Source organism: Bradyrhizobium lablabi (assembly GCF_001440475.1).
Lineage (GTDB): Bacteria > Pseudomonadota > Alphaproteobacteria > Rhizobiales > Xanthobacteraceae > Bradyrhizobium > Bradyrhizobium lablabi.
In genome coordinates this window covers 56,380-165,806 of sequence record NZ_LLYB01000125.1, presented here as the reverse complement: position 1 = coordinate 165,806, position 109,427 = coordinate 56,380, and the positions used below count along the sequence as shown (strand labels likewise).

Below are 109,427 nucleotides of genomic sequence, written 5' to 3'. Positions count from 1 at the left end.
GATCTTCTCGGCCTTGCGAAAAACCTCCCAGGCGTAATCGCCTGACGGATCGACCTTCGGCGTCGAGGTGCCGAGTTTCACTTGCGGATCGAGCATGCGATCCAGCAGCGTGGCCGGCGTAACCTCGAGGCCGGGCCGCGCCAGCGCACACAGCCGGTTGCGCACGAACAGCACGACAGGGCCGCTGCGCTTGTCCTGCGCGAGCGCCTGCGGATGCTCCATGTTGGCGGAGGCAAACACCTCCGCCTTGGCACCTACCGCGATCTCGTCCTTCAGCAAGCCGGATGCGCCGAATTTTGCCTGTACCTTGCCGAAGCCTGCCGTCTCGAAATCTCTGGCGACCTCAGTCAGCGCTGCACGCAGGCTGCCCGCGGCGTGCAGCAGCACCGTTTGCTCCGCCATCGCCGGCTTCGTCATGATCGCGAGAACCGCAAGGACCGTAGAAATCCGCACGCCCGTCACGCGCCGGAATCGCTGGCGTTGGGATAGAACAACTGCTCGCCGTTGATCTTGTAATCGGCGATCGCCTTCTGGCCCTCGGATGACACCAGCCAGTCGATCAGCTGCTGGCCGAGGTCCTTCTTGACGCTCGGATGCTTTTCCGGGCTGACCAGCATGACGCCGTACTGATTGAACAGGCGCTTGTCGCCTTCGACGGCAATGACGAGATCGCCGCGGTTCTTGAACGACAGCCAGGTGCCGCGGTCAGCGAGCACATAGGCGTTGGAGGCAGAAGCGGTGTTGAGTGCGGCGCCCATGCCCTGGCCGATCTCCTTGTACCAGGGGCCCTTGTCTTTCGCGATATCGACGCCGGCGACTTTCCAGAGGTTGAGCTCGGCCTGATGGGTGCCGGACTTGTCGCCGCGCGAGATGAAATCGGAACCCTTGGCCTTGATCGCGGACAGCGCCGCGACGATGTCTTTCGAACCCTTGATGCCGGCCGGATCGCTCTTCGGCCCGATCAGGATGAAGTCGTTGTACATCACCGGGTAGCGCTTGACGCCAAAGCCTTCGGAGACGAATTTTTCTTCCGCAGGCTTTGCGTGGACGAACACGACGTCGGCATCGCCGCGACGGCCGGTATCGAGCGCCTGACCGGTGCCCTGCGCCACCACCTTCACGTCGATTCCGGTCTTGGCCTTGAACATCGGCAGGATATGGCCGAACAGGCCGGAATCCTGCGTCGAGGTGGTCGAGGCGACCACGATCGATTTATCCTGCGCGACGGCAGGACTTACGAATGCAAGGACGGCGGCGGCGATCAGCACGCGGCGGGTAAGCATGTTCATTCGTTTCTCCTCAAATTAGTAATTCACCGGCGAGGAACGCCCTCGCCTCGAGAGTTCGTGGCGCGTCGAAGAACGACGCGGCGGCGCCGGTTTCCACGATGCGGCCGCGGTGAAGCATGACGACCTCGCCGGCGAGCCGGCGCGCCTCGCCGAAATCATGGGTCGCCATCACGACCTTGATGTTGCGTTCGCTTACAGTGCGGATGATGTCTTCCACCGCCTTGGTCGCGACCGGATCGAGGCTCGCGGTCGGCTCGTCCAGAAACAGCACTGCGGGATCGCGTGCCAGCGCACGCGCCAGTGCCAGCCGCTGCTGCTCGCCGCCGGAGAGTCGGCGCGCGGCGCGGTCGGCGAGCCCCTGCAAGCCGACCAGTTCGAGCAGTTCAGCGGTGCGGCGCGCATGGTCCGCACGCGGGATGCCGGCGGCGCGCAACGCAAAACGGATGTTGGCACTGGCGCTGCGACGAAGCATCGCCGGCCGCTGAAACACGATCGCGCGCTTGAGCGGCGGGACATGTTCCAGCCCGCCCCAGGTAATGCATCCGCGCGAAGGCGCGAGCAGCCCCATCGCCACGCGTAGCAATGTCGATTTACCCGAACCGTTCGGGCCGATCAGCACCGTCGGCGCCCCAGGCGCCAGCGTGAGCGCGATGTTATCGAGGATGGTGACGCCGCCGGCCGCAACCGTGACGCCATCGAATTCAATCGGCAGTTCGCTCGACGGCGCGCGCATGGTCATCCCGCCAATCGCTCGCCGGCACGGCGCGCGGTCCAGGCCAGCGCGTTGACGGCGATCACGATTCCAATCAGCACGAGCCCGAGGCCAACCGCGAGCGGCAGGTCGCCCTTGGACGTTTCCAGCGCAATCGCCGTCGTCATCGTGCGGGTGAAGCCTTCGATGTTGCCGCCAACGATGATGATGGCGCCGACCTCCGCAGCGGCGCGGCCGAAGCCGGCGAGCAGCGCGGTGACGAGACTGAAGCGCGCATCCCAGATCAGCGTCGCGACGCGGCCGACGGGGCCGAGATTCATCGCGGTCAGTTCATCGCGATATTCGATCCAGAGATCCTCGATGGTCTGGCGCGTCAGCGCGGCGATGATCGGCGTCACCAGCACGGTTTGCGCGACGATCATGGCGCCCGGGGTGAACAACAGGCCGAACGAACCCAGCGGCCCGGAGCGCGACAGCGCGAGGTACACCGCAAGCCCGACGACGACCGGCGGCAGGCCCATTAACGCGTTGAGCAGGACGATAACGCCCTGGCGACCGCGGAAATTCGTCAGCGCAATCCAGGCGCCGAGGGGAATGCCGATCAGCGCCGCCAGCGCCACCGCGGACAGGCTGACATAGAGCGACAGCCGCACGATGGCGAACAGCGCGGGGTCGCTGGAGAGCACGAGTTGAAGGGCTGATACGTCGTTAGGCATGGGAAATTCCGTTCGGCAGACATCTTGCGCAGACGGTCCTGACATGGTCAATTTGCGGAAATGCTGCATCCAGATGCATATCTATGCCTATACGGGAACTCCTGACAACCGACGAGGCTGCCGACTATCTGCGGCTATCGGAACGAAAGCTTTACGAGCTGGTGGCGGACCGGGCGGTGCCTTGCAGCAAGGTGACCGGGCGCTGGCTGTTTTCACGCGCCGCGCTGGACCGTTGGGTTTCCGCCGGCCTGATCGCGCCGGCCGGCCTGGCGCAGGTGTCGGCGCCCCCGATCGTCGGCGGCAGTCACGATCCGCTGCTGGAATGGAGCTTGCGCGAAAGCAATTCCGGCCTCGCCAGCCTGCCCGAGGGCAGCGAGGAAGGCCTGCGGCGGCTGACGCGGGGCGAGGTGATGATCGCGGCGATCCATTTGCATCGGCTGGACGGCGACGACGAGCGAGCCAACCTCGATGCGGTCGCCGATGCGGCGGGACTGCACGACGCCGTCGTGCTCGGCTTTGCGCGGCGCGAGCAGGGCATTCTGGTTGCGGCAGGCAATCCGCTTGATTTGAGCGACATCGCCTCGATCGCCGCATCGCGCGCGCGGATGGCGCAACGTCCAGCGGGTGCCGGCGCGCAGTTGCTGCTGCTCGCGCTACTCGCGCGCGCACGTCTCGCGCTCGACGATGTGAAGCTGGCAAAACCCGCCTTCCCGACCGGACCAGACATAGCCCAGGCCATCCGCGCAGGACGGATCGATTGCGGCATCGCGACGCGAAGCGTGGCGAAATCAGCCGGGCTCGATTTTCTCCCTCTCACCTGGGAGCGCTTCGACCTCGTGATGCGGCAGCGCGATTATTTCATGAAGGGCCCGCAGGCGCTGTTCGACTTCATGCGGCAGACGGGCTTTCGCGACCGAGCCGGTGAACTCGGCGGCTATGATGTCGGCGAGGCCGGCGTGGTGCGGCTAGTGAACTAGAACACGGACACGTCGAGCGCGCTAACCTAATATTGCGTCTGCTGTGGCGGCCGCTGCGATCAGGGTCAGCGACGTCAGGGCCGCAAGCATTACCGCCCATGCATTTTCGATGAATTGAACCGGCTCGGTGAGGCAGCGATTGTTCAAGATAGTCAGGGGCAGCCAACAATGGACAAGTTTGAGCTTAACCACGCCGTCACTCTGTTCACTCAACAGACAACAACAATCAACAGCCTCTGGACGGTCTATGTTGCAGCGACATTCGCTGCAGCGGGATATGGGTTTACCGTATCGCCTCTGTCGCCCATTATTGCCGCCGCCGTGACGCTTGGCTTTTTGGCATTCGCATTCGGAAATTGGAAACTGCTGAAACAAGGACTGCAAATCAATCGGCAGCTACAGGAAGACATTACCGATTTCATGCAATCTGCTGCGACTGGCAATCCATTCGAACTGTCCATCAAGAAACTTGTCTCCACGGCCAACCCGCCCTTGATATCCCTGGTTATCCACCTCTGGATCGATTTCTGCGTAGTCGCCGCGCTATGGAGCCGGGTTAAATGGCAGGCGCCATAGCGCACATGTCTCGGATCAAGTCCGGGCACATTTCGCTCGATCAGCGCTCCGCGCCGTGCTCGCGCCGANTCAATGGCCGCAGCGTGCGAACGGGTCGGCTTACCGGGTCGAGTGCCCGTCANCCCTTAGTCTCTTGCCGACGTAGTAGGTCGCAGGTCGTTTGAATTGAATGCTATCTACGCGCCCCCGAAAGAATTCAACTTGCGCAACTTCGTTCACGCCGTCCACGTCAACTAGAACGTCGATGACCTTATGGAAGTACTCTCCACCTTCTATCGCTCTTCGGTCTCGAAGATAAGGCGCCGTGTAGAAGCGCGGCCGGCTAATCTGCTTGTGCGACCGCTGGACAAACGTGGTCCCATTCAATTGAGAGCGCAACAGCGCTTGGGCGTGCTCGGGGAGGGTATCGATCACAGCCTCGATCACCACCCTTTCGCGAGGACGCAGGCTCCAGCTGCCTTCTCCGGTCAAGAAGTAGAGCAGGTCCCAAAGGAATCGGATCAAGGCCTTAACGGCGGCACTCACAGTCGCCACCTGTGCCACCTGCAATTGCCGCGCCGACACCTCCTCCGAGCCCGGTACCTTTGAGCCAGTCGGGAATGCGATCCAGAGCGCGCAGCGGGAGAGGCATTGGCTCCACGCCCCGCACTTTCCGTTCCGCGTCATGTCTTGCATGTGACGCCGGTGTCCTCCAGCTTCCGTTGAAGCCGCCGCGCTGATTCAGCACTCTGTTCAACCCTCCGGAGGTGTAGCGGTTCACAGTGCTTCTCGCGATGCTGTGCGACCACTCAAGGCCCGTCTCACGCGTAAGCGATCAGGGCCCCAATCGCAAGAATGCAGCTTTGCTCAAACCGCCACCGAGTGCACCCAGTCCGCCTGCCAGCAGGATGTCAGTAGCCGTTGGCGCAAGGGTTGGTCAACTCACCTCCGCCCCGGCAGCCACGCGACAAACCCGGCCTCGCCGAGCCGCTTCATCACGTCCTCCAGATGCGCGCGATCTCGCGTTTCGATCACGACCTCCAGCAAGGTGCCCTTGGCCGGCAAATCGGAAAACGTGCGCTGGTGCGAGACCTCGATGATGTTGGCGCCGGCTTCGGCCAGTAATGCTGAGACGGCGGCGAGCTGGCCGGGCCGGTCAACAATGTCGATAGCGATCTGCGTCAGCCTTCCCTCGCGTGCGAGTTCGCGGGTCAGCACGGACGCGATCAGCCGCGTATCGATGTTGCCGCCGGTCAGCACCAGCCCGACATTGCGTCCCGCAAAGCGCTCCGGCGCGGCCAGCACCGCGGCAAGGCCCACAGCGCCGGCGCCCTCGACCACGGTCTTTTCGATCGCGATCAGCATCGACACCGCGCGTTCGATCTGGTCTTCGGTGACGAGAACGATGTCATCGACGAGAGCGCGGATGATTTCGGTGGTGATCCGTCCCGGCACCTTCACCGCAATGCCTTCGGCGAGCGTATCGCCACGCATAGGCAGTTGCTCGCCGCGGATCACGTTATACATCGACGGATAGAGCTGCGCCTGCACGCCGACGATGCGCAAGTCCGGCTTCAACGATTTGGCCGCGATCGCCATGCCGGAGATCAGCCCACCGCCGCCAATCGGCACCACCAGCGTATCGAGATCAGGTACAGCCTTGAGCATTTCGAGCGCGATGGTGCCCTGCCCCGCAATGATCAGCGGATCGTCGTAAGGATGGATCATGATGAGGTTATTCGCCTCGCCATGCTTGCGCGCGAATTCGCCGGCCTCCTCCAGTGTCCTGCCGGAAATGATCGTGTTCGCGCCGTGCCGCCGGGTGTTCTCGATCTTCACCATCGGCGTGCCGACCGGCATCACGATGCTAGCGGGAATGCCGAGCCGACTTGCATGATAGGCCACGCCCTGCGCGTGGTTGCCGGCCGACATCGCGATCACGCCGCGCCGCCGCTCGTCCGGCGACAGCGCCTGCAGCCGGTTGAGCGCACCACGCTCCTTGAAGGTGGAGGTGAACTGCAGATTCTCGAATTTGAGCCAGACGTTGCAGCCGCAGATCTCGCTCAGAGTCCGGCTCTGGTCGCATTCGGTGACGATAACGGAACCGGCGATGGAAGCGGCCGCGGCCGTGATATCATCCGATGTGACGGGAAGGCGGCCGTCCCCGGAAGCAGGCTGGTTCACCGGCGCGTCTTTGGAAGCATTCGACATCTGGTCACCTCGTTGCGAGGCAACCGTATAAGCCTATTTCGGCTGATGCGCCCCTCCGAATCTCGTAAAAACCCCGCCCCATGAACATGGGTGTCGCAAAAAACAGCGGCGGCGTTACACTTGGCCGGGCTGCAGGGACAGCGGCCGGAGTTTTCAGATGAATTCATTGAGCGAGGGGGCGAAAGCCGAGGCCATCACGGTCGTGCTGCTCGAGGACGACGCGCCGACGCTTTGGCGGCTGCAGGACGCCCTGACCAAGGCCGGGTATCAGGTGAAGGCCGCGGGCACGCTGGCCGAAGCGCGCGCCTGTCTCGCACAGGGTGCACCAAAAGTGCTGCTGACCGACCTACAATTGCCCGACGGCCATGGCGTCGACCTGATCCGGGAAACCCGGCGGCGCTTTCCCGACACCGAGATCATGGTGATCTCGATCCTCGGCGACGAGGAAAGCGTGATTTCGGCGATCACCGTCGGCGCCACAGGCTATCTGCTCAAGGACGCATTCCCGACCGATATCGCCGCCACCGTGCGCGACCTCGTCGCCGGGCATTCGCCGATCTCGGCCTCGATCGCGCGGTTCATCGTGCGGCGGACCCAGAGCACGCCCGAGCCGCCGCCCGGCCCCGCGCTCAACACCACCAAGCTGACGCCGCGCGAGATCGATATTCTCTGGGGCATCGCCAAGGGTTTCAGCTACGCCGAGATCGCCAGCCATCTCGGCCTGTCGCGCCAGACCGTGCCCGGGCATATCAAGAACATCTATCGCAAGCTCGAAGTCCATACCCGGGGCGAGGCGGTGTTCGAGGCGGTCCAGCAGGGCTTGATCAAGCTGTGAACGATCACGCCGACGACGCGCAACCGGAGCTGCCCGGCCGCGAGCGGCGGCGGCTGCAATCGTCTCGTCTGATTCAATACCTTCTGCTGCAGGCGGTGATCGCTGGCGGCTGCGTCGTGGCGCTGCTGCAGTCGCTGCCGGGGCCTCCCGCGCAGTATCAGATGACGGCGTTTCAGCTCAGCCAGGCCGGCATCGAGCGGGCGGTGACGCTGCCCTATTTCTCGCCGCGCCGGGACGCGATGAACGACCCGCCCCGCTTCAGCGCGCAATTCGTCCGCCCGTCCGGCGAGGCCGCGCAGCCCTGGTCGGTGTTTCTGCCGCGCTTCACCAACGGCGTCGAGGTCAGCGTCAACGATGTCGTGATCCTCGACAGCCGGCGCGATCCCACGGCCAACCGGCCCGACCGCAACACGCCGGCGATCGCGGTGATCCCGGCATCGGTATTGCGCGACGGCGACAACGCCATCTCGATCCGCCTGTTCATCTGGGGCCCGATCACGGGCTTCCTCGATCGCATCTGGGTCGGCCCGGATGAACTGTTGCGCCCGAGCTATGATCTGAGGACTTTGGTCTTCGTCACACTGCCGGTGGTGTTCTCGTCCTGGCAGGCGATCCTGGCGGTCATCCTCGGCATCATGTGGGTGATGCGGCGCCACGAGGCGGCCTACGGCGTGCTCGCGGCAGCGATGGCGGTCGGTGTCGGACAGGCCTTTCTGCAGACACCGATGGGCGGGGAAACGCCGCTCTCCAAGCTCAACGTGATCCTGATTTCCTCCGCGCCGATCGAAAGCGCATTGGTGCTGACATTCGCGCTGTTGTTTTCGGGATGGAAATGGCAGCGCTATGGCTGGATCCTTTTCATTCCCGGCGTGCTGCTGGCGCTTGCCGGCCTGTTCGGCAACCAGGCGATGGTGCGCGCGCTGTTCCTGATTCTCGCGGTGCCGATGGTCGGCATCTCGCTTCTGATCATGGCTATCGTCACGGCGCGCTCAGCGTTGAGACGGCCGAACGTCGCGAGCCTCCTGCTCGGCTGCGCGGTCACGATCATGCTGACCTGCTGGATCGCGGATCTGCTCTCGGTGTTCCAGATGACGCCGAACCGAATCTTCACCGCGCGCCTGTCCTATTCGGCGATGCTGGTCGCGATCGGCGCGGGATTGACGTGGCGGTTTGCGCGGGCGCTGAACCAGGTCGACGGCTTTGCCGGCCGCCTGGTCACCCAGGTGCGCGAGGCAGAGGAAAAGCTGAAGGTCAGTTTCGCCCGCGAGGAGGAGCGTGCCCGCGCCGCCGCACTGGCGCGCGAGCGCACGCGGCTGATGCGCGACCTGCATGACGGCCTCGGCGGCCAGCTCGTCAGCATCGTGGCCTTGAGCGAGCGCGGCAACGGCAGCGCGGGTATCGGCGATGCCGCGCGCGCGGCGCTGAAGGATCTGCGCCTCGTCATCGACTCCATGGACGACATCGGCGGCGATTTGATGCTGGCGCTGGGCTCCTGGCGCGAACGCGCGATGGCGCAGTTGCGTCCGCACGACATCGCGCTGGACTGGCGCGCGGTCACGCCGCAGGGCCTGCCGGTTCACCCCGAGCTGCGACCCTGGCATGTGATCCAGATCGTGCGGCTGCTGGATGAGGCCGTGACCAACGCGGTCAAGCATGCCAATGCGAAGCGTATCACGGTGAGGATCGAGACGCTGGCCGGCACCGATGGCCTCGAGCGCGGCTGCATCACCGTCGAGGATGACGGCAAGGGTTTTGAGATCACGTCGGATGGCGCAGCAGCAGGCGCCATAAAGGCGGCGCGCGGCCTGCGCAACATGCGAAGCCGCGCTGCGCGCTGTGGCGCGGAGCTGGAACTGAGCTCCTGCGCCCAAGGGGCTGATCATGGGACCGATCAAGGTACGCGCGTGAGATTGACACTGCCCCACCGCTTTCCCGACAGCGACGGCGCTGCCGGTTAGCTTTGCGTATTTGCCTCAGCGGCGGCCGACGCGGTTGACCGGGCCGCCGCGGTTCATCGGGGTACCGGGGCGGACGCCGACGCCAGGCGCACCGACGCCGACAGCGCCGACGCCGACGACCGGTGTGGCAACCACCGCTCTCGCGACCGGCGTCGGCCGCGCCACGCAGCCCTTCGGCACGCCGACCGTCTTGCAATAAACCACCGCGGCCTGGGCCGAACTTGCGCCGCCCAGCGCGAACGAAGCGAGCGCAGAGAACGCCGCGAGCGTCAGACCAGCGCTCAGCCAACCTGTCTTCTTCACCATGTGTAATCTCTCCCGAATTGGGCGTGCAGCTCCTTCGCGGTGTGCCGATCGCTCACCGCAGCCGACGCAGGATGTACATGGTCCATCGCAGCGCGCGGCAACATCCCATGAAAATGGTGTCGGGCTGACGCGGGCGGCTTGCGCGCGATTTCCGACGCCCATGAACATGGCATGGACCGGCGACGCAACCTCGACGAGTTTTCGCGCGCTTTCAAAGCCCTCCATTCTCGTCAAAAGGTGATCCATGATGAAATCAATCCATGCCGCGGCTGCCACGCTGATCTTCTCCCTCGCCGCCGCTTCGCTGGCCCAGGCGCAATCCGGACCGTCCCCGCAGGAGCAGATGGCCTGCCGCTCGGATGCCGGAAAATTCTGCGCCGAACATATCGGCAAGCCGCCGCAGATGAACGCCTGCCTGAAAGCGAACAAGGCGAACCTCTCGGAAGCCTGCCGCAAGGTGGTGGAATCGCGCGGCGGCTAGGACGTACTTGTTGGTTTGATGTGATGCGTGTGATGCGGGGTCTATGTCGCGCGACGATTGGGCCCCGGCTCTGCGATGCAGCGTTTCACGCTGCATCGCGTCCGGCACACCGAAGGCTACGCTGCGGCGATTGCTCTGGTCGGATCAATCCTGATCGAACAGCCTGATCCGCGGACCTTCGACGCGCGCCGGTTCGGCGAACAGATCTCTCGGCCCGGGCTCTTCCCGGATCCGAATGCGCCGCGGCTCAGTCTCTTCGCGGATCCGATCCTCGACGGCATCCAATTCCTGCTCACGCGGCTGGCGCAGCCGGCGCTTGTCGGCCCAGCGCTGGCGACGCTCGGCGCGCCGCTGTTCGGCGGCAGCGCGCCTGAGGTCGGCGTCGCGCGCCTTGGCAAACGCGTCCTGCGTCTGCGGCGCGGTGCTCCTTTCGCTCGCCTGCTCGGCAGGCTTCGTAGCGCGCGGCGCGGGTTCTGCCGGCTGCACCGGAGCCGCGTTGTTACTCGCTACGTTGTTGTTGGCCGACTTCTCTTCGGCGGGAGCGTTGTTGACAGGCGGTGCTGCGTTGACAGGCGCCGCGGCGGTTTGCGGCTGTGTTTGCGCCTGCTGCTGTGCCGGCACGGTAGCGGGATTGGCTGGAGCGGGATTCGCAGCGGCGGCGGCTGTTGCCGCGGCCTGAGGCACTGGCTCCGCCGGCTGCGTGGCGACGGGAATCGACTCCGCCGACATCCTGCGTTCCAGCTTGGAAACCGCCTGCGTCGGCGGGCTGACGATGTTCGCGGCAAAATATCCGCCGCCAAGGCCAGCAGCGACCGCCACGACCACGGTTCCTACCCCGGCAAAATAGGCGGTTGCTGTACGCATCATCAATCTCCCTCATCCTCGCGGGCAACGCGTGGGGAGGGACGATGTTCCTGTACGATGTTGTGTGTGGGTAAGACGTCTGGAACCAGCGGCCGCTTACGCTCGCCGCTCAGATCATTGCGGCGACTTTTTCCAGGCCGATGATGCGGGCCAGCGAGCGGACTTCGCTCTTCTGGTCTTCGCGCAACTGGAACAGCAGCGGCATCGCCGCCGATTTCAATTGCTGGACTTCCGCGGAGTCGGGATCGATCGGCACGCCCGTCGCGTTCGGATTAGCCTGGCGGCCTGCATGAATCTTGCGGGCGACGGCGCGCAGCGCGGTCTCCACCGGCGGCCAATAGGACTCCTGCGACGCGGACAGTTTCAGGCGCTCCTTGATGCCGGCGATCTGGACGTCGCTGAGCAGGGCGTAGCTTTTCTGCGGCTGCGGCTTGGCGGCCGCCTTGGGCTCAGTGGTCTTGGGCTCACTGGTCTTGGGCTCGGCGGCCTTGGGCTTGGCGGGCGCAGGCACGGTGATCGGCGCGAGAGCCTGTGTCGTGGACGGAGCGGCGGGCGCCGCGATCTCCTTGGGCATGCCGAGATCGGCGGGCGACGTCGAGGCATAGGCCCGGCGCAGCGATTCGCTCAGCGCCGCATCCATCGGCTGAGGTTCAAGCGCGGCGGTAGCGTAGGTGATGACCGCGAGGCGATCCTTCTTGCTCTCCTTGTTCGAGACCGGAGCCTGGACGGTGGAAGCCGACGCCAGCTCGAACCGGGCGGCAGGTACGCTGTCGCGGCCAACAATGGCAGTGACGGCGGCGCCGACCACGAGAAAACAGAGCAGCGCGACGATCGTCATGGTTTTGGTCAAAAAGGTCTCCATTCCCGCCGACGTTTGGCCCTTTTGCCAAAAACTGGATGACAAATGAGGCTTTACGATGCCGGCGGGCACGCCGAAGTGATCGAAAAGCTGGGAAAATCGCCCAGAATCAGCCCCGAATCAGGCTGCAACGGCCAATTCGTACGCCTCCTGGATATCGGCAACGATATCGGACGCCTCCCACAGGGCGTCGGGAGCGATCGTCTGCAGGGTGACGGTCCAGTTGCCCTTGCGGTTGCGCGGCATCTTGACGATGTCGAACTCGATCCCACGGCACAGCGGATGCCGGTCGAGCGCAAAAGTCACCCGCAACCGGAGCTCCTCGAGGGTGGCCAGGGTCTTCTCAGCAAGATGCCGTTCGAAATCCATTTCGGTGCCCCTTCGATTTGCCGGCCGGCCGGCCGTGGCGGCCGACCGTCCTCTGGGGCTATTGTTGGGGCCGATATGGTTAACGGCGCGTTAAGCCTCGCCCTGGCACGGGGCTGGACCGTAAGCGGAAACGGAACGGCCCGGCATGGCTGAAGCGATACCCCAGACCACGACGGCCGTGCCCGGACCGTCAGTTCGCGCCGCGCTGGTGGCGGCGATCGCGATTTCAACCTTCACGCTGGTGATCGCGATCTTCGAACTGTCGATGGCGGACTGGCCGTCCGGCTTCGTCCTGCTCGTCATCGTGCCGCTGTTGGCGCTATTGTTCTTCGGCTGCATCGTGTGGTCGGCGACGCTGCTCGTGAAGATCCGAGCTGGCGGCGCGAAGTTCGCCCTCCCCTTCCTGATCTGCGCGCTGACGCTCGCCATTCTCGCCTATGCACCGCTGCACCAGATCGCGCTGCAGCAGAATTTCTACTGGCACCGCGACAGCCGCGAGCGGATCGTGGCCCGCGTCGAAGCCGGCGAGCTGAAGCCCAACGTCTCCTACGACAAGAGCCTGATCGCGCTCGGCGACCGCGGCCCCAGCGTGTCGGTCGGCAACGACATCGTTGTCGACGAGACCGATCAAGGCACCTATGTGCTGTTTCTGACCTCGCGCGGGCTGAAGCACTATTTCACCGGCTTCCTGCACGTGCCGCCGGGCAGTGATCCCAAGAACTTCTTCGAGTTCAAGCACAAGCCGCCGAGCCAGTTCGTCCGCTATGGCGAGCGTTGGTATTTCGTGGCGAACTAGACCGTCTTTTCGCGAAGCGAGCCGCCGGCGACGGTGCCGAGCGCGATGCCGCCGATGATCAGCGCCATCGCCAGAAACAGCGAGGGTTCCAGCGGTTCGTGCAGGATCGCGGTGGCGCTGACGATGCCGAGCAGCGGCGTCGCCAGCAGGCACAGCGAGGTGGTGACGGCCGGCAGGCTGCGGTTCACCATGGTCATCGCCCAGTTGGCGAATGCCGTGCAGACGATGCCGCTATAGAGCATCAGCGCGGCAAGACGCCCCGTCCACGCGATATGCGGCGGACCTTCGGCGAGCCATGCGATGAGCGACAGCAGCGCTGCCGCCAGCAGCACCTGCCAGAACACGAGCTGAAAGGGCGTCGAGATCCACCGGTGCGCCCGGACGTAAACGATATTGCCGGCCCAACAGAACGCCGCGAGCAGGATCAGGCCGCTGCCGAACAACGCCTGACGATCGCTCCAGTCCAGCGTCTGCGGATTGAAGATGATGGCAAGCCCCGCCAGGCCGAACACGATCCCGAGCGCGCGGCGGCGCGTGATCTCCTCCGACAGCAACATGGCTGCTCCGATCGCGACCCAGATCGGCGTCGTGTAGCCGAGCACGATTGCCCTGCCCGCCGGCACGAATTGCAGCCCGGCTGCGACCAGCGCCGAAAACGCCACCAGATGCAGGATCGAGGTGCAGAACACCACCGGCAGGTCGCCGCGCTTCGGCACGATGAACATCCCTTGCGCCCACAACATCGGTGCCAGCGTTGCCGCCGCGATCATGCAGCGTATCGCCGTCGCCCATAGCGGCGGCACGTCGTGCACGATCAGCTTCGTCACCGGCCAGTTGGTCCCCCACGCCAGCACGACGCCGCCGAGCAGCACCGCCGCGTTGCGGGTTGAAAGTCCACTGGCCATCTCGCACACGCCCCGTCATCAGCCGACCTGTATTGCCTAGCCTTTCAACTGGCTCTACTGAAAGAACCAGTCTTGGCAATTTATTAGGGCCAGTTATGGATGACTTGCTGCCTGGCATGCTGCATCTGGCGCGCGACGGCGGCGAGACGCTGACCCGCCAGCTCACCGACCAGTTGCGGCGCCTCATCGCCGACGGGCGGCTGGCGCCCGGTCAGCGCCTGCCGTCGAGCCGGCAGCTGGCGCAATCGCTCGCGCTTTCGCGTAACACCGTCTCGTTCGCGATCGAGCAATTGGCCGCGGAAGGCTATCTCGCGCTGTCTGCCGGACGCCGTCCGATCGTCGCCGAAGGCCTGTCGCTCGATCGTAACAAGCCGTCATCGCGAAGCAGCCGCAGCGGAGGCGCGCGGATAAGCGTGTCGGCCTGGGCGAGCAGCCTTCAACAGTCGATCTGGCCGCCGATCCATAAGGAGCGGCCGCGGCCGTTTCAGCCGGGGCTGGCTGATGAGCGCGAGTTTCCGCACGACGAGTGGAGCCGCTGCCTGCGGCGCGGGGCGCGGAACGCACCGTCACGCCGCGATCGCCCCATCAACCATCCGCCGCTGCAGGAAGCCTTGCTCAGGCATCTCGTGGTTCATCGCGGGATCAAGGCCGTGGCCAGGCAAATCCTGCTCGTCCCCACAGCGCAGGCCGGCTTGGCTCTGGTCGCCAATGCGCTGCTCGAACCGGGTGATCACGCCTGGGTCGAAAGTCCGGGCTACGGCGGCGCCAACGTCGCCTTCAGTGCCGCTGGCGCCATCGTCTCGGCCATCCCACTCGACGCGCAGGGCATGACCGTTGCCCCACGCAAGGAGGCGCCCCGGCTGATCTTCGTCACCCCGTCGCACCAATATCCGACCGGACGGCTGATGCCGATCGGCCGCCGTCTCGACCTTCTCCGCTTCGCCGAAGCCGCGGGCGCCTGCATCATCGAAGATGACTATGACGGTGAATTCCATTACGAGGCACGCCCAGTGGCCGCGCTGCAGGGGCTCGCACCGTCACCACGCGTGTTCTATCTCGGCACCTTCTCGAAAGCGACCTATGCGGACATTCGCGCTGGATACGTCGTCGTGCCGGAAGCGCTGATCGACATCTTTGAACTCGCGCAACGGCACATGGGATTATTGACCTCGATCACGATTCAGGATGCGCTGGCCGAATTCATCAGTGCGGGCTCCTATCTCGGACATATCAGAAAGATGACGCGTCTCTACAAGGGACGGCGCAATCGCATGCTGCAGGCGCTCGCCGCTGAGGCCGGCGACCGGCTCACCGTCGAGGCCCCGGCCGGAGGCATGCAGTTGCTGGCAAGGTGCCGTCCTCAAATCAACGACCAGCAACTATCAGCGCGGCTACTCGAGGCAGGCGTCGTCAGCCGGGCGCTAACGAGAATGCTGTACCACAAGACCGCAGAGCGCGGCCTGTTCCTCGGCTTCGCTGCGTGGAACGACAAGGAGATCGACAAAGCCGCGCGAATTCTGGGACGGATCGTGCGCTAGAGCAGCCGCGAGCTATCCCGCCGCCCGCCGAGGCATCGCATCCGAGGCGATTTCGGCAGGCGCGGGCACCTGCATCAGAATGGTCTGGCCGCCGGGCGCAATTTCGATACCGCGCTCCTGGAAGCGGCGCTTCATGCGGCGGTTGAATTCGCGCTGCACCGGCCAGCGGCCGGCGTCGGTGCAGCGAATCTGGCCGACGATCGAGGCCATCGAGCCGTCCACCTTGTCGACGCCCCACAATTCGAGATCGCCGCGGATCAAATGCCGGTATTCGGGCTCGTTGCGCATCTCGGCGACGATATCCTTGAGGATCTCGCCGGCACGGTCGGTGTCTTCCTTGTAGGAAACGTTGACACTGACCGCCGCATTGCCGGCGCCGCGGCTCGAATTGGTGATCGTCGTCACTGCGCTGAAAGGCACGATATGCACCGAGCCGTCGCCAGCGCGCAGGCGCAGGGTGCGGATCGATACGTTCTCCACCACCCCCGACAGGCCCGAGAGCGTGACATTGTCGCCGACCTGCACGGTGTTCTCGAGCAGCAGGAACAGCCCCGTGATGAGGTCCTGCACCAGTTTCTGCGAACCGAAGCCGATGGCGATACCGACGATGCCGGCGCCGGCGAGCAATGGCGCGACATTGACCCCGATTTCGCTGAGCGCAGTGAGGCCGACCACCGTGATGATCAGGCCGAGCAGCGCCGTTCGCAGCATCGGCTGGAAGGTGCGCAGGCGCGCCGCGCGCACATAGTGGCCGTCGCGCGAGAGCGCACTGATCTGGCGATCCATCAGCGCGTTGCTGATCTCCCAGATCGCCGCCGCAGCCAGCGCAGCGATGCCGATCGTCACCACGGCCGACAACAACCGGCTGCCGATCTGGCCACCGTAGAACCAGACGATGGCATCGACGCCCCAGACTTCCAGCAGCGCAACAAGGCCGATGAAGGCGATCGCCGCCGAGATGATGTTGCGGAGCAGCGGCAGATAGCGGTTGGCGCGGGCCTCCAGGCCCGGGAAGCGCTGCAGCAGATCCGGGCTGATGCGGAAGCCGCGATCGATCAGGCTCAGCACCAGCATGGTGGCGAGCCGCACGACCAGGGCGACGGCGATGGTGCCGACGAAATACTGCAGCAGCAGCGCATAGCCGTTGCGGATGTTGAGCGCCCATACCGCCCACAAAGCGAGGTCGAGCGCGATCGCAAGATAGTGCCACAGGCCGGCGACGCGGTTACGCGCCCTCGCCGCGGCGCCCTCGCGACCGGCCGGCGCACGAATGGCGTCGGCAACCGGCTTCCGGCATTGCAGGATAATGACGACGATGAAGAGGTGCACGACCAGCATCACCAGGCGCAGCAGCGCGGCGTAGCCGGAGCGGTGCAGGCCCAGCAGCAGCGCCACATTGGCGAACGCGATGCCGGAGACGCCGACGGCGACGATGCGCCGTGCCCAGATCTCGATATAGGCCGCGGTCTCGGCGCGAACGCGAAACAGGCCGAACGGCCCGGCCAGCGCCCGCACGACGCAAATCAGCACACGCGACAGCGCATAGGCGTTGACCACCGCAAGGATCACCAGGCGGGGCGTCGGGAGATCGCCGATCTCCGTGCCCAGCAGCATCGTGGCGATGCCGAGAAAGACGAGCACCGGGAGCAGTTCGAGCGCGAGACGTCCCAGCACGAAGGGCAGCCTGACCAGCGACTGCCAGGCGCGTGCCAGGCCGAGGCGCCGCCGCTGCAACTCGGGCGCAGGCGTGACGTCGGCCACGGACGAGGGCGGATCGGCGATCGCCAGCGTCTGCGCCGGCGCGCGCGCCGCTTGCGGCAGCCGCGCTTCCAGGAGCGCCACCGGCCGCTTGATCAGACGGAACGCCAGCCATTCGGCGGCGAAGGCGCAGAGGAACACCAGCGCCAGCTTCCACGCGATATCGAGCAACTGTTGATAGGCTGACGGATCCTGGGCGGTGCGCAGGAACCACCAGTAGAACGCGCGATAGTGCGTCAGCGTGCGCGCGATGTCGGCGACCTCCCGCGAGATCTCGCGAACCTGTTCGGACACCATCAGCAGGAGTTGCGCGCCAAGGCTATCCGCCTCCAGCGGCACGGCGGATTTGTTTTCGGCTGCGGCTTGCGGCTGCTGCGGGGCATTGGCGACTGCGCGCAGCGTCTCGATCATCTCGGCGCGCTTCTTGTCATCGGAAAGCGCTTCGAGCGCCTGCTTCGCCTGATCGGGCGTCAGCGCGCCGGCCTTGTCAGCGGCGGAGGAAGCCGGCGGAGCGGCGGGCTGAGCGAAGGCCGGAAGTGAAAGCAGCGCTAAGGCGAGGAGGACCGACGGCAGGAGCTTGTGCGACACGAAGACCTCTTTTGGAAAAAATGCGCCCGACAGCAAAACCGGAACCGGCCTCGCCTTCGCGCGTGCGTCATGTCGGATCGTCCGTTTTCGCCGTGATCTTGTGTCGGAAGTTTGCCACTGCGGCGGTTTTCTCTTGGCATTTACTCCTGGCGCCGCGCTTGATCGCCGGAGTTCCGCAATGGCTACGAATCCTGTGAAAGGCGCGAGCCTCTCGCCCTAACCCAGTCGTATGCGAGCTGAGGCTTCACGATACTCCGCGAGCGTGCGCGCGATCATCTCGTCAGCAGAGAGCAGTTCGCCCACGCCCGACACGGAATGCCCCGCGCTCCAGATGTCCTTCCAGCGCTTCGGGCGATTTTCGCGCGCGCCGATGTCGATATCCTCAGCGATATCGATCGCGCCACGTTGCGGCAGATTGTCGGGATCGAGGCCCGCGGCCTCGATCGACGGGCGCAGCATGTTGGTCTGCAATCCCGTGAACGCCGTGGTCAGCAGCACGTCGTCGGCGCTGCTGTTGACCAGCATCTGCTTGTATCGCTCATCCGCCATGCTCTCGCGGGTGGCGATGAACTTGGTGCCCATATAGGCGAGGTCGCAACCGAGCGCCTCGGCGGCGCGCAGGGCGTGGCCGTCGGCGATGCCGCCTGCCAGCACCAGCGGCCCATCGAAGAAGGCGCGCACCGCGCGCACGAACACGAAGGGATTGAGCCAGCCGGTCTGCCCGCCGGCGCCGGCCGTCAGCAGCACCAATCCGTCCGCGCCGGCAGCGACCGCGCGTTCAGCATGGCGGATGGAGGCGACATCGGCAAACACCAGCGCGCCGGCCTCACGCAGCGGCCTGATTACCGGCGCCGGCGAGCCGACCGAGGTGATCACCATTTCGGGGAGGTGCCGCAGCAGCACTTGCAGATCCTGTTCCAGCCGCGCATTAGAGCGGTGCACGATCAAATTCGCGCAGACCGGCGCGGCAGGTTTGCCGCTGGCATCCGCATGCGCCTTCAGCCGGCTATCGATATCCGTCAGCCATTCATCGAGCTGTTCGGAACTGCGGCAGTTCACTGTCGGAAACGCGCCGATCACGCCGTTGCGGCAGGCGGCTACCACCAGCTCGACACCGGAGACGAGAAACATCGGCGCCGCGATCAGCGGCAGGCTGAGTCGGTCGCGAAAGCGCGAGAGCGGATCGGCGGATGGCAAGGCGTATCTTCCCGGCTTGAGCAGCGCATCTGTTGTGCTAGCGTTGTGGACAGATTGGCACGGGCGAAGGCCAATTACAAAACAGCGGGAGGAAGAAGATGGGCAATCCGCTCTATGCGTTTCCGGCGGCATGCGAGCAGACCTTGCGGGCGCTGGCGCGATACCCTGAACGCACCGCATTCAGTTGGCCGGGCGGATCGATCACCTATCGCGGCGCGACCGACATGATCGGGCGCATGCAATCCGTATTCATGCAGCTCGGCTTTGCGCCCGGCACCCGCGTCGCCCTTCTCACCGCCAACCGCGCCGATGCCTGGTGCGCCGGCTGCGCCGCGCAATTGTCGCGGCTGGCAATCACCTCGCTGCATCCCCTGGGGTCGCTGGAAGACCAGCTGTTTCACCTGGAAGATTCCGAAGCGCAGATGCTGGTAGTCGACGGCGTCACGTTCCGCGATCGCGGCGGTGAACTCGCCGCCAGGGCATCGGGCCTGAAGACCGTCTTCACGCTTGGCCCGACGGATTACGGCGCCGACCTGCTACAGGCGATCGACGCCGCGGGCAGCGCCACGGCGCGCAATTTCGCCGGCCTGGACGACGTCGCAACGCTGAACTACACCGGCGGCACGACAGGCAAATCCAAGGGCGCGTTGCGCCATCACCGCGAGACCAGCGGTGCCGCCAATGCGATCCTCGCCGATTTCGAAATTCCGGATACACCGAGCTATCTGACGGTGGCGCCAATCAGCCATGTCGCCGGGACAAAGGTGCTGCCGACCCTGATGCGCGGCGGCACCGTGCACATGTTGAAGGGTTTCGATCCGGAGGCGGTGTTCAGGACGATCGAGCGCGAGCGCATCAATTTCACGTTGCTCGTGCCGACGATGATTTACGTGATGCTGGATCACCCCGAGCTCGACAAGACCGACCTCTCCTCGCTTGAATTGCTGCTCTATGGCGCGTCAGCGATGTCGCCGAGCCGGCTGGTCGAGGGCATCGAGCGGATCGGGCCGGTATTCTCGCAGCTCTACGGCCAGACCGAATGCTATCCGGTGTCGGTGCTGCGCAAGGCCGACCACGATCCCAGGACGCCCGAATTGTTCCTGTCCTGCGGCTTTCCGATCGCGGCCTGCCAAGTGAAGATCCTCGACAATGACGACCGGGAAGTCGCAACCGGCGAAGCCGGCGAGATCTGCGTGCGCGGCACGCATGTGATGGCCGAATACTGGAAGCGGCCTGAGACAACCGCGGAAACGCTGAAGAATGGCTGGCTGCATACCGGCGATATCGCGCGGACCGATGAGCGCGGCTACATGTTCATCCTCGATCGCAAGAAGGACATGATCGTCTCCGGCGGCTTCAACATCTATCCGCGCGAGGTCGAGGATGTGCTGTCGCAGCATGCCGACGTCGCCATGGTTGCGGTCGTCGGCGTACCCGACGACAAATGGGGCGAGGCTGTCACAGCCGTGATCGTCGCCCGCGAGGGTGCGCACCCGAACGCGGACGAACTGATCAACCTCGTCAAGGCAAAGAAGGGCTCGGCGCACGCGCCGAAGCACATCAATTTCGTTAAGGAGTTGCCGACGACCGCGGTCGGCAAGATCGACAAGAAAGTGCTGAAGGCCGGCTTCTGGACCGGCCGCGACCGGATGGTGGGATAGCGGCCTTCGGCCAGGGCAAGCGAGCCGCGGCGATTGGCCGGTCTGGCCGGTTAATTTACCGGCTGCGGAAAATTGCGGATGTCGGCGGCGACGTTCGGAAATTCTTCCGTCAGAAGCTCCGGCTTGCCGAGTTCGACGTCGGCGGGTATCACCCCCGGCCATTCCGTACTGGCGCCGAGGAACCAGCGCTTGCTGCCGATGATGCGCGCCGTGTGAAAGGTGTTGCCCGGTATCAGCAACTGCACGTGGTGGCCCGCTCGCAGATCGGGTCCGACGATGACGTGCTCGCCCTGCCCGCGCAGCAATAGCACCTCGATCGGATCTCCGAGATAGTAGTGATAGAGTTGATCGTTGCGGATCCGGTGCAGCCGCACCGGCGCCTGCGGCGTCACCATGAAGTACAGCGCCGACCCCAGCGGGCGCCCATCGGCAAACGGCGCCGGCAGTCCGCCTGGAGCGATTTCCTGCGTCGCACGATACGTCTCGCGGACGAAACCGCAGGTGGCATTCGGCTCAAGGCAGAGCAGTTTCAGAATTTCATCCGCCGTCATATCGTTGGTCATTGTGCTGCGCCCGTTTGTGTTTCCGCCGCGCCTGCCGATTCAGAGACGGGGATATTCAACCCCAGCAGAGCGCGGCATTCAATCGGCCGCGTCAGCCCAGCGGGCCCGCCATGCCGGCAGCAGGCTTCCCCAACCGTTCGGCTGGGTCTCGAAACACTGCGCGCCAGCCGCTGGTTGCACCCATGGCTGCGCGCTGCGCGTAAAGAAATGCGCGGCCGGCATCAGCCACGATGTGTCATCGAGGGTTCCGGCGCGAAGACTGACGGTTTCGGGCCGTCCGTCACGTTCGCCATACAGCCGTGTGCCGCAGTTTCCGCAAAACCGCGAAATGACCGGCGTGCCGTTGGGCGAGGTATGATGCCAGCCATGCGGCTCGCCCTGCAGGATGCGAAAATCCGCATACTTCACTGGCATGTTCAGCGCGAACGCACTGCCGGTCTGGCGCTGGCAATCGGTACAGTTGCAGGTGTAGAGCAGCAACGGAAACGACGTGATCTCGTAACGGATCGCGCCGCACTGGCAGCCGCCGGTCATGGGAAGCGAGGGTCGTGTCGATGTCATGGTCAATGCCGGGTGAAGGTTATCCCATCACCCTATCGGCAAATCAGTCGTCGATCGATCCCCTGGTTCAGCCGGCCATGCGCCTTTCGGCGATCGCTTTCGACTTGTCGAAATTGTTTGGCACTTCGATGTCGACTTCCAGCGTCGAGACGGTCTTGCCCCGCTCCAGCTTGACGAGCACCTTGTCCGGGTCGAGCGCCACATGCTTCGAAACGACGGCGAGAATTTCCTCGCGCAGCGTGACCAGAAGGTCCGACTGGCCGAGCAGCCCGCGCTCATGCGACAGCAGAATCTGCAACCGCTCCCGCGCAACCGGGGCGGTCGCATTACGGCCGCCAAACAGCCGCAGCAGCCTCATGCTCATGCAGCCCTCCGTCCCAGCAGCCGGTTCATGAAGCCCCTGCGCTCGGCCGGAACGACCATGGCGACCTGCTCGCCCATCAGGCGACGCGAGGCGTCGACATAGGCGCGGGCCGGCGCGCTGTCGGCATCGTTCAGGGTCACCGGCGTGCCGACGTTGGACGCTTTAAGCACGTCCTGGCTCTCTGGGATGATGCCGAGCAGCGGAGTCGCAAGGATTTCCAGGATGTCGTCGATATTGAGCATTTCGCCGCGCGCGGCGCGCGCCGGGTCGTAGCGGGTGATCAGTACGTGCTTCTCCACCCGTTCGCCGCGCTCCGCCCTCACCGTCTTCGAATCGAGCATGCCGATGATGCGGTCGGAATCGCGCACCGAGGAAACCTCGGGATTGGTGACGATGACCGCCTCGTCGGCATAGCGCATGGCAAGCGTCGCGCCGCGCTCGATGCCGGCCGGGCTGTCGCACAGGATCCAGTCGAACCGGCTCCTGAGTTCGCCGATGACGCGGCCGACGCCCTCGTCGGTCAGCGCGTCCTTGTCGCGGGTCTGGGAAGCCGGCAGCAGCCAGAGATTTTCCAGCCGCTTGTCGCGGATCAAGGCCTGCGGCAGCTTGGCGACGCCCTGCACCACGTTGATGAGGTCGAACACCACACGGCGCTCTGCACCCATCACCAGATCGAGGTTGCGCAGGCCGACGTCGAAATCGACCACCACGACGCTTTGTCCGCTTTGCGCAAGCGCCGCACCGAGCGCGGCGGTCGAGGTGGTTTTTCCAACGCCTCCCTTGCCTGAGGTAACGACCAGAACCTTGGCCATACTTGATCTCCTTAGAGCCGGTTAATTCAGCGGGGTAATTTTCATGGTGTCGCCTTCCAGCCAGGCCTGCGCCGGACGGTTGCGAAGCGAGTCGTCGATTTCTTCTGCAGTCTGGTAGTAGCCGTCGATGGCCAGCAGTTCGGCCTCGATCTTCTGGCAATAGATCCGCGCGTTGGAATTGCCGTTGACGCCCGCCATCGCGCGGCCGCGGAGCGTTCCGTAGACGTGGATCGATCCGCCGGCGACGATCTCCGCGCCCGACCCGACCGAACCCAACACCGTTACATCGCCCTCCATGAAGACGATGGACTGGCCCGAGCGCACCGGGGTATCGAGCAAGAGCGAGGTCGGTTTCGGCTTCTCGGGCTCCGGCTTCTGCGCCGGCTCGTTGCGCGTGATCACGCAGGCGCGGCCGCCGGTCAGCAAAGGCGGCATGTTCGCCGCGAGGCGCTCTTCCTCCACGCCCTCGATGCCGAGGACGCGGATGTTGCGTTCGCCGAGGCTGCCGAGCAGATGGCCGATGGCGGCGCTACTGAGATCGACGGCGGAGAGATCGAGCACGATCGGCTTGCCGACAAAGTAGCCGGGCGAGCGCGCCAGCGTGGCGTCGATCTCGGCGAGCCATTCCACGATCGGCACGACCGGACTGAATACGAAAGCGACATACGAACGGCCGCGCAGCCGGACCAGTTGACGCGTGGTATCCGCTCGGACGTCCATGTGCTCGACTCGCCTTTCTTAGTGAATGGTTAAGATCGGCGAACTTGGTTAACGAGTACTTAATGCGAAAACCCGCGCTGCGCGCAGAAAACAGCGAAACGGGCGGCGAATCCGGCGCATTTGTGGCCGATTCTTGCTGCCGGCCGCGCGGCGCGCGCGCCAAAGTCTTTGAAAACAAGGATCTTGTGAGTTGTAGTTAACAGAAGCTCAACTTACTTTCGTCACGTTTCCGACCTAAATTAGTCCTCGCGCGGTTCCAACAAACTTACGTGTGCTGGCGGATTGATGGGTCCGGCAGTTCCAATTTTGTCGGACAGACGGGCATTTGCCGGCAGGGACGAGGCAGTGGAAGCCGTGGGCAGGGTGTGGCCGCGAGACGAGATCTCGCAGACAGGTGGCGTTGAACAAAAGGACGATACCTCGCTACCTGATTCACAGCTTCCAACCGCGCTCGACAGCGGACTGGAAGCGGGCGTGGATGATCCTGCGCGCCTTTTCCATGACCTGGAACTCCTGTCCGACACGTCCACTGCCGTTCCGCCGCCAGACAATCCGCCGGGTCACCCGCCAAGCGTCATCAGGAGTGAGCGTATGAGTAGTGTGAGTGAGCAGGACCATATCAATCCCCGCGACCCCCTGTACTATGCGCCGCGCTGGCTACGTGAGCGGTCTGCGGCGCGCGCAGCGAGCCCCGAGACGCCGTTCTCTCCGGCGTCGTTCGATACCCAACTCGAGAGCGCCGTATCCGATGCGCTGCGCCATCCCCTCGATCCTGAGATCATGCGCGAACCCGACCTGGAATCGAAGAAGGCATTGTGGAGCGTCGCGGCGCGCTTCGCCGGCGCCATCGGCGTCGCCGCGCTCGTAGCACTGTTCTTCGTCGTCGCGGTGCCGGGATCGCGGCAAAGCGACGGTGAGCCGTCGACGTCCACCGGCATCGTACAGTCGATCAAGGCTGCCCTGTTCCAATCCGGCGAGACCTCGCCTAAGCCCGCGATCAGCGAGTTCCAGTCCCTTCTCGCCTCCACGCCGCCGAGCGCTCCGCCGTCGCCGGATCAGTCGCAATTGCTCAAGCAGTTCATGCAGTGGCACGAGAAGCCGGACCAGGCCTCGCCACAACGCACCACCCCATGATCCAGACGGCGGGCCGATAATGCCCGGCTTTCTGTGATCTTGTTCTCAAGGAGTTTTGCCATGACCTCGCATCGGATCACCTTACTGGTCGGTGCCGTGCTCCTCGGCATCGCGGGCAGCGCCCAGGCAGCCGGCGACATCGCAATCGTGCGCGATCTTGCGGGCCGCGTCGGCCCCGTGATCGGCTCGGCCCAGGCCTGCCGCGACATTGCGCGTCCGCGCATCCAGACCATCGTCGACAAGTTTACACAGGTAATCCGGGAGGCCTCGTCCAACGAGGCCGAGCGTTCCGATCTCACCCAGGTGTTCGATCGCAGCGTCGCCGACGGCCGCACCGCCGTCAGCTCGGGCAAGATCGATTGCATCCGGGCCGACCGTCAGCTCGCCGATCTCGAGCGCTCGATCTCGGGACCGAGCCTCTCCAGCGTCATCGGCCCCTCGCCTGCAGCGGCGGCAACCGCCGCGAATGCGGCGACCGCGCCGACCGCCCCGGTCCCGACCGGGCCGCTGCCGCGCGGCATCGGCGAAAAGGAAATCCGCTTCGGCATCGCAGCGCCCTTCTCCGGCTCGGCCCGCGAGCTCGGACGTCAGATGAAGCTCGGCATCGAAACCGCCTTCAACCGGATCAACGATGCCGGCGGCGTCGACGGGCGGATACTCAAACTGTTTGCGGCCGACGACGGCTACGAGCCCTCGCGCACTGCCGAGGCCATGAAGCAGCTCTACGAAAAGGACCAGGTGTTCGGCATCGTCGGCAATGTCGGTACGCCGACCGCGGCGGTCGCGATACCCTACGCGCTCGAGCGCCGGATGCTGTTCTTCGGGGCGTTCACCGGCGCCAACATCCTGCGCAACGATCCGCCGGATCGCTACGTCTTCAACTATCGCGCCAGCTACGTTCAGGAAACCGACGCGGTCGTCCGCTATCTCGTCAAGATCCGCCGGCTGCAGCCGCGGCAGATCGCGGTGTTTGCGCAGCAGGATTCCTACGGCGACGCCGGATTTCAGGGGGTCGCCAAGGCGTTCCGATCGATGGGCGCGAACGACGGCGCCATCCTGCGGCTCAACTATGCACGAAACACCGTCGACGTGGACGAAGCGATCAACCAGTTGAAGGTGGCGAAGCCGCCGATCAAGGCGGTCGTCATGGTCGCCACCTATCGGGCCGCGGCGCGGTTCATCGAGAAGACGCGCGATGTCTATCCCGGCTTGATCTACTCCAACGTCTCGTTCGTCGGCTCCACCGCGCTCGCCGAAGAACTGAAGCTGCTGGGGCCGCGCTACACCAACGGCGTGATCGTGACGCAGGTGGTGCCCGCGGTGTCGGGCTACTCATCGGCCGTGCTTGAATACAAGAACGCGCTCGCCAAATATTTCCCTGGCGAAGCGCCCGACTACGTGTCGTTCGAGGGCTATGTCGCCGCCAACGTCCTGATCGCAGGCATCAAGCGGACCGGCCCGCAGCTCGACACGGAGAAGCTGATCGACACGTTGGAGACCATGCGCAATCTCGACCTCGGTCTCGGGACCCAGCTGAGCTTCGGCCGCTCCGAGCATCAGGCATCGAACAAGGTATGGGGTACGGCGCTCGACGAAAGCGGACGTTACCAGCCGCTCGACCTCGAATGATCAAGACACTACCGACGCAGCCGCATCGTCAGGGCAATTATTGCGCCCTCGATGCGGCGCGCCGGGATTCCAGGAAACTTCGATCCCGAACATTTAGACCAAAAGAGTTGTGTCGTGAGTATTTCAGTAAGCTTGCGCCGGATTGCGTTTTTACCTAGTGCCTTTTTCATAACAGCCGCCAACGCGGCCCCCGGCGACAAAATCGACCTCGTCCGCGACCTTGCCAGCCGCGTCGGACCGGTAATCGGTTCGGCGCTGTCCTGCACCGATATTGCCCGGCCGCGCATCCAAACGGTCATCGAGAAATTTGCTGGCGTCATTCGCGATGCTGCCTCCGCCGAGGCGCAGCGCTCCGAACTCGCGCAATTGTTCGACCGCAGCGTTGCGGACGGCCGCAATGCGGTCGCGACGGGAAGGATGGATTGCAAGCTGGCGGAGCGCCGGCTGGCTGATCTCGAACAGTCGCTCAGCCCATCCGCTCCGGCTCCCGCCGCGGCCACCCCCGCGCCGGCTTTCGCCCCGGCACCGCCGCCCCCGGCGGTCAGCTTCGGAAATCCGGTCAGCACGGTCCGCGGCGTATCCGACAACGAAATCCGCTTCGGCATCACGGCGGCCTTCACCGGCCCGGTACGGGAGCGCGGCCGCCAGATGAAGATCGGCATCGATGCGGCGTTCAACCGCGTCAACGATTCCGGCGGCATCGGCGGCCGGATGCTCAAGCTGATCGCCGCCGACGATGGCAACGAGCCGGCGCGCACGCTCCAGGCCGTGCGGCAGCTCTACGAGAAGGACCAGATCTTCGGCATCATCGGCAGCATCGGCACGGCAACCGCCGCCGTTGCGGTGCCCTTTGCGCTGGAGCGGCGGATGCTGTTCTTCGGGGCCTATACCGGCGGCAATGTCGTGCGCCGCGATCCGCCCGACCGCTATGTCTTCAACTACCGCCCGAGCTATGCCGAGGAGGCCGACGCCGCGGTGCGCTATCTGGTGAAGATACGCCGCATTCCGGTCCGGCAGATCGCCGTGTTCGCCCAGCAGGACGATCTCGGCGATGCCGGGTTCGCCGGCGTCGCCAAGGCCTATCGCGCGCTCGGCATCAACGACAGCGCGCTCCTGCGGCTCAACTACCCGCGCAACACCATCGAGGTCGACGAGGCAGTCAACCTGCTGAGGCTGCAAAAGGTGCCGGTCAAGGCGATCATCATGGCCGCCTCCTATCGGGCCGCCGCCAAATTCATCGAGAAGACGCGCAACCTCTATCCCGAGATGATCTTCACCAGCATTTCCGGCGTCGGCGGTTCGTCGCTCGCCGAGGAGCTGAAGCTGCTGGGACCGCGTTACACGACAGGCGTTCTCGTCACCCAGGTGGTGCCGGCGGTTTCGGGACATTCGAGCGCAGTGCTCGAATACAAGAATGCGTTGGCCAAATATTTTCCCGGCGAGGCGCCGGACTATGCCTCGATCGAAGGCTTCGTCGCAGCCAGCATCCTGATCGACGCGCTCAAGCGTACCGGCGCGCAGCTCGATACCGAAAAGCTGGTCGATGCGCTGGAGGCCACCCGCAATCTCGATCTCGGCCTCGGCGTACAGCTCGGCTTCGGCCGTTCCGATCACACGGCCTCGCACAAGATCTGGGGCACGGCGCTCGACGAGAGCGGCCGTTTCCAGCCGGTCGATCTTGAATAGGCCGCGATCGAAAAGATAGCGGTACGCGGTCAGCGCTTTTCGATGACGAGACTCTGGATGGCGCGGCCAAAATAGCCGAGCTCGTCGGCGAGCCGCGCCATCGCGAGCCCCGCGCCGTCAGGACCGATCCACGACTCGGCATCGAGCAGGACCCAGTCACCGACCGGCTCGCGGGAAAAATTCACCGTGAGATCGGCGTTGAGAAAGGTCCATTCGCGAAAATCCAGCACCGCCGAGGTGCCGTTGCAGAAGTCCGCCGCCGCCATCGCCCGCATCGCCTGCGAAGCGAGCGACCCCTCTACGATCGGCCGGTCGACGCGATACCAGATCGCGCCGGGTCCCGGCACGCCGAAGCGGCCGCGGGCGGTGCGCAGCGACATGCCGGTGACGAAAGGGCTCGAGGAGAAGTCAACGTGCTCGACGCGCGACTGGTCCGGCCCCGGCAGTTCGACCGGCTCTATCGCTGCCTCTGATGGCAATGCGTGGGACTGCACCTTGATCTTCAGCACCGTCGCGCTGACCACGACAACACCATTAGCCAACAGCCTGACGCCGCAGAGCTGGATCTTGCGTCCCTCACGCAGCACCTCGGTCTCGATAATCAGCGCCGCCACCGGCACGGGGCGCATCAGGTCGACGGTCACGCGCGCGACACGCATCGGTACCTGTGTCGGAATCCGCTCGGCTGCCCACACGACCAGCGCCGCCGGCGGCGAACCGTGCTGCATGCTCGGGTCCCATGGCCCTGCCGCAAAGGGGCTGGTGACGACGTTGTTGCCGTCGACGCGAAAGATGGCATCCATTGCCTGAGAAATCCTGTCGATCAAGGGAACCGCTTCTTGCCTGCTTCGGCGTGACGAGTCGAGACCACGGCAGGCAGAGCGCCGTGCGTCATTCGCGGAAGGTGATGAGCAAGGCAGCGCGTCAAATGAACGCCATGCCGCCGTTGAGGACGATGGTCTGTCCGGTCATGTAGCTGTTGCCGAGCACCATCGTGACGGCTTGCGCGACCTCATCGGCCTGGCCCATGCGCCCGAGCGGGATATTGCGCGCCAGATCGGTGCGGCCGCCCATCATGTCTGTTGCGATCAGCGATGGCGCCACCGCGTTGACAGTGATGCCTTCCTTGACCAGCCGCGCCGCGTAGCCGCGCGTCAGTCCCTCCATGCCGGCCTTGGAGGCGTTGTAGTGCACGCCGATGGCGCCGGCGCCGCGCGCCGCGCCGGAGGAGATGTTGACGATACGGCCCCATTTGCGCGCCCGCATCGCCGGCAGCACGGCCTGGGTGCACAGGAAGGCCGATTTCAGATTCACCGTGATGGTGCGGTCGAAATCATCTTCGGTGAGGTCGTCGACGCCGCGCACGATCGCGATGCCGGCATTGTTGACGAGAATGTCGACTGGGCCGAGCGCGGCCGTGACCTGCTCGACCATTGCGGCGACGGAAGCGGCCTGCGAGACGTCGGCCGCGACGGCGATAGCGCGGCCGCCGTTCGCCTTGATCCTGGCGACGACGGCCTCGGCATCCCCTCCCCGTTCGCGATAATTGACCGCGACGGCGGCGCCGGCCTTGGCCAAAGCCAACGCGACCGCCGCACCGATGCCGCGGGACGCGCCCGTCACCAGCGCCACATGCGCGCTCAGATTCTGTTCGTTTGCCATCGAAACCTCACGTCAAAAGCAGATGCAATCATATCACTGCGGAAGAGCGCGAGTCGAAGCGCTGACGACGTACGCCGGCAGAACATCAGGTCGCGTTCGACCCCACGCTCTCCAGAAACTCCTTTACGGTATCGACCGTTCCGGTGCGGGTTGCGACATAGCCGGGCAGGCTCGCGACCCCCTGCTGAAACTCGCGGCCCTTCATGATGTCGAGAACGCGCCGCATCGGCTCCGTCTCCAGAAATGCGCGCTTGCAGACGAAGAAATAATCCTCCGTCAGCAGCCGGATGAAATCGAGCCCGAACTGCCGGGCCGCCGCCTCGACGCCGAAGCTGACATCCGCCATGCCGCTCGCAACATAGGCGGCGACGGCGGCGTGGGTGAATTCCATCTGCTGCGCGCCGTTGATTTTGGCCTCGTCGATTTTGTGCAGCGCCAGCAACTGGTCGAACAGCAGGCGCGTGCCGGAATCATGATCGCGGTTGACGAAGCGCGCCTTGCGCTCGACGACATCCTCGAGCGTGCTGATGTCAAGCGGATTGCCGCGCTTGACCATCAGCCCCATCTCGCGCGTCACAAAACTGATCACGCGGTCCTCGCGCGGATCGAGCCATTCCCGGCAGGCGCGGATGCCCTGCGCGCGCAATTCGCCGCGCGGCAGATGCACGCCGGAAAGATCGCAGGCGCCCTGCGCCAGCGACACGAGCGAATTCTGATTGCTGACATAGCGCAGATCGACGCCGATGCCGGGTTCGCGGTCGAGCAATTCGCGCAGTTTGGAAACCGCGAAACCGTGGCTGGCGTGGACCCGGATCACGGACGGACGTTGATGGAGGAACGGCTTGATCTCGGTTGCGAGTTCCTGCGCGAGATTTTCGAGCTGCGGACCAAGGCGTGCCTGCATGCGCTCGCCGGCCCACACCAGTTTTTCGCCAAAGGCGGTCAGCACCGTGCCCTTGCCGCGATGGGTCTCGACCAGCGGCACGCCGAAAAAATCGGACCATTGCTCGACCAGATTCCAGACGTGCCGATAGGAAAGCTGGGCGTGCTTTGCGGCATTGGTGAGTTTTCCGGTCTTCCGGATTTCATTGAGAACGCCAAGCATCACCACCGCGGTCTGCGGACTGCCTTCCTTGTGAAAGCGCCAGACGGTCTCGATCTCAATGTGGTGCATTGGCGAACCTATGAAGTTGGCTGCATATCTCAGCGGCTCATAGGCAGACCATATCATATTTACTGCGGGAATTAACCTCCTAAGGTTAGGCGTAACAAACGGAGGAAATATGATGTCGATTGCATATGATTATTCCCGTGAGCCGATCCCTGCCGTTCCCTCAGCCAAGCCGCGGCTGCTGCTGATCGACGGCCAGCATGTCCCGTCCCTTTCCGGGCGCACGTTCAAGACGCTCAATCCCGCCACCGAACAGGTCATCGCCACGGTCGCGGAAGGCAACGAGGTCGATGTCGATCGTGCAGTCGCGGCCGCCCGCCGCGCCTTCGAGGGGCCGTGGCGCAGCATGCGCGCCTCCGAGCGCGGCCAGATCCTGCTCCGGCTCGTCGACCTGATGAAGCAGCATGCGGACGAAATCGCAGCACTCGAAAGTCTCGACGCCGGCAAGCCGATCGCGGGCGTGCTGCGGCAGGACCTCCCCGCCGCCATCGATACGCTGACCTACTATGCCGGCTGGGCCGACAAGATCTCTGGCGAAGTGGTGTCGACGCGGGATGATGCGCTGACCTACACGGTGCGCGAACCGGTCGGCGTGGTCGCGGCGATCGTTCCCTGGAATTTCCCGCTGATGATCGGAATGTGGAAACTGGCGCCTGCGCTGGCCTGTGGCTGCACGATCGTAATGAAGCCCGCGGAGCTGACCTCACTTTCCGCGTTGCGGATCGGCGAGCTGGCGCTTCAGGCTGGCCTGCCGCCAGGCGTGCTCAACATCGTCACCGGTCCCGGCCGGGTGGTCGGCGACGCGCTGGTCAACCATCCCGACGTGGACAAGGTGACGTTCACGGGCTCGCCGGGCGTCGGCCGCGGCATCCTGCGCGGCGCGGCCGGCAACTTCAAACGCGTGTCGCTCGAGCTCGGTGGCAAGTCCGCCAACGTCATCTTCGACGACGCGGATATCGAGGCGGCCAGCAAGGCGGCGGCATCAGGGATCTTCTTCAATGCCGGACAGGTGTGCTCGGCGGGATCGCGCGTGCTGGCCCATGAGAAGGTCTACGACGAAGTGGTCGAGCGGCTGACGCAGCGGGCCAGGGCGATCCGCATCGGCGATCCCGCCGACCGCGCCACGACAATGGGACCGGTCATCTCCGAGAAACAGATGAAGAGCATTCTCGACTATGTCGACATCGGCCGCAACGAAGGCGCTTTCCTGACGACCGGCGGCGAGCGCGTCGGCGACCGCGGCTACTTCGTCAGCCCCGCCGTGTTCGCCAACGTCAAACACGAGATGCGCATCTCGCAGGAAGAAATCTTCGGGCCTGTGGTCAGCGTCATCAAGTTCAGCGACGAAGCCGACGCGCTACGCATCGCCAATGGCACGGCCTACAGCCTTGCCGCCGGCGTCTGGAGCCGCGACATCGGACGCGTGCAGCGTTTCGCCAGGAAGGCAAATGCTGGCACGGTCTGGATCAACACCTATGGCTATACCGATGTGCGATTGCCATGGGGCGGTGTGCGCGATTCAGGCCTCGGCCGCGAGCACGGCACGGCGGCGCTGGAGAATTTCACCGAGCCGAAGGCTGTCTGGATGAATTTGAGCGTGTGAGCGCCACACGCTATCGCCAAAGCCTGTAACTCCAAGGCCGGCTTCGGCCGCCCTCTCCCCGCAAGGGAGAGGGCGCTAAATTATTCAGAGCGCGGGATCGACCGCCTCGTCATATTCCTTCTTGAAGCGCGCGATCAGTTCGGCCGCCGGCACCACCTTGCCGATGCCGCCGATGCCCTGGCCCGAGCCCCAGATCTCCTTCCATGCCTTCGGCTTGGTTCGTTCGCCGGAGGCGTCGGTGCCGAAGCTCATCTTGGAGGCATCGGAGGTCGGCAGTTCGTCGGGATTGAGGCCGGCCTTGACGATCGACGGCTTGAGGTAATTGCCGTGCACGCCGGTGAACAGGTTCGAATAGACGATGTCTTCCGCCGACGAGGACGTGATCATTTCCTTGTAGGCCTCGACCGCGTTGGCTTCCTGGGTCGCGATGAAGGCCGAGCCGATATAGGCGAAGTCGGCGCCGAGAATGCGCGCCGCACGGATGGCGCGGCCATTGGCGATCGCACCCGACAGCGCGATCGGTCCGTCGAACCAGGAACGCGTCTCCTCGACGAAGGCGAGCGGCGAGATCGTGCCGGCATGGCCGCCGGCGCCAGCCGCGACCAGGACAAGGCCGTCGGCGCCCTTCTCGACCGCCTTGTGTGCGAATTTCTGGTTGATCACGTCGTGGAAGACGATGCCGCCCCAATTGTGCGCCGCCTGGTTGAGATCCTCGCGCGCGCCGAGCGAGGTGATCAGCATCGGCACCTTGTACTTCTCACACATCGCAAGGTCGTGATCGAGGCGGTTGTTGGATTTGTGAACGATCTGGTTCACCGCGAATGGCGCCGAAGGCCGCTCCGGATGCGCCTTGTCGTGAGCCGCGAGTTCTTCGGTGATCCGCGCCAGCCACTCGTCGAGCAGCGAAGCGGGGCGAGCATTCAGCGCCGGAAACGATCCGACCACGCCGGCCTTGCACTGGGCGATCACGAGATCGGGCACGGAGATGATGAACAGCGGCGACCCGATCACGGGTATTGACAGGCGGCCCTTGAACAGCGCGGGCATGGACATACGAAGCGATCCTTCAGGTTCATTCGAGCGGGTGAGGCATCGCCGTAGAGATGCCGGGCATCATACCAACAAGGCAATCTTTCCAGTGTCAAGTATTGCGTTTTAGCGCTGCCGCGTTGAGTTTTCCGCAACCCGGCCTTCCCGCGCTAACGTCTTGTTTGCTCACGATCTTCTCTCCGCGCATCATGAGCCGAGCGGGGTTTTCGGAATCGTATGCTACTGGCACAGCGCCCGCGTCACGTAATTTTCGGTCTTGCAGTCGCCGGCCTGACGCTTGTAGCCCGGCAGGTACACTTTCGGCGAGCATTTCTCGGCCGCATCGGTGTCGAGGCTCTTGCCTTCCTTGTAGCCCTTGCTCTGGCACAGCCGGTCGGCGCCGGCCTTGCAGTCCGGCGCGCCGTTGGCCGCCACCAGGCAGGCCGCCCGCCCGCTCACCATGATCGAGGGCCTGGCGAGGTTCGACAGGCTGTCGCCGGCGCCTTTGCCGCCCGCGTTCGGATCGTCGGTGGGCTCGCCCGGGCTCTTCAGCGGCGGCAGCAGCAATTTGGATTTCTCGAACAGTTTTCCGATTTCGTTGATCAGCCCGGGGTTTTCGTCGCGCGGTGGCGAAGCCGGCTCGAGCTGCTGCGGCTCGGGCCGGGCCGGCACGGACTGCTGAGCTGGCGACTGCAGGCCGAGCGAGGGCTGCGGGGCGCCCTGCGGCCAGCCGGCTTCGGGAGCGATCGCCAGCATGGGTGCAACGAGACCCGCAGTCGCACATTGCATTCGGAGCAGCTTGATCAAACGGCCGATTGAACCGGGCATGGGACCGAACCTAGCCTGAAGCCGGGATACCGGCAAAGCGCTAGACCAGCTTGAACGCGATGTAGAAGCCGAGCACCAGGACGACAGCGCCGATGGCCACCCACGTGCCGAGGCGCTTTTCCAGCTCGGCCCGGATCACGTCGCCATAGCGGTTGAGCAGGACTGCGACCACGAAGAACCGCCCGCCCCGCGCCACGATCGAGCACAGGATGAACAGCCAGATGTTGTAGCCGGCAAATCCCGAGGTGATGGTCACGAGCTTGTAAGGGATCGGCGTCAACCCCTTCAGCAGGATGATCACTGCGCCCCATTCGGCATAGGACGCGCGGAAGGTCTCGACCTTGTCGCTGAGGCCGTAGACGGTGATCAGCCAGTGCCCGACCGAGTCGTAGAGCAGCGCGCCGATGGCGTATCCGAGCACGCCGCCGGTAACGGATGCGATCGTGCAGATGGTCGCAAACCACCACGCCTTCTTCGGCTGCGCCAGCGACATCGGCAGCAGCATGATATCGGGCGGGATCGGAAAGAACGAGCTTTCCGCGAAAGCGACCGCCGCCATGATCCAGAGCGCATAGGGCTTGTCGGCGGCGTCGATGCACCAGTCGTAGGTCCGTTTCAGCATGCGCGCATCAACCACCATGGAGCGGATTTGTCCATGCCGGAAAAGCTCGGAATTTGAGGGGATTTAGTGGCGCTTGCGCAAAGAACGGCCATCCAGCGCGACAATTCGCCGCCTGGCCGCCGGGACTGCCGTCGCCTTGGGCGGCGACTTGGCCGGAGCCATCTTCGACGCCTTGACGGGCTTCGGCAGCTTTTCGGCGATACCGAGCAGGTCCTCGCGTCGCTCCATCTCGCGCCAGACGTCAGCGGGCCTCACGCCGGCCGATGCCCAGAGAACGGTGAGGTTGTAGAGCAGGTCGGCGCTCTCCCGGATCACCGCGTCGGTCTTGCCGTTGACGGCGTCGATCACGACTTCGATGGCTTCCTCGGCGAGCTTCTTGGCCATCTTGGAGGGGCCGCGCTGAAACAGCCGGGCCGTGCGCGACGTTGCCGGATCGAGATCTCTGGCTGCGATAACAGCCTGATAAAGCCGTTCGAGCGAATCACTCATCCTTCGAACCTAATCCAATACCGTGCCCGGCGTGTTAACGGCCGGGCCTGCAACCATAAAAAAATCCACCGGCCGCCCGGCCGGTGGATTCATCTTTAACGGTCGCGATTTTAGCGGTCCCGTTCACCAGCCGTTATAATAGGGGCTACCGTAGTAGGCCGGGCCGGGCGCGTAATAGGGGCGCCCGTAATAGCCCGGACCGCCATAATAGCCGTGGTCATAGTAGTAGTCGCGGCGGTTCTGGGTGGCCGCGATCGCCAGGCCCGTGCCGACGATGCCGGCAAAAGCCGCCGCTGCCGCGGCACCACCGCCACCGCGATAATACCTGCGGCGTGCGCTGATGTCGGTCGCGTCGCTGGTCCCGGTCGAGGCCGTGACGCCCTTGCTCGATGGCGCCGAGCCGGCGAACGTCGTGGTCGGCGCGACTGCCGTCAACGCCACCGCTACAACCGTCGCTACCGCGCCGGCGCGGCCGATCGATGAAAACACACCATTTCGCGCAAACATCTCAACGTCCTCCGTGGGAGCTAGGCCTGACAGGCCCTCGATAGCTAACCACTGGCGCGATACTAAGTTCCCCAACCCGAACGGCGGCTGAACGATCTCAGGCAAAATCGTGGCAGTCATCGACCATTCAGGTTAGATGCTGCACAATGCTTCGCCCAAGGGCGATTCATGCCGTGAGCGACGTCATCAAACAGACATCGCCGGCGCGGCAACTTGTCCCACCTCGTGCTGATGTAACCTCGATGCGTGCGATCAGGACCAACGCCATCCGCTCTTCTCTGAGCGTTCTCCTGGCTTACTTTGCCGGCCTCTGCGCCGTCGTGGGGTTTGCGCCAACCAGCGCCCGCGCCGCGGACGAACCCCGGCCTCCGCTCCAGATCCAGTTCTCGCTCGATCGGCCGATCGATGCCGCGGCGGCGGCGTTCGTGATGGCGGCCAATGGCGGCCTGTTCAGCGCCGAGGCACTTGCGGTCACGACCAACATCGCCAGCGGATCGTCGGATGCGATTGCGCGCGTCGCGGCAGGCACCAGCGATTTTGCGATGGTCGACATCAACGCATTGATGCGGTTTCGCGACAAGGACAAGCAGAACGGCCCCAGGATCAAGGCGGTGTTCGTGCTGTTCAACAAGGCGCCCTATGCAATTATCGCCCGCAAGAGCCGCGGCGTCCGCATGCTGTCGGATATCGAAGGCAAGACCCTCGGCGTCGCCGAGGGCGACCTGTCGGTCCGGTTGTGGCCCGCGGTGGCGCAACAGAACGGCATCAAGCTCAAGCACGTAAAACAGAGCAGCATCAGCNGGAGCCGATGCTGTCGGCGGGCCAGATCGACGCCGTGACCGGTTTCTCTTATCTCTCGGCGATCAATCTGCGGGACCGCGGCGTGCCGGCCGACGATCTGGCGGTACTGAAGTTCGCCGACTATGGCTGCGAGGCCTATGGCTTCGCCATCATCGTCAATCCGGCGCTGGCGGCCGCCAAGCCCGAGGCGGTGAAAGGCTTCGTGCGGGCGGTGATCGGCGGCCTGAATCTCACGGTCAAGGACCCCGCGGCCGCCGCGGCCGAGGTCGCCAACCGCATGGACGGCGGCTCGAAAGACCTCGAACTCGAACGCCTGCAAGCCATCCTGCGCGACAACATCCTGACCAGCGAAGTGAAACGCAACGGCATCGGCGCCATCGATCCGGCGCGCTTCGAACGCTCGATCGATCAGGTCGGGGAAGATTTCAAGTTTCAGAAGCGGCCGCAGGCATCGGACATTTTCGACGACCAGTTTTTGCCGCCGCTGAATGGGCGGCTGATTAATTGAGCGAGCACTCTTACCTCTGCCATCGCCCGGGGCTTACCCCTCTCCCAACCCTCCCCCGCAAGGGGGGAGGGAGTCTGATCAGCGTGCTCACCTCACTTCGGGCCACGATTGCTGCTGAACCTCGTTAGCGTTTGTGAGAGAGGCACCGGTGGTTGGGTTCCCTCCCCCCTTGCGGGGGAGGGTTAGGGAGAGGGGTGCCGCTTGCTCAACTGCCCGACGTATGCGCCTGCCTCACTAGTCGCCCTCGGCGATCCCAGTTAACAATGGGCAACTGATTTTCGCCTCGCGAGTTTTCCACGAATGTCCATGCTGCGCCTTTACACCCGCGTCCTCGAGCTGCTCGGCAAGGAGGCGCGGCTTGGTTGGATTCTCGCCGTCGCCAATCTTCTGCTGGCCGGCGCGCAATTCGCCGAGCCGGTGCTGTTCGGCAAGATCGTCGACGTGCTCTCCGGCAAGCCGCAGACCGGGCCGCTCGCCACGAATTCGGCATGGCCGCTGCTGGCGGCGTGGGTGGCGTTCGGCCTGTTCACCATCGCGTGCAGCGCGCTGGTCGCGCTCCATGCCGACAAGCTGGCGCACCGCCAGCGCCAGGCGGTGCTGACCGATTATTTCGAACACATCATGCAACTGCCGCTGACCTTCCACACCGGCACCCATTCCGGGCGGCTGATGAAGGTGATGCTGAACGGCACCGACGCGTTGTGGCGGCTCTGGCTCGGATTCTTCCGCGAGCATTTTGCAGCGATCCTGTCGCTGGTGGTGCTGCTGCCGCTCGCGCTCTACATCAACTGGCGGCTGGCGATCCTGCTGTTCGTGCTCTGCGTGGTGTTCACGGTGCTGACCACGATGGTGGTGCGCAAGACCTACGGCATGCAGAGCGAGGTCGAGGCGCAGTACAGCGATCTCTCCGCGCGCGCGTCGGACGCGCTCGGCAACGTCGCACTGGTGCAGAGCTTCGTGCGGATCGATGCCGAAGTGCAGGGCCTGCGCTTCGTCGCCGACAAGCTGCTCGCCGCGCAGATGCCGGTGCTGGGCTGGTGGGCGCTGGTCACCGTCATCACCCGCGCCTCCACCACCATCACCGTGCTCGCGATCTTTACCGTCGGCATCTACCTGCACGCGCAGGGACAGACGACGGTCGGCGAGATCGTGATGTTCGTGAGCTTCGCGACCATGCTGATCCAGAAGCTCGAACAGGTGGTGAGCTTCATCAACAGCGTGTTCATGGAGGCGCCACGCCTGCAGGAATTCTTCGACGTGCTGGACGCGGTGCCGGCGGTGCGCGACCGGCCCGGCGCGGTCGATACCGGGCGGCTTTCCGGCCTCATCGAGTTCCACGACGTCTCGTTTTCCTATGACGGCAAGCGGCCCGCGGTCGAAGACGTTTCGTTCACCGCCCTGCCCGGCCAGACCATCGCGCTGGTCGGCTCGACCGGCGCCGGCAAATCGACCGCGATCGCGCTCTTGCACCGCGCCTTCGATCCGCAATCCGGCATCATCAAGATCGACGGCATGGATATCCGCGCCCTGAAGCTGACCGCGCTGCGGCGAAACATCGGCGTGGTGTTCCAGGAGGCGCTGCTGTTCAACCGCTCGATCGCAGACAATCTGCTCGTCGGCAAGCCCGATGCGACCGAGGAGGAAATGCGCCTCGCCGCAACCCGCGCGCAGGCCCTCGACTTCATCGAGCGCAGCGAGAAGAAGTTCGACACCCATGCCGGCGAACGCGGCCGCATGCTGTCCGGCGGCGAGCGCCAGCGCCTGTCGATCGCCCGCGCGCTCTTGAAGGACCCGCCGATCCTGATCCTGGACGAGGCCACCAGCGCGCTCGACGCCGTGACCGAGGCCAAGGTCAACGCCGCCCTCGACGAGGTGATGAAGGGCCGTACCACCTTCGTGATCGCGCACCGGCTTTCGACCATCCGCAACGCCACCAGGATCCTGATGTTCGACAATGGCCGGGTGATCGAAAGCGGAACTTTCGATGAACTGGTGGCCAGGGGCGGACGTTTTGCGGAACTCGCAAAGGCCCAGTTCATGGTGCAGGAGAGCGCGCGCGCCTGAATCGAGGTGAAACAAGACCTAGGTGAACCGAGAGCCTGGGTGAGCACCGTCACCGTCAGATACCGCCGAATTTGCCATGATTTCGTCCACGATTTAATGGCCCGGCCCCTGTTCTGAGTCCGCAAGCCGGTATAGGTTTGCATCGCCGCAAAGCAACGGCGCCGGACACGCTTGAAACCCGAACGCTAGATCTCAAGGACCTCCTTTTCGAAGGCGGGTCTCAAAGGACCGGAACGGAAAAGTGCATTTTCTTCGCCCGCTGCTTCGCAGCCCGTCGCTCACCTGGATTCTCGTCGCGGCAGCCCTCGCCGTCGTGATGCCGCGCGCCGTGCACGCCGAAGCGGTGCTGGTCGTCGAAGCCGATACCGGCAAGGTGCTGCAGGCCGACAACGCGACGATGCCCTGGTATCCGGCTTCCGTCACCAAGATCATGACCGCCTACGTCACGCTGAAGGCGGTGAAGGAAGGACGCCTCTCGCTCGACACGCTGCTCACGGTGTCGCCGGTCGCCGCGTCGCAGTCGCCGTCCAAGATGGGCTTTCCTCCGGGCACCCAGGTCACCGTCGACAACGCGCTGAAGATGATGATGGTGAAGTCGGCCAACGACATGGCCGTGGTGCTCGCCGAGGGCGTCGGCGGATCGGTCGACGGTTTCTCCGGCATGATGAACCAGGCCGCCCAAAGGCTCGGCATGACGCAGACGAGCTACGTCAATCCGAACGGCCTGCCGGCAGACGGACAGGTCACCTCGGCGCGCGATCTCGCGATGCTGGCGCGCGCCGTCATCCGCGACCTGCCGGAATACGAATATTTCATGCACATCCCCTCGATCCGTTATGGCCGCAGGGTGACGCAGAATTTCAACAAGCTGATCGGACGCTATCCCGGCGCCGACGGATTCAAGACCGGCTTCATCTGCGCTTCGGGCTACAACCTGGTCGCCTCCGCGACGCGTAACGGCAAGCGGCTGATCGCCGTCGTGCTCGGCTCCTCGTCCGGACAGCAGCGGGCGGTGCGTGCGGCGCAATTGCTGGAGCGCGGCTTCGGCGGTGGGCTGGGCTGGCTGAAGCCCGCGCTCGGCACCGTCGACAATCTGGTTCCGGTCGATGCGACGCCGCCGAACCTGCGCGAGGAGATGTGCGGCGGCAAGCGCAAGCGTCCGGCGACCGACGAGGATGCGGACGTCCTCGCCGCCAACGGCAACGCCTCGGCCGGCGAGAGCGCGGTGACGTTCTTCACCGCGGGACTGCAGCCGCCGACCGGCAAGCCGTCGGACTTGCTGGCTGCCGCGGCGGAACCGTCTGAGCCGATTCCGGTCTATACCGGCCCGACCAAGACTGGCGCCGCCTTGATCGCGGTCGTTGCGGCGGAGGCCGAGAAGCAGGCGTCGTCGGCCAAGCGCGGCAAGAAATCGAAGATCGCGGCAAAGAAGCCTGGCGCTGCGGCGCCAAAGGCTGAAGCCAGCGCGAAGCCGGCCGCCAAGCCTGCTGCAGTCAGGCATGCGAGCGCCACGCGGGATGCTGCCGCCAAGCCGGCCGCCTCGGCCGAGAGAAAGCCGGCGGCTGCCGACAAAAAGCCAGCCGCCAAACCGGCCGCCGCCGCGGACAAGCCCGCGCCGAAGCCGGCCAAGCCCAATGCCGCCGCTAAACCCAAGGGCGAAAACAAGCCGGCTGGTTAACGGGGCCGCAGGGCCACGCAATTAGGCAGTTTTACTGCCGTTCAGCCGAACTATTCCAGCTCGCTGCAATGCGTCGATAGCGCGCAGCCGCTTGCCATCGGCGGCGGCATTCACAATACTGACCAAAACAAGGCGCGCCCGGCCAAGAAACAGGGAGCCATAGCGTTTTTCGAGCGAAGTCTAAGTACCGGTTCGCACGAAGAAGACGCGTCAAAACAAAAATTAGGGCACGATCTGATGCAATCAGAGCGGGCTCGAAACCAGAGGGGAATACCATGGAGCGGATCTGGCTCAAGCAATATCCGGCCGGCGTGCCAGCCGATATCGACGTCAACCAGTACTCGTCGCTCGTTGAGCTGTTGGAAGAGAGCTTCAAGAAGTTCGCCGACCGCAAGGCGTTCATCTGCATGGACAAGTCGATCAGCTACCGCGACCTCGACGAGATGTCCGCCGCGCTGGGCGCCTACCTGCAGAGCAAGGGCCTGCAAAAAGGCGCCCGCGTCGCGCTGATGATGCCGAACGTGCTGCAATACCCGGTCTCGACCGCCGCCGTGCTGCGCGCCGGCTATGCTGTCGTGAACGTCAATCCGCTCTACACCCCGCGCGAGCTCGAGCATCAGCTCAAGGATTCCGGTGCCGAAGCGATCGTCGTGCTGGAGAACTTCGCCACCACGGTGCAGCAGGTGGTCGCGAGGACGTCCGTCAAGCACGTGATCGTCGGCAGCATGGGTGACCTGCTCGGGTTCAAGGGCGTGATCGTCAACCTGGTCGTGCGCAAGGTGAAGAAGATGGTGCCGGCCTGGTCGATCCCGGGCGCGGTCTCCTTCAACGAGGCGCTCTCTGCCGGCCGCAGCCTGAAGCTCAGCAAGCCGCAGCTCACCCGCGACGACGTCGCCTTCCTGCAATATACCGGCGGCACCACCGGCGTCTCCAAGGGCGCGACGCTGCTGCACAGGAACATCCTCGCCAACGTGCTGCAGAACGACGCCTGGCTGCAGCCGGCGCTGAAGAAGCCGCCGCAGGTCGAGCAGCTCTTCATCGTCTGCGCGCTGCCGCTCTATCACATCTTCGCGCTGACAGCGTGCTTCCTGCTGGCGATGCGCGCCGGCGGCGTCAACCTCCTGATCCCGAACCCGCGCGACATGCCGGGCTTCATCAAGGAGCTGCAGAAATACCAGGTCAACAGCTTCCCGGCGGTCAACACGCTCTACAACGGCCTGCTGAACACGCCTGGCTTCGACAAGCTCGACTTCTCCAAGCTGAAGACCTCGTTCGGCGGTGGCATGGCGACGCAAAAACCGGTCGCCGAGAAATGGCTCAAGGTCACCGGCTGCGCGCTGTCGGAAGGCTATGGCCTGTCCGAGACCTCGCCGACGCTGACCTGCAACCCCGCCGACACCGACCAGTTCTCCGGCTCGATCGGCATCCCGGTGCCCTCGACCTATCTCTCGATCCGCGACGACGAGGGCAAGGAAGTGCCGCTCGGCGAAGCCGGCGAAATCTGCGCCAAGGGCCCGCAGGTGATGGCCGGCTACTGGAACCGGCCGGAAGAGACCGCCAATGTGATGACCGCGGACGGCTTCTTCCGCACCGGCGACATCGGCGTGATGGACGAGCGGGGCTACACCAAGATCGTCGACCGCAAGAAGGACATGATCCTGGTCTCGGGCTTCAACGTCTACCCAAACGAGATCGAGGAAGTGATCGCGAGCCATCCGGGCGTGCTGGAATGCGCCGTGATCGGCGTTGCGGATTCGAAGTCCGGCGAGGCGGTGAAGGCCTTCATCGTCAAGAAGGACCAGAACCTCTCGGCCGAAGACGTCATCAAGTTCTGCACCACGCAGCTCACCGCCTACAAGGTGCCCAAGCAGATCGAGTTCAGGACCGACCTGCCGAAGACCAATGTCGGCAAGATCCTGCGCCGCGAACTGCGCGACGAGAAGAAGGCCGCGGCCTGACGAGGGCCCGCGGACCTCTGACATGACCGAGACAAGCGTTGCGCCGGCCGACATCCTAGCCTTCTGGCGCGACGCCGGCCCCGATCGCTGGTACAAGCGCGACGACGCGTTCGATGCGGAAGTGCGCCGGCGTTATCTCAGTCTGTGGCAGAAGGCAGCTGCGGGCGAATTATCGTCATGGGAAACGAGCGATGACGGCGCGCTGGCGCTTGTCATCGTGCTCGACCAATTTCCCCGCAACATGTTCCGCGACGATGCCAGGACCTATGCCAGCGACGCCCAGGCGCGCGAGGCGGCGCATCGCGCCATCGCGCGCGGTGTCGACGCGCGGATCGATCCTCTCTTACGCGAATTCCTCTATCTACCCTTCAACCATTCGGAGCACCTCTCCGACCAGCTCCGCTGCATCGAGCTGACGCGCGCGGCTGGGAATGCCGAAAGCCTGAAATGGGCCGAGCACCACGCCGACATCATCCGGCGCTTCGGGCGCTTCCCTCATCGCAACCGCCTGTTGGGCCGCACGACCACCCCCGAGGAGCAGGCCTTTCTGGACGAAGGCGGATTTGCGCCCTGATGACGCAAGCGTGAACGAGCTTGGCCGTTGCCGTTTCGAGCGCCGCGAATATTGTGCCGGCCAGCCGCAAGGGTTACAAAACAGCCCTCATTGAGGGAGAATTGACGATGACGATCCAAGTTGGCGACAAGCTGCCGGAAGCCAAGTTTCGCGTGATGACCGCGGAAGGCCCGCAGGTCAAAACCACCGACGATATTTTCAAGGGCAAGAAGGTGGCGCTGTTCGCGGTGCCCGGCGCCTATACCGGCACCTGCCACAAGATGCACCTGCCGAGCATCTTCCTCAACGCCTATGCCATCAAGGACAAGGGCGTAAACACCATTGCCATCGTCTCCGTCAACGACGCCTTCGTCATGAACGCCTGGAAGCGCGACACCGACCAGCGCGACGAAGCCGTGTTCCTCGCCGACGGCAATGCTGACTTCACCAAGGCGATCGGCATGGAGCTCGACGCCTCCGGCAACGGCCTCGGCATCCGCTCCAAGCGCTATTCGATGCTGGTGGACGACGGCGTGGTCAAGAAGCTCAACCTCGAGCCGGCCCCCGGCAAGGTCGAGGTGTCCGGCGGCGATACGCTGCTGGGGCAGCTCTGAGCTAAGCGTCCGCGCAGAACACTCTTCNCCTTCTCCCCTTGTGGGAGAAGGTGGCGCGAAGCGCCGGATGAGGGGTTCTATCCGCGGACGCAGACGTTTCAGACGAGGGACGCATACCCGCGGAGAGAACCCCTCACCCGTCTCAATCGCGCTTTTGCGCGATTGATCCACCCTCTCCCACAAGAGGAGAGGGAAGAGCTACTTCCCCACCGTCTGTTTCAGCCTCGCCATCGCAACACCGTCGCGGGCCAACTGATCGGCACGCTCGTTTTCGGCGTGGCCGGCGTGGCCCTTGATCCAGTGCCAACGGACCTGGTGCGGCTTCAGCGCGGCGTCGAGGCGCTGCCATAGTTCGACATTCTTGACCGGCTTCTTGTCCGCGGTGCGCCAGCCGTTCTTCTTCCAGCCGTGGATCCAGCCGGTAATGCCCTGGCGCACATATTGGCTGTCGGTGGTGAGATCGACCACGCACGGCTTCTTCAGCGCTTCCAGCGCCGAGATCGCCGCCATCAACTCCATGCGGTTGTTGGTGGTGTGCGGCTCGCCGCCCTTCAGTTCCTTCTCCTTGTCGCCGAACCGCAGGATGGCGCCCCAGCCACCTGGACCGGGATTACCCGAACAGGCGCCGTCGGTGAAAACGGTGACGTGAGGCAATTCGCTCAAGCGACGTATCCCGGCTGGGTCAGGCCATAGTCGCGCACGCTCGCGACATTCTGGTGGAAGCGCAGCTTGCGGACGTATTCCAGCGGGTCTTTCGGCTTCACCAATGCGCCCGGCGGCACGTTGAGAAAGTCAACGAGGCGCGTCAGCAAAAAGCGCAGTGCCGCGCCGCGCGCCAGCAGCGGCAGCGCTTCCTGTTCGGCCTCGGACAATTGCCGCTCGCGGCCGTAGGAATTGAGCAACGCGCGGGCCTTGGTGACGTTGAAGGAATGATCCGCCTCGAAGCACCACGCGTTCAGGCAGATCGCGACGTCGTAGGCCAAAATGTCGTTGCAGGAGAACGGGAAGTCGATCAGGCCCGACAGCTTGTCGCCGAGGAAGAAGACGTTGTCCGGAAACAGGTCGGCATGGATGACGCCGAGCGACAAATCCTTCGGCCAGCACGCCTCGAGGTGATCGAGTTCGCGGGCGATGAAGTCCTGCAAGCCCGGTGCGACGCTGTCGGCGCGCGGGGCGGCAAGATCGAACAGCGGCCGCCAGCCCTCGACCGACAGCGGATTTTTCCGGAACAGCGGAAAGTCGTGGCCAGCTAGATGCATTTTCGCCAGCGCCTCGCCGACGCCGGTGCAATGCGCAGCGTTCGGCCGCCGCGGCCACATGCCTTCGAGGAAGTTGATGATCGCCGCGGGACGGCCGGCCAGTTCGCTGTAGACCTCGCCCTTGCGGTTTCGGGCCGGCTGCGGGCAGCGCACGCCGCGCTCGGCCAGATGCGCCATCAACGACAGGAAATACGGCAGATCGTCCACCGCCACGCGCTTTTCATAGAGCGTGAGGATGAAGGCGCCCTGGCTGGTGTGCATCAGGAAGTTGGAATTCTCGACGCCCTCGGCGATGCCCTTGTAGGAGAGCAATTCGCCGATGTCATAGCCCTTCAGGAAATCCGCGAGATCTTCGGCGGCGACGTCGGTGTAAACCGCCATGAGAAGCCTCAGGCGGCGTCGGGTCGCAGCGAGCGCGGCAGCGGGAAGAACTCGTTCTCTTCCGCGGCCGAAACCGTCTCCACATGCAGTTCATAACGCTCGGCGAAGGCGCCCATGATCTCCTCGACGATCACTTCCGGCGCGGAGGCGCCTGCGGTGATGCCGAGGCTCTTGATGCCCTCGAAGCGCGACCAGTCGAGATCCGAGGCGCGCTGCGCCAGCACCGAGACAGGGCACCCCTCGCGCTCGGCGACTTCGCGTAAGCGCTGCGAGTTCGACGAGTTCGGCGCGCCGACCACGATCAGCGCATCGACCACCGGCGCCACCTTCTTCACCGCGAGCTGGCGGTTGGTGGTGGCGTAGCAGATGTCTTCCTTGTGCGGCCCGTTGATGTTCGGAAAACGCTCCTTCAGCAGGGCGACGATCTCGGCGGTATCATCGATCGACAGCGTCGTCTGCGTCACGAAGGCGAGGTTATCCGGATCCTTCGGCGTGAAGGTCTTGGCATCGTCGGCGGTCTCGATCAGCGTCACCGCGCCCGGCGGCAACTGGCCGAGGGTGCCAACCACCTCGGGGTGGTGGGAATGCCCGATCAAGAGGATTTCGCGGCCGCGCTTGAAATGGATCGCAGCCTCGCGGTGCACCTTGGTGACCAGCGGGCAGGTCGCATCCAGCGAGAAGAAATTGCGGGCCCTTGCGTCAGCCGGGACCGATTTGGGAACCCCGTGGGCCGAGAACACCACCGGTGCGTTGGTATTGTCGGGGATTTCGGCCAGTTCCTCGACGAAAATCGCGCCCTTGGTCTTCAGGCTGTCGACCACGTAGCGGTTATGCACGATTTCGTGACGGACATACACGGGGGCGCCGTAGATGGTGAGGGCCCGTTCGACGGTATCGATGGCCCGCACCACCCCGGCGCAGAAGCCACGGGGGGAACAAAGCACGATTTTGAGGTCTGGTTTCGCTGGCATGGGGCTATCTCGGGGACCGAATCACCCCTAGCCGGCGGGCTGGGAACGGCCAATTCGCATAAGGACTTGGGACTGCTTTCGCCCTCTGTCAAGGCACTTTAGCAGACCATTGCGCCAAAGGGGCTGGAAGGCGTATATAGCGCCCTAATTCCCGTCATCCCCGATGACCATAGGCTTCGCCTCCAAAAAGAGGTGGGCGAGGCACAAAGGAGATTTGCCATGAGCAATGCACCGCTGATGCCCAAGGCGACGGCCGTGTGGCTGGTCGATAATACGGCGCTGACCTTCGACCAGGTGGCCGATTTCACCAAGATGCACCCGCTCGAAGTCCGCGCCATCGCCGACGGCGATGCCGCCCAGGGCATCAAGGGCATGGACCCGATTTCGACCGGCCAATTGACCCGGGACGAGATCGAAAGGGGCGAAAAGGACCCGAATTACCGCCTCAAGCTCGGCGAGAGCAAGGTAGTGCTGCCACCGGCCGCCAAGAAAAAGGGCCCGCGCTACACCCCGGTATCCCGCCGCCACGAGCGCCCGAGCGCGATCCTCTGGCTGGTCCGCAACCACCCCGAATTGAAGGACGCGCAGATCATGCGCCTGGTCGGCACCACCAAGACGACCATTGCCTCGGTCCGCGACCGCACCCACTGGAATGCCTCGACGCTGACCCCGATGGACCCGGTGACGCTCGGCCTGTGCTCGCAGATCGAGCTCGATTTCGAGGTGCAGCGCGCGGCCAAGGAAAAGCCGGTGCCCGCGGCCTATGGCGGCGCCACCCTGCTCCCGGCCTCCGAGACCACGAAGAAGGAGCCGGAATTCGAGCCGAGCGAAAGGAAAGAGGACGACCTCAACCTCGACGCCGTGTTCGCCAAGCTGAAGACGATCGGCGGCAAGAAGCAGCAGGACGACGACGAGCAGTAAGGTTATCAGCTGCGGCTGATACCGAACGCGGCGGGGCAACCTGCCGCGTTTTTTGTTTTGAGGGCACGATCATCGCGCGGTCGGGTTGGCCGGACCGGCGGCAGCCTGTTCACGCGAGAGCCGCGCAATGTGCTGCAGAAGCTCGTCGGTCAGGAACGGCTTGAGCAGGACCGAAATGCCCTGCGCGACAATCGGCTCCACGATTTCCGAGCGGATGTCTCCGGTCATGACGATGGCCGGGACGCCACGGCCGAGAGCCGCCCGCAAGTCAGCGATTGTCGTCACGCCGTTTGTCGAGCCCTGAAGATTGTAGTCGCATAACAGCAAGTCGGGACGGATTTCCCGACGGCGGACACGCGCCAGTGCGTCGTCTGCCGTTCCGACCACGACCGCCTCTATGCCGCGCGCGTTCAGCAGGCGGCTGATCGACGCGCGCACGCTCGCCTCGTCCTCGACGACAAGAATGGTGCCGCGGAAGTCGCCCTTCTCATATCGCGGCTTCTGCGCCCGCTCGCGCCTCTCGCCGTTCCCATCGCCGCGCGGAACCTCGATCGTAATGACGGTGCCCTTGCCAGGCGTGGAGTGCGCACCGATCGGATGATCCAGCATCTCCCCCAGACGCCTGACGATCGCCAGACCCAACCCGAGGCCGCCGCGTCCTGCTTCGGGCGAGCCCTGATAGTATTCCTGAAAGATGTGCGGGAGCTGATCCNTGCCTGATGCCAATGCCGCTGTCCCAGACTTCGATCCGGACCTTGTCGCCCANCCCGCCGGCAACCCAGCAGAATCGTTCCCCGATCGGTGTATCGCAGCGCGTTCGAAAGCAAATTTCGTATCATCGTCTCCAGCATGCGCTTGTCGCTGCGGACCAGGAGTCCCGAACGCACCATGCGCCACCGCAAGCCTCTGTCGATGATGGCACCGGAGAAGTCGGCCGCCAGGGAATCAAATATCTCCTTGATCGCGAAGTCGCTCTTCGACGGACGAAGACTTCCTGCCTCGAGACGATTCACATCAAGCAGGCTCGACAGAATGCTGGACATGGTGTCGAGAGATCGTGCCATCCCGTCGACAAGCTCGCGGCCCTCGCCGCCTGTGAGGTGCAGTCCAAGCGCCCCTTGCAGAAATCTCAGCGTTTGCAGCGGCTGTCGCAAATCATGGCTGGCAGCCGACAGGAAGCTGGATTTCGCCCGGTCCGCCAATGCGGCTGATTTCCAGGCACGGGAAATCTCTCCCTCGAACCGCTTCCGCTCGGTGATGTCGGTCATCAGGCCACCGATGCGTATCGGCTTCCCGGCCGAGTCAACGCGCGTGATGGCAACCTGCTCCAGCCACACTTCGCCGCGCCCGTCCGGCCGCATGAAGCGGAACGTCATCGAGTGCGACGGGTCGTCCGGACGGACCGCGCCCAAGCGAGCCGTGACAAACGGATAATCATCAGGATGGACGTATTTTATCCAGTGCGCACTGTTGATAAATTGTTGTGGCGCAAGACCGAGAACTTCAGCGGCATTCCGGCTTACCTCGATCAGACCGGCCTGGAGATCCCAGTCGAAGGTGATCACACCGCCGGCGCGAAGCGCCTCCTCAAGCCGCCGCTCCCGTTCGAGAATTGCAGTTTCGTGTTGCCGTCGCTCGCTGAACAGCGCCGCAAGAACCAGCGCGCCGAACGACGCCGCCAGAATGGTGGCCTGGGCGGACAGGATACGTTCCTCGATCGGCGACCGCGGGTCGCCGAACAGACCGACTGCGAATATCGTCGTCCACACGATCGTGATCGCACACAGGAACGTTGCGATCGCTGTAAAGGCCGGACGAACGCGGGCAGCGATCCACACGAACAGCGGAGCGAGCGCGGCAATCGCCAGTTCGAAGGTCCACGGCGTGTTGGGGAGAACGACCAGGAGCACACACAGGGTGACCACGATCGCAAGCGCGAAAATCCCCTCCGCAATTTCGCGCTTCGGCGGTGCGTTACGCAGGAACGATGCAAGGCCGATCACAAGGGGCGCAACGGTAATGGTACCCACCGTCTCGGAGACGAGCCAGTGACGCCACACGGCCACAGGCGATGCAGTCGGGGCATGAAAGAACACGAACCCGAGCATGCCGATCAAACCATCGATCATGGCGGCAACGATCGTGGCGGCGAATAATCCAAGGACGCGAGGCAGCTCATCGAGTTCGAATGGCGCACCGCAAAATCTCTGGATCAGCCCTGAGACGATGAGGGGGCCGCTGGCATTCGCCATCGCGAAAAACGTGGTGCTGGCAAGATTGCGATCGCCAAGCAGATTGGCCGCGTAGGTGGCAGCGACCACCGCGATGACGACCGGCCACCGCACCGCCGGGCCGAACGCCACCAAAATTCCGGTGGCTACGCCGGCCGCCGGCCAGAACACGGCGACGCCATCGCACTTTTCGAGCAGAGCGAGGCTGAGGCGCGCGGCAAGAAAAAAGACGATCGCAACGAGAAGCGAAACAATCCACGGCGACCACGCCGCGGACGATGGCGCTGGAGGTGCGTTAGTTGTAGCCGCCTCCAAGCTCATCGGACACATCCGCTTGGCTACGCAACTTGGCTAAATCCAGACCGCCCGCGTCACTGCGTCGGCCGATTGCAGGAATGAAAGAACTCGCCCACTCAGTATTTAATGCCAAAATTAGCCTGACAAGTGGCATTCGTGCGATTCATGCGTGCGTTCAGCTACCTCAGGAGCAAAGCTTCGCCCCTCATGCTCCCATATGAACGGCAAGATTGTACCTGTCTACCCCAGCTCAATCTCGTCGTCGATCTCGTGGGAGAGGCTGATACTGCCGATCGTCAAAACCATCTTCGCCGGCAGCTTCTCGTGACCCTTGAGCTTGCCGGCCTCAAGCGCATCGCGCACGGCCTTTTCGATCTCGCGTTGCGAGGTGACGCCGACTTGCTTCAGAAACTTGCGCAGGCTGGCGTTGAAGACGTCTTCGTTCATGAGGACCTCCTGTTACGGCCGGACCGGGTTATTCAGCATCTGCTCGGCCATATTGCGCTGCGCGCGGTCGGCGCGGGCGTTGGCATTGCCGCGTTGCACATCGCGGTTCTTGCGGCAGTTGACGTAATCGTTCGAGCCGACCGCGACGTTGTTGGCGCGGCAAAATGCGTCGTCGTCCGCACTGGTATCGACCATGGTCGGCTGGCCGCGCTCCAGGCAGCCGGCCAGCAAGGGGGCGATGAGCAGGAGTGCGATGACGTGTTTTGCGAGTCCAAACTGCATGCGGGGCTCCCGTTCTTCCATCTCGTCATTGCCGGGCTTGAGCCGGCAATCCATCGAAATAATGGCAGCCTGCTTTGACGATGATGGATGCCCGGGTCAAGCCCCGCAATGTCGAGCGCGGCTGTTCCCGGAACCCTACACCCTGCCCTTCAGCGCGTCGCCGATCTCATCCAGCACCTTCGGGTCCTCGATCGTCGCCGGCATGGCCCAGCTTTCGCCGTCGGCGATCTTCTTGATGGTGCCGCGCAGGATCTTTCCGGAGCGCGTCTTCGGCAGCCGCCCGACGGTGATCGCGAGCTTGAACGCCGCGACGGGGCCGAGCTTGTCGCGGACCAGCGCCACGATCTCCTTTTCGATGTCCGCAGGCGCGCGCGTGACACCGGCCTTCAGCACCAGGAAGCCGCAGGGCACCTCGCCCTTGATCGCGTCCTTGATCCCCAGCACCGCGCATTCGGCGACATCGGGATGGGACGCCAGAATTTCCTCCATGCCACCGGTGGAGAGCCTGTGGCCGGCGACATTGATGATGTCGTCGGTGCGTCCCATCACCCAGACATAGCCGTCCTCGTCCTTGTAGCCGGCATCAGAGGTTTTGTAGTAGCCGGGAAACTCCGTGAGATAGGCCTCCTTGAAGCGCGCGTCCTGCTGCCACAGCGTCGGTAGGCAGGCCGGCGGCATCGGCAGCTTGATCACGATCGAGCCCATGGTGCCCGCGGGCACGGGCTTGGACGCCTCGTCGACCACGTCGACCTGATAGCCCGGCATCGGCACCGTCGGCGAGCCGTGCTTGACCGGCAGCATGCCGAGCCCCACCGGATTGCCGGCAATGCACCAGCCGGTTTCGGTCTGCCACCAGTGATCGATCACCGGCACCTTCAATTGCGCTTCCGCCCACTCCACCGTCGGTGGATCGGCGCGTTCGCCGGCCAGAAACAGCGTGCGGAATTTCGACAGATCGTATTTGCGGATGAATGCGCCGTCCGGGTCCTCCTTGCGGATGGCCCGGAATGCGGTCGGCGCGGTGAACAGGGCCACCGCCTTGTGCTCGGAAATGACGCGCCAGAACGCGCCGGCATCCGGCGTGCCGACCGGCTTGCCCTCATACATGATCGAGGTCGCGCCATGGATCAGCGGGCCGTAGACGATGTAGCTGTGGCCAACCACCCAGCCGATGTCGGAGCCGCACCACCAGACCTCGCCCGGCTTGACGCCGTAGAGATTGAACATCGACCATTTGAGCGCGACCAGATGCCCGCCATTGTCGCGCACGACGCCCTTCGGAATGCCCGTGGTTCCTGATGTGTAGAGGATATAGAGCGGATCGGTAGCGAGCACCGGCACGCAAGCCGCAGTCTTTCCGGCATCGAGCGCGGCGCGGCGCAGCGTTGCCCAATCGTGATCGCGGCCGGCCACAAGTTCGCAAACCTGCTGCGGCCGCCGCAGGATGACGCAGGCCTGCGGCTTTGCGCTTGAGAGCCTGATCGCCTCGTCGAGCAGCGGCTTGTACTGCACGATGCGGCCGGGCTCGATGCCACAGCTTGCCGAGAAGATCAGTTTCGGCTTGGCGTCGTCGATCCGGCTCGCGAGCTCCTTTGCCGCGAAGCCCCCGAACACCACGCTGTGCACCGCGCCGATCCGCGCGCAGGCCAGCATCGCAAACACGGCTTCTGGAACCAGCGGCATATAGAGGATGACGCGGTCGCCCTTGGCGACGCCGAAGTCCTGCATGATGGCGGCGAGCGTTTGCACCTCCTTCAGCATCTCGGCATAAGTGAATTTCGAGATCGAGTTGGTGAGCGGCGAATCGTGGATCAGCGCCACCTGATCGGCGCGCCCGCCCGCCACATGGCGGTCAAGCGCATTGTAGCAGGTATTGACTACCGCGCCGGCGAACCAGCGGCCATAGGCGTCCATCGAGGGATCGAAGATCTTCCTGGCCGGCTCGATCCAGCCGATCTCGCGCGCGGCCTCGGCCCAGAATGCTTCCGGGTCTGCCAGCGAGCGGGCGTGGACTTCGTGATAGCGGCTGTTGTTTTGAATGCTCATGGCGTCGCTTCCCGTGCAATTATGACCGGCTACCGGTTCTTCTGCCCGTTCCGGGATGCCTACCTTAATCTGGATCAAAAAAGAAAGACCGGATTTTCTGCGCGGTTGAGCCTCGCCCGCCGATCGGCCCGCATGGCTGCGATTGCCAAAAACTTAACGATGAAGTGAGCGATTTTGCCACATGCCGCAAAAGCCGCCCCGGCGCAGGCACCTATCGGCGGTATAATTTGGCTTCATCTACGAGCAATTCACAGGACTCCCCATGCCGCAGTCCCGCTTCCTGATCGAAGCATTCGACCTCGAGCGATGGTGTCCCATTCTACAGGCGATGTTTTCTGTCGGCGATCCGGCAGCGGTTCGCGCAATTCTGGCTGGAGCGGCCGACGACCCTAAGCTGGAAAAAGACTTACATTCTGGACGATGAAGAGCTTGCAGCCATCGTTGCAACATTCAATGTGAGCTTCGATGCGGCGCAATTGGATTCCAAGGATCTGGAGATCAGCCTGTGCCGATGGCGATGGCGATCCTCCGATCGGATGCCATACCTGAGCCACACCCGGTACGAATTGCCGCTGCTGCTGGAGGGCCGCAAGAAACTGGCCCGCATGTCGGATGCGTATCCGCCGATGAAATTCGAGGGCGAGGACCGGTTTGACCATTGGGTCGCCAAGGGCGTGCTCCACCGAGAGGAGGTCAACGAACCGTTCGATAAGCCGGTTCAGACGTCCCACGGTCAGATCTACCTTGGACACCGGACTGTCTACTACACGCCGAAGGGCGAAGAATGGCGCATTCCGGCGAGCAGACTAATCTGGGATGCCTCAGGCAAGTCCGGCGGATGGAACGAACACTTCGAACGGCTCGAAGGCATGCTGTTCGGCTATGAGGATTGGCAGAACGACTGGTGGATCAAGAGAGGAATAACAGGTGGCGGCTTTGGCGGCCTGTCGTGTTGCTGCACGATGACCGCGGCCGGGCTGACATGGATCGAAGCGGCTGGCTTCCGTGCATTGCCGCCCATCGATCGTCCGACGCTGACCATCAGGATGCACGACTGGGAGAACGAGGCCGATCAATACGCTGCGATGTTCGGAGATCCCGATAGCGTTGCTGTCGGGCGCTTCAACATGCTTGGCCGTGACTTCATGAACTTCTGGAAATCGCAGTGCGGGGGTCCGTGGGAGCTGCCGGCCGGGTCGATCGCCGAGTTCAACCGCTTCCTGCGAGGATCCGTCGAGATTGTCGCTCGGCGCGACGGCGCCGTATGATCAAGCCAAAATAGCTTGGCCGTTCGGCCGAAACCTACTGCCGGGGATGAAACACCGTCTTTTCGTCAGTAGCCATCGATCCCGTTGATCTGCTGCAGGCGCTCCTTCATCGCCTTCTGCAGGTCGTAGCCGGGTCGGCCGAAGGAGGCGTTGCGACGGGCGATGAATTCTTCCTGTTCGCGCCGCAGCTTGCGGGCCTGGCTTGGGGTCTTGTCTTCGCGGGTCGCCCGGACATACGACACATGAACCTCCCGCTCGAGATCGGCGAGTTCGGGATTGGCGCAGATGGCCTTTTCCACCTTGCGGCGCGCGGTCGCGCAATCGAAGCTCGGCTTGCCGGCGATCGCCTTGAGCGCGCCGAGTCGTTCCAGCTCCTGCGCCAGGGATCGGTGGTTCGCTCTGGCGGCGACGTGGTCCGGGTTCAGTTTGATCGCCGCGGCAAAATCGGCCACTGCCTTCGGCAGGTCGCCCTTCTTGCGCCAGAGTTCGCCGCGCGCGTTATGGATGTCGGCCTGCGCCGGATCGAGCCGCAACACGCCGTCATAATCGGCGATGGCGCGATCGGTCATGCCCTTGCGCTCATAGGCGGCGCCCCGCGCGATCAGCGCCTTGATGCGATCGGCCTTCTCGGTCTTCGCGTTGTCGATCAGCGCGCCGCAAGCCGTTTCCGTCTTCTCGTGGTCGCGCGCAAGCGCGGCGGCAAGGCAGGGCGCGGGATCGACGCGCAAATCCTTCGCCGGTTCGACAGTGGTCGCCGATACGCCCTGCGCAAACGCGATCCATAGCAGGGAAGCCGCAACCAACTTGCGGATGTCGGAACAGAGACGCATCAATTGACCCGGGAAGTCTTGTGAGATGCGTGATCCTAGCAAGCCGCCCGCTTTTTCGACAACGGGCGCGTGCGCGTATCCGTTTTCGGACGGGGACAGATTTGGGCCGAAACGTGACGCGCGAAAAAACGACCGCCTACACGCGAACGGCTATTTTTGGTCAGAAAATTTGTCGTGAACCTTTTGCTGGTCTCGCAGACTCATCAACCATGACCACTTTGACCGACTTCAATCCGCCGCGCGCCGTCGCACAGTCCCAATCTGGTTATTTCTACTTCTACATGGCGCTGGCCTGCATGGCCGTCGCCTTTCTCGGCTTTGCGCCGACCTATTGGTTGCCGCTGGCGAAGCGGTCGTTTTCGGCCTCGCCGGTCGTGCATTTTCACGGCCTGCTGTTCTTTGGCTGGTCGCTTTACTTCGTATTCCAGAGCTGGCTTGCGGCTTCCGGCAACGTTGCCCGGCATCGCACCATCGGCATGATCGGCGTCTCGCTGGCGACCGCGATGACGATCTTCGGCTTCCTGGTCGCGGTCAACGCGATGAAACGCTCCGCGGCGGCCGGAATGACCGAGGACGGAATCGCATTCGCGATTGTCCCGCTCAGCGGAATTCTGTTCTTCGCCGTGGTATTCACGCTCGCCATCGCGGCCATCCGCAAGCCTGAAACCCACAAGCGGCTGATGCTGCTGGCCGGCATCTCGCTGCTCGACGCCGCGGTCGCCCGCTGGTTTCTCACTTTCCTGGCGCCTCCCGGGCCGCTCGGCCCGCCCCCGGTGCCGGTGACCATTCCGCCCGCCATCATCGCCTATCTGCTGCTGGTGGTCGCGATGGTGTTCGATTGGCGCACGCGCGGCCGGCCGCATCCGGTCTATGTCTATGGCGGCCTTGCGCTGATCGCCGTGAAATTCCTGAACTGGCCGATCAGCGTCTCACCGGCCTGGCATTCCTTTGCCGGCGGCATCCTGGCGATGGCGCAGTAGCCAACGGGAAGAATACCTTCTTGCCGGTTAGTGCTAGATTGATGGCGACATCGATCTCTCGACCGGCAGGGAATCCCAAATTTGCTAGCATTCGAATGGATTATCGGGCTGCTGCTTGGCGCGGTCCTGCTGTCCGCGCTGGCGCGGCGGCTCAAGGTCCCCTACCCGACATTCCTTGCAATCGGCGGCATGCTGCTGGCCTTCGTGCCTTCGAGTCCATCGTGGACGCTGCAGCCTGAGCTGGCGCTGGCGCTGTTCGTGGCGCCTGTGCTGCTGGACGCCGCGTTCGACACCTCGCTGCGAGACCTCAGGAACAACTGGCTGCCGGTCTCGACACTGGTGCTGGTCGCGGTCGGGGTCACGACCGCCGCCGTCGCTGTCGTCGCGCACTGGCTTCGCCCGGACATGCCATGGGCGGTCGCGATCGCGCTCGGCGCCATCGTGGCACCGCCCGACGCCGCGGCGGCCACCGCGATCCTGCGCCAGGTCAACCTGCCTTACCGTATCCAGAAGATCCTCGAGGGCGAAAGCCTGCTCAACGATGCCAGCGCACTCTTGATCTACCGCGTCGCGGTCGGCCTGGTTGCCGCCGAGCACATGAAGGTGCACGAATTCGCGCCGTCCATTGCGCTGGCGCTGTTCGGAAGCCTCATTGCCGGCTTCCTGTTCGCGCGGGTCTGGACGCAGATCACGCGCCGCATCACCGAGGCGCCGAGCGCAATCATCACGCAATTCGCCGGCACCTTCATGGTGTGGATCGTCGCCGAGCATATCGGGCTGTCCGGTATTCTCACCATCGTGGCCTATGCGATCACGATCGCCCGCAGCGCGCCCGAGCGTACCCCGGCGCGGCTGCGCGTGGCCTCCTATGCGGTGTGGGAAACCGTCGTGTTCGTGCTCAACGTGCTGGCGTTCATTCTGATTGGCATGCAGCTCAATCCGATCTGGTCCGGGCTCGACGACGAGGTGCGGTTCAAGTATTGCAGCTTCGCCGCCACGATCCTCGCCGTCGTGGTCTTCGCCCGCATCGCCTGGGTGATGCCATATGGCGTCTTCCTGCGCGCCTTGAACGCCCGCGGCATGCTTCCTTCGCATGTGTCTCCCGCGGTACCGACGGTGGAACGCGGCATCATCGTGTCCTGGTGCGGCATGCGCGGCATCGTTACGCTGGCGGCCGCCTTCGCGCTGCCCGAGAGCTTCCCATATCGCGATCTGATCCTGCTGACGGCCTTTGCCGTGGTGCTGGGGACGCTCGTGATCCAGGGCCTGACGCTGCGGCCGCTCATCCTGGCGCTAAAACTCGAGAAGGACGATCCGGTCGCGCGCGAGGCCGCTCAAGCTCGCTGCATCGCCTATCGCGCCGCGCTCGAAGCGATCGAGTCCGATCCGTCCGAGGAGGCCGAGATCCTGCGGCTCGAATACCGCGCCGTGCTGCTGCGTGCCGAAACCGAACCCGAAACCGGCATTGCGACCAGCGAGCTGCCGGCCGACCCGTTGCGCCGCCGCGCCATTGGCGCGGCACGAGCGGCGCTGCTGAGGATGCGTGATCTCGAAGAGATCGGCGACGACGCCTTCCACCAAGTGGAAGAAGAACTCGACCGCGCCGAATTGAGCGCACAAGCGTAGCGAGGCGCGTCAGGCGCCCGATTTGCAGGTGATACCGCCATCGACCACGAGTTCGATGCCGGTGACATATTTCGATTCATCCGAGGCGAGAAACAACGCCGCGTTGGCGACGTCCCAGGCGTCGCCCATATGGCCCATCGGCACCTGCGCGTCACGCGCCCGCCACATCGCCTCAACGTCCCCCTTGGCATAGCTTTGCGCAAGGCCGGCCGAATGTTCGACCATCGGCGTCTTCATCAACCCGGGCAGGATCGTATTCACGCGCACATGCTTTGACGCAAACTCGACCGCCGTGGTGCGCGTCATCTGGTTCATCGCGGCCTTGCTGGCGTTGTAGCTGACATAGGAAATGCCGACGTGGCGGATCGAGGCGATCGAGGAGATGTTGATGATCGAGCCGCCACCCTGCCTGACCATGACTGGAATGACGTGCTTCATGGAGAGATAGGCGCTCTTGAGGTTGACGGCGAAGACGCGATCCCATTCGGCTTCCGCCACCTCGACCACGCTGCCGACCTCGGCGATGCCGACATTGTTGTCGAGCACGTCGATGCGGCCATAGGCTTTCAGACAGGCCGCGACCATCGCCTCGACCTCGGCGGCCCTTGAGACGTCGGCGGTATGCGCCGTCGCCTTGCCGCCCTCGCCGGTGATGATATCGACGGTCTCCTGCGCAGCGGCCGCATTGCGGTCGACGCAAAATACCTGCGCACCCTCGCGCGCAAAGGTCACGGCGGTCGCCTTGCCATTGCCCCAGCCGGGCCCGATCGAGCCCGCGCCCACCACCATCGCCGTCTTGCCCTTGAGCCGTTCCATCGACTTTCTTCTCCCATGTTCGAATTCTTGTAGCCCGGGTGAAGCGAAGCGAAACCCGGGATTCTCTTCCGGCACTTGCCCCGGATTACGCTTCGCTCCATCCGGGCTACGGATCTTGGCAAACGCGCATCGTCGTCACGCCGATGGGATAGCCGAAAATATCCGACAATGTCCGGCACTTTCCACCCACGCATAGCCGCCATTCGCCAGCAGCACCGGAATTGCCGAGCGCGACCTCCGGCAGCGTCGCGCGCCGCGGGTACCATCGGAACCAGCCATCCACCAATCGCGCCTCCGGCGGCGGCTCCATGCCGGCGCCGCTGCCCTTGACGCGCGCCTGCGCCAGTTCCAGCCCGGCCGGCGTGACACGCCAGTCTTCCTGCCAGTCGATCTTCTCGACCGAATGCGTCCAGACGAGCGTGAATGCCGCGACCGACAGCGTCTTCACCACACCGGCCGAGGCGAGGCACAGGCTCAAGCTGCCGCCACCGCATTACGCGCGCGCTGCCGCCATTGCCAGAGCACGACGGCCGCCGCCAGCGCAAAGCCGATCGTATCGCTGAACGCGAATTCGCCGAGCAGACAGAGCGCCGCGACGAAAGCGACAACGATCTCGGCCCATGTCAGCCGCGTGAACAGGAAGCCGATGGCGACGATACCGAAAAGACCGATCGCCACCAGCGCCTTCAAGGTCGCCAGCGCCACCGCGCCGTAGAAGCCGAGCTGGAGGGCGATGGGATCGCCGGCCTGCAGCATCAGGGCCGGCGAGTAGACGAAGATGAATGGGATGACGTAGCCCGCAAGCGCGATGCGCATCGCCTGCCAGCCGATCCGATCAGGGTTTTCCTTCGCGATCGGCGCTGCCGCGAGTGCGGCCAGCGCCACCGGAGGCGAGAGGTCGGCCATGATGCCGAAGTAGAACGCGAACATGTGGCTGGCGATCAGGGGCACGCCGAGCTTGGCGAGCGCAGGAGCGGCAAGCGCGGCGGTGATGATGTAGGTCGGAATCGTCGGGATGCCGGTGCCGAGCAGAATCGACAGGAGCATGGTCAAGACCAGCGCGAGGAACAGGCTCTTGGCGCCGAGCCCAATGATCCAGCCGCCGAAAATGGTGCCGACGCCGGTCTGCGTCATCATGCCGATGATGGTGCCGACGATGGCGCAGGCCATGCCGACGGGAAGCGCCGATTTGGCGCTGTCCGCGAGTGCATCGCGGCAGGCGGCGAGCGTCGCCCGTCCGCCGCGGGTGAGCGCGGCGATCAGGATCAATCCGCCGACGACGCATGCGATGGGAATGATCTCCAGCCCGCTGCGCGAGACTGCGGCCACCACCAGCGCCAGCCCGATCCAGAAGATGTAGCGCAGCACGGCCAGGGAGAAACCGAGCGTGATGCTGGCGCCGAGGATCAAGGCGACCGTCAGCGCAAGCCCCATGCTGCCGGCATAGAGCGGCGTAAAACCTTCGAACAGCATGTAGACCAGCGCCGCCAGCGGCAACACCAGGTACCAGCGCGCCACCAGCGCCTTCCATGCATCGGGGATTTCCGCACGCGTCATGCCGACCAGGCCGTGCTTGCCTGCTTCCAGATGCACCATCCAGAACGCGGAGGCGAAGTAGAGAACAGCCGGGATCACCGCCGCCTTGACGATCTCGGAATATTGCACCCCCAGCGTCTCCGCCATGATGAAGGCGACCGCACCCATGACAGGCGGCATGACCTGCCCGCCCATCGACGCGGTGGCCTCGACGCCGGCGGCAAAGGCGCGGCGATAGCCGAACCTGATCATGAGCGGAATCGTGAATTGGCCGACGGTGACGACATTGGCGACGCCGGAGCCGGAGATCGTTCCCATCAGACCGGAGGCGAACACCGCGACCTTGGCCGGTCCGCCGCGGGCACGGCCGAACAGACCGAGCGAGACGTCGGTGAAGAGCTGGATCATGCCAGCGCGTTCGAGGAACGAGCCGAACAGAATGAACAGGAAAATGTAGGTCGCCGAGACATAGATCGGCACGCCGTAAAATCCTTCGGTGCCGAACGACAAATGTGTGATGACCTGATCGAAATCATAACCGCGATGCGTGAACGGCTGCGGCAGATACTGGCCGAAGAACCAGTAGAGCAGGCAGACGCCGCACATCAGCGGCAGCGCCAGCCCCATCAATCGTCGCGTGCCCTCGAAGATCAGCACCGCGAGCAGCGTGCCGACCACGAGATCGGCGCGCGTCGGATCGCCGTCGCGGGCGATCAGATCGGCGTAGAAAATCCACTGATATAGCCCGCACAGGAAGCCTGCGCCGCCGATCAGCCAGCCGAGCGCACGGCCGAAATCGCTTTTGGCGGTGAAATTGCCGATCAGGCCGAAGGTCATCAGCAAGAGGAAGCCGACGTGAACGCCGCGCACCACCTGGCTCGGCAGATAATTGAACGCGGCGACGTAAAGCTGGAACGCCGCAAAGGCGATGCCGATGGCATAGGCCAGATAGCCCCACCCGCCCGGACCGAATCCGGATGGAAAACCATGCTCGAAATTGTCGAACTCGGCTTTGACGGCCTCTTCCGTGCCCGCGGCCTGCCGCATATCGGTGATTCCCTGCCCGCGCTGGTTATACCGATCCAATGACTCCCGGGAAAGGCTGGAACACGCTGTGTCCCCGTCATTGCGAGCGAAGCGAAGCAATCCATCGCACGGCATAGCGGAAAGATGGATTGCTTCGTCGCTTCGCTCCTCGCAATGACGTGGTGAGAGCGGCCCCCTACTTCATCACGCCCTTTTCCCGGTAGTAGCGGATAGCCCCGGGGTGCAGCGGCACCGGGCTGCCGGTCGCGGCGGTCTGCAGCTTGATCTCCTTGCCGGCAGCGTGCGCATTGACGAGTTCGGGGAGCGACTCGAAGATCAACCTGGTCATCTGATAGGCCAGATCGTCGGAGACCGCGGAACTCGTGACGAGATAGTTCACCACCGCCGCCGTCGGAACGTCCTTGTCCTGACCGGTATAGGTATTGGCCGGGATCGTTGCCGGCACGAAGGGCGGGCCGATCTTGTCGACGACGGCCTTCGGCACCGATACCACGGTGATTTCCGTCGCCGTCGAGAGGTCCTTCAGCGAGGCGACGCCGAGGCCGGCCGACTGCAGCGTCGCATTGAGCTGGCGGTTCTTCATCAGGTCGACGGATTCGGCAAAGGGAAGATATTCGACCTTGCCGATGTTCTTGTACGTCATGCCGGCGGCCGCAAGGATCGCGCGCGAATTGAGTTCGGTGCCGGACCGCGGCGCCCCGACCGAGAGGCTCTTGCCCTTGAGATCGGCGAGCGTCTTGATGCCGCTATCCGATGTGGCGACGATCTGGATGTAATTCGGATAGATCGCCCCTATGGTGCGCAGCCTGTCCAGCTTGGACTTGAAGCCGGCCTCCTCGTCGCCCTCCCATGCCGCCTTCAGCGAGTCGCCGAGCGCGAACGCGAGTTCGCCGCGGCCCTGCTGGAGCAGGATCAAATTCTCGACAGACGCCTTGGTGGCCTGCACCTGGGTCTTCACGTTCGCAATCTTGTCGCTGTAGATCTTTCCGATGGCGACGCCGAGCGGGTAATACACGCCGGAAGTTCCGCCGGTCAGGATGTTGATGAAGGACTGCGCCTGCGCGCCGGGGGCAAAAAATATCGCCGCCGTGGCTACGGCGGCTGCAATCAATCTGGAGTTCATGAAAACCATTCTCCAATTATTTTGCCGGGAAATTGGACGGGCCGCGGTCCCGGGTCAAGCCGTCCGATAAGCTAACAGATGCCCCCGATATACGCCCACAAGGCCCTTGCCACGGTTACCCAAATTGGACTGAATGCGCCCCTCGAAAGGCCCGCGGAAGCCGGGTCTGCAAACGTAACGGGTCCCCGGGGAAAGTATGGCAGCAGACAAGACAACGCCCGCCAATGACGAGGTCGTCGCGGTATCCGACGAAGCCCTGCAGAAGGCAGAAGCCTTCGTCGAGGCGGAAGAAGGTGCCGCCAACCGCCTGATGGGGTGGGCGGGAAGGATTTCGACCACGATTGCCGTGGTCATGAGCCTGTTCCACCTCTACGCCGCCTACGCCATCGTTCCGACGCAGGAGCTTCGCTACACCCACGTCGCCTTCACGCTGGTGCTGAGCTTCCTGCTGTTTCCGCTGGCGACACGCTTCCGCAACCGCGTGCGCTGGTGGGACGTCGTTCCCGGGATTTTCGCGGTTGCAACCATTGTCTACGCCTTGTGGGGCGGTGATGATTTCACCGATCGCGCGACCACGCCCGACCATTGGGACGTGATCGTCGGCATCGTCTTCATCGTGCTGGTGCTGGAGGCGACGCGGCGCACGACAGGCGCGATCATGCCCGTGGTATCGATCCTGTTCATCGCCTATGCGATGCTGGGTCCGTATCTGCCGGCCCCCTGGACCCATCGCGGCTACGACGTGGCCCGCCTGGTCGGCCACCTCTTCATCACGCTGGAGGGCATTTTCGGCGTCGCCGTCGACGTGTCGGCCACGCTGATCATCCTGTTCACGATCTATGGCGCGTTCCTGCAGCAATCCGGCGCCGGCAAATTCTTCATCGACTTCTCGCTGGCGCTGATGGGCGGCAAACCGAACAGCGCCGGCCGCACCGTGGTGCTGTCGTCGTTCCTGCTCGGCGGCCCCTCCGGCTCCGGCGTCGCCACCACCGTGATGATCGGCACAGTGGCCTACCCGATGATGGAGAAGGCCGGCTTCGAGAAGAACGCCGCCGGCGGATTGCTCGCTGCCGGCGGCCTCGGCGCAATCCTGTCGCCGCCGGTGCTGGGCGCCGCCGCATTCCTGATCGCCGAGTTTCTCAAGATCAGCTATCTCGACGTGATCTGGATGGCGACCATCCCGACCTGTCTCTACTACATGTCGCTGCTGTTCATGGTCGAGCTGGACGCCAAGAAATTCCACGCCAAGAACGTGACCTTCACGCCCGAGATGTCGCTCGGCCAAATGACGAAGCGTTACGGCTTCCACTTCATCTCGCTGCTTGCCGTGGTCGTGTTCATGATCATCGGCTACTCGCCGTCCCTGTCGGTGTTCTACGCCATCGTCGTCACTTTCGCGCTGAGCTTCCTGCGCAAGGATACGGCGCTGATGCCGAGCAAACTGGTGAAGGCGCTGGCCGACGGCTCGATCGGCGCGCTGAATGCGGCGACCACCTGCGCCTGCGCCGGCATCGTCGTCGGCATTGTGACGCTGACGGGCCTCGGCCTGAAATTCTCGTCGATCGTCATCAGCTATGCCGGCGGCAGCCTGCTGCTGACGGCGATCTACACCTCGCTGATCGTCTGGATCATCGGCCTCGCGGTGCCGGTGACGGCATCCTACATCATCTGCGCGGTGATTGCAGCGCCCGCGCTGATCAAGCTCGGCGTGCCCGACTACGCCGCGCACATGTTCATCTTCTACTATGCGGTCCTGTCGGAAGTGTCGCCGCCGACCGCGCTGTCGCCGTTCGCGGCGGCCGCCATTACCGGCGGCGATCCCTACAAGACCACGCTGCAGTCCTGGAAATACACGCTGCCGGCGTTCCTGGTCCCGTTCGTGTTCGTGCTCGACCCGCAGGGGCCGGGGCTCCTGCTATCGATTCCAAAGGGTGGTTCCTGGGTCGATATCATCGAGATCACGATCAAGACGACCTTCGGCCTCTTGGCGCTGGCGGCGTTTGCCCAGAACTGGGCACTGCGACAAAATACAGCGGTCGAGCGCGGCCTGCTTCTGCTATCGGGATTGCTGCTGGTGTTCCCAAGCCTGATCGAGGCGATCGTCGAATGGATCATCGGCCGCGATATCAGCTACACCTACGTGCCAGGCCTGATCATCGGTCTTGGCGTGGTGCTGTGGCAGGCCAGAACGCGGTCGCCATCGCGGCCGGCGCTCACAGCATAGAGAAGAAGAAATTGAGGAGACAAGAATGAAGAAGACTACAGCAATTTTGACTATGGCGATGGCGTTGGGCCTCGCCTTTGCCGGCGCAGCCCATGCCCAACAGAAGACCATGTCGATCGGCACCGGTGGCACCGGCGGCGTCTATTATCCGCTCGGCGGCGCGGTCGCCAACGTGCTCTCGAAGAACCTGCCCAATGTGCAGGCCACCGCGGAAGTCACCGGCGGATCGGTCGATAATCTCAAGCTGATCGGCGCCGGGAAAAGCGAAATGGGCTTCACCATGGCCGACGCCGCGCTCGATGCGTTGAAGGGCGAAGACAAGTTCAAGAGCGGCAAGCTGCCGTTGCAGGCGCTGCTCGTGGTTTATCCGAACCGCATGCATGTGGTGACGGTGGAAGGCACCGGCATCAACACCATGGCAGATCTGAAAGGCAAGCGCGTCTCGACGGGATCGCCCGGCAGCGCCACCGAGGTGATGGCGTTCCGCGTCATCGAGGCGGCCGGCCTCGACAAGGACAAGGACATGAAGCGCGAACGGCTCGGCGTTTCGGAATCCGTGAACGCGGTCAAGGACCGCAAGATCGACGCGTTCTTCTGGGTCGGCGGCATTCCGACCGCTGCGGTGACCGATCTCGCGGCGACGCCCGGCATCAAGATGAAGCTGATCGACCATGGCGACCTGGCCGAGAAAATGAACGCCAAACACGGCAAGCTCTATTCGGCGAGCACGATCAAGGCGGGCTCGTATCCCGGCTACGACAAGGACAATTCCATCACCGAAGTCTGGAACCTGATCGTCACCGGCGACAAGATGAGTAACGAGGATGCCTACACCATCGTCAAGACGCTGGTGGAGAAGAAGGCCGACATCGTCGCCGTGCACAAGGAAGCCGAGAGTTTCTCGCTCGACAACCAGGTGCAGGAGCGTTCGCCGATCCCGTTCCACCCCGGCGCGCTGAAATACTTCAAGGAGAAGGGCGTCGGCGGCTAGGCCTCGATATTCGCTATCCGGATAGAGCGGAAGCGAAATCCGAAAGGGAAAGCTACAGTGACCGCGGCCCGCAGAAGGCCGCGGTCATTTTTTTGTCTGATGAAGCGATGGGTGCGTCGCATCATTGCTGCTTCTGCGAAGGAGCGCTCAGGCGGTGTTCGCAAGGCCACGAACATTGCGGCGCCGGCAAATGATCACAGGCGTTAACATGCGAGGCTGACTGGACAATTGCCCAAACTGGCATCAGCCATCGAAGTCCCATGAAATCGTCAGTTGCACTTGCCCGGACGCTCACTTGGCGCGTCAAGGCCGGCAATTCCTCTAAAATTTTATTCATGTCGGCGGCTTTAACCCTACTGAAGTAATCATGTGACCTCCCGCAAAATTCCATTATTGCGACCTCAACGCGGATGTACCAATGGCGCCGGGGTATTTGTCGGGAGGGCGGCATGGAGCAGATCAACTTCAGCGAGCATTCGCAAGCAGTTCACTTCGGACACCGGAAGCTGACGCCGAGAGCCTGCGTCATCGACAGCAAAAAACACCTCCGGCTGTTCCTTTCCGACGCGCTCGAGGATCTCGGGTTCGTGACCTGCGAATGCGGTCAGGCCGGAGACCTGGCCGGCGTGCTGCAGGCAGAGCAGCCGGATCTGATAGTGCTCAGCGTGTGCGTCGACGGGATCAATGTCGGCGAAATTCTCGAGGCCATCGTCCGGAAAAATTTCGGCGGCAAAGTTCTCGTCATCGGTCAACCCGACTCGATTATGGTTAAAGCCGTCCGGCAAATTGGCGAAGAATACGGCATTGCCATGCTGCCTTCCCTGCCGACGCCATTCGGCGCGGCGAGCCTGCGCGCCACCGTCGCGGAGCTTTTGCCGGCCGAGCCGGCGCCAAGCCCCGCCGTCGACGTCGCCGAGGCGTTGAAGGCCGGCTGGCTCGAATTATGGTATCAGCAGAAGATCAACACCCGCACGCTGATGCCGAGCGGCGCGGAGGCGCTGGTCCGGATGCGGCATCCGGCCTGGGGCGTGGTCCCGCCCGCCTACTTCATTCCCGACGACAATGATCCGCATTTTCGCAGCCTCTCCGAATTCGTGATCGGCCGCGCCATCGAGGACTGGCGCTATTTGCTGGAGAGCCAGGGTCCGGTCGACCTCTCGGTCAACCTGCCGGTATCGTTCTTCGGCAATGCGGCGGCGGTACGCGATCTGTGCAGCGCCATGCCCGTCCACCCTGCGTTCGGCGGGCTCCTCATCGAAATCAACTGCAGCGAGGTAATCAGCCAGCCGGAACTCGCGGTAGACGCCGCCAGACGGCTGCGCCTGCACAATATCGCCATCGCCATCGACAATGTCGGCGCGGAATGGCCCTCGCTCCTGGAGCTGCGAAGCTTCCCGTTTGCCGAGCTGAAGGTCGAGCAGCAATATATCAACGGCTGCGCGGACAACCGGCTGAAGCAGACGGTATGCCGGCGGATCGTCGAACTAGCCCGCGACAACGGCACCCGCGCCACCGCACAGGGCATCGAGAGCCGCGCCGATTACCTCGCCGCGCACGAGATGGGCTTCGACCTGGTCCAGGGCCACCTGTTCGGCAAGCCGGTGGGCGTGCGGAAATTCGCGCGCTCGCGCTCGCAGCTCGCAGCCGGCGCCGAGAAGGTTCNTCCGGAAAAGTGTGTAGCGGTTTTCCGAAAAGATCATGCTCAAACAAAAAGACAAAGCGGAATGACGATTCGCAGAATCGTCATCCCGCTTTAGGCGAAACTCACTCGAACTTCATGTCGATGCATTTCGAGATGTCGGAGCCGAGCCCGGACGAGATGATGATGCAGCCGCGCACCTTCAGCGCATTGTTGTCGCTGGCCCACACGGCATAGCCGCCGGGACCGAAGAACGAATTGGTGTTCGGCCCTTCGGTTTCGGTGGCATCGAACGAATAGCTCGAATCGGTATCGAAGATGCGCGGCCTCTTGGCGCAGCCACCGTCGGCCTGCACGTTGATGACTTCCTTGTTGTCCCGCGTCAGCGCCAGCGAGACCTGGCAGCGGAAATATTCCGACGTCTTGGTGTTGAACACGTAGGCGTAGGATTTGCAGGTCGAAGTGTTGAGCTTGCCTGCGCTCAATCCCCGGCTGCAGGCGATCCGCTGGTTGTTGGAGAGCTTGAAGTCGTCAGCCTGCGCCGCTTGGGCCAGTGTCATGAACGACAGCGCAACACCGAGACCGATCTTCATGACGGGGTTCATCCTGACCATCCCTATGACGTTTTTCGCAATGCATGCTTGTAGCCGGAAACGCGAACATAGTCGCGAAGTCGAAGCCGGGAAATCACAAAGTCTCAAGAGCTGTGTGATGCGTCCAAGGGGCCAATTGACGGCGTCACATCGTTCGTGATTTGTTCAAAACGTGGGACAGGAAGCCGAATGGCTTTGCGGGGAGGATGGATATGAGAAACGTTTCGACAAAAACAGTTTTGGTGGCGGCCGTACTGACGGGGCTGGCGACATCGGCATTCGCGCAAGCTGCGGCGCCTGCACCCTGGGAGCTGAAGTCGGACATGGGCTATGCCTACGGCAAGGACGGCAAGACGCTTTCCTACAAGATGGGCACCAATAATGCGGGCCTGCTGCTCAAGGGCGCCAAGAAGGTGCCGAGGGGCACGCTGTTCTTCGTCGGCGAGAATGGCCAGCTTTACATGCGGACCGGCCCCTATCTCGAGGGCGACGGCAGGTTCATGTTCGGATCGAATTGAGCTTTCTTCCTTCTCCCCTTGTGGGAGAAGGTGGCTTCGCGAAGCGAAGACGGATGAGGGGCCTGTCTCCGCGGAGNGAACCCCTCATCCGGCGCGGATTTCATCCGCGCCACCTTCTCCCACAAGGGAGAAGGGAAAAGACCGACTTAAAACGCCCCCGCCAATTCCTTCGCGCCAGGCTTGCCAGAGTTGAAATCCATCCGCTCGTCGGTAACCGCCAGCAGCTTCGCCACCGTGTTGTGGCGGATCGCGACGGGGTTGCGTTCGTAGCCGCCGCGCTGGAAGAAGTTCGAGGTCGGCACCCGCTCGCGCATCGCCTGCGGCATGGTCACCATGTCGAGGCCGGTGCCATCGCCGGTCAGGTTCATCATTTCGAGTTCGGCGGCCGTCAGCGGCCGATTATAGCCCTTGGCGCGGGCAAAGATCACCGACGTCAGGAGCTTGTGGGTCTGCAGCATCGGCCCGATGTCCACATCGAGCACCATGGCGTGCACTGCCCAGCCTTGCGGCGTATTGGCGAGTTTCTCATGGTCGGACCAGGTGTCCGGCACCGTGCGCGTGAACGCCACCATCTTTTTCAACACGGCAAGCTTGTGATCCATCGTCTTGCGCGGCGCGCCTGACAGCGTCGCGGCCCTTGCCGTCAGTTCCTTGATGAATTCGTGGCCCTGTTCGGCGAACAATTCGACGCTGTTGGTGGTCAGCAACTGATTATAGCCGATCGCGGTCGAAATCGCGCGCGAGCCCGGCTTCGACGGATTCAGCCCCGACTGCATGTCATAATTGCCGTTGCCGCCGGTCTCGAACGAGTAGACCCGTATGGCTTGTTCGCGCGTCAGTCCTGCCGCCTGCGCGTAACGGGCATAGGCGCGCTTGAACTCGACCTCGGATGAGGGCCGTTGCGGCGTGAACTGGAACTGCTCGGCAGCGGCTTTCAGGAAATCGGCGACCACCGGCAGCGGCTTGCGCTCGCGCGGCGGCTTCTCCTCCTCCGGCTCCGGACTGACCGGCCGTTTCGGACCGCTGTAGACCGGCGGCTGCGTCAGCACGTAATCGTCAAGCGTGATGGTCTGGCGTTCCCGGCGCTTGGCGTTGCGGCCCTTCCGCTTCTCCGAGATCGAAGTCCAGTAGGCGCCCGCCTCCTCTTCGAACGCGGCGCGCGCTTCCTGATATTCCTTCAGCTGGCGGCGATATTCGGCCATCGCCTGCGGCGAGGCCGCTTGCGCCATCGCATCGGCAGTCGAGGAAGGGAGCGGCTCGACCGCCACGGCAGGCGGCGCACTCGCAAGCAGCGCGAGCGCGACACATCCGGAACCCATGCGAATCAATGGCAGGCGCATGGCCCCCTTGTAGCAAGCATCCCTGCGAAGTCAGCCCCTGAGGGGAGCGACAATAAGCGGCGCTGCCTTTCTTCCCTTCTCCCCTTGTCGGAGAAGGGAAGAGTCCACATCACTCCTGCTCGACGCCACTGGCCTTGACGAGCTGTGACCACTTCTTCTCGTCCTTGTCGATGAACTCGGCGTAATCTTCCGGCGTGCCGGGCGTGATCTCTGTGCCGTCATTGCCGAGTTGCCTCTTGACCTCGTCGGAGGCAAGCGCGTCGCGCAGCGCCTTGTTGAGCTTGTCGACGATCGGCCGCGGCGTGCCGGTGGGGGCCACGAGGCCGTAATAGAGCGAAGCATCGAAAGCGGCGAGCCCCGCCTCCATCATGGTTGGCACATCAGGCAGCAGGCCCGATCGCGTGATGCTGGTAACCGCGAGCGCGCGCAGCTTGCCTGCGGCGACATTGGCGTGCGAGGCCGGGATCGGTGCGAACGCCATCGGGATGTGACCGCCCAACAGATCCGTCAGCGCAGGTCCCGTGCCCTTATAGGGGATGTGCACCAGCTTGATCCCTGCCGCGCGCGCAAAATATTCGCCGGTGATGTGGCTGGCGGTGCCGGCGCCGGCCGAACCGAAATTGACCTTGTCGGGATTGGCCTTGGCATAGGCGATCAGTTCGGCAACGCTTTTCGCGGGGAATGACGGATGTACGACCAGCGAATTCGGCGCGTTGCCGATCATGCCGATCGGCGCAAAATCCTTGCGCGGATCGTAGCCGGGGTTCTTGTACAGCGAAGGACCGATCGCCAGCGTGCCGGTGTAACCTAACAGAAGGGTATAGCCATCGGGATCGCTCTTGGCGACCGCCTTGGTGCCGACCGTGCCGCCGGCGCCGGGACGATTATCAACTACGACCTTCTCGCCGAGCAGCTCGCTCATCTTGTCAGCAATCGCGCGGCCAACGATCGAGGTGCTACCGCCCGGAGCGAACGGAATGACGAGCGTGATGGCGCGGGCAGGATAATTTTGAGCGCGCGCTGAATCGATGGCCATGCTCACACCGAGCAGTGCGGCAACGACACAAAAGTTTTTGATCCAAGTGGACATGATGAGCGCGCTCCCAGAGTTTATTTTTCTTGTTGGCGCGGCCATCGTCGCTGAAACAGCCGGCATTCGCAAGTTGACTTCCGGGCGCTCAGGTAGACATTGCGATTCATCCTATCTCACATCGTGAGATGGATGCGCGATACTACCTCCACGCAAACACCGGTTGCTCCAGTTCTGCAACGCGGGTGCTTCTTCCCGCCAGCACTTCGGCAAACTGATAGATCAGCGCCGCGGTCGGCGCGTGGATGTGCTGGCCGGCATGGCGGAAGCGGATCACGCGCCGCGTGCTTTCGGGGATCATGGTGAAGCTGAATGCGTCCTGACGCTCGATTTCGTCGAGCATAACGCGATGCACCGAGGCGACCTCTGCCGGATTGGGAACGATATCGGCACTGGTGCTCACCCACACCACCACAGGCGTGATCAAATAGCCTGAGCGCGTCGGGTAGTCGTCGAGCAGGCCGAGCACATCGCCCTCCCTTAAGCCGACGCCGAGTTCTTCGTGCAATTCGCGCAGCGCCGCCTGCGCTTGCGTCTCGCCCGGGTCGCAGCGGCCGCCCGGCAACGCCCATTGGGCGGCGTGCGAGCGCAAGGTCGCGGCGCGGCGGGTGAGGAGAAATGTCGTGCCCCCGCCGCCCTCGGCTTCCGTCAGCGCTATGGCCACTGCCGCGCGCTTCAGCTCGGGCCCCTCGCCGTCCGAGGGCACCCGCGTGAAGGCGGCGCAGAGACCCGCGATATTCCGCCGTGTGGTATCGTCAAATGACCTGCCCATCCCGCTTGACTACAACACAAGCGCAGCCGATGAAATGACCCTGACAGCATGACTATCAGCAGGAAACGGAACGCACGACATGACGGCCAAGGCCGCGGACAAACTGAAATCCGACGGCTGGAAGATCGTCGAAACCACCGGCTTCCTGCACCTGATCGGCCCGTTGTGGCAGCGCGTCGTGGATGGCAACCACGAGTACGCGCTAGCTACCGAGGACAAGCACCACAACCGCCGCGGCCTGGTGCAGGGCGGCGTCATCATGACCTTCGCCGACCGCACCTGCGGCATGACCGCCCGCTTCGTTTCCGGCAAGCCGACGCTGGCGACCGTGCAACTCGACACGCACTTTGTCGAGGCCGGCAAGATCGGCGAAATCCTGGTGTCGAAGCCGCATGTGGTGCGCTCGACCCGCAGCCTGATTTTCATCACCACGGAAGTCACCGTCGACAAACGCTGCATCGCGATGGCCAGCGGCGTGTTCAAGATATTGAAGAGCGAGAGTTAGGGTTGTCGCCCCTTCCNCGTCATTGCCTGCGACAAACGCGAAGCGTTTGCGCAAGGGAGCGAAGCGACCAAGCAATCCACGCCTCCGCTTGCGGCGCTATGGATTGCTTCGCTGACGCTCGCAATGACGGATGACAACCGCTATCCTGCCGCGGGCGTAATCGAGGACCCACCCCATGCAATACCGCCAACTCGGCCGCAGCGGCCTGAAGATTTCGCCGATTTGCCTCGGCACCATGATGTTCGGCGGCCCGACCGACGAGGCCACGTCGTCACGCATCATTGCGAAAGCGCGTGAGGCCGGCATCAATTTCATCGACAGCGCGGACGCCTATAATGGCGGCCAGTCCGAACAGGTGGTCGGCCGCGCCATTTCAAACAATCGCGCGAACTGGATCCTGGCGACCAAGCTCGCCAACCAGATCGGCGACGATCCCAATCGCGGCGGGCTGTCGCGGCGCTGGGTGATGCAGGCGGCGGAAGAGAGCCTGAAGCGGCTCGGCACCGATTTCATCGACATCTACTATCTGCACAAGGAGGACCATGCGACGCCGCTGGAGGAGACGGTGCGCGCCATCGGCGATCTGATGCGACAGGGCAAGATCCGCTATTTCGGCATCTCGAACTACCGCGCCTGGCGCGTCGCCGAAATCTGCAACATCTGCGACAACAACGGCATCGACCGCCCGATCGTCAGCCAGCCCTATTACAACGCCATGAACCGCATGCCGGAGGTCGAGCACTTCCCGGCCTGCGGCTATTATGGGCTCGGCATCGTGCCCTATAGCCCGCTGGCGCGCGGTGTGCTGACCGGCAAGTACAAGCCTGACGCCGCGCCCGACAAGGAGACGCGCGCCGGCCGCGCCGACAAGCGCATGATGCAGACTGAGTGGCGGCCGGAATCGCTGCAGCTCGCGCAGGAGATCAAGCGGCACGCCGAGGCACGCGGCATCAGCGCCGGACAGTTCGCGGTTTCATGGGTACTGAATTCAGCCTTTGTCAGCGGAGTGATCGCGGGCCCCCGCACGGAGGAGCAGTGGGACGATTACGTGAAGGCGCTCGACTATCGCTTCACGGCGGAAGACGAGGCGCTCATCGACCGCCTGGTGGTCAGCGGCCACCCCTCGACGCCGGGGTTCAACGACCCGGCCTACCCGATCGAGGGGCGGCGGGCGCGGACGGATGGCCAGCCGCGATAAAGTGATCGGCCGGTCCGGCGGACACCCACCACCTTTCGTTGTATGAGAGCTGGGATGCTCAGTAACAGGATAGTAACCTCGACCGTGGGAAACCTTTCCCGTTCAGGTGGAGGTCCATGCGGTGGACGAGCACAGAGCGGCACCACGGCGGCGCCTGCTGAAGGCGGGCAGGATTTCGTTTGGCGGCGGCACTATCGACTGCACCGTTCGCAATCTCTCCGAAACCGGCGCCGCCCTCGAGGTGAGTTCCCCCGTCGGCATTCCCGAACATTTCACGCTGGTGATCGAACCTGATCACATCCATGTGCCGTGCCGCGTCGTCTGGCGCAAGGAGACGCGGATCGGGGTTCATTTCGAAACCTGATTGGCAGAGCCGGCGCCGTGCGCGGCACGCGGCCGCGCACGACTATCGCGTGGCTACGGGAGCGAGTTCTCAGGCTCAAATGGTCAATGCCTGGATTCGAGGCTGACGATCACGCCGGTCGGCTCGGGCTCGTGAGGCGATAGCTTCGTCAGCGTCTCATCGCTCCAATAGGCGAGGTTCACGATCATGCCGACCGGCGATTCCGGCTCGGAAGCCTCAGTCGGCTCCAGCACGTTGAGCCCGCCGCTGTCGATGAAGAACGTGTGATCGCCAAACATGCTGGCCAGTTGCGGAACCACCGGATGATCGTCGGGAAGCGCCTGGGCTTCGAATTGCGACAACGCGCGTTCCACCTGTGCCGAGTTCAATTTCATGCACATCTCCTTAGCTGGCTTCTGGTTGGTGAGCACCGCGTGATGGCCTTGACCACACGCGGCTGTCCTGCGGAGGGAAATGACGTCAGGCACGTCCGACCTGATCGCTAGTCCCCACCGGCGCCGCACGCCGTCTCGCAAGATCGCTTTCAATTCCGCAAAACAAGCCGAATTGAATTCGGGACAGTGGTGCCTCTTTGCGCCGGTTCAACCCGGCAACGGAATTAAATTCGCAATGTTCCGCAGAAAGACAGGTTTTCAGTTCTTGCACATCTGCTGGACGGCAGGGGAACCAGGCGGAACGTTGCAGCTGCGCTAATCTATCTTCCGTCGGGAATGGGATGCCGCCTCGCCAGTTCGTCGAGCGACAGATGCGCTTCCTCGTCGCTCAGCGCGAAACGGACGATGACGTCCTGGCGGCCGACCTGCCCCCACAGCCCCTCCGACGACCATTTCTGCGGCGCCGGCCCGCGCAGGCCTTCGACCCAGACAAAATACCATTCCGTCATCGCAGCTCCTCAGGGGTCTTCGATCAGGTCTTGGACTGGAACCGGGTTGTGGCGTCAGAGCAATCATATCGCAGACCTCGCACGCGAAACAGGCTGGCGGCGCGCTGCCGCTACGCTCGACCGCGCCGGAGCGAGGCAGCCGCGGGCTTGGGCTTGAACCTTTTCCAACCCGGCGGCGACAATCCGGTGATTGCCCAGAGGATTGCCGATCATGAATTCGCCAGCGCCAACCGCCCAGCCCGCATCGAACAGCCCTGCCCGCCGCATCGCCGTGGCGCTGATCCTGAGCGGGCTGGTCTTTACAGCGCTGTGGATCATGGTGTTCAACATGGTCATCTCGCTGCTGATCGGCGTCGGCTGCTGCGTCGTGATCGTTGCGGCAGGCTCCGCGTCGGACGTGGTCGAAATGATCCTCGATGCGGTGGCCTCCGTCATCTTCGGCGTCGTGGCCGTGATCGCGGCGATCTTCGGCGCGATTTTCAGCGTGTTCGGGTTTTAGGCCCGCCACTCGTTCCGTCCCCTCCATGAGCGGCCGCGGCCCTTTTGGCCGGCGCGAAATTGTCTACTCTGTCGCGATGAACTGGCTCCTGGTAACGGCCGCCTTGGCCTGCAATCCCGGCGACCGCCTGGTCGACCTGCGCGACAAGATTCCGCGCGGGGTGAATTCGCTCGACCTGATGGTCACCGTCGAGCCTTTCTATGCGCGCTTCTACATCTACCAGCCGGGTTTTCCGGACAGCATCCAGCACTGCTGCGGCAACAAGCGCAGCTCGATCATCAAGGTGCCCGTCGTCGACGGCCGGTTTTGCATCCGGCAAAGCCAGCCGCAGATGAAATGGACGGTTCGGGCGCTCTCCAGGCCGGATATTCAGATGTAGCCGCGCGAAAGGTGCGCAGCGCCGGCGATCGGCGCGAGACATTTCCCCGCGTGATCGGTCAGCGCCGCGGCGCTACAGCAGCACGCGCTGGTCGCGATAGGTTTTCCCGCCGCGCGAGAGCGTGACCGCGCCGCCACGCACTTCGATGACCGGCAACGCGGCCAGCGCGTTCACCACGTGATGCAGGGTCGGCAGGTCCGACCAGTCTGCCTTGTGAAAGCGCACGCCCCCAACGCCCGTTTGCCGTTGCTCGACATGGTTGTCCGGGTCGGCGGCCGGCGTGAGCGTGACCTGGCAGACATCCGTCTCGCCCCAGGCGCCCGTGCGCGGCGTGTATTTCAGCATCAACGTTCCGTTAGAAGCTGCGGCTTGCCGGTACGGCTCTGCGTCCTGCAACTGCGAGACCTCGAGCTCGAGAAAGCGGAATCCCATCCAGCCCGCCGTGCAGATCTGGGCCCCGCTCCACCGGCGCGGCTCCGCGATCTCGGCATACAGCTTGGGATGTCCGATCTCGTCACGCCCGGTGATGATCGGGTCGGCGAGATTCTCCCAGACGACGGCCAGAAACTTGCCGGTGGCGCGATCCCGCTCGCCGGTGAACGTCGCCGGCCAGCTGACCCAGATCATCGTGTAGCCGCGCCCGGCGAGCCAGTCGATGTCGGTCATGTGGTGAAATTCGACTGTGACCACCGGCTCGCCGGCTAGCGTAAACCCGTCAGGCAGATGCTGCTCCAGCAGCACGGGATCGGTGAGGAAACTCGCCGCGACGGAGAGGCGTCGTGGACTCCGCTTCGGGTCGCGCGCTACGCCATCCGGCATTTGGCGGGGTCCCGGCGCGGGGCCGAAATGGGTCGGCATCCGGTAGATGCGGCCGGCCTCGAAACGGTAGCTCATCGTGGGCCTCCCTGCGGCAGCATATCGGGCAACGGACGCGTCGTGGCGGGGGTGGTTCAACCCATTGACGAAATGAGCTATCAACCCCAATTGGTTTTTGACACACTGTTCAAAACCACATTCTTGACACCGCGTCAAATACTTTTTGTTGTTGGCCGATGGAGTGGCAGAGGAGGGAAACGTGAGGCCGCGCGAGTTTGACCACGACGACGTCCTGCGCATCGCGTTCGATCAGTTCTGGCGCAAAGGAGTGCGAGGAACGTCGCTCTCGGACATCGCGCGTGACGCGGGTGTCCAGCGGGGCAGTCTCTACAATGCGTTTGGCAGCAAGGAGGCGCTGTTTCTGGCCGCCTACGAGCGCTATGCGAGCGAATATCTTGGCTCGCTGCAAGAGGTGCTCGGCTCGGGGAGCTTGCGCGCGCGCCTCACGGCGTATTTCGATGCGGCCATCAAGAACTTCCGTTCCGGCTCGCCGCCCCGCGGATGCCCGACCACGCGGGGACTGATGGAGCTGGGGGCGGCCGAAGGCGAAGGGCTGGACGAGAACGCGCGCCAGGCGTTTGCGGATCTGGTGGCGCGCATCACCGGTCTGCTCAAGAACGCGTTGTCAGATGGCGTCAAGCGCGGCGAGTTCAGCGGCGACCCCGCGATCGCCGCGTTACACATCGTCACCGTGACGCGCGGACTCGCCGTGCTCGAACGCGCCTTCGGTGACGAGGCCGAGCTTCGCAAGATCGCGAAGCACACGGTCGATCTCGTGCTCGGCAAGGGCCGCTGAGGGTTCGCAAGCTCGCCAAAGTCAGTCGAATGCTACTCGCGCTATGCCAGACGTACAGCATGAATTGGCGAAGGCGGGAGGGGTCGGGTTCTTCAGATAACAACGGGCAGACGGTCCCTGGAAGCCGGGCTTCACAAACGTCCATGCACGGCATGCGGGCGCCCGCAGGCAGAGATTCCGACAATCTGCTGCATTGCCCCTGAGGGCGATGTTGCGGAAATCATTGCCGGGCCGGTCCGTGTTCCGGCGGGATACGTCCCCTTGCGCCGAAGCGGTACCGACGATTCCAGAAAATGTAATAACCAATGCGGATGCGAATATCAGACTGCGGAGATACATGACAACCTCCTGTGGCAATCTCCCGAATTCGCTATTTAGGCGCTTTCCGATCGCATCCCGATATGAACTGCCTCACATGCCTGCTTGCAGGCCATTCACGAGATCGGGATTGTCGGCACCGTCACGCTACGCCACGGCCTGCCGTTCGCTCTCGGCGAGGCCTTGCAGCAACAGTTCGCCGAACGGCACGGGCTTGCTGAAGAAATAGCCCTGCCCCAGCGCAATTCCGAGCAAGCGTACCTTTTCGACCTGTTCGTAGGTCTCGACGCCTTCGGCGACGATCGAGAGGTTCAATGTCTTCGCAAGCTGGACGATCGATCCGAGGACGGCGACGGTCTCGGAGCGGCCGATGCGGTCGATGAAGGACTTGTCGATCTTGACCTTGTTGAACGGAAACGCGGTCAGATAGGACAGCGACGAATAGCCGACGCCGAAATCGTCGAGCGCAATAGAAACGCCGAGCCGCCTCAGGCGTTCGAGCGTCTTGAGATTTTCCTGGCTGTCGGCCAGAAAAACGCTCTCGGTGATCTCGAGCTCCAGCCGTGTCTCGGCCAGCCCGCTGTCCGCCAGTGCGTACATTACGGAGTCGACCAGATTGCCGCTCGCCAATTGCAGGGCCGACAGGTTGACCGCAACCTTGATATCATCAGGCATCATCATGGCATGGCGGCACGCCTTGGCGAGCACCAGATTGCCGAGCTCGACGATCAGCCCGCACTCTTCCGCAACCGGAATGAATTCAGCGGGAGGGATCAGGCCTCTGGTGCAGTGGCGCCAGCGCGCCAGCGCCTCGACCGATTTCGTGCGACCGGTGCCGAGCTCGACCACGGGCTGATAGAAGACCTCGATCTCCTCGCGCCAGATCGCCTCGCGAAGCTCGATTTCGAGGATGTTGCGCTGGTCAGCTTCGGCCTTGAGCTCCGGCGAGTAGACATGGAAGCAGTTGCGGCCGGCATTCTTCGACTTGTAGAGCGCGAGGTCGGCATTGCGAAGAATCTCATCGATGCGCGTGCCATGCTCCGGCACCATGGCGATACCGATGCTGCATCCGATCACGACCGGGTGGCCGTCTATTTCATAGGGCTCGGCAATGGCCTGGACCAGCCACGCGGCGAGTGTTGCGGCGCTGGCCTGCAGCGGCGGCTGCCCCGGTGCCATGACCAGCGCAAACTCGTCGCCGCCGATCCGGGCCGCCGTCGCGCCGAGGTCCTGGGCCTGCGCCCTGATCCGACCGGCGACCAGCTTGAGCAGCGCATCACCGCATTGGTGGCCGAGCGCATCGTTGACGGACTTGAACTTGTCGAGATCCAGCAGCAGCACGGCAAACGGCGTATTGAGCAGCAGATACTTGTCCAGCGCGTCGTCCAGCCGCCCCTTGAACAGGTTGCGATTGGCAAGGCCGGTCAGGCCGTCATAGTGAGCCAGCCGCTCGATCCGGTCCTCGGAAGCCTTGCGTTCGGTGATGTCCTCGTGGGTCGCAACCCAGCCGCCGCTCTCGCGCCGCCCATAGGAAATATAGATGACGCGCCCATCCGGAAACTGCACCGTGTTCGAGGTCTGTTCCGATTTGGCGAGCCGGCCCTTCAGGTCGGCCAGATAGGCGTCGAGATCGGGCACGGCTTTCTGCCTTGAGAACACCTCGCGGAAATCCATGCCGATCCGCACATCCTGCGGCGAAAGCTCATAGGCGTCGAGCCATTGTCGATTGAACGCGATCAGGCGATCCTGGCCATCGAACATGCTCAAGCCCTGCGGCAGGTTTCGTAGCGCATCCTCGAACTTGCTCACGGAGTCGCGCAGTTCGCGCTGCCGTCGCCAGTAGAGCGCGGCCGCCATCAGGATGACGAACGTGAGCAGGAGCGCGCCACCGAGATAGATTTTCTGTCTCGATTGGGCGCGCGAATAGATTTCCTGCTCGGAAATGCCGGCGGTGAAGATCAGCGGAAAGACGTACGACCTGCGCGCGGTAACCAGGCGGTTGCTGCGGTTCGCGCGACCTTCGCTGCCGCTCCAATTCCAGTACTGGCTGTAGAAGCCGTCCCCTAACGCGCGCTCGACGTGGCCGGGACTGCGCTGCGCCAGCACCGTGCCCTGATCTATTCCGCGCGCAGCGAGCACGATGTAGTCGGTATTCCTGAGAACGAGGGTTCCTCCGATACCGAGCTTCGCGGTGCCGTAGAACCTGCCGACCACATCGACGCTGATCGAGCCGACAACGACGCCCGCCGGATTTTTCGCGCCATCGAACAGCTTTCTCGCGAGCTGGATGGTCCATTTGTTCGACGCCCGCCCGAGCACCGGCTTTGCGACATAGAGCCGATCTTCGGCCTGCTCCATCGTCTTGATGAAGTGCTCGCGGTCTCCGAGATAGAGCGGCGGGCCGGAGTAGCCGGTCGTCGTATCCAGCAAATAGCCATTCAGCCCGATCATCGCGAACTGAACCACGTCGCCGGTCGCCATCTGCGCTTTCTCGGCCCAGAATTTCAGGCTGAAGGTGTCCGGATCCTGGGCGTAAAGCGCGCGCGCGACTCGCAGCGACTGATCCACCCTTTCGAAGATGCGCTCGGTATTTTCCTCAAACAGTTCGGCGACGCTGTTGCCGTGCGCCCGCGCCTGTTCGAGCGCTTCCGTGCGTTCCGATGACGTGATCGCGAAATAGCCGATCCACACCAGCGGCAGGAAGAACAGCGCGATCTGTAGCGGGGCATTTCGCGAAATGGCTGTCGCAGCCTTGCGGACCCATCTGCGCGCATGGTTCACGGCCCGCAGCGGGGCGCGAGCCTGAACCACGAAATGACGCTCGCCGAGCATGGCAATGCCTTCAAATATTAAACTAACACCTCCGCCAGAACGGCCCGAACAGCGGCGGCGAGAAACAGCCGGGAACTTGCAATGCCCAAACCTAGGCGCGGCAGGCTTAAATTCCGGTTTCACGAAGGCTCAATATTCTCGTCAAAACCCCGTAAGTTCACGGTGATGGCTGCGACCTGATCCCCTGGCTGGATCTGTCAACAGCGAGCGGATGTGCGACCGCATTCTCGCGGCGCAAGGGGCCCGAGCTTTGCAAGAATTTTCCGCCCTCGAAGAAGCCAAGGGCGCAGGGAAAGCCGGGTGCACGCTGCACCCGAGGTCTCGCGTGCTGTTTGCGCATAGGGGAAACGCACACGAGCATACAGGGCAGCGGAGGCATTCCGGCTTTCCCTGCGCGATGGTTTACGGCTTACTTCGTGCTCTTCCCGGAGAACGGCTTTATTGCCTCCGTCATTCCTGAGAAGCTTCGCTTCTCAGGAATTTAACGCCAGCACCGCGGCGCCAGAACCACACGACTTCGCCGTCCGCTTCGGGCGCATAACGTCAGCCAGCGCCCTTTCACGTCCACCGCATCTCACCGCGCGTTCGTGACGTGGCCAACGCCCCTTGGGTGGATGAGACGCGCGGAGTTATGGCGCTGATTTGGGTCACGCGTGAAGCGGAATATTTTTGAGCGCGGGGCTGGACATGTTTTACTGATTTGCCCGTCGTGCCAATTGGTCGCACCTTGCAAGCGGCAATCCGCGCTTGCGCTGAAGGGCAAATCAGCGGCAGCGCGTAGCCCGCCTTAGCGGAGCGATATGCGGGATCGGGACCAACACCCGGATATCACTTACGTTCCTCCGGGCGACGCTTGCGTCAATCTATGTGGCCGTCAACGATGATCAAATTACCAATCGAACTGTCATGCCGAAGTCCTATGATCTTTCGATATTCGTCGGAGTTGTACCAACCTTCCGCAGCGGCCCGCGAGGGGAATTCGATAATGACGAGCCGTGAATGGGGCCACTCACCTTCGAGTATCGTGAGTCCGCCACCACGCGCGACGAACCGCCCGCCAAACGCCGCCAGCGTCGCGGGGACTTCTTTTCTATAAGCTGCGAACACAGCGTCATCCTTGACGGTCTCGGCCGCAACCACGAATGCCTTCATGTGAACCTCCGTTTTAGCCGGCGTCCGATTTCACGTACGGACAATTGACAGGGGTCAGCAAGTAGTAGCCCCATAGCAACGCGATATGCGGCACCAACCCGGATATCGCTTTCGCTCATCCGGGCCACACTTGCTAGAACAGCCCTTTGGGAGTTGTATATCGCCAATCAAATGCGTCGTGCAGCTAATGGCGAGTCGGCCATGACACGTTGGAGCGCGAGTGTTGTCGCACTATTGCTGGTGAGCTTTGCTGGCCCAGCGAATGCACAGGTGAACTGCGAGGCGATACCGCGCGGACCGGCGCGCACCGATTGCTATCTCGGCCTCAGTCGGTTCTATCAGGGACAATCGGATCTCGCCGCAGCCAAGGCGCTGCAGCAATCAGACGATGCGTGGTATCGGGCCATCACCGGAATGGACCCGCCAAAACCCAAGCCGCGTCGGCGACGATAAAGGTTCGAACGGTGTTGGCACGAAAACGAGGAAGCCTGCCATGAGGTTGTCTCAAGTCGCTGCTTTCGCGCTTATTGCTGGAGCGGCAAGCTCCTTGTCGGTATCACCGGCGCTTGCCGCCCCCGACTGTCCAAAACTGATCGGGCTGGTGGATTGGGGCGAGAATTCAACCGGCGACATCAGCCTCGCACCGGGGACGAGTTGCCAGTTTCCGATCCCGATGCGCGGCACGGTGAGCAGTTCTGACATTCTGCAAAAGCCGAAATACGGCAAGCTGAAAAAGCTCGACCCGACGACTTACGAATACAAGGCCAAGAAGAGGTACAAGGGAAGCGATACGTTTGCCATCAAGGCGACGGGACAGGGGCCGACGGCCTCCGGCACGTCGGTCATTACCGTGAACGCGACGGTCAAATAGGGTTACTTCCAAATAGCGTTCCTTGCGTCCATCGCGCGGCGAGCGCATGCTGGTATCCGCTTCATTTCGAAAAATGCACCCTTCCCGGGAGGTTCGAACATGACACGGCAGCTTCTTTTCGCGATCATCCTCTTAAGCACAGGCGTGCTCCTCAACTCACCGGCACCAGCGCAGGAATGGCGCTGTGAAGACAGGGCCGCGAATTGCTTCGGCAGGTGTCCCGACAAGATAGGAGCGGTGGGCGACGACTGGAACGGCCGCCCGAGCAGATGTTTGCGCTGCGACCGTCAGCTCATCAAATGCGTGATCAACGCGAACCTGCGGCGGCAGCGTTATTATTGAACGCGATGGCGTGCCAGCAAGTAGCCCGCATGAGCGAAGCGATATGCGGGATCGGCATCAAGCAAAACCCGAATGTTGCCTCGCTCATCCGGGTTTTGATTGCATCATGTACAAGCCAGCACTACGAGCGGCGTGAAGAGCGATGATTTCGGTGCAATGGCTTGAGGGCTACACACAGGCTGAGCTTGATAGCGCCCAACGTCGATTTGGTTTGGAGTTTCCGCCGGACTTGATTGCCTTGTTAAGGGAGAAACGTCCGGCAAATGGACACGATTGGACGAACGATGCTGACATAACGCGAGCACTGGCTTGGCCGCTTGAAGGACTTCTGTTCGACGTTGAACAGAATCACCTGTGGTGGCCCGAGTGGGGAACGAGGCCAACCAGCGCAAATGCCCGCAAGGAGATTTTGCAATCAATCGTCTCNGCGTGCGCCGAAGTTGATACCATTGATTGGGCACCGATATCTGCCGGAAGAANNCCCCGCGAGCAAGGCAACCCCGTATTCTCCGTCTATCAGGCCGACGTGATTTGCTACGGAGCCAATTTGACGGACTATTTTGAGCGAGAGTTTCTTGGGTACACCCATCGTCCCTGGGACCAACCGACCAAGCGTATCCCATTTTGGTCCGACCTTGTGGAGCGGAACGGCGACCCAAATTTCGTCGCGACCGAACCATAATTTTCTTGCCGACAAGTTGCCCGCATGAGCGAAGCGATATGCGAGCTAAGCTTGCTATGTCTGCCCTTCACGGCTTTTCAGGATAGCGGCGAGCGGATTTAACTTCGGTGCTTCGATGCGTTTCAAAGTGTTGGTGTCGTGATGATTGAAAGGGCGGTCTTGCCCTTTCACCAGCAGCTCGGTTTCAATCAGATAGGTCCAGCTTCCGTCGGCGTTGAAGGTGATGCCGCAGCGGTAGGCGTCGGTGCGGAAAGCTTCGTCCAGGAATTCGGTTGAGCAAATTCCGTAGCGCGTGTCGCCGCGCTTCGCCGTGACGGAAATCTTCATGTCATCCGGCTTTGCCTGCCCCGATGCGAGCAGGACCTGGCCGCGCGGGATCGTCACGCTTTGCAGGATCAGGCCGGTTGCGGGTTCCCAAAGCCAGTAGCCGACTTGATCGTGAAACGTGATGTCTTCCTCTGATGTGTTGATATGGATGTGATAGCGCAACCCATAAAACAGTTGCGGACCATTGGTCTGCGGATCGATCGGGTCCATCCGGATATGCTCGCGAAACACCCGCCGCTCCGGGCCTTCGGCCTTGGGATTGATATCGACGCCCTTGTCGGCCTGCCACACACCCGCGAGATGGCGGAGCGGACCGAGATTGGCCAGGGCGTCCGGAGACACGTCGTCCGGCTCGGTGAAGATGTCGGCGGGGATTGGCAGCATGGGAAAACCTCGCGCGATGGAGTTGCCCACCCTTGTTACAGCAAGCCGCCCGCATGAGCCAACGGGTCGCGCGAACGCGTGCCCTTTTGGCGCATGCGGCTATGCGTGCTGTTGCCCCGGCTGTTCTTCGCCGAGCCGAGCAGTTACAAGGCGATGCGCGTAAATCGTCGGTCGCGCTGCACAGGCGGCGAGGCGACCGGCTAACAACAAGAAAAAGGGTGGAATGTCATGCGTGGCAAGGTCGTCGCACTGGTTGCAGCAGCCGTCGGGGTAGCAGCTTGCGGATCAGCCTGGGCGGGATGGCCAGACGACAAGCCAATCGAAGTCGTCATTGGTTTTGCGCCCGGTGGCGGAACCGACGTCATGGCGCGCAAACTATTGCCGTTCGTCGAGCAGAGATTGGGCGGAAAGACCAAGTTTGTCGTGCTGAACAAGCCCGGCGCCGGCGGAGAGATCGCGTTTGCTGCAATCGCTCGCGCCGCGCCGGATGCCTACGCGATCGGCGTGGTCAATGTGCCCGGCTATAACTTCATCCCGATGACGCGAAAGACCCAGTACAGCATGGATGAGATCCGTCTGGTGGCGCGTGTGGTTGACGATCCGAGCGTTATCGTGGTGCCCGCAGAAAGCAAGTTTACAGGTCTTGCGGACGTTCTGTCTGCGCTGCGCAGCAAGCCGGGTTCAGTAACATTCGGTCACAATGGTGCGGGGACGAATGGTCATTTGGCGGTCCGCATGTTGGCGAACGCTGCCAAGGTGGAGCCCAACGAAATCTCCTATCGCGGAACGGCCGCGCAAAGGACTGATCTTTTGGGCGGCCATCTGCAGGTTGGAATGGTCAGCCTCAGCGAGGTTCCCGAGCTGCACGGCACCAACAAGGGACAACTGCGCGCGATCGCGATTCTGTCGAAGAGCCGTTCTCCGTCACTCCCCGACGTTCCGACAGCAGAGGAAGCAGGCATCCCGGTTACGATGACAGCGGAACGCGGCTTCGCCGTACCAAAGGCCGTTTCGGACGAGGTCGCCAAAAAGCTTGAAGCTGCAATTGCGGAAGGCCTGCGCGATCCCGAATACATCAAGAGTTCGCCCGGCGACGCAGCCGTTCTTGCCTTCATGCCGGGCGCAGAATGGCAAAAGCGTCTCGACGACATGTCGCAATCCCTGCGACCATTCGCGGAAGAGATGCGTGCGCAAGAGCAGAAGTGAAAACGCGCAAATAGCCCTCGGCGGCTTCCTGCGCGTGCGGCAACTGATTAAAAAGTAGGTAGCGTCGAAAGGAAATGGCGCGCCATTATGGCTGCGAAGCAGACCCGGTCATCGGACGGGCTTGGTGTTCCACGTTGCCATTGCTACTTCGCGCTGAGCAGTAGCGCCGCTTGAATGTTGCGCCCCGTGCGTTCGATATGCTCACGCAATATCCGCGTGGCGTCGCGCGTGCGGCGCTCGATCACCGCATGCGCGAGCGCTGTATGCTCGGCGGGTACGTTGCGGTCCGGCGCATGCTTCTTGAGAAAAATGCGGCGATAGCGATCGCTCTGATCGTGCAGGGTGGCACAGAACTGGCGCAGCAGCGGCATCTGGCACGCGGAAATCAGCTCGGCGTGGAAGGCACGATGCGCGGTCTCCCATGCCTCCTGTTCCGCCGCCGATCGCGCGCCACGCTTGCAGCGGCTCAGCTGATGCAGCGCCGCCAGGATACGGCCTTCCCAGGCGACGTCACCGTGTTCGATCGCCTCCTTGATCGCCAGGCCCTCGAGTTCGATGCGAAGCCGGATGATTTCGGTGAGATTGCTCGCAGACACTGGCGTGACCCGGTAGCCACGCTGGTCGATCAGGGCGACCAGGCCGTCATTTTCCAGACGACAGAGCGCTTCACGCAGCGGACTGAGACTGACGCCGAAGGCCGTGCGCAGCCGGTCCAGGTTGAGCTTGCTCCCCGGCAGCAATTCGCCGCGCATGATCGCATCCCGCAGGCGGGCGACCAGCGTCGTGGAGAGGGTGACGGTTGCCGGAACGGCGGAGGTGCGTGCGTCGCTCATGGTGTGCTCAGGGTACCGGCTCGAAGCCGTAAAGCAAAGCTGGGTTATCCACCAAGGCAAGTTGCTGTGTGCGGCTGTCCGGCCGCCACAGCGGAATCAGGTCGACCAGATCCCCGTCATTCGGCATCGGCACGGGACAGATCGGATGCGGCCAGTCGCTGCCCCACAGGATGCGGTCCGGACGCAATTCGACGACCTTTCGGATCATCGGCAGCATGTCACGATGGGGATAGGGCTCTGACGACAGGCGATAAAGGCTGGCAAGCTTGATCCAGCAACGGTCGGTATCGAGCAGCCGCAGTAGCGTTCGGAATGGCTCTGAGTCGACGCCTTCGGCAGCGCTGATCCGCGCCATGTGATCCAGCACAAACGGGCTTCGAATTTGCAGCAGCTGCGGCGCCACATCTACCAGTTCGGTTGCCGCATCGAAGTGCAACACGAGATGCCAGCCCAGATCGAAGGTCTCCTCAGCCAGTCCGCGCAGATGCGCGAAAGAAGCGCCGCCGCTAACCACCGTTGACATGCGACAGCCGCGCATGCCGCGCCTATTCATGTCCTCCAATTCAGGCCGTGGCAGTCCGGACGGGATCACGGCGACTCCACGAAGCTTCCTGGGATTCCGGTCGAGGGCCGCGAGTGTAGCCCGATTATCGGTGCCATGCGCGCCGCCGTGAACGATGATGGCGCGATCGATCCCCAGCGCTGCATGGAGCTGCATCAGGTCTTCGTAGGTGCAGTCCTCGGGCGTGTAGCTGCGTAGTTCGCTGAAGGAAAATTCGGTCTGCGGCCCAAAGACATGAACGTGCGTGTCGCAGGCGCCCGGCGGCATTGCAAAGACCGGACGTTTCGGGTGGCGGTCGGGGCCAGGGCAGGGTTTCAGCGTGACGGATTGATACGCGCTCATGGCTGCTCGGTGACCTGTCGCTAACTGTGATGGGACAGCATATGGCAGCCGATTTGACGACCGCACCGATTGCTGTCAACCTAAAATCGAGGAAAACAGAAAAATCGATTATCTGGAGAAACGAATGCGGCACCTCATTTCCGTGCTATCGGCCCTCGTCATGGGATCGTTGATCGGACAGGCGGCGCACGCCGAATTCCCCGAGCGCGGCGTCAAGATCGTGGTTCCGTTCCCGGCAGGTGGATCAAATGACGTGGTGGCGCGCCTGTTGGGGACCCGACTGTCTCAACTTTGGGGGCAGTCCGTAGTTATCGACAATCGCGGCGGCGGCGGCGGCAATATCGGCGCCGAGGCGGTGGCACGTTCACCCGCCGATGGCTACACGCTGCTGCTGACAGCCCCGGGGCCATTGGTGGTCAATCAATCGCTGTATTCCAAGCTATCGTTCAATCCGGAACAGGATTTCACCCCGGTCGCCTTGATTGCATCGGTTCCGATTGTGCTGGCGGTGAATCCGGGTGTGAAGGCGGCGACGGTGTCCGAACTGATCGCGCTGGCCAAGGCGTCGCCCGGCAAGCTCAATTTCGGATCGTCGGGTCTTGGTTCGACCAATCATCTTGCCGGCGAATTGCTGAAAGCGCGGGCCGGCATCGATATCGTTCATATCCCGTATCGCGGCGCGGCGCCTGCGATGAACGATCTGATCGCCGGAGAGATGCCGATGATGTTCGACAACATGCCGGCCGTTCGTCCGCAGGTGCAAGGTGGCAAGATCCGCGCGCTTGCCGTCGCAGGCGCAGCGCGCTCGCCGCTTTTTCCCGAACTCCCGACCATGGTCGAAGCGGGTGTTCCGAATTTCGAGGCGTCGTCGTGGTTTGGCCTCGTTGCGCCCGCCAAGATACCGCCGGACGTCACGAAAGCGCTGATTGAAGCCGTGAGCAAGGTGATGAGCGAGCCGGACATGGTGAAGCGACTGGCCGAAGTCGGCGCCGAGCCCGGCACGTTGTCTGGCGATGCATTCGGCGCTTTCCTGCGCACCGAGGTCGACAAATGGGGCGAGGTGGTGAAAACCTCCGGCGCCAAGGTCGAGTGAAACCCTCGCACCGTCGCTGAAACAAGGAAGAGAAGCGCATGACGAAGAAGCCAGCGTCACTGGACGAACTGAAGTCGCGCTACGAATCCATGATCGGCTTCACGCCGCCCAAAATCGCGAAGCGACTCGAACTTGGCATGCGCGTCGATCCGGATTTGGTTACAGCGCTGGAGGATTGGCGAATTGCGGCGCTGACGCCGGACGCGCTGGATCAGAAGACCGTGCAACTGATGGCCTTCGCGATTCTGTTGGTGCAGACCTCCGAAGCCGCGGCCAATCATGCCAAAGCTGCGATCAAGGCCGGTGCGACGCTGGAAGAACTGCATGCAAGCGCCGGTATCGCCGCGTTGTTCCGCGGCGTGGCCGCCTTCAATATGGCTGGCGAAATTCTCGCGGGTCTCTTTAAGGAGTGAGCGTTCGACCGGAGGACAGCCCAGGCCCAGAGTTCGCATATCCGAGCAGAAATGGTGCCCAGGGGCGGGATCGAACCACCGACACTGCGATTTTCAGTCGCATGCTCTACCAACTGAGCTACCTGGGCATACCCGAAGGCCACAGAAGGCCGAACCGAGCGGGCGGTTTATAGAGAGGTCGGAAGCGCCTGTCCACCCGCCTTCGCCTGCGGCCTCGGCGCGGCAGGCCCGCCTTCCAACTCATCCCCAAATATTTGAGGAAACACGGCTATTCGGCGTCTTCGGGGTCGGTGGGGCGGCCGGGGATGATGTAGGTGCCGGAGAGCCAGCGGTTCAAATCGACGTCGCGGCAGCGTTTGGAACAGAAGGGGAGCGTGGCGGGCTCCGCCGGTTTGCCGCAGACCGGGCAAGGCTTGGGCGGCGGCTTGTCCCCGCCGGCCTCTTCAGGCCTGCCGGCGGCTTTAGGCCTGCCGGCGGCTTTAGGCCTGCCGGCGGCTTGGGGCCGCTTAGCTGGCATTGAGCCAGCCGAACCGGATCGGAAAGCCCTCCCCGCCCATCAGCGTGACCGATTCGTAGAGCGGCAGGCCAACCACGTTGGTGTAGGAGCCGACCATCTTGACCACGAAGGAACCGGCGATGCCCTGCACGGCATAGCCGCCGGCTTTGCCGCGCCATTCGCCGGAGCCGATATAGGCCTGGATGTCGTCCTCGCTGAGGCGCTTGAAGCGCACCTTGGTCTCGATCAGGCGCTGGCGGAACGCCTCCTTCGGCGTCACCAGGCAGATCGCGGTGTAGACGCGGTGATTGCGCCCCGAGAGCATCCGCAGGCACTGCGCGGCCTCATCGACCAGATTGGCCTTGGGCAGGATGCGGCGGCCGACCGCGACCACCGTATCGGCAGCAAGAATGAACGAGCCGCGCAGCTCGTCGTCGAGCTGGACGGATTTCAGCGCCGCATCGGCTTTTGCTCGCGCCAGGCGATTGGCGCAGGCGCGCGGCAGTTCGCCCCGCTTCGGCGTTTCGTCGACATCGGCCGGGCGCAGCGCGTCGGGCTCGATACCGGCCTGGTTGAGCAGGCTGAGCCGCCGCGGCGAACCGGAAGCAAGAACGAGTTTGGGACGGCCAAGCATGCTGGGTTTTGTCGGAAATAAGGATTCGGGTGGGAACGCGCGCGCGGAAACTATCGGAAGGCACTCCATTCCACAACCGGGAGGCAAGTGGTTGAGGGTACTTTCGTTTCTGCCTGGCGTTGCTTCCTACCCTCCCCTGGAGGGGGAGGGTCGACGCTCATGAAATGAGCGGCGGGGCGGGGTGACGGTCTCTCCGCATCCAACAGTATCCGTGCGGAGAGATCACCCCACCCCGTCTCGCATTTCGCTACGCGCATGCGAGCCGACCCTCCCCCTCCAGGGGAGGGTGAAGACAGGGCTCATCATCTGGACCAGTGACACTGCGCTGCGTCCGGGAAGCGCCGGCTGGCATTGTGCGTCACCCGCTCGCTGCCCCCACCTTCGCGAATCTCCGGCGGATGCGCATCAACAGGCCGTCGCAGACCTCGCGATAGGCGGCGAGCTTCTGCTCGCGGCTGCCTTCGGTGCCAGTCGGGTCCGGCGTCGGCCAGTATTCGACATCGGCGGCCATGGTGCGGGTCAGTTCCAGCGCCTTGTGGTGCGCCTCCGGCGACAGCGTGATGATGAGGTCGAAATTGAGCCCTTCCCAATCCTCGAGCTCCTCGAACGTCATCGGCTTGTGGCCGGAAATATCCTGGCCCAGTTCGGCCATCACGGCGACCGCGAACGGATCGAGCTCGCCCTTCCTGGCGCCGGCGGATTTCACGTAGAGCGCCTGCGGGAGCATCTGCCTGAGCAGGCTTTCCGCCATCGGCGAACGCACGCTGTTCAGCCCGCATGCGAACAGCACGGCCTGCGGGTTGCGCGCGCGGGGCGCATCCATGCGGTCAGGCTTCTCTCGTTCGGGACGAAACCCTTTCGCCGAAACGGCTGCGCGACATCATGCGTCCTGCCCCTTCCAGTGCAGCACGCAGATCAGCGTGAACAGGCGCCGGGAAGTTTCGAAATCGATTCTTACCTTGCCCTTCAGCCGCTCCTGCAGCGTGCGCGAGCCTTCGTCATGGATGCCGCGGCGGCCCATGTCGATCGCCTCGATCTTGTCGGGGGTCGCTGTCCGGATCGCCTGGTAATAGCTGTCGCAGATCATGAAATAGTCCTTCACGATCCGGCGGAACGGCGTCAGCGACAGCAAATGCGCCACCACGGGCGTGCCGTTCTCGTGGCGGATATCGAACATCAAGCGGTTGCCGGTGATCGCGATGTGCAGCGTGAACGGCCCCTGCCCCGCGCCATCAGGCGCGAACAAATTCTGCTCGATCAGATCGTAGATCGCGATCGCGCGCTCGTGCTCGATATCGGGACCGGATCGGCCGATCGATTCCTCGTCGAGCGTCACCGCGACGATGCGGTTGTGCTGGTCATCGTCTGGTGGCGGCTTGTTCATGGCAAATTGAGGCGCAATCCGACCGAGCGTGAATGGGCGTCCAGACCCTCGGCCTTGCCCAAGGTCATCGCGGCGGGCCCCAGCGCGCGCAACTGGTCCGGCCCGCATTTGAGAATCGAGGTGCGCTTCATGAAGTCTAGCACGCCGAGCCCGGACGAAAACCGCGCCGAACGCGCGGTGGGCAGGACGTGGTTGGAGCCGCCGACATAATCGCCGATCGCCTCCGGCGTATGAGGCCCGAGGAAGATCGCGCCGGCGTTGCGGACCTTTGCCGACAAGGCCTCCGCATCCGCGGTCATGATTTCGAGGTGCTCGGCGGCGATGGCATTCGCGAGCTCGACCGCCTCGTCGAGCTTTTTCACCATGATGATGGCGCCGAAATCGTTCCACGAGGCCCGCGCGATGTCGGCGCGGGGCAACGTCGCGAGCTGGGATTCCACCGCGCGTTCGACCTCGGCCGCCAGCGCCGCACTGTCGGTGATCAGGATCGACTGCGCGCTGGCGTCATGCTCGGCCTGCGCCAACAGGTCGGCGGCGATCCAGCCGGCATTGCCGGTGTCATCAGCGATGACCAGCACTTCCGAGGGGCCGGCGATCATGTCGATGCCGACCTTGCCGAACACCAGCCGCTTGGCGGCGGCGACATAGGCATTCCCCGGCCCGACGATTTTGGCGACCGGCGCGATCGTCGCGGTGCCGTAGGCCAGCGCCGCCACCGCCTGCGCACCGCCGACGCGGTAGATCTCGGCGACGCCCCCGAGATGGGCGGCCGCCAGCACCAGCGGGTTGAGCTTGCCGTCCGGCGAGGGCACCACCATGACGACGCGCGGCACGCCGGCGACGCTTGCCGGCACCGCGTTCATCAGCACCGAGGACGGATAGGCCGCGGTGCCGCCGGGCACGTAGAGGCCAACCGCATCGACCGCGCTCCAGCGCCAGCCGAGCTCGACGCCTGCCGCGTCGGTGAAGCGCTCATCCTTCGGCAGTTGCCTCTGGTGGAAAACCTCGATCCGGTCGCGGGCGAATTTCAGCGCATCGACGGTAGCGGGATCGCAGGCCTTCACGGCGGCGTCGATCTCGGCCTCGGTCACGCGCAGGCCGGCGGCGTCGACCTCGAGCCGGTCGAATTTTTTCGTCGCCTCGATCAGGGCGGCATCGCCGCGGGCGGCCACGTCGTCGACGATGGCCCTGGTGGCGCGCTCGACATCGGCCGATACCTCGCGTTTGGCGGCGAGGAATTCCTTGAATTTCGGCTCGAAATCGGCGCGGCTGGTATCCAGGCGAACGGGCATGGCGGCTTTCTGGGCGAGATCGAAAGGTCCATGCTCAATGGCGCGGCGGCCAAGGGCCGTCAACCCTTGGTCGCCCGGAAACAGAGCCCGTAGGGTCGGCAAAGCGCAGCGTGCCCACCCATAAAATGCCGCCTTTTCCCGCCCGACACTGCTAGACCTCATCCTGAGGAGCCGCGGAGTCTCGAAGGATGAATGGCACCAGCCGGGCCTCGTGGTTCGAGACGGCGCTGCGCGCCTCCTCACCATGAGGGTTTAGTGGTTGCCACGGAGCTTCCGCGGCGCTTTCACCCCTCCGGCCCCGAGGGCGCGATGGCGAGGTCGCTGGTGCCGATATCGTCGGTGCCGAGGTCGGTCAGCTCGCATTCCAGGCATTCGACGTCCAGCCGCAGCGCCCCGCCATGGCTAAACAAGAGAAGCGCGCTGCCGCCCGGGGGCTCGGCCGGGTGGAATTCGATGCCGACCAGTTCCAGCACTGCATCTAGCTGCGCCAGATCGATATTGCGGGACTTGCATGCCAGCACGCGGTCGAAGCGCAGCGCCGCGATCGAGCGGCGCGGCTCGGTTCCGCCTGACAGCGTCTGCTCCCAGTCCAGCCGGTTCATGCCGACCACCAGCCGCTTTTCGTCCTGCCGCCAGACGATGTCGGCGGCCAGCACGCGGGCGTCCTGCACGTGGGCGGAGATTACCGAAAGATCGTCGGCGTCGAGCGCAATCAGTTTGAGCGGGTCCGCCGGCATTCCCAGGTATCCTCGATAATCCTCTAGTCGCTGATGCGCTCGATCGACGCGCCGCAGGCCGAGAGTTTTTCCTCCAGCCGCTCGAACCCGCGGTCCAGATGATAGATCCGGTTGACCATGGTTTCGCCTTCGGCGGCAAGGCCTGCGATGACCAGCGAGACCGACGCCCGCAGATCGGTGGCCATCACGGGCGCGCCGCGCAGTTTGGCGGTGCCGTCGATGGTCGCGGTCTCGCCGTCAAGGGATATACGCGCGCCGAACCGCGCCAGTTCCTGCACATGCATGAAACGATTCTCGAAGATGGTTTCGGTGATCTGCGAGGAACCGCTGGCGCAGGCCATCAGCGCCATCAATTGCGCCTGCAGATCGGTCGGAAAGCCCGGGAACGGCGCGGTCGAGACCGTCACCGGGCGGATGCCGGCGCCATTGCGCGCGACCCGGATACCGTCATTGTTGACGGAGATAAGGGCGCCGGCCTGCGTCAGCACATCGAGCGCCGATTGCAAGAGTTCGGGACGCGCGCCGGAAAGCTGCACGTCGCCGCCGGTCATGGCAACCGCCATCGCATAGGTGCCGGCCTCGATCCGGTCGGGCAGCACGGTATGGCGCGCGCCGTGCAGCTTTTCGACGCCCTCGACCACGATCCGCGGCGTGCCGGCGCCGAAAATGCGCGCGCCCATCTTGTTGAGGCAATCGGCGACGTCGGTTATCTCGGGCTCGCAGGCCGCGTTGCTGATGATGGTCGTGCCCTTCGCCAGCGTCGCCGCCATCAGCGCCACATGCGTTCCGCTCACCGTCACCTTGGGGAACTCGATCTCAGCGCCACGCAGGCCACCGGGCGCCTTCGCCACCACATAGCCGCCATCGATGGTGAGTTCGGCGCCGAGCTTTTCCAGCGCCATGATCAGGAGGTCGACCGGGCGCGTGCCGATGGCGCAGCCGCCCGGCAGCGAAACCTTCGCCTCGTGCATCCGCGCTACCAGCGGCGCGATCACCCAGAAGCTGGCGCGCATCCGCGACACCAGCTCATAGGGTGCGGTGGTGTCGATGATGTCAGCGGCCGAGATGTGCAGGGTCTGGCCCTGATAGGCGCGGTCGCCCGGCCGCTTGCCAGCCGACATGATGTCGACGCCGTGGTTCCCGAGGATGCGCTGCAACTGCGCGACATCGGCCAGCCGCGGCACGTTGTCGAGGATCAGGGTTTCCTCGGTCAGCAGGGCGGCGATCATCAGCGGCAGGGCGGCGTTCTTGGCGCCCGAAATGGAAATGGTGCCGTTGAGCTTGCTGCCGCCAACGATACGAATGCGGTCCATGCCACCCCCCTTTCGACGCACTTATGAGCGCGTGCGTCCACGGCAGAAGCGGCGACATTTGCGGCGATTTGATGGGGTGGACTCGAAGCGGCAGTCGTCATTCCGGGGCGCTCACGAACGTGAGCGAACTATGGGGCGCCCTTGCGCCCCCGGGAACCTCGAGATTCCGGAATCGGCCCAGCGGGCTGCTCCGGAATGACGACCGAGCTAAATCGAATTAATATCCACGCTCTCCAGGATCGGCTTCGGATAGCCGTCGCGCGCCACCTTGATCATGGCGCGGCCGAGCTGTTCGCTGGTCGTCATGTGGTTCGGCGTGGCTCGCACCATCCAGGACAGCAGCGGCGCGGTGACGGCATAGACCGCGTTCACCCATGCCGTCTTCGACCGGACGCCGTGCAGCGGCTGGATGCCGGATGGCCGGAACATGTAGGCCGCCTTGAACGGCAGCTTGAGCAGATCGTTCTCGGTCTTGCCCTTGACCCGCGCCCATCGGAGCGGGCCCTGCTCGGTTGAATCACTGCCCTTGCCGGTGACGTAGGTGAACACCATGCCGGGGTTGAGCCGCGCCAGCGTGGTCGCCGCCGCCATGGTGACGTCGTAGGTCAGATGCCGGTAGCGCTCCGGATCCATGCCGATCGAGGAGACGCCGAGGCAGAACAAGCAGGCGTCGTATCCGGCAAGCTCGGATTCGATCTTCGAGAAGTTCGTGAAATCGTCGTGGAGGACTTCGCGCAGCTTTGCGTGCTGCACGCCGGCCGGGCTGCGGGAGATCGCCAGCACCTCCGTGACACCGGCATCGATCAGGCATTCGCGCAGGACACCCTGCCCGACCATGCCGGTGGCGCCGAACAGGATCACTTTCATGATTTGATGAACGCCAGCAGGTCAGCGTTGATGGTGGGAGATTCGGTAGTCGGCATGCCGTGCGCAAAGCCCTTGTAGGTTTTCAGCGTGCCGTTCTTCAGAAGCTTTGCCGATAGCGGCGCGGAGTCCTCATAAGGCACGATCTGGTCGTCGTCACCATGCATCACCAGCACCGGCACGGTGATCTTCTTGAGGTCCTCGGTGAAATCGGTCTGCGAGAAGGCGACGATGCCGTCGTAATGCGCTTTCGCGCCGCCCATCATGCCCTGTCGCCACCAGTTCTGGATCACCGCTTCCGACGGCTTGGCGCCCGGCCGGTTGTAGCCGTAGAAGGGCCCCGCCGCAATGTCGCGATAGAATTGCGAGCGATTGGCCGCCACCTGCGCCTGGAAATCGTCGAACACGGCCTTGGGCAGACCTCCCGGATTGGCCTGCGTCTGCACCATCAAGGGCGGCACTGCGGCGATGATCACAGCCTTCGCCACCCGGCTCTCGCCGTGGCGGGCGATGTAATGCACCACCTCGCCGCCGCCGGTGGAATGGCCGACGTGAACGGCGCCCTTGAGATCGAGATGCGCGGTCAGCGCCGCGAGGTCGTCGGCATAATGGTCCATGTCGTGGCCGTCGGCCACCTGGCTGGAGCGGCCATGGCCGCGGCGGTCATGGGCGATGACGCGAAAACCGTTGTTCAGGAAAAACAGCATCTGCGCGTCCCAATCGTCCGCCGACAGCGGCCAGCCGTGGCTGAATACGATCGGCTGGCCCTTGCCCCAGTCCTTGTAGAAGATCTCGACGCCGTCGTTGGTTGATATGGTGGGCATTTTCGAATTCTCCTCTTGTTAGGCGGTCATTCCGGGGCACGCGTTATGCCGGCAGCGGCCGGAATCGCCGGAGCACACCGATGATGACGACAACGAAGAACACCAGCACGATGCCCTGCACGACGGCGAACGGCGGCTCGGCCGGCGGGACGCTCGGCGCCAGCGCATGCAGCGCCGGCACTTTCAGGAACGACTGGATCACCAGCACGAAGACGTTGAGATAGAGCGAGACCAGCGCGGTCAGCGCGTAGATCCAGCGCCAGGCGCCGTTGAGCTTCATGCCGTAAAGCGCAAGACAGGCGATCGCCAGCAGCACCAGCGAGAGAATGCCGATCATGTGCGACGGCAGCAGCTTGTCGGACACGAGGGGCGGAATCAGAAACCCTGAAGCGCTGGTCAGGATCGTGAACAACAGGAAGATCGCGGTCAGGCCCGGCATCCGCTTCGAACCGAGCATCCCGAACATCACGACAAGGCCCGCAACGATCGCGATCAGGCTGATGATCACATGCACGAGAACGAATGTCGCCAAGCTCATACCTAAAATCATGTGCGCCCCCGCCATTGGAAATATTCCAGAGGTTACGCCGCGCCGTGGAAAATTTCCACACGCGTCGCGTGCAGCGGCGTCAAGGCAGGCATGTGCGTGAATGAAGATACATCAACCAAAGTAGTATGATGCACGAAATCTTTGCAACGTTGTCATAAACCGGGGCAGCGCCAGCGCTGAAGAATTGAATCCAGGCCGTGTACTCAGGGCGCCGCTCTATGCGCCAATTGACGTATTCATTTGCCATTTCTAGGCTATGCCGGAAATTCACGAAGGGGTTGGGCGTGCTTTCAAAACTCAAAAGCCTGGCCGCAGACGCCATGAAAAGCGTCACCGGACAGTTCGCGAACGCCTCCGGAGCAATTGCCGACCTGGCCGCCAGTCTTGCCAACCGCGCCGCGGCGGCCGCTGATCTGGGCCGCATTCTCGACATCATCGAAATGGTTCCTGGCGTCAGTTTCGACAAACCCGATCTCGATGCCGACTATCTCAATACGTTGCTGGCTGCGGTGCAGATGGGCGAGTTGACGCTGGCCGTGCATTACCGCCAGCAAACCGAAGCCAGCGTGGTGCGCTTGCATCCCGTCGCAACGGCAGAGGCCAATGCACTGGTCGGCTCGGACAACAAGTTTTCCTCGAAAATCCTGGTCGACGGTGAAGGCGACAAACCTGCCATCCAGATGCTGATGAACACCGAGCATCTGGCGAAAAATTACCGGCACGTTTCCGCCGATACGCTGATCAACGCATTGGCCTTCCCGATCGAAAATGTCAAAGGCGGTTTCATCATCGCCAAACCGTTTCGTGCGATCGCGCGACCCATCGCAGGCTGGCTGCTCAACATTATTTTCGACCAGGGCGAAAAACTGCACCGGCGTTTCCTCGGCAATCGCGGCGAAGATCAACCCCAACCACCTTCGCCGCCTGCGGACGATGAACAAACCGACGCGCCGCGTGCCTCAAGGACGTCGGAAGGCGGCGACGTCCAGGCTCGGGGCTCCGATCGAACCCTCGGCAACCAGCCGCGGAATGATGGCACGAATTGATTGGACAACAGTCGAGAGCGACACGCCGTTGGCATGTCGCTTAGGGCCGAAAGCGTAGATCGTCCTGGCATTGGTTAAACTTTATCTATCCAGCTAATGGGATCGATACAGCAATCTCCAAGATTTCGTAGTTGTGAGCGATCACTTGGGGAGACCATGGTAGAGTCAACATCCATGGAATCTCAAAACGAGATGTCAGAGCCACGCACAATCGATGACGACGCGACCTCTACAACCCCGCGCATCGTCAATGGCCTGACTTTTCGCCCTCGTAAAAAGATCAATGTGTGGAAAGGTCTTGGCATCTTTCTCGGAACTACTTTGGTGCCGGATGTTGTCGTGCTCCTCGCCATCGTCCCGTTCGCTGTGCGTCGCATTCTGAAGTATCTCGACGCGAGAGGGATGCTGGCTGACCGACCGGACGTTCCCGAAATGATTGGACCGATTATCTCCGAATAGATAGCCGGGTTGGCCCCGGCCTGGGTGGAGACCCAACGTAATATGTTTGTCCGCTTTGTGGTCGGCACGGATAGCGAGAACCACCGGTGGCTGAAGGGTATCATCAATGAGGCACTGCGTCTTCGCGACCGTGGGCGCCTCGACCCCCATCAACAGGCCTGCCTTGATGACGCACATGTGTGGCTGAACGCCCATCTCCCTGTTCCGCCATTTTCCAGGAGCGACTGGGGCCCAAACGTAGTTTGCTGGTTCAAGGACACTGCTGACCCGTCGATCAAAAAGATGTGGGAGATCGTAGCTCTCCTCAAGGAGAACGGCATCGCCGTGCGCCTGCTCAGATCAAGGAATCCGGGAAAGATTGTCTACGAGGACGACTTCCAGGTCGTCGTTCGGCAGTGGAAGCACCTGTAGGCCAACGCCGAAAGCCCATGTCTGCTTCGGGTCAATAATAGCGGGGGATCGGACCGTTATGCGGCGTCTTGCGGTGCGACAGATCGAACAGCACCTCGTCGACATAGCACCAGCCCCAGCCTTCCGGCGGATCGTAGCCTTCGATCACGGGATGGCCGGTGGCATGGAAATGCGCTGACGCGTGCTTGTTGGGCGAATCGTCGCAGCAGCCGACATGGCCGCAGGTGCGGCAGATCCGCAAATGCAGCCACTCGCTCCCGCTTTTCAGGCATTCCTCGCAGCCGAGCGCACTCGGCGTTACGGTTTGGATGTCGGCGATATGGCCGCAGCCCTTTTTCGTCACCGCTTCACTCCTCGCGTCTCGAAGAACCTAGAGCGCCGGCTTCATGCTGTCGGCGAGAAAGCCGTGCAGCGCCGCCACCACCTGGGCGCCCTCGCCGATCGCGCCGCCGACGCGCTTGACCGAGCCGGAGCGCACGTCGCCGACCGCGAACACGCCGGGCACCGAGGTTTCCAGCGGCGAGGCAGACCGGCCGTCCTTCTGGGTGCATTGCGTGCCCGTCACCACGAAGCCGCCGCGATCGACCATGACGCCGCAGCCCTCGAGCCAGGTCGTTGCCGGATCGGCGCCGACGAACAGAAACAGGTTGCGGATATCGATCGTGTGCTCTTCCGGGGCGAGGCGGCTGCGCCAGCGCAGGCGCGCGAGCGCCGCCTCGGCATCGCCCTCGAGGCCGACGACCTCGGTGTTGAACATCAGTTCGATATTGGGCGTCGCCTCGATGCGCTCGATCAGATAACGCGACATGCTGGCGCCGAGCCCACCGCCGCGGATGATCATGTAGACCTTGCGCGCGTGGGCAGACAGGAACACCGCGGCTTGCCCTGCGGAATTGCCGCCGCCGACCAGCACGACGTCCTGATCCATGCACAGCTTGGCCTCGATCGGCGAGGCCCAGTACCAGACGCCGCGGCCTTCGAATTTCGCGAGGTTCTCGATCTCCGGCCGGCGATAGCGCGCGCCGCTCGCGACCACGACGGATTTGGCGCGCATCGTTTTCCCGCAATCGGTCGCCAGCGCAAAGACGCCGTCGGGGCGGCTGCAATCGAGCGAGTTGATCGAGACCGGGATCAGCATGTCGGCGCCGAATTTCTGCGCCTGGGTGAAGGCGCGCCCGGTCAGCGCCTGGCCGGTGATGCCGGTCGGGAAGCCGAGATAGTTTTCGATTCGTGCGCTGGCGCCGGCCTGGCCGCCGAACGCCCGCGAGTCGAACACCGCGACCGACAATCCTTCGGACGCCGCATAGACGGCGGTGGCGAGGCCCGCCGGCCCGCTGCCGATCACCGCGACATCGTAGAGCTTTTCGTGGTTGTGGTCGCCGATCATGCCGATGGCATAGGCGATCGCTGGCTCCGACGGATTGCGCAGCACCCGGCCGTCGGCAATCACGACCAGCGGCAGCTCGGCGCGCGAGGCGGCATAGCGCGCGACGAGGTCGGCGGCGTCCTTGTCGGTCGCGGGATCGAGCATGTGGTAGGGCTGGCCGTTACGCCCGAGAAAATTCTGCAGCCGCGCCATGTCGCCAAGCGATGGCGGGCCGATCAATACCGGGCCGCCGGCGCCGCCCTGGATCAGGCTGACCCGGCGCAGGATCAGCGCCCGCATGATGCGCTCGCCGAGTTCGGCCTCGGCGACGAGTAGCGCCCGCAATTGATCCGGCGGAATCAGCAGCGTCTCGACATCGCCCTCGGCGTGGCCGTCGACCAGCGCGGGGCGGCCGGAGAGCTGTCCGATCTCGGCCAGAAATTGCCCCGGCCCCTGGTCGACGATGGGCGTGACATGACCGAGGCCGTCGCGCTGGGTGATCGCGACATCGCCTGACAGTACCACGAACATGCCGGGACCCTGCTTGCCGGTCTCGAACAGGGCTTCGCCGTCCTTGTAGCTGCGCAGCTCGCCGAACCGACGCATGCGCTCGATTTCGGGAGGCGTCAGCGCCGGAAATGTCTGTTCATAACGAGGAAACGCGTTGGTCGCCGCGCCGGTCGCCGGACCGGCCGTGATGTCTGCACTCATGATCGCCACCCAAAGTAACAAGAACGGTGCGAAAAGCCGTCAGGCCGCCCGGCGAGCGATCGGGGAATCCCCCTCTCCACTACTGGCCCGTCTTTTCGTCGCTGGCGTCATCTAGGGAGGCATTGGGGCTTTCGGAAGATGCGGCATCGCTGCGCCCGCGCACCTGCGACTTCCGCCGCTTGAGATTTTCACGCAGCGCCAGCTTCAGCCGGTCCCGTCGTGAATCCTTCGCATCCGCGGCCGTCTTTCCTGCACCCTTGCCTTGATCACCCGTCATCGCCAGTCCGTCGAATATCCCTGCTCGAAACAGAGGCAGCCCAACCACCACCCACTGTCGCCGGAACATAGTGCGTTTCGCACTCCCTCGCCGCAACGACCCGTCGAGCCGACGGTGAGCCGATTGAAGGCGCGGCCATGATTCGACGCTCCGGGGAACCGGATTGGCCGGAAGTTGACCATTTTGAAGGAGTTGGCCGGCGACTACGCCGATTTTTCACGATTTTGGTCCCTTCCCGGCCTGCCCGCATGCTTGCGCCAGAGGGGTCCTTGTGGCAAGAACCGGCCGCCTAGTGGGAGCCCGTTTGGGCCGATTCCCTTAAGTACCGGGCATGCTGCCGTAGCTCAGTGGTAGAGCACTCCATTGGTAATGGAGAGGTCGACAGTTCAATCCTGTCTGGCAGCACCATCCTTTCCTCAGGTCCACGACAAAGTGCTAGGCTCCTCCTTGTCCCAGCGGCGTGGGTTAGCCGGTCGTTCGGGAGGTGGGCCTGTGACAGAGCAGCGGGTTCAAAGGCGACTAGCGGCAATCTTGGCCGCTGACGTGGTCGGTTACTCTGCGTTGATGCAACGCGCTGAGGAAGCTACCTATGCCGAGTTCGAGCGGCTGAANNCCCGCCACGACGGGCGACTGATCAAGACCACGGGTGACGGCGCGTTGGCCGAGTTCGCAAGTCCGTCGGCTGCGGTGCGATGTGCGGTGGAGATACAGGAAAGCATCGCGTCAGGCCGAAGCTCCTTTAAGCTGCGTATTGGGGTCAATCTCGGGGAGGTTATCGTCGCGTCTGACGGCGATCTTTTTGGCGACGGGATCAACGTTGCGGTCCGGCTGGAGGGGGTCGCCGATCCCGGCGGCATCCTGATTTCCGAAAAGGTGTACAGCGAAGTCGAAGGCAAGCTGGACGTTGGCTTCGAGGATCGCGGTGAGCAGCAGCTCAAGAACATCTCCAAGCCGGTCCGCGCCTACGCCGTTGGAGGAGCGCATCGTGCGCTGAGCGATAGGCTGAGTGCGACCCCGCCACTCCCCGATAAGCCGTCCATCGCCGTGCTGCCGTTCGAGAACATGAGCGGCGATCCCGAGCAGGAATATTTTGCGGATGGAATTGTTGAGGAGATCATCACCGCGCTTTCGCGGTTCAAATGGCTGTTCGTGATCGCTCGTAACTCGAGTTTCGCCTTCAAGGGCAGAGCGATCGATATTAAGGAGGTCGGGCGCAGGCTTGGCGTACGCTATGTCCTCGAGGGGTCTGTGCGCAAGGCGGCGGGTAAAGTCCGCATCACAGGGCAGTTGATTGATGCGATTACAGGGGCGCATCTATGGGCGGACAGATTCGAGCGTGATCTGACAGACATTTTCGCTCTGCAGGACGAAGTAACGCTCGCCGTTGTCTCGGCCATCGAGCCAAAGATGCTTCAAACAGAAATTGCAATGGCGACCCGACGGCAACCGGAGAACCTCACCGCCTATGATTACTATCTCCGAGCCATGCAACAGTACTATTCGTTCACCCGCGAAGGATTGGCCGGGGCGATAAGGCTGGCTCATCGCGCCTTGGAGCTGGACCCTCGGTTCGGCTCTGTCGCGGCTCTGGCAGGTGTCTGCCACATGCAAATCGCCATTTTGGGCCATTCCAACGATCCCCAGTTCGACCGCAAGGAAGCAGTTCGGCTTGCTCGCTTGGCATTGCGCATCGACGATGGTGATCCGGAAACGTTAGCAAGGGCTTCCATGATCTCGGCGTTCATGGTCGGCGATAGTGAAGCCGAGATCGAAATGGCTGACCGGGCGGTCGCGCTCAACCCAAATTCATGGATCACATGGAACAACAGAGGCCATGTCTATAGAATTGCGGGGCTGCCGGAGGAAGCGATCCGGAGCTTTGAACGCGCCCTTCGCATTAGCCCGGTAGACCGGCGACTACACACGACGCTGGCTGGCATTGGGCACGCTCTAATCGAGCTTCGCCGCTTTGACGAGGCCATCGTCGTATTGAAGAAAGCCCTTCGTCAGAATCCCTCCTATCTGGCAACTTACCGCTGCCTCGCGTCCGCCTTCGCCCATCTCGGACTTGACGCTGAGGCGCACGACGCGGCGGCGCGTGTGCTTGAGATCGATCCCGCCTTTACAATGTCGACGTATGTCGCCTCGGCCCCCAAAAATACAAAGCTGTTGATTGAGGGGCTTCGGAAAGCGGGGTTGCCCGAATGAACGCACTCGCCGAGCGCCCACAAGATGACCGAATGACCGCTACTGGGCCCAAAATGACGTGTGCCATATCCTATTTGATGTCGGCTCTCGTGGGTGAGGCGGATGAAGGGCTACCAAATGGGGTGCACATCCTACTAGGGATCGGCGCACCGTCTGGTCCAAGGATGCAAGATGCACCCTCCCCCAAGTCGTCTTCACAAGTGATCCTTGCACTGATACACAACCAAGGTGAGCGACTTGAAAAACCCCTGATCTTTCAGTGAGCTGGGGCTGCACCGGAACAGTTCAATCCTGTCTGGCAGCACCATTCTTTCCAGAAATAGCCGACATCCCTCTCTCCGCAGGCAGCCGAAGCCGCTATCGGCCACCAAACGTCCGCCGCATATCCTGCTCGAACTTTTCCTGCCGCTCCCTTTCCTCGATTTCCCGCCTCTTGCTTTCCTCCTTTTGCCGTCTGGCGGTCTCCGCCCGAAGTTTCTGTTGCTCGCGCGCTTTTGCGTTTTTCTCTGCGTGTGCCTGACGCTCCTGGGCCTGCCCCGGCATCTGCCATAGCCCGGTGAGATTGGTCAGCACGACGGCGATGCCGATCGAGAGGACAACGATCTTGACGGTGTCCCAGCGCGAGATGGCCTTGGGGTTTTTTCCCATTGCAACGATTTCGGGCCTCAGTGCGGGAGCCGCAGCGGCCTTCGGAACATTGCTCGGCGATGCCGTCTCACTTGAGCTGACATTTGGCCCAACACTTGGCACGCTCGTCCTCGCCGGCTCGGCGGCCGGCGTGTCGCGAAAGGCAAGCCAGCGCGCTTCGACCGCTGCGCGGAGCGCCCTTGGCTCGACCGATACGAACTCGTGGTGCAATGCCATCTGGACCTGCGAGCCCTTGGGGATGAAGTTGGCGCTCCATCCGGGGCCGCGCAGGAAGGCTGAGTCGACGAAGATCCGCCGGTCGTAGAACGACTTCGAAAGCAGAACCACGGTGACGTCGCGCAGGAGCAACAGATTGCGCGTCGCGAAATCACCGAACTGGAAGAACGACCAGTACGTCGCTTCAACATCGACCGTGCCGATAGCCTGAATTTCGCGCCAGGGGATCAGGACCTCCTTGACCATGGGGATTCGGTAATGGATGCCCGTGGGCGAAAGCGTGAATAACGGCTTGCCGGGATTCGAGCGCCGCCAAAGCGTAAGGGCGACCAGGCCAGCGCCGAACACCCAGCAGAGCACGATTCCGATGATCGTCCACGGCTCGCGGTCGAGATCGACCAGCGCATATATCAGGAGGCCCAGAAAGATCAGCAGGAGGCCGGTCGGCAGCAGCCTGACGATGGCCGCGGTCGACCGGTATTCGAGCGTTTGATGGATATCCTGGCCGCTGACATTCATGGCTTCGGCTCTCCACCGCAGGATTGACAGCGAGCATCGCTACCCCCGCTCCCCACGGACTTCGACGGTCCGGTTACGGATTCGCGAGACGCCATGCGCTCATCTGTGGCGAAGAATTGGTCGGGCCGGCGCAGATCGTGGTTCAGCCGCAATCAGGAAAATCAGCGCGGCTTGTGCTCCCGCTGCCTTATTCCGAGCCCAGCGCGACGTTGCGGAACGCCTTGACCAGCGATCCCTCCAGCTTGCCTTCCATGCCGCAGAGGATCTGGTAGGCGTCGGGCCGCGGCATCGGCGGCCGGTAGGGCCGCGACTCGATGAGCGCTGCGAAGATATCGGAGATCGTCAGCAGCCGGACGAGATCGGAAATCTCGGAGTCTTTCAGACCATCCGGATAGCCGGAACCGTCAAGATATTCGTGATGGTGCCGCACGCCGTCCAGAATTTCCGGCGTGATGCCGGCTACGCCCCTCAAGAGATCATATCCGATCACGGGATGGCGCCGGATGATCTCCTCCTCCTCGGCGTCGAGGCGGCCCGGCTTGTCGAGGATCGCCAGCGGGATGCGCGCCTTGCCGATGTCATGCAGGGTCGCCGCCAGTCCGAGCCGCGATACATCCGCGCCGGAAAAACCGATATCGAGGGCGAAGCCGACCGCAACGCCGGTGACGAGCAGGCAATGCTGAAACGTGCCCTCGTGATAGCGGCGCACCTCGTCGAGCCATGTCGACAGTCCGTCCCGCCCGACGCGGTTGATGATCTTCGACGTTGCACGCTTCGCATCGGCGACTTTCACCGGCTTGCCAAGGCGTACATTCGAAAACATCGAAGCGAAGGCTGCCACGCCCTCGTCCATATCCAATCCCGGAGCTGCGGCGCTGTCCGCAGCCGCTTCCGCCGCTTCGATCTGCGCAACCTTGAGAATGGCTTCCTTGGGACGCGAAATGATCGAGGTGGCGCCGAGCGCATGGGCCTGCGCCACCATCGAACGGGAGAGATTGTGAACGACGAACAGCTTCTCAGGAATCGCGGCGAGATCCTGCAGAATGAACCTGAGCTGATCGACGCGCGGCATCTGCCGCAGGTCGACGTCGACCATCAGCACGCCGTGCGACCTGATCCGAGTGCCGTCACCGCCCAGCAGCCAAGGGACCACGGCATGTTGCGGCTCGAGCACCGCTCGAATCGCAGGCAACTTCGTCGGTTCGTCTGTGACAAAATAGACGAGCATTTGGAGAAAAGTCCCTACGCACGAATATTAAAGAATTCGTCCCTCGGCGCAGAAGAACAGAAAAGAAAAATTGAACAATCCTGCCAGCGTTGNCGGAACACCGAGCCCACCCTCGGCGCCATCGGCATCAGGCAGTTTCAGCGTANNNCCGCATTGTTGGACATCGGGGCTACCTTGCCGTTAAGCGGCTACCTCGTATAACTACGTACCCCAAATGAGGCATGCGCGCAGGTTCGACCTCAAAAGACAGAGATCGAGGACATCGTCGGTGAGTGATCTGTCGTCTCGAAACAATTCGGGAACCGAAAGATCGACGCTGTGTGCCCTGGTCTCGGTCGGCTGTGTCTCGGTCGGCTGTCTGTTTGCCGCCAGCCCGGCATTCGCGCAGGCCGATCTCGCCGGCGCGACCGCCAAGCTCACGCTGCAGGTCGCAACCGCCATCCTCGGCGAAAAATGCCGCCGCGTCGAGGCGCCGAACCCCGTATCCTTCGCAGCGGTAGCGCTGCACCGGACCTTTCACGACGATTTCGACGCGCATCCGCTAGCGGACGGCAGATGGGCGTCTTACTACGCCGGCGGCGCGGCCTGGCCGGAAGCGCGTTACTGGGGTGGCGAGGGTTCCGATTTCAGGCGCAAGACCAGCTATAATGGCGAACAGCAGATCTATGTCGATCCGCGTTATGGCGGGCGCGAAACAAAGCCGCTCGGCCTCGATCCGTTCAAGGTCAGCGACGGCATTCTCTCGATCACGGCCAGCCGCACCCCGCCGGCGCTGAAGGCCGTGCTGTTCAACAATGAGTATGTGTCAGGCATTCTCACGACGCAGAGCAGGTTTTCGCAAAAGTATGGATATTTCGAAATCCGCGCCAAGGTGCCGGTCGGCACCGGCGTGTGGCCAGCGTTCTGGATGCTCGCCGACGACGGCGGCTGGCCGCCCGAAGTGGACATCATGGAGGGCCGCGGGCAACGGCCCGGCGACATCGTAATGACGACGCATTGGCGGAGACCGGAGACGCAGCGCGTGGAGCGCTGCGGGTTTGACTTCGTCGTGCCGGACGCTGCGACCACGTTCCACGACTACGGCGTACTCTGGCAGCCGGACCGCATCACCTATTTCATCGACCGACAGCCGGTCTCCGAGATCAAGGTCCCGGTCGGCTTCCACGAACCCATGTACATGATCGTGAACCTTGCGATGGGCTCGAAGACACTCGAGGGCGTGGGCTTCGTCGACGGCGAATCTCCCAACATTGTCGCCTTCGAGATCGACCGGGTATCCGCCTATCAAATCGACGAACGCTGACCGGAGACAATAATGTTCGGAAAATTCTCGCGCCGGCATTTTGCAAAGCTGGCGGGCCTGTCCGCCCTCGGCATGGCGGCGCGTCCGGCTGAAGCCGCCGCGCAAGCAGCCGCCGACGGCCCTAAGCCGGCGAGTTTTCCGAAGGACTTCGTGTGGGGCACCGCCACCTCGTCCTATCAGATCGAGGGCGCCGTCAACGAAGACGGCCGCGGCCGCTCGATCTGGGACACGTTTTCCCACACACCCGGCAAGATCGAGGACGGCACCACCGGCGACCGCGCCAACGAGCACTACCACCGCTACAAGGAAGACATCGCCCTGATCCGGGAAGTGGGCGCAAAAGCCTACCGGTTTTCGATCGCATGGCCGCGGATATTTCCCGAAGGAACCGGCAAGCCGAATCCAAAGGGCCTCGACTTCTACGATCGCCTCGTCGACGAACTGCTCCGGCAGGGCATCGATCCCTACGCCACCCTCTACCATTGGGATCTGCCGCAGGTGCTCGAGGACAAGGTCGGCGGCTGGCGGTCCAGCGAAACGTCAAAGGCATTCGGCGATTATGCCGGCCACGTGGCGGCGCGCTTGTCCGATCGCGTCAACTCGATCTTCACGATCAACGAGGCCGGAAGGTTCGTGAATTTCGGCTATGGCTGGGGCATCGACGCCCCCGGCCTCAAACTGCCGGATGCCGACGTCAATCAGGTCCGCCACCATGTGGCGCTGGCGCATGGCCTTGCCGTGCAGGCGATCCGCGCGCACGGACGCAAGGGCACCAGGGTGGGGCCGGCGGAAAACATCGCCGCCTGCGTGCCGGCGTTCGACACGCCGGAAAATGTCCGCGCCGCCGAGATCGCGACGCGCGAACTGAACTCGGGCTTCCTCGGCGTCATCCTGGAAGGCAAATACACCGACGGCTTCCTGCAGTTCGCCGGCAAGAACGCGCCGAAATTCACCGATGCCGAATTGAAGATCATCTCGCAGCCGAACGATTTCGTCGGCCTCAACATCTACGCACCGCAATTCTATATCGCGGCCTCCGACAAGGCGCCTGGCTGGAGCGTGCTGCCGTTCCCGGCCTCGTTCCCGCACATGAATTCGGAATGGCTGCGCGTCGGCCCGGAGACGATCTACTGGGCGCCGCGGCTGGCGGCGAAGGTCTGGAACATCGAGACGATCTACATCAGCGAGAACGGCACCTCGTCGGAAGACAAGCTTCACGCCGACGGCCAGGTCTACGACCTCGATCGCATCATGTACCTGCGCAACTACTTGCGGCAATTGCAGCGCGCGACGTCGGAGGGCGTGCCGGTGCGCGGCTATTTCCTCTGGAGCCTGATGGACAATTTTGAATGGATATTCGGCTACGAGAAGCGCTTCGGGCTGTATCACGTCGATTTCGCCACGCAGCGCCGAACGCCGAAACTCAGCGCCGCCTTCTATCGCGACGTGGTGGCGCGGAATGCAATCGGCGTCTGAGCGGCGTCACTCCTGTCCATACCGCGCGGCCTGCCGCAACGGTGTCAGGACTTCAGGCGTGGAGCGCTGCTCGAGGTCGGTTGCCACAGTCGTGACCGGTTGCTGCGCGACCTTGCGTGACGATTCGTGACCTAGAAATACACCGGCAGCCGTGATCATCAGCACGACATAAAGTACGAACATGCCGCCGACCCACTGCCAGTAAAGCCGGCGGTGGTCGGGTGTCAGGCTTTCGAGTAATCGACGCATGGTTTGCCTCCTCGCAGAACCAGTGCGCTGCGTATACGCCTCAAGTTACAAGCGGTGTGTGACGTAGTTCACAGATGTCAATTTGAAGCGGAGAACCCGTGACCGGAGCCGAACTGAAGAAACTGCGCGCCCATCTCGGCGAGGCCATCGGCCGGCCGCTGTCGGTGGCCGACATGGCCAAGCTGTGCGGGCTGCCGGCCACTGACGGCGCCGACACCATCCGCAAATGGGAGGTCACCGGTCCGACCGGACCGGTCGCGGAACTGCTGCGCATCCTGGCGATGGCCAGCGACCGCTATCCGATCCTAGAAATGTTCAACGTGTTCGACCGCCACGACGTGCCGGTGAAAGACCGCCCGGCGCGCCGGCAGGCCTTCCGCGAGCAGATGCGCGGCGACGTGCGCCGCCGCATTGGTTAAGCAGAGCTTAACCCCGAGCGGTGGGGAGTTACCGAAATTAAGCCTTCGCTAACCTTTGATTAGGCCTTCATTAAGTACAAAAAACGTTTGTCGGCCAATGGGTTGGGTTACAGGCCGCTGTCACCTCGGAGTGACAGCATTTTAGATAAATGCAGTCTAAGTGCGTGGCCATGTGATGCCCCGCACGAGGGTGTCGCCGAACGGTTTTCGGAGACCAACACCATGAAGAAGATCCTCGCCGCCCTCGTGGCCTTCGCCGCCCTCACCGCCGCCGCGCCCGCCCTCGGCGCCGATCTCGGCGGGCGCTCCTACTACAAGACGCCCCCCGCCTATGCAGCCCCGCTCTATAACTGGACCGGCTTCTACCTCGGCGCCCATATCGGCGGCGCCTTTACCAGCGGCAACGATTTCAACGGCACGGTGCTCAGCGATTCCCGCGCCCGCCTGCTCGGCGGCGTTCAGGCCGGCCTCGACTGGCAGTTCGCGCCGAACTGGGTGCTCGGCACCGAGGGCCAGTATTCCTGGCTCGGCAAGAACAACCTCACCGCCACCTTCCCCGGCGGCTACGTCTACACCAACGA

Annotated in this window: 113 protein-coding genes, 2 tRNA genes and 4 pseudogenes (2 of these 119 only partly in view); 51 read left to right on the top strand and 68 right to left on the bottom strand. The window is 63.3% G+C overall.

Annotated elements, in window-relative coordinates:
- The 4 genes in view from CQ14_RS36250 to CQ14_RS36235 are tightly spaced (at most 41 nt apart) and all read right to left on the bottom strand, a layout consistent with a single transcriptional unit that may run on beyond the window.
- Window positions 1-417, bottom strand: the 5' portion of a protein-coding gene (locus CQ14_RS36250) for a molybdate ABC transporter substrate-binding protein (RefSeq protein WP_082650190.1). 348 nt of this gene lie to the left of the window's left edge; only the first 417 of its 765 coding nucleotides appear in the window; the start codon lies at window positions 415-417; the stop codon falls past the left edge of the window.
- Window positions 418-458: 41 nt separating this feature from the next.
- Window positions 459-1,283, bottom strand: a complete 825-nt coding sequence (locus tag CQ14_RS36245; protein ID WP_057862613.1) for an ABC transporter substrate-binding protein — start codon at window positions 1,281-1,283, stop codon at window positions 459-461.
- A 16-nt stretch (window positions 1,284-1,299) separates the two neighbouring features.
- Window positions 1,300-2,022, bottom strand: a complete 723-nt coding sequence (locus tag CQ14_RS36240; RefSeq protein ID WP_156435812.1) for an energy-coupling factor ABC transporter ATP-binding protein — start codon at window positions 2,020-2,022, stop codon at window positions 1,300-1,302.
- Window positions 2,023-2,024: 2 nt separating this feature from the next.
- Window positions 2,025-2,717 (bottom strand): ABC transporter permease, encoded by a 693-nt coding sequence (locus CQ14_RS36235; protein WP_057862520.1) that lies wholly within the window; start codon window positions 2,715-2,717, stop codon window positions 2,025-2,027.
- 83 nt (window positions 2,718-2,800) lie between these two features.
- On the opposite strand from CQ14_RS36235, the gene CQ14_RS36230 reads away from it, so the two are divergent.
- Both CQ14_RS36230 and CQ14_RS36225 read left to right on the top strand, forming a co-directional pair.
- Complete coding sequence (locus CQ14_RS36230) at window positions 2,801-3,694, top strand: substrate-binding domain-containing protein (RefSeq protein WP_057862519.1); 894 nt, start codon at window positions 2,801-2,803, stop codon at window positions 3,692-3,694.
- 168 nt (window positions 3,695-3,862) lie between these two features.
- Window positions 3,863-4,270, top strand: a complete 408-nt coding sequence (locus tag CQ14_RS36225; protein ID WP_057862518.1) for a hypothetical protein — start codon at window positions 3,863-3,865, stop codon at window positions 4,268-4,270.
- 921 nt (window positions 4,271-5,191) lie between these two features.
- On the opposite strand, the gene CQ14_RS36215 is transcribed toward CQ14_RS36225, so the two are convergent.
- A complete protein-coding gene (locus CQ14_RS36215) occupies window positions 5,192-6,460 on the bottom strand; it encodes a threonine ammonia-lyase (protein WP_057862516.1) in 1,269 nt (422 codons plus the stop codon).
- Window positions 6,461-6,617: 157 nt separating this feature from the next.
- On the opposite strand from CQ14_RS36215, the gene CQ14_RS36210 reads away from it, so the two are divergent.
- A complete protein-coding gene (locus CQ14_RS36210; protein ID WP_057862515.1) occupies window positions 6,618-7,295 on the top strand; it encodes a response regulator in 678 nt (225 codons plus the stop codon).
- Window positions 7,292-9,253: a sensor histidine kinase gene (locus CQ14_RS36205; RefSeq protein ID WP_057862514.1), complete on the top strand. Its 1,962-nt coding sequence runs from the start codon at window positions 7,292-7,294 to the stop codon at window positions 9,251-9,253. Before CQ14_RS36210 ends, CQ14_RS36205 begins: the two co-directional genes overlap by 4 nt.
- 15 nt (window positions 9,254-9,268) lie before the next feature.
- Here the strand turns inward: CQ14_RS36205 and CQ14_RS36200 are convergent, their stop codons facing one another.
- Window positions 9,269-9,559 (bottom strand): hypothetical protein, encoded by a 291-nt coding sequence (locus CQ14_RS36200; RefSeq protein WP_057862513.1) that lies wholly within the window; start codon window positions 9,557-9,559, stop codon window positions 9,269-9,271.
- 244 nt (window positions 9,560-9,803) lie between these two features.
- On the opposite strand from CQ14_RS36200, the gene CQ14_RS36195 reads away from it, so the two are divergent.
- Window positions 9,804-10,040: a cysteine rich repeat-containing protein gene (locus CQ14_RS36195; protein WP_245320791.1), complete on the top strand. Its 237-nt coding sequence runs from the start codon at window positions 9,804-9,806 to the stop codon at window positions 10,038-10,040.
- A gap of 144 nt (window positions 10,041-10,184) precedes the next feature.
- Here the strand turns inward: CQ14_RS36195 and CQ14_RS36190 are convergent, their stop codons facing one another.
- The 3 genes from CQ14_RS36190 to CQ14_RS36180 form a co-directional block, all read right to left on the bottom strand.
- On the bottom strand, window positions 10,185-10,904 hold the full coding sequence (locus CQ14_RS36190; protein WP_156435800.1) for a hypothetical protein: 720 nt from the start codon (window positions 10,902-10,904) through the stop codon (window positions 10,185-10,187).
- A gap of 109 nt (window positions 10,905-11,013) precedes the next feature.
- Entirely contained in the window at window positions 11,014-11,754 is a 741-nt protein-coding gene (locus CQ14_RS36185; RefSeq protein ID WP_057862611.1) for a hypothetical protein, read from the bottom strand.
- Window positions 11,755-11,883: 129 nt separating this feature from the next.
- A complete protein-coding gene (locus tag CQ14_RS36180) occupies window positions 11,884-12,132 on the bottom strand; it encodes a hypothetical protein (RefSeq protein WP_057862511.1) in 249 nt (82 codons plus the stop codon).
- 145 nt (window positions 12,133-12,277) lie between these two features.
- Between CQ14_RS36180 and CQ14_RS36175 the strand changes: the two genes are divergently transcribed.
- The gene (locus tag CQ14_RS36175) at window positions 12,278-12,928 is read left to right on the top strand and encodes a hypothetical protein (RefSeq protein WP_057862510.1); all 651 of its coding nucleotides are present in this window, start codon (window positions 12,278-12,280) and stop codon (window positions 12,926-12,928) included.
- On the opposite strand, the gene CQ14_RS36170 is transcribed toward CQ14_RS36175, so the two are convergent.
- Window positions 12,925-13,833 carry a DMT family transporter gene (locus tag CQ14_RS36170; protein WP_057862509.1) on the bottom strand — a complete coding sequence of 303 codons (909 nt, stop codon included), beginning with the start codon at window positions 13,831-13,833 and terminating at the stop codon, window positions 12,925-12,927. The genes CQ14_RS36175 and CQ14_RS36170 overlap by 4 nt on opposite strands.
- A gap of 95 nt (window positions 13,834-13,928) precedes the next feature.
- On the opposite strand from CQ14_RS36170, the gene pdxR reads away from it, so the two are divergent.
- Window positions 13,929-15,371, top strand: coding sequence for a MocR-like pyridoxine biosynthesis transcription factor PdxR (pdxR, locus tag CQ14_RS36165; protein WP_057862508.1), 1,443 nt, complete (start codon window positions 13,929-13,931; stop codon window positions 15,369-15,371).
- A gap of 12 nt (window positions 15,372-15,383) precedes the next feature.
- Here pdxR and CQ14_RS36160 read toward each other — a convergent pair whose 3' ends face one another.
- Together CQ14_RS36160 and CQ14_RS36155 are read right to left on the bottom strand one after the other, a co-directional pair.
- Window positions 15,384-17,717 carry a mechanosensitive ion channel domain-containing protein gene (locus CQ14_RS36160; protein WP_057862610.1) on the bottom strand — a complete coding sequence of 778 codons (2,334 nt, stop codon included), beginning with the start codon at window positions 17,715-17,717 and terminating at the stop codon, window positions 15,384-15,386.
- Between the two features lie 216 nt (window positions 17,718-17,933).
- Entirely contained in the window at window positions 17,934-18,914 is a 981-nt protein-coding gene (locus CQ14_RS36155) for an NAD(P)H-dependent flavin oxidoreductase (RefSeq protein WP_057862507.1), read from the bottom strand.
- 98 nt (window positions 18,915-19,012) lie between these two features.
- Here CQ14_RS36155 and CQ14_RS36150 point away from each other — a divergent pair, with 98 nt between their 5' ends.
- A complete protein-coding gene (locus CQ14_RS36150) occupies window positions 19,013-20,575 on the top strand; it encodes an AMP-binding protein (RefSeq protein WP_057862506.1) in 1,563 nt (520 codons plus the stop codon).
- Between the two features lie 50 nt (window positions 20,576-20,625).
- Here CQ14_RS36150 and CQ14_RS36145 read toward each other — a convergent pair whose 3' ends face one another.
- The 5 genes from CQ14_RS36145 to minC form a co-directional block, all read right to left on the bottom strand.
- Complete coding sequence (locus CQ14_RS36145) at window positions 20,626-21,138, bottom strand: cupin domain-containing protein (protein ID WP_057862505.1); 513 nt, start codon at window positions 21,136-21,138, stop codon at window positions 20,626-20,628.
- Window positions 21,139-21,216: 78 nt separating this feature from the next.
- Window positions 21,217-21,699, bottom strand: coding sequence for a GFA family protein (locus CQ14_RS36140; protein WP_063800465.1), 483 nt, complete (start codon window positions 21,697-21,699; stop codon window positions 21,217-21,219).
- A gap of 67 nt (window positions 21,700-21,766) precedes the next feature.
- Entirely contained in the window at window positions 21,767-22,063 is a 297-nt protein-coding gene (gene minE / locus CQ14_RS36135) for a cell division topological specificity factor MinE (protein ID WP_156435798.1), read from the bottom strand.
- On the bottom strand, window positions 22,060-22,875 hold the full coding sequence (minD, locus tag CQ14_RS36130; RefSeq protein WP_057862502.1) for a septum site-determining protein MinD: 816 nt from the start codon (window positions 22,873-22,875) through the stop codon (window positions 22,060-22,062). Before minD ends, minE begins: the two co-directional genes overlap by 4 nt.
- A gap of 21 nt (window positions 22,876-22,896) precedes the next feature.
- On the bottom strand, window positions 22,897-23,595 hold the full coding sequence (minC, locus tag CQ14_RS36125) for a septum site-determining protein MinC (RefSeq protein WP_057862501.1): 699 nt from the start codon (window positions 23,593-23,595) through the stop codon (window positions 22,897-22,899).
- Between the two features lie 62 nt (window positions 23,596-23,657).
- On the opposite strand from minC, the gene CQ14_RS44215 reads away from it, so the two are divergent.
- From CQ14_RS44215 to CQ14_RS36110, 4 genes are all read left to right on the top strand, one after another.
- Complete coding sequence (locus CQ14_RS44215; protein WP_156435797.1) at window positions 23,658-23,795, top strand: hypothetical protein; 138 nt, start codon at window positions 23,658-23,660, stop codon at window positions 23,793-23,795.
- A 145-nt stretch (window positions 23,796-23,940) separates the two neighbouring features.
- Window positions 23,941-24,729 carry a hypothetical protein gene (locus CQ14_RS36120; protein ID WP_245320790.1) on the top strand — a complete coding sequence of 263 codons (789 nt, stop codon included), beginning with the start codon at window positions 23,941-23,943 and terminating at the stop codon, window positions 24,727-24,729.
- Between the two features lie 60 nt (window positions 24,730-24,789).
- On the top strand, window positions 24,790-26,358 hold the full coding sequence (locus CQ14_RS36115) for an ABC transporter substrate-binding protein (RefSeq protein ID WP_245320789.1): 1,569 nt from the start codon (window positions 24,790-24,792) through the stop codon (window positions 26,356-26,358).
- Between the two features lie 51 nt (window positions 26,359-26,409).
- Entirely contained in the window at window positions 26,410-28,044 is a 1,635-nt protein-coding gene (locus tag CQ14_RS36110) for an ABC transporter substrate-binding protein (protein WP_082650175.1), read from the top strand.
- 29 nt (window positions 28,045-28,073) lie between these two features.
- Here CQ14_RS36110 and CQ14_RS36105 read toward each other — a convergent pair whose 3' ends face one another.
- From CQ14_RS36105 to CQ14_RS36095, 3 genes are all read right to left on the bottom strand, one after another.
- Window positions 28,074-28,847 carry a thioesterase family protein gene (locus CQ14_RS36105; RefSeq protein WP_057862498.1) on the bottom strand — a complete coding sequence of 258 codons (774 nt, stop codon included), beginning with the start codon at window positions 28,845-28,847 and terminating at the stop codon, window positions 28,074-28,076.
- A gap of 121 nt (window positions 28,848-28,968) precedes the next feature.
- A complete protein-coding gene (locus tag CQ14_RS36100) occupies window positions 28,969-29,706 on the bottom strand; it encodes an SDR family NAD(P)-dependent oxidoreductase (protein WP_057862497.1) in 738 nt (245 codons plus the stop codon).
- Window positions 29,707-29,791: 85 nt separating this feature from the next.
- Window positions 29,792-30,880 carry a substrate-binding domain-containing protein gene (locus tag CQ14_RS36095; RefSeq protein WP_057862496.1) on the bottom strand — a complete coding sequence of 363 codons (1,089 nt, stop codon included), beginning with the start codon at window positions 30,878-30,880 and terminating at the stop codon, window positions 29,792-29,794.
- A gap of 112 nt (window positions 30,881-30,992) precedes the next feature.
- Here CQ14_RS36095 and CQ14_RS36090 point away from each other — a divergent pair, with 112 nt between their 5' ends.
- Window positions 30,993-32,480, top strand: a complete 1,488-nt coding sequence (locus CQ14_RS36090; protein WP_057862608.1) for an aldehyde dehydrogenase family protein — start codon at window positions 30,993-30,995, stop codon at window positions 32,478-32,480.
- 84 nt (window positions 32,481-32,564) lie between these two features.
- Here the strand turns inward: CQ14_RS36090 and CQ14_RS36085 are convergent, their stop codons facing one another.
- The 5 genes from CQ14_RS36085 to CQ14_RS36065 form a co-directional block, all read right to left on the bottom strand.
- Complete coding sequence (locus CQ14_RS36085) at window positions 32,565-33,533, bottom strand: NAD(P)H-dependent flavin oxidoreductase (RefSeq protein ID WP_057862495.1); 969 nt, start codon at window positions 33,531-33,533, stop codon at window positions 32,565-32,567.
- A gap of 216 nt (window positions 33,534-33,749) precedes the next feature.
- Complete coding sequence (locus CQ14_RS36080; RefSeq protein WP_245320785.1) at window positions 33,750-34,265, bottom strand: hypothetical protein; 516 nt, start codon at window positions 34,263-34,265, stop codon at window positions 33,750-33,752.
- Between the two features lie 112 nt (window positions 34,266-34,377).
- Window positions 34,378-34,959, bottom strand: coding sequence for a YqaA family protein (locus CQ14_RS36075; protein ID WP_057862607.1), 582 nt, complete (start codon window positions 34,957-34,959; stop codon window positions 34,378-34,380).
- A 63-nt stretch (window positions 34,960-35,022) separates the two neighbouring features.
- A complete protein-coding gene (gene hisE / locus CQ14_RS36070; protein WP_057862493.1) occupies window positions 35,023-35,448 on the bottom strand; it encodes a phosphoribosyl-ATP diphosphatase in 426 nt (141 codons plus the stop codon).
- 123 nt (window positions 35,449-35,571) lie between these two features.
- Window positions 35,572-35,955 carry a hypothetical protein gene (locus tag CQ14_RS36065; RefSeq protein WP_057862492.1) on the bottom strand — a complete coding sequence of 128 codons (384 nt, stop codon included), beginning with the start codon at window positions 35,953-35,955 and terminating at the stop codon, window positions 35,572-35,574.
- A 146-nt stretch (window positions 35,956-36,101) separates the two neighbouring features.
- On the opposite strand from CQ14_RS36065, the pseudogene CQ14_RS47305 reads away from it, so the two are divergent.
- The 7 genes and pseudogenes from CQ14_RS47305 to CQ14_RS36035 form a co-directional block, all read left to right on the top strand.
- Window positions 36,102-36,755, top strand: a pseudogene (locus CQ14_RS47305) (ABC transporter substrate-binding protein); the annotation flags it as partial.
- A gap of 1 nt (window position 36,756) precedes the next feature.
- Window positions 36,757-37,264, top strand: a 508-nt coding sequence (locus CQ14_RS47300) for an ABC transporter substrate-binding protein (RefSeq protein WP_245320782.1), incomplete at its 5' end; no start/stop codon positions are given.
- A 300-nt stretch (window positions 37,265-37,564) separates the two neighbouring features.
- Entirely contained in the window at window positions 37,565-39,328 is a 1,764-nt protein-coding gene (locus CQ14_RS36055; protein ID WP_057862491.1) for a glucan ABC transporter ATP-binding protein/ permease, read from the top strand.
- Window positions 39,329-39,569: 241 nt separating this feature from the next.
- A complete protein-coding gene (locus CQ14_RS36050; protein WP_057862490.1) occupies window positions 39,570-41,006 on the top strand; it encodes a D-alanyl-D-alanine carboxypeptidase family protein in 1,437 nt (478 codons plus the stop codon).
- Window positions 41,007-41,281: 275 nt separating this feature from the next.
- A complete protein-coding gene (locus CQ14_RS36045) occupies window positions 41,282-42,964 on the top strand; it encodes a long-chain fatty acid--CoA ligase (protein WP_057862489.1) in 1,683 nt (560 codons plus the stop codon).
- A gap of 22 nt (window positions 42,965-42,986) precedes the next feature.
- Window positions 42,987-43,538, top strand: coding sequence for a DUF924 family protein (locus CQ14_RS36040; RefSeq protein ID WP_057862488.1), 552 nt, complete (start codon window positions 42,987-42,989; stop codon window positions 43,536-43,538).
- 107 nt (window positions 43,539-43,645) lie between these two features.
- Window positions 43,646-44,131, top strand: a complete 486-nt coding sequence (locus CQ14_RS36035; protein WP_057854710.1) for a peroxiredoxin — start codon at window positions 43,646-43,648, stop codon at window positions 44,129-44,131.
- Window positions 44,132-44,329: 198 nt separating this feature from the next.
- Here the strand turns inward: CQ14_RS36035 and rnhA are convergent, their stop codons facing one another.
- The 3 genes from rnhA to ispH are packed head-to-tail and all read right to left on the bottom strand — an operon-like array spanning window position 44,330 to window position 46,742.
- Window positions 44,330-44,794 (bottom strand): ribonuclease HI, encoded by a 465-nt coding sequence (gene rnhA, locus CQ14_RS36030; RefSeq protein WP_057862487.1) that lies wholly within the window; start codon window positions 44,792-44,794, stop codon window positions 44,330-44,332.
- Window positions 44,791-45,771, bottom strand: coding sequence for a homoserine kinase (locus tag CQ14_RS36025; protein ID WP_057862486.1), 981 nt, complete (start codon window positions 45,769-45,771; stop codon window positions 44,791-44,793). Before CQ14_RS36025 ends, rnhA begins: the two co-directional genes overlap by 4 nt.
- A gap of 8 nt (window positions 45,772-45,779) precedes the next feature.
- A complete protein-coding gene (gene ispH, locus CQ14_RS36020) occupies window positions 45,780-46,742 on the bottom strand; it encodes a 4-hydroxy-3-methylbut-2-enyl diphosphate reductase (protein ID WP_057862485.1) in 963 nt (320 codons plus the stop codon).
- 219 nt (window positions 46,743-46,961) lie between these two features.
- Between ispH and CQ14_RS36015 the strand changes: the two genes are divergently transcribed.
- Complete coding sequence (locus CQ14_RS36015; protein WP_057862484.1) at window positions 46,962-47,663, top strand: DUF1013 domain-containing protein; 702 nt, start codon at window positions 46,962-46,964, stop codon at window positions 47,661-47,663.
- A gap of 69 nt (window positions 47,664-47,732) precedes the next feature.
- Here the strand turns inward: CQ14_RS36015 and CQ14_RS48495 are convergent.
- The 5 genes and pseudogenes from CQ14_RS48495 to CQ14_RS35990 all read right to left on the bottom strand — a co-directional run.
- A pseudogene (locus CQ14_RS48495) lies at window positions 47,733-48,375 on the bottom strand (response regulator); the annotation flags it as partial.
- A gap of 54 nt (window positions 48,376-48,429) precedes the next feature.
- On the bottom strand, window positions 48,430-50,215 hold a 1,786-nt coding region (locus CQ14_RS48490), incomplete at its 3' end, for an MASE1 domain-containing protein (protein WP_430650244.1).
- Window positions 50,216-50,431: 216 nt separating this feature from the next.
- The gene (locus tag CQ14_RS36000) at window positions 50,432-50,638 is read right to left on the bottom strand and encodes a DUF6494 family protein (protein WP_057862481.1); all 207 of its coding nucleotides are present in this window, start codon (window positions 50,636-50,638) and stop codon (window positions 50,432-50,434) included.
- 12 nt (window positions 50,639-50,650) lie between these two features.
- Window positions 50,651-50,920 carry a hypothetical protein gene (locus CQ14_RS35995; protein WP_057862606.1) on the bottom strand — a complete coding sequence of 90 codons (270 nt, stop codon included), beginning with the start codon at window positions 50,918-50,920 and terminating at the stop codon, window positions 50,651-50,653.
- Window positions 50,921-51,055: 135 nt separating this feature from the next.
- A complete protein-coding gene (locus tag CQ14_RS35990) occupies window positions 51,056-52,966 on the bottom strand; it encodes a propionyl-CoA synthetase (protein ID WP_057862480.1) in 1,911 nt (636 codons plus the stop codon).
- 262 nt (window positions 52,967-53,228) lie between these two features.
- Between CQ14_RS35990 and CQ14_RS45025 the strand changes: the two genes are divergently transcribed.
- Window positions 53,229-53,390 carry a hypothetical protein gene (locus tag CQ14_RS45025; RefSeq protein ID WP_199805705.1) on the top strand — a complete coding sequence of 54 codons (162 nt, stop codon included), beginning with the start codon at window positions 53,229-53,231 and terminating at the stop codon, window positions 53,388-53,390.
- Window positions 53,391-53,502: 112 nt separating this feature from the next.
- A complete protein-coding gene (locus tag CQ14_RS35985) occupies window positions 53,503-54,234 on the top strand; it encodes a hypothetical protein (protein ID WP_156435794.1) in 732 nt (243 codons plus the stop codon).
- A gap of 65 nt (window positions 54,235-54,299) precedes the next feature.
- Here CQ14_RS35985 and CQ14_RS35980 read toward each other — a convergent pair whose 3' ends face one another.
- Window positions 54,300-55,064, bottom strand: a complete 765-nt coding sequence (locus tag CQ14_RS35980) for a tetratricopeptide repeat protein (protein ID WP_057862478.1) — start codon at window positions 55,062-55,064, stop codon at window positions 54,300-54,302.
- 209 nt (window positions 55,065-55,273) lie between these two features.
- Between CQ14_RS35980 and CQ14_RS35975 the strand changes: the two genes are divergently transcribed.
- Both CQ14_RS35975 and CQ14_RS35970 read left to right on the top strand, forming a co-directional pair.
- The gene (locus CQ14_RS35975; RefSeq protein ID WP_057862477.1) at window positions 55,274-56,044 is read left to right on the top strand and encodes a hypothetical protein; all 771 of its coding nucleotides are present in this window, start codon (window positions 55,274-55,276) and stop codon (window positions 56,042-56,044) included.
- Between the two features lie 81 nt (window positions 56,045-56,125).
- Window positions 56,126-57,670, top strand: coding sequence for a cation:proton antiporter (locus CQ14_RS35970; protein ID WP_057862476.1), 1,545 nt, complete (start codon window positions 56,126-56,128; stop codon window positions 57,668-57,670).
- 9 nt (window positions 57,671-57,679) lie between these two features.
- Here CQ14_RS35970 and CQ14_RS35965 read toward each other — a convergent pair whose 3' ends face one another.
- The 4 genes from CQ14_RS35965 to CQ14_RS35950 all read right to left on the bottom strand — a co-directional run bounded on the left by CQ14_RS35965 (window position 57,680) and on the right by CQ14_RS35950 (window position 62,192).
- Window positions 57,680-58,486, bottom strand: a complete 807-nt coding sequence (locus tag CQ14_RS35965; RefSeq protein WP_057862475.1) for an SDR family NAD(P)-dependent oxidoreductase — start codon at window positions 58,484-58,486, stop codon at window positions 57,680-57,682.
- A 106-nt stretch (window positions 58,487-58,592) separates the two neighbouring features.
- Window positions 58,593-58,964, bottom strand: a complete 372-nt coding sequence (locus CQ14_RS35960; RefSeq protein ID WP_057862474.1) for a DUF1850 domain-containing protein — start codon at window positions 58,962-58,964, stop codon at window positions 58,593-58,595.
- On the bottom strand, window positions 58,961-61,069 hold the full coding sequence (locus CQ14_RS35955) for a TRAP transporter permease (protein WP_057862473.1): 2,109 nt from the start codon (window positions 61,067-61,069) through the stop codon (window positions 58,961-58,963). The genes CQ14_RS35960 and CQ14_RS35955 overlap by 4 nt, the downstream gene beginning before the upstream one ends.
- 175 nt (window positions 61,070-61,244) lie before the next feature.
- A complete protein-coding gene (locus CQ14_RS35950; protein WP_057862605.1) occupies window positions 61,245-62,192 on the bottom strand; it encodes a TAXI family TRAP transporter solute-binding subunit in 948 nt (315 codons plus the stop codon).
- Window positions 62,193-62,388: 196 nt separating this feature from the next.
- Here CQ14_RS35950 and CQ14_RS35945 point away from each other — a divergent pair, with 196 nt between their 5' ends.
- From CQ14_RS35945 to CQ14_RS35935, 3 genes and pseudogenes are all read left to right on the top strand, one after another.
- Window positions 62,389-64,416, top strand: a complete 2,028-nt coding sequence (locus CQ14_RS35945; RefSeq protein WP_057862472.1) for a TRAP transporter permease — start codon at window positions 62,389-62,391, stop codon at window positions 64,414-64,416.
- 25 nt (window positions 64,417-64,441) lie between these two features.
- Window positions 64,442-65,407, top strand: a complete 966-nt coding sequence (locus CQ14_RS35940) for a TAXI family TRAP transporter solute-binding subunit (protein WP_057862471.1) — start codon at window positions 64,442-64,444, stop codon at window positions 65,405-65,407.
- 449 nt (window positions 65,408-65,856) lie between these two features.
- A pseudogene (locus CQ14_RS35935) lies at window positions 65,857-67,069 on the top strand (EAL domain-containing response regulator); the annotation flags it as partial.
- A 102-nt stretch (window positions 67,070-67,171) separates the two neighbouring features.
- Here CQ14_RS35935 and CQ14_RS35930 read toward each other — a convergent pair.
- A complete protein-coding gene (locus CQ14_RS35930; RefSeq protein WP_057862604.1) occupies window positions 67,172-67,651 on the bottom strand; it encodes a hypothetical protein in 480 nt (159 codons plus the stop codon).
- Window positions 67,652-67,851: 200 nt separating this feature from the next.
- Here CQ14_RS35930 and CQ14_RS35925 point away from each other — a divergent pair, with 200 nt between their 5' ends.
- Window positions 67,852-68,157 (top strand): hypothetical protein, encoded by a 306-nt coding sequence (locus CQ14_RS35925; protein ID WP_057862603.1) that lies wholly within the window; start codon window positions 67,852-67,854, stop codon window positions 68,155-68,157.
- 146 nt (window positions 68,158-68,303) lie between these two features.
- Here the strand turns inward: CQ14_RS35925 and CQ14_RS35920 are convergent, their stop codons facing one another.
- From CQ14_RS35920 to CQ14_RS35910, 3 genes are all read right to left on the bottom strand, one after another.
- Window positions 68,304-69,497, bottom strand: a complete 1,194-nt coding sequence (locus tag CQ14_RS35920) for a hypothetical protein (protein WP_057862470.1) — start codon at window positions 69,495-69,497, stop codon at window positions 68,304-68,306.
- A 109-nt stretch (window positions 69,498-69,606) separates the two neighbouring features.
- A complete protein-coding gene (locus tag CQ14_RS35915; RefSeq protein ID WP_199805704.1) occupies window positions 69,607-70,533 on the bottom strand; it encodes a Bug family tripartite tricarboxylate transporter substrate binding protein in 927 nt (308 codons plus the stop codon).
- 196 nt (window positions 70,534-70,729) lie between these two features.
- The gene (locus CQ14_RS35910; RefSeq protein WP_057862468.1) at window positions 70,730-71,359 is read right to left on the bottom strand and encodes an NUDIX hydrolase; all 630 of its coding nucleotides are present in this window, start codon (window positions 71,357-71,359) and stop codon (window positions 70,730-70,732) included.
- A gap of 79 nt (window positions 71,360-71,438) precedes the next feature.
- Here CQ14_RS35910 and CQ14_RS35905 point away from each other — a divergent pair, with 79 nt between their 5' ends.
- The 3 genes from CQ14_RS35905 to CQ14_RS35895 all read left to right on the top strand — a co-directional run bounded on the left by CQ14_RS35905 (window position 71,439) and on the right by CQ14_RS35895 (window position 73,426).
- Entirely contained in the window at window positions 71,439-71,864 is a 426-nt protein-coding gene (locus CQ14_RS35905) for a PaaI family thioesterase (protein WP_057862467.1), read from the top strand.
- Between the two features lie 175 nt (window positions 71,865-72,039).
- Entirely contained in the window at window positions 72,040-73,062 is a 1,023-nt protein-coding gene (locus CQ14_RS35900) for an aldo/keto reductase (RefSeq protein ID WP_057862466.1), read from the top strand.
- 121 nt (window positions 73,063-73,183) lie between these two features.
- Complete coding sequence (locus CQ14_RS35895; RefSeq protein ID WP_057862602.1) at window positions 73,184-73,426, top strand: PilZ domain-containing protein; 243 nt, start codon at window positions 73,184-73,186, stop codon at window positions 73,424-73,426.
- A gap of 83 nt (window positions 73,427-73,509) precedes the next feature.
- Here the strand turns inward: CQ14_RS35895 and CQ14_RS35890 are convergent, their stop codons facing one another.
- Both CQ14_RS35890 and CQ14_RS35885 read right to left on the bottom strand, forming a co-directional pair.
- Window positions 73,510-73,800, bottom strand: coding sequence for a hypothetical protein (locus tag CQ14_RS35890; protein WP_057836776.1), 291 nt, complete (start codon window positions 73,798-73,800; stop codon window positions 73,510-73,512).
- A 320-nt stretch (window positions 73,801-74,120) separates the two neighbouring features.
- A complete protein-coding gene (locus CQ14_RS35885) occupies window positions 74,121-74,309 on the bottom strand; it encodes a hypothetical protein (protein WP_057862465.1) in 189 nt (62 codons plus the stop codon).
- A gap of 211 nt (window positions 74,310-74,520) precedes the next feature.
- Here CQ14_RS35885 and CQ14_RS35880 point away from each other — a divergent pair, with 211 nt between their 5' ends.
- Both CQ14_RS35880 and CQ14_RS35875 read left to right on the top strand, forming a co-directional pair.
- On the top strand, window positions 74,521-74,808 hold the full coding sequence (locus CQ14_RS35880; protein ID WP_057862464.1) for a hypothetical protein: 288 nt from the start codon (window positions 74,521-74,523) through the stop codon (window positions 74,806-74,808).
- 25 nt (window positions 74,809-74,833) lie between these two features.
- Window positions 74,834-75,187, top strand: coding sequence for a hypothetical protein (locus CQ14_RS35875; protein WP_057862463.1), 354 nt, complete (start codon window positions 74,834-74,836; stop codon window positions 75,185-75,187).
- Between the two features lie 72 nt (window positions 75,188-75,259).
- On the opposite strand, the gene CQ14_RS35870 is transcribed toward CQ14_RS35875, so the two are convergent.
- Window positions 75,260-76,081: an acetoacetate decarboxylase family protein gene (locus CQ14_RS35870; RefSeq protein ID WP_057862462.1), complete on the bottom strand. Its 822-nt coding sequence runs from the start codon at window positions 76,079-76,081 to the stop codon at window positions 75,260-75,262.
- A gap of 181 nt (window positions 76,082-76,262) precedes the next feature.
- On the opposite strand from CQ14_RS35870, the gene CQ14_RS35865 reads away from it, so the two are divergent.
- Window positions 76,263-76,859 (top strand): TetR/AcrR family transcriptional regulator, encoded by a 597-nt coding sequence (locus CQ14_RS35865; RefSeq protein WP_057862461.1) that lies wholly within the window; start codon window positions 76,263-76,265, stop codon window positions 76,857-76,859.
- A gap of 21 nt (window positions 76,860-76,880) precedes the next feature.
- Here the strand turns inward: CQ14_RS35865 and CQ14_RS42935 are convergent, their stop codons facing one another.
- The 3 genes from CQ14_RS42935 to CQ14_RS35855 form a co-directional block, all read right to left on the bottom strand.
- Entirely contained in the window at window positions 76,881-77,198 is a 318-nt protein-coding gene (locus tag CQ14_RS42935) for a PAN domain-containing protein (RefSeq protein ID WP_082650171.1), read from the bottom strand.
- A 126-nt stretch (window positions 77,199-77,324) separates the two neighbouring features.
- Entirely contained in the window at window positions 77,325-80,009 is a 2,685-nt protein-coding gene (locus CQ14_RS35860; protein ID WP_057862460.1) for a bifunctional diguanylate cyclase/phosphodiesterase, read from the bottom strand.
- An 858-nt stretch (window positions 80,010-80,867) separates the two neighbouring features.
- Complete coding sequence (locus CQ14_RS35855) at window positions 80,868-81,161, bottom strand: DUF1330 domain-containing protein (protein WP_057862459.1); 294 nt, start codon at window positions 81,159-81,161, stop codon at window positions 80,868-80,870.
- A 201-nt stretch (window positions 81,162-81,362) separates the two neighbouring features.
- On the opposite strand from CQ14_RS35855, the gene CQ14_RS35850 reads away from it, so the two are divergent.
- From CQ14_RS35850 to CQ14_RS45390, 4 genes and pseudogenes are all read left to right on the top strand, one after another.
- Window positions 81,363-81,614 carry a hypothetical protein gene (locus tag CQ14_RS35850; RefSeq protein ID WP_156435793.1) on the top strand — a complete coding sequence of 84 codons (252 nt, stop codon included), beginning with the start codon at window positions 81,363-81,365 and terminating at the stop codon, window positions 81,612-81,614.
- A gap of 94 nt (window positions 81,615-81,708) precedes the next feature.
- Window positions 81,709-82,032 (top strand): hypothetical protein, encoded by a 324-nt coding sequence (locus CQ14_RS35845; RefSeq protein ID WP_245320779.1) that lies wholly within the window; start codon window positions 81,709-81,711, stop codon window positions 82,030-82,032.
- A 99-nt stretch (window positions 82,033-82,131) separates the two neighbouring features.
- Window positions 82,132-82,374: a hypothetical protein gene (locus CQ14_RS44210; protein WP_156435792.1), complete on the top strand. Its 243-nt coding sequence runs from the start codon at window positions 82,132-82,134 to the stop codon at window positions 82,372-82,374.
- Window positions 82,375-82,855: 481 nt separating this feature from the next.
- Window positions 82,856-83,056, top strand: a pseudogene (locus CQ14_RS45390) (hypothetical protein); the annotation flags it as partial.
- A 54-nt stretch (window positions 83,057-83,110) separates the two neighbouring features.
- Here CQ14_RS45390 and CQ14_RS35835 read toward each other — a convergent pair.
- Window positions 83,111-83,767: an FABP family protein gene (locus tag CQ14_RS35835; RefSeq protein ID WP_057862456.1), complete on the bottom strand. Its 657-nt coding sequence runs from the start codon at window positions 83,765-83,767 to the stop codon at window positions 83,111-83,113.
- Between the two features lie 399 nt (window positions 83,768-84,166).
- Here CQ14_RS35835 and CQ14_RS35830 point away from each other — a divergent pair, with 399 nt between their 5' ends.
- The gene (locus CQ14_RS35830; RefSeq protein WP_199805702.1) at window positions 84,167-84,973 is read left to right on the top strand and encodes a tripartite tricarboxylate transporter substrate binding protein; all 807 of its coding nucleotides are present in this window, start codon (window positions 84,167-84,169) and stop codon (window positions 84,971-84,973) included.
- Between the two features lie 143 nt (window positions 84,974-85,116).
- Here the strand turns inward: CQ14_RS35830 and CQ14_RS35825 are convergent, their stop codons facing one another.
- Together CQ14_RS35825 and CQ14_RS35820 are read right to left on the bottom strand one after the other, a co-directional pair.
- Window positions 85,117-85,806 carry a GntR family transcriptional regulator gene (locus CQ14_RS35825; protein ID WP_057862454.1) on the bottom strand — a complete coding sequence of 230 codons (690 nt, stop codon included), beginning with the start codon at window positions 85,804-85,806 and terminating at the stop codon, window positions 85,117-85,119.
- A gap of 7 nt (window positions 85,807-85,813) precedes the next feature.
- On the bottom strand, window positions 85,814-86,710 hold the full coding sequence (locus CQ14_RS35820) for an amidohydrolase family protein (protein WP_082650170.1): 897 nt from the start codon (window positions 86,708-86,710) through the stop codon (window positions 85,814-85,816).
- A 124-nt stretch (window positions 86,711-86,834) separates the two neighbouring features.
- Here CQ14_RS35820 and CQ14_RS35815 point away from each other — a divergent pair, with 124 nt between their 5' ends.
- Together CQ14_RS35815 and CQ14_RS35810 are read left to right on the top strand one after the other, a co-directional pair.
- Window positions 86,835-87,803, top strand: coding sequence for a Bug family tripartite tricarboxylate transporter substrate binding protein (locus tag CQ14_RS35815; RefSeq protein ID WP_057862452.1), 969 nt, complete (start codon window positions 86,835-86,837; stop codon window positions 87,801-87,803).
- A gap of 89 nt (window positions 87,804-87,892) precedes the next feature.
- A complete protein-coding gene (locus tag CQ14_RS35810; protein ID WP_199805701.1) occupies window positions 87,893-88,216 on the top strand; it encodes a carboxymuconolactone decarboxylase family protein in 324 nt (107 codons plus the stop codon).
- Between the two features lie 52 nt (window positions 88,217-88,268).
- Here the strand turns inward: CQ14_RS35810 and CQ14_RS35805 are convergent.
- From CQ14_RS35805 to CQ14_RS35760, 11 genes are all read right to left on the bottom strand, one after another.
- Window positions 88,269-88,344: transfer RNA gene (locus CQ14_RS35805), tRNA-Phe, on the bottom strand.
- A 140-nt stretch (window positions 88,345-88,484) separates the two neighbouring features.
- Window positions 88,485-88,733 (bottom strand): DNA gyrase inhibitor YacG, encoded by a 249-nt coding sequence (gene yacG, locus CQ14_RS48485; RefSeq protein ID WP_082650169.1) that lies wholly within the window; start codon window positions 88,731-88,733, stop codon window positions 88,485-88,487.
- Window positions 88,723-89,346, bottom strand: a complete 624-nt coding sequence (locus CQ14_RS35800) for a Maf-like protein (protein WP_057862450.1) — start codon at window positions 89,344-89,346, stop codon at window positions 88,723-88,725. Before CQ14_RS35800 ends, yacG begins: the two co-directional genes overlap by 11 nt.
- A 358-nt stretch (window positions 89,347-89,704) precedes the next feature.
- Window positions 89,705-90,169 carry an arsenate-mycothiol transferase ArsC gene (locus CQ14_RS35795; RefSeq protein ID WP_057862449.1) on the bottom strand — a complete coding sequence of 155 codons (465 nt, stop codon included), beginning with the start codon at window positions 90,167-90,169 and terminating at the stop codon, window positions 89,705-89,707.
- A gap of 57 nt (window positions 90,170-90,226) precedes the next feature.
- A complete protein-coding gene (locus tag CQ14_RS35790) occupies window positions 90,227-90,730 on the bottom strand; it encodes a UPF0262 family protein (RefSeq protein ID WP_057862448.1) in 504 nt (167 codons plus the stop codon).
- The gene (gene hisD / locus CQ14_RS35785) at window positions 90,727-92,022 is read right to left on the bottom strand and encodes a histidinol dehydrogenase (RefSeq protein WP_057862601.1); all 1,296 of its coding nucleotides are present in this window, start codon (window positions 92,020-92,022) and stop codon (window positions 90,727-90,729) included. Before hisD ends, CQ14_RS35790 begins: the two co-directional genes overlap by 4 nt.
- Before the next feature lie 284 nt (window positions 92,023-92,306).
- Complete coding sequence (locus CQ14_RS35780; RefSeq protein ID WP_057862447.1) at window positions 92,307-92,759, bottom strand: DUF2948 family protein; 453 nt, start codon at window positions 92,757-92,759, stop codon at window positions 92,307-92,309.
- Between the two features lie 23 nt (window positions 92,760-92,782).
- On the bottom strand, window positions 92,783-94,072 hold the full coding sequence (gene murA, locus CQ14_RS35775; protein WP_057862446.1) for a UDP-N-acetylglucosamine 1-carboxyvinyltransferase: 1,290 nt from the start codon (window positions 94,070-94,072) through the stop codon (window positions 92,783-92,785).
- Between the two features lie 207 nt (window positions 94,073-94,279).
- The gene (locus CQ14_RS35770) at window positions 94,280-94,939 is read right to left on the bottom strand and encodes a Rossmann-fold NAD(P)-binding domain-containing protein (protein WP_057862445.1); all 660 of its coding nucleotides are present in this window, start codon (window positions 94,937-94,939) and stop codon (window positions 94,280-94,282) included.
- Entirely contained in the window at window positions 94,936-95,760 is an 825-nt protein-coding gene (locus tag CQ14_RS35765) for an alpha/beta fold hydrolase (protein ID WP_057862444.1), read from the bottom strand. Before CQ14_RS35765 ends, CQ14_RS35770 begins: the two co-directional genes overlap by 4 nt.
- Window positions 95,761-95,803: 43 nt before the next feature.
- The gene (locus CQ14_RS35760; RefSeq protein WP_057862600.1) at window positions 95,804-96,310 is read right to left on the bottom strand and encodes a hypothetical protein; all 507 of its coding nucleotides are present in this window, start codon (window positions 96,308-96,310) and stop codon (window positions 95,804-95,806) included.
- Window positions 96,311-96,528: 218 nt separating this feature from the next.
- On the opposite strand from CQ14_RS35760, the gene CQ14_RS35755 reads away from it, so the two are divergent.
- The 3 genes from CQ14_RS35755 (at window position 96,529) to CQ14_RS35745 (ending at window position 98,226) form a co-directional block, all read left to right on the top strand.
- Window positions 96,529-97,356 carry a hypothetical protein gene (locus CQ14_RS35755; RefSeq protein ID WP_156435791.1) on the top strand — a complete coding sequence of 276 codons (828 nt, stop codon included), beginning with the start codon at window positions 96,529-96,531 and terminating at the stop codon, window positions 97,354-97,356.
- 174 nt (window positions 97,357-97,530) lie between these two features.
- Window positions 97,531-97,815 (top strand): hypothetical protein, encoded by a 285-nt coding sequence (locus CQ14_RS35750; protein ID WP_156435790.1) that lies wholly within the window; start codon window positions 97,531-97,533, stop codon window positions 97,813-97,815.
- 42 nt (window positions 97,816-97,857) lie between these two features.
- Window positions 97,858-98,226 (top strand): hypothetical protein, encoded by a 369-nt coding sequence (locus CQ14_RS35745; protein ID WP_057862441.1) that lies wholly within the window; start codon window positions 97,858-97,860, stop codon window positions 98,224-98,226.
- A 31-nt stretch (window positions 98,227-98,257) separates the two neighbouring features.
- Here the strand turns inward: CQ14_RS35745 and CQ14_RS35740 are convergent, their stop codons facing one another.
- From CQ14_RS35740 to CQ14_RS35730, 3 genes are all read right to left on the bottom strand, one after another.
- Window positions 98,258-98,569, bottom strand: coding sequence for a UBP-type zinc finger domain-containing protein (locus tag CQ14_RS35740; RefSeq protein ID WP_057862440.1), 312 nt, complete (start codon window positions 98,567-98,569; stop codon window positions 98,258-98,260).
- 27 nt (window positions 98,570-98,596) lie between these two features.
- Window positions 98,597-100,303, bottom strand: coding sequence for an FAD-dependent oxidoreductase (locus CQ14_RS35735; RefSeq protein ID WP_057862439.1), 1,707 nt, complete (start codon window positions 100,301-100,303; stop codon window positions 98,597-98,599).
- A 79-nt stretch (window positions 100,304-100,382) separates the two neighbouring features.
- Entirely contained in the window at window positions 100,383-100,631 is a 249-nt protein-coding gene (locus CQ14_RS35730) for a hypothetical protein (protein WP_347337181.1), read from the bottom strand.
- A 282-nt stretch (window positions 100,632-100,913) separates the two neighbouring features.
- Here CQ14_RS35730 and CQ14_RS35725 point away from each other — a divergent pair.
- Both CQ14_RS35725 and CQ14_RS35720 read left to right on the top strand, forming a co-directional pair.
- Window positions 100,914-100,988, top strand: a tRNA-Thr gene (locus CQ14_RS35725).
- A gap of 205 nt (window positions 100,989-101,193) precedes the next feature.
- On the top strand, window positions 101,194-102,788 hold a 1,595-nt coding region (locus CQ14_RS35720), incomplete at its 5' end, for an adenylate/guanylate cyclase domain-containing protein (RefSeq protein WP_245320775.1).
- Between the two features lie 357 nt (window positions 102,789-103,145).
- On the opposite strand, the gene CQ14_RS35715 is transcribed toward CQ14_RS35720, so the two are convergent.
- Together CQ14_RS35715 and CQ14_RS35710 are read right to left on the bottom strand one after the other, a co-directional pair.
- On the bottom strand, window positions 103,146-104,171 hold the full coding sequence (locus tag CQ14_RS35715; protein WP_057862436.1) for a hypothetical protein: 1,026 nt from the start codon (window positions 104,169-104,171) through the stop codon (window positions 103,146-103,148).
- Between the two features lie 187 nt (window positions 104,172-104,358).
- Window positions 104,359-105,363 (bottom strand): HD-GYP domain-containing protein, encoded by a 1,005-nt coding sequence (locus CQ14_RS35710; protein ID WP_199805700.1) that lies wholly within the window; start codon window positions 105,361-105,363, stop codon window positions 104,359-104,361.
- A gap of 304 nt (window positions 105,364-105,667) precedes the next feature.
- Here CQ14_RS35710 and CQ14_RS35705 point away from each other — a divergent pair, with 304 nt between their 5' ends.
- Together CQ14_RS35705 and CQ14_RS35700 are read left to right on the top strand one after the other, a co-directional pair.
- On the top strand, window positions 105,668-106,702 hold the full coding sequence (locus CQ14_RS35705) for a glycoside hydrolase family 16 protein (RefSeq protein ID WP_245320773.1): 1,035 nt from the start codon (window positions 105,668-105,670) through the stop codon (window positions 106,700-106,702).
- Between the two features lie 12 nt (window positions 106,703-106,714).
- The gene (locus CQ14_RS35700; RefSeq protein WP_057862434.1) at window positions 106,715-108,178 is read left to right on the top strand and encodes a GH1 family beta-glucosidase; all 1,464 of its coding nucleotides are present in this window, start codon (window positions 106,715-106,717) and stop codon (window positions 108,176-108,178) included.
- 6 nt (window positions 108,179-108,184) lie between these two features.
- On the opposite strand, the gene CQ14_RS35695 is transcribed toward CQ14_RS35700, so the two are convergent.
- The gene (locus CQ14_RS35695; RefSeq protein WP_057862433.1) at window positions 108,185-108,427 is read right to left on the bottom strand and encodes a hypothetical protein; all 243 of its coding nucleotides are present in this window, start codon (window positions 108,425-108,427) and stop codon (window positions 108,185-108,187) included.
- Between the two features lie 98 nt (window positions 108,428-108,525).
- Here CQ14_RS35695 and CQ14_RS35690 point away from each other — a divergent pair, with 98 nt between their 5' ends.
- Window positions 108,526-108,846, top strand: a complete 321-nt coding sequence (locus CQ14_RS35690; protein WP_057862432.1) for a helix-turn-helix domain-containing protein — start codon at window positions 108,526-108,528, stop codon at window positions 108,844-108,846.
- 222 nt (window positions 108,847-109,068) lie between these two features.
- A protein-coding gene (locus tag CQ14_RS35685; RefSeq protein ID WP_057862431.1) for an outer membrane protein crosses the window boundary here: on the top strand, window positions 109,069-109,427 show its 5' end (the start). The gene runs 367 nt beyond the window's last position; only the first 359 of its 726 coding nucleotides appear in the window; its start codon is at window positions 109,069-109,071; its stop codon lies off the right edge, out of view.

What these genes read in the sequence shown, in the direction of transcription:
- CQ14_RS35880 (WP_057862464.1), top strand. Translation starts at nt 74,521, where the DNA reads ATGAATTCGCCAGCGCCAACCGCCCAGCCCGCATCGAACAGCCCTGCC.
- CQ14_RS35860 (WP_057862460.1), bottom strand. Translation starts at nt 80,009, where the DNA reads ATGCTCGGCGAGCGTCATTTCGTGGTTCAGGCTCGCGCCCCGCTGCGG.
- CQ14_RS35885 (WP_057862465.1), bottom strand. Translation starts at nt 74,309, where the DNA reads ATGACGGAATGGTATTTTGTCTGGGTCGAAGGCCTGCGCGGGCCGGCG.
- CQ14_RS36065 (WP_057862492.1), bottom strand. Translation starts at nt 35,955, where the DNA reads ATGTTTGCGCGAAATGGTGTGTTTTCATCGATCGGCCGCGCCGGCGCG.
- yacG (WP_082650169.1), bottom strand. Translation starts at nt 88,733, where the DNA reads ATGCCAGCTAAGCGGCCCCAAGCCGCCGGCAGGCCTAAAGCCGCCGGC.
- CQ14_RS36035 (WP_057854710.1), top strand. Translation starts at nt 43,646, where the DNA reads ATGACGATCCAAGTTGGCGACAAGCTGCCGGAAGCCAAGTTTCGCGTG.
- CQ14_RS35755 (WP_156435791.1), top strand. Translation starts at nt 96,529, where the DNA reads ATGCGCCAATTGACGTATTCATTTGCCATTTCTAGGCTATGCCGGAAA.
- CQ14_RS35820 (WP_082650170.1), bottom strand. Translation starts at nt 86,710, where the DNA reads ATGAGCGCGTATCAATCCGTCACGCTGAAACCCTGCCCTGGCCCCGAC.
- CQ14_RS36150 (WP_057862506.1), top strand. Translation starts at nt 19,013, where the DNA reads ATGGGCAATCCGCTCTATGCGTTTCCGGCGGCATGCGAGCAGACCTTG.
- CQ14_RS35910 (WP_057862468.1), bottom strand. Translation starts at nt 71,359, where the DNA reads ATGGGCAGGTCATTTGACGATACCACACGGCGGAATATCGCGGGTCTC.
- CQ14_RS35975 (WP_057862477.1), top strand. Translation starts at nt 55,274, where the DNA reads ATGACCACTTTGACCGACTTCAATCCGCCGCGCGCCGTCGCACAGTCC.
- CQ14_RS36015 (WP_057862484.1), top strand. Translation starts at nt 46,962, where the DNA reads ATGAGCAATGCACCGCTGATGCCCAAGGCGACGGCCGTGTGGCTGGTC.
- pdxR (WP_057862508.1), top strand. Translation starts at nt 13,929, where the DNA reads ATGGATGACTTGCTGCCTGGCATGCTGCATCTGGCGCGCGACGGCGGC.
- CQ14_RS36000 (WP_057862481.1), bottom strand. Translation starts at nt 50,638, where the DNA reads ATGAACGAAGACGTCTTCAACGCCAGCCTGCGCAAGTTTCTGAAGCAA.
- CQ14_RS36095 (WP_057862496.1), bottom strand. Translation starts at nt 30,880, where the DNA reads ATGCACCACATTGAGATCGAGACCGTCTGGCGCTTTCACAAGGAAGGC.
- CQ14_RS35905 (WP_057862467.1), top strand. Translation starts at nt 71,439, where the DNA reads ATGACGGCCAAGGCCGCGGACAAACTGAAATCCGACGGCTGGAAGATC.
- CQ14_RS45025 (WP_199805705.1), top strand. Translation starts at nt 53,229, where the DNA reads ATGCCGCAGTCCCGCTTCCTGATCGAAGCATTCGACCTCGAGCGATGG.
- minE (WP_156435798.1), bottom strand. Translation starts at nt 22,063, where the DNA reads ATGAGCATGAGGCTGCTGCGGCTGTTTGGCGGCCGTAATGCGACCGCC.
- CQ14_RS36195 (WP_245320791.1), top strand. Translation starts at nt 9,804, where the DNA reads ATGATGAAATCAATCCATGCCGCGGCTGCCACGCTGATCTTCTCCCTC.
- CQ14_RS36145 (WP_057862505.1), bottom strand. Translation starts at nt 21,138, where the DNA reads ATGACCAACGATATGACGGCGGATGAAATTCTGAAACTGCTCTGCCTT.
- CQ14_RS35920 (WP_057862470.1), bottom strand. Translation starts at nt 69,497, where the DNA reads ATGCGCCTGCCATTGATTCGCATGGGTTCCGGATGTGTCGCGCTCGCG.
- CQ14_RS36240 (WP_156435812.1), bottom strand. Translation starts at nt 2,022, where the DNA reads ATGCGCGCGCCGTCGAGCGAACTGCCGATTGAATTCGATGGCGTCACG.
- CQ14_RS35695 (WP_057862433.1), bottom strand. Translation starts at nt 108,427, where the DNA reads ATGCGTCGATTACTCGAAAGCCTGACACCCGACCACCGCCGGCTTTAC.
- CQ14_RS36140 (WP_063800465.1), bottom strand. Translation starts at nt 21,699, where the DNA reads ATGACATCGACACGACCCTCGCTTCCCATGACCGGCGGCTGCCAGTGC.
- CQ14_RS35870 (WP_057862462.1), bottom strand. Translation starts at nt 76,081, where the DNA reads ATGAGCTACCGTTTCGAGGCCGGCCGCATCTACCGGATGCCGACCCAT.
- hisE (WP_057862493.1), bottom strand. Translation starts at nt 35,448, where the DNA reads ATGAGTGATTCGCTCGAACGGCTTTATCAGGCTGTTATCGCAGCCAGA.
- CQ14_RS35945 (WP_057862472.1), top strand. Translation starts at nt 62,389, where the DNA reads ATGGCAGCAGACAAGACAACGCCCGCCAATGACGAGGTCGTCGCGGTA.
- CQ14_RS35985 (WP_156435794.1), top strand. Translation starts at nt 53,503, where the DNA reads ATGCCATACCTGAGCCACACCCGGTACGAATTGCCGCTGCTGCTGGAG.
- CQ14_RS35795 (WP_057862449.1), bottom strand. Translation starts at nt 90,169, where the DNA reads ATGGATGCGCCCCGCGCGCGCAACCCGCAGGCCGTGCTGTTCGCATGC.
- CQ14_RS35855 (WP_057862459.1), bottom strand. Translation starts at nt 81,161, where the DNA reads ATGAAGGCATTCGTGGTTGCGGCCGAGACCGTCAAGGATGACGCTGTG.
- CQ14_RS35965 (WP_057862475.1), bottom strand. Translation starts at nt 58,486, where the DNA reads ATGGAACGGCTCAAGGGCAAGACGGCGATGGTGGTGGGCGCGGGCTCG.
- murA (WP_057862446.1), bottom strand. Translation starts at nt 94,072, where the DNA reads ATGGACCGCATTCGTATCGTTGGCGGCAGCAAGCTCAACGGCACCATT.
- CQ14_RS36045 (WP_057862489.1), top strand. Translation starts at nt 41,282, where the DNA reads ATGGAGCGGATCTGGCTCAAGCAATATCCGGCCGGCGTGCCAGCCGAT.
- CQ14_RS44215 (WP_156435797.1), top strand. Translation starts at nt 23,658, where the DNA reads ATGCGAAAACCCGCGCTGCGCGCAGAAAACAGCGAAACGGGCGGCGAA.
- CQ14_RS36040 (WP_057862488.1), top strand. Translation starts at nt 42,987, where the DNA reads ATGACCGAGACAAGCGTTGCGCCGGCCGACATCCTAGCCTTCTGGCGC.
- CQ14_RS35810 (WP_199805701.1), top strand. Translation starts at nt 87,893, where the DNA reads ATGATCGGCTTCACGCCGCCCAAAATCGCGAAGCGACTCGAACTTGGC.
- minD (WP_057862502.1), bottom strand. Translation starts at nt 22,875, where the DNA reads ATGGCCAAGGTTCTGGTCGTTACCTCAGGCAAGGGAGGCGTTGGAAAA.
- CQ14_RS36200 (WP_057862513.1), bottom strand. Translation starts at nt 9,559, where the DNA reads ATGGTGAAGAAGACAGGTTGGCTGAGCGCTGGTCTGACGCTCGCGGCG.
- CQ14_RS35890 (WP_057836776.1), bottom strand. Translation starts at nt 73,800, where the DNA reads ATGAAATTGAACTCGGCACAGGTGGAACGCGCGTTGTCGCAATTCGAA.
- CQ14_RS35745 (WP_057862441.1), top strand. Translation starts at nt 97,858, where the DNA reads ATGTTTGTCCGCTTTGTGGTCGGCACGGATAGCGAGAACCACCGGTGG.
- CQ14_RS36235 (WP_057862520.1), bottom strand. Translation starts at nt 2,717, where the DNA reads ATGCCTAACGACGTATCAGCCCTTCAACTCGTGCTCTCCAGCGACCCC.
- CQ14_RS35800 (WP_057862450.1), bottom strand. Translation starts at nt 89,346, where the DNA reads ATGCTTGGCCGTCCCAAACTCGTTCTTGCTTCCGGTTCGCCGCGGCGG.
- CQ14_RS36115 (WP_245320789.1), top strand. Translation starts at nt 24,790, where the DNA reads ATGACCTCGCATCGGATCACCTTACTGGTCGGTGCCGTGCTCCTCGGC.
- CQ14_RS35950 (WP_057862605.1), bottom strand. Translation starts at nt 62,192, where the DNA reads ATGAACTCCAGATTGATTGCAGCCGCCGTAGCCACGGCGGCGATATTT.
- ispH (WP_057862485.1), bottom strand. Translation starts at nt 46,742, where the DNA reads ATGCCAGCGAAACCAGACCTCAAAATCGTGCTTTGTTCCCCCCGTGGC.
- CQ14_RS36025 (WP_057862486.1), bottom strand. Translation starts at nt 45,771, where the DNA reads ATGGCGGTTTACACCGACGTCGCCGCCGAAGATCTCGCGGATTTCCTG.
- CQ14_RS35765 (WP_057862444.1), bottom strand. Translation starts at nt 95,760, where the DNA reads ATGCCCACCATATCAACCAACGACGGCGTCGAGATCTTCTACAAGGAC.
- CQ14_RS35750 (WP_156435790.1), top strand. Translation starts at nt 97,531, where the DNA reads ATGGAATCTCAAAACGAGATGTCAGAGCCACGCACAATCGATGACGAC.
- CQ14_RS36215 (WP_057862516.1), bottom strand. Translation starts at nt 6,460, where the DNA reads ATGTCGAATGCTTCCAAAGACGCGCCGGTGAACCAGCCTGCTTCCGGG.
- CQ14_RS35875 (WP_057862463.1), top strand. Translation starts at nt 74,834, where the DNA reads ATGAGCGGCCGCGGCCCTTTTGGCCGGCGCGAAATTGTCTACTCTGTC.
- CQ14_RS36075 (WP_057862607.1), bottom strand. Translation starts at nt 34,959, where the DNA reads ATGCTGAAACGGACCTACGACTGGTGCATCGACGCCGCCGACAAGCCC.
- CQ14_RS36055 (WP_057862491.1), top strand. Translation starts at nt 37,565, where the DNA reads ATGTCCATGCTGCGCCTTTACACCCGCGTCCTCGAGCTGCTCGGCAAG.
- CQ14_RS35850 (WP_156435793.1), top strand. Translation starts at nt 81,363, where the DNA reads ATGACACGTTGGAGCGCGAGTGTTGTCGCACTATTGCTGGTGAGCTTT.
- CQ14_RS35980 (WP_057862478.1), bottom strand. Translation starts at nt 55,064, where the DNA reads ATGCGTCTCTGTTCCGACATCCGCAAGTTGGTTGCGGCTTCCCTGCTA.
- CQ14_RS36090 (WP_057862608.1), top strand. Translation starts at nt 30,993, where the DNA reads ATGTCGATTGCATATGATTATTCCCGTGAGCCGATCCCTGCCGTTCCC.
- CQ14_RS42935 (WP_082650171.1), bottom strand. Translation starts at nt 77,198, where the DNA reads ATGTATCTCCGCAGTCTGATATTCGCATCCGCATTGGTTATTACATTT.
- CQ14_RS35735 (WP_057862439.1), bottom strand. Translation starts at nt 100,303, where the DNA reads ATGAGTGCAGACATCACGGCCGGTCCGGCGACCGGCGCGGCGACCAAC.
- CQ14_RS35835 (WP_057862456.1), bottom strand. Translation starts at nt 83,767, where the DNA reads ATGCTGCCAATCCCCGCCGACATCTTCACCGAGCCGGACGACGTGTCT.
- CQ14_RS36210 (WP_057862515.1), top strand. Translation starts at nt 6,618, where the DNA reads ATGAATTCATTGAGCGAGGGGGCGAAAGCCGAGGCCATCACGGTCGTG.
- CQ14_RS35900 (WP_057862466.1), top strand. Translation starts at nt 72,040, where the DNA reads ATGCAATACCGCCAACTCGGCCGCAGCGGCCTGAAGATTTCGCCGATT.
- CQ14_RS35700 (WP_057862434.1), top strand. Translation starts at nt 106,715, where the DNA reads ATGTTCGGAAAATTCTCGCGCCGGCATTTTGCAAAGCTGGCGGGCCTG.
- CQ14_RS36190 (WP_156435800.1), bottom strand. Translation starts at nt 10,904, where the DNA reads ATGCGTACAGCAACCGCCTATTTTGCCGGGGTAGGAACCGTGGTCGTG.
- CQ14_RS36245 (WP_057862613.1), bottom strand. Translation starts at nt 1,283, where the DNA reads ATGCTTACCCGCCGCGTGCTGATCGCCGCCGCCGTCCTTGCATTCGTA.
- CQ14_RS44210 (WP_156435792.1), top strand. Translation starts at nt 82,132, where the DNA reads ATGACACGGCAGCTTCTTTTCGCGATCATCCTCTTAAGCACAGGCGTG.
- CQ14_RS36170 (WP_057862509.1), bottom strand. Translation starts at nt 13,833, where the DNA reads ATGGCCAGTGGACTTTCAACCCGCAACGCGGCGGTGCTGCTCGGCGGC.
- CQ14_RS35940 (WP_057862471.1), top strand. Translation starts at nt 64,442, where the DNA reads ATGAAGAAGACTACAGCAATTTTGACTATGGCGATGGCGTTGGGCCTC.
- CQ14_RS36230 (WP_057862519.1), top strand. Translation starts at nt 2,801, where the DNA reads ATGCCTATACGGGAACTCCTGACAACCGACGAGGCTGCCGACTATCTG.
- CQ14_RS36100 (WP_057862497.1), bottom strand. Translation starts at nt 29,706, where the DNA reads ATGGCAAACGAACAGAATCTGAGCGCGCATGTGGCGCTGGTGACGGGC.
- CQ14_RS35770 (WP_057862445.1), bottom strand. Translation starts at nt 94,939, where the DNA reads ATGAAAGTGATCCTGTTCGGCGCCACCGGCATGGTCGGGCAGGGTGTC.
- CQ14_RS35915 (WP_199805704.1), bottom strand. Translation starts at nt 70,533, where the DNA reads ATGGCCATCGATTCAGCGCGCGCTCAAAATTATCCTGCCCGCGCCATC.
- CQ14_RS36110 (WP_082650175.1), top strand. Translation starts at nt 26,410, where the DNA reads ATGCGGCGCGCCGGGATTCCAGGAAACTTCGATCCCGAACATTTAGAC.
- CQ14_RS36180 (WP_057862511.1), bottom strand. Translation starts at nt 12,132, where the DNA reads ATGGATTTCGAACGGCATCTTGCTGAGAAGACCCTGGCCACCCTCGAG.
- CQ14_RS35990 (WP_057862480.1), bottom strand. Translation starts at nt 52,966, where the DNA reads ATGAGCATTCAAAACAACAGCCGCTATCACGAAGTCCACGCCCGCTCG.
- CQ14_RS35815 (WP_057862452.1), top strand. Translation starts at nt 86,835, where the DNA reads ATGCGGCACCTCATTTCCGTGCTATCGGCCCTCGTCATGGGATCGTTG.
- CQ14_RS36105 (WP_057862498.1), bottom strand. Translation starts at nt 28,847, where the DNA reads ATGGATGCCATCTTTCGCGTCGACGGCAACAACGTCGTCACCAGCCCC.
- CQ14_RS36225 (WP_057862518.1), top strand. Translation starts at nt 3,863, where the DNA reads ATGGACAAGTTTGAGCTTAACCACGCCGTCACTCTGTTCACTCAACAG.
- CQ14_RS35930 (WP_057862604.1), bottom strand. Translation starts at nt 67,651, where the DNA reads ATGAACCCCGTCATGAAGATCGGTCTCGGTGTTGCGCTGTCGTTCATG.
- CQ14_RS35760 (WP_057862600.1), bottom strand. Translation starts at nt 96,310, where the DNA reads ATGATTTTAGGTATGAGCTTGGCGACATTCGTTCTCGTGCATGTGATC.
- CQ14_RS36080 (WP_245320785.1), bottom strand. Translation starts at nt 34,265, where the DNA reads ATGCTGGCGATCGCTCCCGAAGCCGGCTGGCCGCAGGGCGCCCCGCAG.
- CQ14_RS35790 (WP_057862448.1), bottom strand. Translation starts at nt 90,730, where the DNA reads ATGAACAAGCCGCCACCAGACGATGACCAGCACAACCGCATCGTCGCG.
- CQ14_RS36085 (WP_057862495.1), bottom strand. Translation starts at nt 33,533, where the DNA reads ATGTCCATGCCCGCGCTGTTCAAGGGCCGCCTGTCAATACCCGTGATC.
- CQ14_RS35715 (WP_057862436.1), bottom strand. Translation starts at nt 104,171, where the DNA reads ATGAATGTCAGCGGCCAGGATATCCATCAAACGCTCGAATACCGGTCG.
- CQ14_RS35925 (WP_057862603.1), top strand. Translation starts at nt 67,852, where the DNA reads ATGAGAAACGTTTCGACAAAAACAGTTTTGGTGGCGGCCGTACTGACG.
- minC (WP_057862501.1), bottom strand. Translation starts at nt 23,595, where the DNA reads ATGGACGTCCGAGCGGATACCACGCGTCAACTGGTCCGGCTGCGCGGC.
- CQ14_RS35825 (WP_057862454.1), bottom strand. Translation starts at nt 85,806, where the DNA reads ATGAGCGACGCACGCACCTCCGCCGTTCCGGCAACCGTCACCCTCTCC.
- CQ14_RS35995 (WP_057862606.1), bottom strand. Translation starts at nt 50,920, where the DNA reads ATGCAGTTTGGACTCGCAAAACACGTCATCGCACTCCTGCTCATCGCC.
- CQ14_RS36175 (WP_057862510.1), top strand. Translation starts at nt 12,278, where the DNA reads ATGGCTGAAGCGATACCCCAGACCACGACGGCCGTGCCCGGACCGTCA.
- hisD (WP_057862601.1), bottom strand. Translation starts at nt 92,022, where the DNA reads ATGCCCGTTCGCCTGGATACCAGCCGCGCCGATTTCGAGCCGAAATTC.
- CQ14_RS35780 (WP_057862447.1), bottom strand. Translation starts at nt 92,759, where the DNA reads ATGCCGGCGGACCCGCTCAAACTGATTGCGCTCGACGCCGACGATCTT.
- CQ14_RS35955 (WP_057862473.1), bottom strand. Translation starts at nt 61,069, where the DNA reads ATGCGGCAGGCCGCGGGCACGGAAGAGGCCGTCAAAGCCGAGTTCGAC.